This window comes from Roseicyclus salinarum, assembly GCF_029624655.1.
GTDB lineage: Bacteria > Pseudomonadota > Alphaproteobacteria > Rhodobacterales > Rhodobacteraceae > Roseibacterium > Roseibacterium salinarum.
Map to the genome: position 1 here is coordinate 1 of NZ_JARRSA010000011.1, position 110671 is coordinate 110671.

Annotated in this window: 114 protein-coding genes and 4 pseudogenes (1 of these 118 cut by a window edge); 61 read left to right on the plus strand and 57 right to left on the minus strand. The window is 66.6% G+C overall.

The features are described 5' to 3' along the window. Positions 1–167 precede the first annotated feature (167 nt). On the plus strand, positions 168–806 hold the full coding sequence (locus tag P6F26_RS09195) for a class I SAM-dependent methyltransferase (RefSeq protein WP_278028387.1): 639 nt from the start codon (positions 168–170) through the stop codon (positions 804–806). On the opposite strand, the gene P6F26_RS09200 is transcribed toward P6F26_RS09195, so the two are convergent. Together P6F26_RS09200 and P6F26_RS09205 are read right to left on the minus strand one after the other, a co-directional pair. Beyond that, the gene (locus tag P6F26_RS09200) at positions 784–1698 is read right to left on the minus strand and encodes a LysR family transcriptional regulator (protein WP_278028388.1); all 915 of its coding nucleotides are present in this window, start codon (positions 1696–1698) and stop codon (positions 784–786) included. The genes P6F26_RS09195 and P6F26_RS09200 overlap by 23 nt on opposite strands. Before the next feature lie 91 nt (positions 1699–1789). Beyond that, positions 1790–3127, minus strand: coding sequence for a FliI/YscN family ATPase (locus tag P6F26_RS09205; RefSeq protein WP_278028389.1), 1338 nt, complete (start codon positions 3125–3127; stop codon positions 1790–1792). A 64-nt stretch (positions 3128–3191) separates the two neighbouring features. Between P6F26_RS09205 and P6F26_RS09210 the strand changes: the two genes are divergently transcribed. The 8 genes from P6F26_RS09210 (at position 3192) to P6F26_RS09245 (ending at position 9450) form a co-directional block, all read left to right on the plus strand. Beyond that, complete coding sequence (locus tag P6F26_RS09210) at positions 3192–3587, plus strand: flagellar basal body rod protein FlgB (RefSeq protein WP_278028390.1); 396 nt, start codon at positions 3192–3194, stop codon at positions 3585–3587. A 12-nt stretch (positions 3588–3599) separates the two neighbouring features. Beyond that, the gene (flgC, locus tag P6F26_RS09215; protein ID WP_278028391.1) at positions 3600–4010 is read left to right on the plus strand and encodes a flagellar basal body rod protein FlgC; all 411 of its coding nucleotides are present in this window, start codon (positions 3600–3602) and stop codon (positions 4008–4010) included. 11 nt (positions 4011–4021) lie between these two features. Further along, complete coding sequence (gene fliE, locus P6F26_RS09220; RefSeq protein WP_278028392.1) at positions 4022–4342, plus strand: flagellar hook-basal body complex protein FliE; 321 nt, start codon at positions 4022–4024, stop codon at positions 4340–4342. Positions 4343–4369: 27 nt separating this feature from the next. Further along, positions 4370–4639: a flagellar biosynthetic protein FliQ gene (locus P6F26_RS09225; RefSeq protein WP_278028393.1), complete on the plus strand. Its 270-nt coding sequence runs from the start codon at positions 4370–4372 to the stop codon at positions 4637–4639. Beyond that, on the plus strand, positions 4636–5475 hold the full coding sequence (locus P6F26_RS09230) for a lysozyme family protein (protein ID WP_278028394.1): 840 nt from the start codon (positions 4636–4638) through the stop codon (positions 5473–5475). The genes P6F26_RS09225 and P6F26_RS09230 overlap by 4 nt, the downstream gene beginning before the upstream one ends. An 80-nt stretch (positions 5476–5555) precedes the next feature. Continuing rightward, on the plus strand, positions 5556–7559 hold the full coding sequence (gene flhA / locus P6F26_RS09235) for a flagellar biosynthesis protein FlhA (RefSeq protein ID WP_430736737.1): 2004 nt from the start codon (positions 5556–5558) through the stop codon (positions 7557–7559). 1 nt (position 7560) lies between these two features. Beyond that, on the plus strand, positions 7561–8316 hold the full coding sequence (locus P6F26_RS09240) for a flagellar biosynthetic protein FliR (RefSeq protein ID WP_278028396.1): 756 nt from the start codon (positions 7561–7563) through the stop codon (positions 8314–8316). A 9-nt stretch (positions 8317–8325) separates the two neighbouring features. After that, positions 8326–9450: an EscU/YscU/HrcU family type III secretion system export apparatus switch protein gene (locus P6F26_RS09245; RefSeq protein ID WP_278028397.1), complete on the plus strand. Its 1125-nt coding sequence runs from the start codon at positions 8326–8328 to the stop codon at positions 9448–9450. Positions 9451–9548: 98 nt separating this feature from the next. Here P6F26_RS09245 and P6F26_RS09250 read toward each other — a convergent pair whose 3' ends face one another. From P6F26_RS09250 to P6F26_RS09265, 4 genes are read right to left on the minus strand one after another with little or no spacing between them, the layout of a single operon-like run. Continuing rightward, on the minus strand, positions 9549–10124 hold the full coding sequence (locus P6F26_RS09250; protein WP_278028398.1) for a MotE family protein: 576 nt from the start codon (positions 10122–10124) through the stop codon (positions 9549–9551). After that, positions 10121–10474, minus strand: coding sequence for a hypothetical protein (locus tag P6F26_RS09255; protein ID WP_278028399.1), 354 nt, complete (start codon positions 10472–10474; stop codon positions 10121–10123). The genes P6F26_RS09250 and P6F26_RS09255 overlap by 4 nt, the downstream gene beginning before the upstream one ends. Next, entirely contained in the window at positions 10471–11337 is an 867-nt protein-coding gene (locus P6F26_RS09260; RefSeq protein WP_278028400.1) for a FliM/FliN family flagellar motor switch protein, read from the minus strand. Before P6F26_RS09260 ends, P6F26_RS09255 begins: the two co-directional genes overlap by 4 nt. A gap of 53 nt (positions 11338–11390) precedes the next feature. Continuing rightward, complete coding sequence (locus tag P6F26_RS09265) at positions 11391–11936, minus strand: flagellar basal body-associated FliL family protein (protein WP_278028401.1); 546 nt, start codon at positions 11934–11936, stop codon at positions 11391–11393. A 134-nt stretch (positions 11937–12070) separates the two neighbouring features. On the opposite strand from P6F26_RS09265, the gene fliF reads away from it, so the two are divergent. Genes fliF through P6F26_RS09290 form a run of 5 tightly spaced genes read left to right on the plus strand, consistent with a single transcriptional unit; the run spans position 12071 to position 16748 of the window. Beyond that, complete coding sequence (gene fliF / locus P6F26_RS09270; protein WP_278028402.1) at positions 12071–13720, plus strand: flagellar basal-body MS-ring/collar protein FliF; 1650 nt, start codon at positions 12071–12073, stop codon at positions 13718–13720. A gap of 10 nt (positions 13721–13730) precedes the next feature. Continuing rightward, positions 13731–14402, plus strand: a complete 672-nt coding sequence (locus P6F26_RS09275) for a FliH/SctL family protein (RefSeq protein ID WP_278028403.1) — start codon at positions 13731–13733, stop codon at positions 14400–14402. Then, a complete protein-coding gene (locus P6F26_RS09280) occupies positions 14395–14817 on the plus strand; it encodes a FliM/FliN family flagellar motor switch protein (RefSeq protein ID WP_278028404.1) in 423 nt (140 codons plus the stop codon). Before P6F26_RS09275 ends, P6F26_RS09280 begins: the two co-directional genes overlap by 8 nt. Before the next feature lie 10 nt (positions 14818–14827). Then, positions 14828–15676 (plus strand): flagellar type III secretion system pore protein FliP, encoded by an 849-nt coding sequence (gene fliP / locus P6F26_RS09285; RefSeq protein ID WP_278028405.1) that lies wholly within the window; start codon positions 14828–14830, stop codon positions 15674–15676. Positions 15677–15698: 22 nt separating this feature from the next. Further along, complete coding sequence (locus P6F26_RS09290; protein ID WP_278028406.1) at positions 15699–16748, plus strand: flagellar motor switch protein FliG; 1050 nt, start codon at positions 15699–15701, stop codon at positions 16746–16748. Positions 16749–16782: 34 nt separating this feature from the next. Here the strand turns inward: P6F26_RS09290 and P6F26_RS09295 are convergent, their stop codons facing one another. The 7 genes from P6F26_RS09295 to P6F26_RS09325 all read right to left on the minus strand — a co-directional run bounded on the left by P6F26_RS09295 (position 16783) and on the right by P6F26_RS09325 (position 21487). Then, positions 16783–17598, minus strand: a complete 816-nt coding sequence (locus P6F26_RS09295) for a DUF1217 domain-containing protein (protein WP_278028407.1) — start codon at positions 17596–17598, stop codon at positions 16783–16785. Then, a complete protein-coding gene (locus P6F26_RS09300; protein WP_278028408.1) occupies positions 17595–18035 on the minus strand; it encodes a flagellar biosynthesis repressor FlbT in 441 nt (146 codons plus the stop codon). Before P6F26_RS09300 ends, P6F26_RS09295 begins: the two co-directional genes overlap by 4 nt. A gap of 3 nt (positions 18036–18038) precedes the next feature. Continuing rightward, positions 18039–18458 (minus strand): flagellar biosynthesis regulator FlaF, encoded by a 420-nt coding sequence (locus P6F26_RS09305; RefSeq protein ID WP_278028409.1) that lies wholly within the window; start codon positions 18456–18458, stop codon positions 18039–18041. A gap of 121 nt (positions 18459–18579) precedes the next feature. Continuing rightward, positions 18580–19521, minus strand: coding sequence for a flagellin (locus P6F26_RS09310; RefSeq protein WP_278028410.1), 942 nt, complete (start codon positions 19519–19521; stop codon positions 18580–18582). 108 nt (positions 19522–19629) lie between these two features. Further along, positions 19630–20055, minus strand: a complete 426-nt coding sequence (locus P6F26_RS09315) for a hypothetical protein (protein WP_278028411.1) — start codon at positions 20053–20055, stop codon at positions 19630–19632. After that, positions 20052–20354 (minus strand): rod-binding protein, encoded by a 303-nt coding sequence (locus P6F26_RS09320; RefSeq protein ID WP_278028412.1) that lies wholly within the window; start codon positions 20352–20354, stop codon positions 20052–20054. Before P6F26_RS09320 ends, P6F26_RS09315 begins: the two co-directional genes overlap by 4 nt. Beyond that, complete coding sequence (locus P6F26_RS09325; RefSeq protein ID WP_430736734.1) at positions 20354–21487, minus strand: flagellar basal body P-ring protein FlgI; 1134 nt, start codon at positions 21485–21487, stop codon at positions 20354–20356. Before P6F26_RS09325 ends, P6F26_RS09320 begins: the two co-directional genes overlap by 1 nt. A 155-nt stretch (positions 21488–21642) precedes the next feature. Here P6F26_RS09325 and P6F26_RS09330 point away from each other — a divergent pair, with 155 nt between their 5' ends. Further along, on the plus strand, positions 21643–22350 hold the full coding sequence (locus tag P6F26_RS09330; protein ID WP_278028413.1) for a response regulator transcription factor: 708 nt from the start codon (positions 21643–21645) through the stop codon (positions 22348–22350). 29 nt (positions 22351–22379) lie between these two features. Here P6F26_RS09330 and P6F26_RS09335 read toward each other — a convergent pair whose 3' ends face one another. The 4 genes from P6F26_RS09335 to P6F26_RS09350 all read right to left on the minus strand — a co-directional run bounded on the left by P6F26_RS09335 (position 22380) and on the right by P6F26_RS09350 (position 28135). Continuing rightward, positions 22380–23462: a flagellin gene (locus P6F26_RS09335; protein WP_278028414.1), complete on the minus strand. Its 1083-nt coding sequence runs from the start codon at positions 23460–23462 to the stop codon at positions 22380–22382. Between the two features lie 11 nt (positions 23463–23473). Beyond that, positions 23474–24886, minus strand: coding sequence for a flagellar hook-associated protein FlgK (gene flgK / locus P6F26_RS09340; protein ID WP_278028415.1), 1413 nt, complete (start codon positions 24884–24886; stop codon positions 23474–23476). A 27-nt stretch (positions 24887–24913) separates the two neighbouring features. Next, the gene (locus tag P6F26_RS09345; RefSeq protein ID WP_278028416.1) at positions 24914–26200 is read right to left on the minus strand and encodes a flagellar hook protein FlgE; all 1287 of its coding nucleotides are present in this window, start codon (positions 26198–26200) and stop codon (positions 24914–24916) included. Between the two features lie 72 nt (positions 26201–26272). Continuing rightward, positions 26273–28135: a hypothetical protein gene (locus tag P6F26_RS09350; RefSeq protein ID WP_278028417.1), complete on the minus strand. Its 1863-nt coding sequence runs from the start codon at positions 28133–28135 to the stop codon at positions 26273–26275. Positions 28136–28221: 86 nt separating this feature from the next. Between P6F26_RS09350 and flgF the strand changes: the two genes are divergently transcribed. The 5 genes from flgF (at position 28222) to P6F26_RS09375 (ending at position 31682) form a co-directional block, all read left to right on the plus strand. Continuing rightward, entirely contained in the window at positions 28222–28962 is a 741-nt protein-coding gene (flgF, locus tag P6F26_RS09355; protein WP_278028418.1) for a flagellar basal-body rod protein FlgF, read from the plus strand. 18 nt (positions 28963–28980) lie between these two features. Beyond that, the gene (gene flgG, locus P6F26_RS09360) at positions 28981–29766 is read left to right on the plus strand and encodes a flagellar basal-body rod protein FlgG (protein WP_278028419.1); all 786 of its coding nucleotides are present in this window, start codon (positions 28981–28983) and stop codon (positions 29764–29766) included. A gap of 3 nt (positions 29767–29769) precedes the next feature. After that, positions 29770–30420: a flagellar basal body P-ring formation chaperone FlgA gene (flgA, locus tag P6F26_RS09365; protein ID WP_278028420.1), complete on the plus strand. Its 651-nt coding sequence runs from the start codon at positions 29770–29772 to the stop codon at positions 30418–30420. Continuing rightward, complete coding sequence (gene flgH, locus P6F26_RS09370; RefSeq protein WP_278028421.1) at positions 30417–31166, plus strand: flagellar basal body L-ring protein FlgH; 750 nt, start codon at positions 30417–30419, stop codon at positions 31164–31166. Before flgA ends, flgH begins: the two co-directional genes overlap by 4 nt. A 75-nt stretch (positions 31167–31241) precedes the next feature. Further along, positions 31242–31682 (plus strand): hypothetical protein, encoded by a 441-nt coding sequence (locus tag P6F26_RS09375; protein WP_278028422.1) that lies wholly within the window; start codon positions 31242–31244, stop codon positions 31680–31682. Between the two features lie 15 nt (positions 31683–31697). Here P6F26_RS09375 and P6F26_RS09380 read toward each other — a convergent pair whose 3' ends face one another. The 7 genes from P6F26_RS09380 to P6F26_RS09410 form a co-directional block, all read right to left on the minus strand. Continuing rightward, entirely contained in the window at positions 31698–32360 is a 663-nt protein-coding gene (locus P6F26_RS09380) for a flagellar hook assembly protein FlgD (protein ID WP_278028423.1), read from the minus strand. Positions 32361–32383: 23 nt separating this feature from the next. Beyond that, a complete protein-coding gene (locus P6F26_RS09385) occupies positions 32384–33730 on the minus strand; it encodes a flagellar hook-length control protein FliK (protein ID WP_278028424.1) in 1347 nt (448 codons plus the stop codon). A gap of 10 nt (positions 33731–33740) precedes the next feature. After that, positions 33741–34472 carry a sigma-70 family RNA polymerase sigma factor gene (locus tag P6F26_RS09390; RefSeq protein WP_278028425.1) on the minus strand — a complete coding sequence of 244 codons (732 nt, stop codon included), beginning with the start codon at positions 34470–34472 and terminating at the stop codon, positions 33741–33743. Positions 34473–34554: 82 nt separating this feature from the next. Beyond that, positions 34555–35277: a hypothetical protein gene (locus tag P6F26_RS09395; protein ID WP_278028426.1), complete on the minus strand. Its 723-nt coding sequence runs from the start codon at positions 35275–35277 to the stop codon at positions 34555–34557. A gap of 353 nt (positions 35278–35630) precedes the next feature. Beyond that, positions 35631–36644, minus strand: a complete 1014-nt coding sequence (locus P6F26_RS09400; protein WP_278028427.1) for a flagellar motor protein MotB — start codon at positions 36642–36644, stop codon at positions 35631–35633. A 132-nt stretch (positions 36645–36776) separates the two neighbouring features. Then, complete coding sequence (locus P6F26_RS09405) at positions 36777–37232, minus strand: Ros/MucR family transcriptional regulator (protein WP_278028428.1); 456 nt, start codon at positions 37230–37232, stop codon at positions 36777–36779. Positions 37233–37486: 254 nt separating this feature from the next. Beyond that, positions 37487–38395 (minus strand): hypothetical protein, encoded by a 909-nt coding sequence (locus tag P6F26_RS09410; RefSeq protein ID WP_278028429.1) that lies wholly within the window; start codon positions 38393–38395, stop codon positions 37487–37489. Positions 38396–38500: 105 nt separating this feature from the next. Here P6F26_RS09410 and motA point away from each other — a divergent pair, with 105 nt between their 5' ends. From motA to P6F26_RS09425, 3 genes are read left to right on the plus strand one after another with little or no spacing between them, the layout of a single operon-like run. Next, a complete protein-coding gene (gene motA, locus P6F26_RS09415) occupies positions 38501–39367 on the plus strand; it encodes a flagellar motor stator protein MotA (protein ID WP_278028430.1) in 867 nt (288 codons plus the stop codon). Then, complete coding sequence (locus tag P6F26_RS09420; RefSeq protein ID WP_278028431.1) at positions 39364–39579, plus strand: hypothetical protein; 216 nt, start codon at positions 39364–39366, stop codon at positions 39577–39579. Before motA ends, P6F26_RS09420 begins: the two co-directional genes overlap by 4 nt. Next, on the plus strand, positions 39572–40003 hold the full coding sequence (locus P6F26_RS09425; protein ID WP_278028432.1) for a hypothetical protein: 432 nt from the start codon (positions 39572–39574) through the stop codon (positions 40001–40003). The genes P6F26_RS09420 and P6F26_RS09425 overlap by 8 nt, the downstream gene beginning before the upstream one ends. A gap of 51 nt (positions 40004–40054) precedes the next feature. Here the strand turns inward: P6F26_RS09425 and P6F26_RS09430 are convergent, their stop codons facing one another. Continuing rightward, positions 40055–41773: an amidohydrolase gene (locus P6F26_RS09430; protein WP_278028433.1), complete on the minus strand. Its 1719-nt coding sequence runs from the start codon at positions 41771–41773 to the stop codon at positions 40055–40057. Positions 41774–42338: 565 nt separating this feature from the next. Here P6F26_RS09430 and P6F26_RS09435 point away from each other — a divergent pair. Further along, the gene (locus P6F26_RS09435) at positions 42339–43700 is read left to right on the plus strand and encodes an alginate export family protein (RefSeq protein ID WP_278028434.1); all 1362 of its coding nucleotides are present in this window, start codon (positions 42339–42341) and stop codon (positions 43698–43700) included. Between the two features lie 121 nt (positions 43701–43821). On the opposite strand, the gene P6F26_RS09440 is transcribed toward P6F26_RS09435, so the two are convergent. The 7 genes from P6F26_RS09440 to P6F26_RS09470 all read right to left on the minus strand — a co-directional run bounded on the left by P6F26_RS09440 (position 43822) and on the right by P6F26_RS09470 (position 48791). After that, positions 43822–44259 carry a hypothetical protein gene (locus P6F26_RS09440; protein WP_278028435.1) on the minus strand — a complete coding sequence of 146 codons (438 nt, stop codon included), beginning with the start codon at positions 44257–44259 and terminating at the stop codon, positions 43822–43824. A 206-nt stretch (positions 44260–44465) separates the two neighbouring features. Continuing rightward, positions 44466–44636 carry a hypothetical protein gene (locus P6F26_RS09445; protein ID WP_278028436.1) on the minus strand — a complete coding sequence of 57 codons (171 nt, stop codon included), beginning with the start codon at positions 44634–44636 and terminating at the stop codon, positions 44466–44468. A 247-nt stretch (positions 44637–44883) separates the two neighbouring features. After that, a complete protein-coding gene (locus P6F26_RS09450; protein WP_278028437.1) occupies positions 44884–45321 on the minus strand; it encodes a hypothetical protein in 438 nt (145 codons plus the stop codon). 311 nt (positions 45322–45632) lie between these two features. Next, the gene (locus tag P6F26_RS09455; protein WP_278028438.1) at positions 45633–45992 is read right to left on the minus strand and encodes a GNAT family N-acetyltransferase; all 360 of its coding nucleotides are present in this window, start codon (positions 45990–45992) and stop codon (positions 45633–45635) included. Beyond that, positions 45989–46546 (minus strand): helix-turn-helix transcriptional regulator, encoded by a 558-nt coding sequence (locus P6F26_RS09460; protein WP_278028439.1) that lies wholly within the window; start codon positions 46544–46546, stop codon positions 45989–45991. Before P6F26_RS09460 ends, P6F26_RS09455 begins: the two co-directional genes overlap by 4 nt. A gap of 88 nt (positions 46547–46634) precedes the next feature. Then, positions 46635–48110, minus strand: a complete 1476-nt coding sequence (locus tag P6F26_RS09465) for a fused MFS/spermidine synthase (RefSeq protein ID WP_278028440.1) — start codon at positions 48108–48110, stop codon at positions 46635–46637. Positions 48111–48383: 273 nt separating this feature from the next. Beyond that, positions 48384–48791, minus strand: a complete 408-nt coding sequence (locus P6F26_RS09470) for an L-rhamnose mutarotase (protein WP_278028441.1) — start codon at positions 48789–48791, stop codon at positions 48384–48386. Positions 48792–48830: 39 nt separating this feature from the next. On the opposite strand from P6F26_RS09470, the gene P6F26_RS09475 reads away from it, so the two are divergent. Beyond that, positions 48831–50342, plus strand: a complete 1512-nt coding sequence (locus P6F26_RS09475; protein ID WP_278028442.1) for a UxaA family hydrolase — start codon at positions 48831–48833, stop codon at positions 50340–50342. A gap of 17 nt (positions 50343–50359) precedes the next feature. Here the strand turns inward: P6F26_RS09475 and P6F26_RS09480 are convergent, their stop codons facing one another. Together P6F26_RS09480 and P6F26_RS09485 are read right to left on the minus strand one after the other, a co-directional pair. Beyond that, on the minus strand, positions 50360–51343 hold the full coding sequence (locus P6F26_RS09480) for an aldo/keto reductase (protein WP_278028443.1): 984 nt from the start codon (positions 51341–51343) through the stop codon (positions 50360–50362). Further along, entirely contained in the window at positions 51340–52071 is a 732-nt protein-coding gene (locus tag P6F26_RS09485; protein ID WP_278028444.1) for a GntR family transcriptional regulator, read from the minus strand. The genes P6F26_RS09480 and P6F26_RS09485 overlap by 4 nt, the downstream gene beginning before the upstream one ends. 174 nt (positions 52072–52245) lie before the next feature. Between P6F26_RS09485 and P6F26_RS09490 the strand changes: the two genes are divergently transcribed. The 8 genes from P6F26_RS09490 to P6F26_RS09525 all read left to right on the plus strand — a co-directional run bounded on the left by P6F26_RS09490 (position 52246) and on the right by P6F26_RS09525 (position 59375). Then, positions 52246–52992, plus strand: coding sequence for an SDR family NAD(P)-dependent oxidoreductase (locus P6F26_RS09490; RefSeq protein ID WP_278028445.1), 747 nt, complete (start codon positions 52246–52248; stop codon positions 52990–52992). 13 nt (positions 52993–53005) lie between these two features. After that, positions 53006–53851 carry a fumarylacetoacetate hydrolase family protein gene (locus P6F26_RS09495; protein ID WP_278028446.1) on the plus strand — a complete coding sequence of 282 codons (846 nt, stop codon included), beginning with the start codon at positions 53006–53008 and terminating at the stop codon, positions 53849–53851. Between the two features lie 81 nt (positions 53852–53932). Beyond that, on the plus strand, positions 53933–54067 hold the full coding sequence (locus P6F26_RS09500) for a hypothetical protein (RefSeq protein ID WP_278028447.1): 135 nt from the start codon (positions 53933–53935) through the stop codon (positions 54065–54067). Between the two features lie 135 nt (positions 54068–54202). Next, entirely contained in the window at positions 54203–55675 is a 1473-nt protein-coding gene (locus P6F26_RS09505; protein WP_278028448.1) for a sugar ABC transporter ATP-binding protein, read from the plus strand. After that, entirely contained in the window at positions 55672–56670 is a 999-nt protein-coding gene (locus P6F26_RS09510) for an ABC transporter permease (protein ID WP_278028449.1), read from the plus strand. Before P6F26_RS09505 ends, P6F26_RS09510 begins: the two co-directional genes overlap by 4 nt. Then, entirely contained in the window at positions 56670–57632 is a 963-nt protein-coding gene (locus tag P6F26_RS09515) for an ABC transporter permease (protein ID WP_278028450.1), read from the plus strand. Before P6F26_RS09510 ends, P6F26_RS09515 begins: the two co-directional genes overlap by 1 nt. 33 nt (positions 57633–57665) lie before the next feature. Next, positions 57666–58595, plus strand: a complete 930-nt coding sequence (locus tag P6F26_RS09520) for a sugar ABC transporter substrate-binding protein (RefSeq protein ID WP_278028451.1) — start codon at positions 57666–57668, stop codon at positions 58593–58595. Positions 58596–59207: 612 nt separating this feature from the next. Beyond that, complete coding sequence (locus P6F26_RS09525; RefSeq protein WP_278028452.1) at positions 59208–59375, plus strand: Cif family virulence factor; 168 nt, start codon at positions 59208–59210, stop codon at positions 59373–59375. Positions 59376–59644: 269 nt separating this feature from the next. On the opposite strand, the gene P6F26_RS09530 is transcribed toward P6F26_RS09525, so the two are convergent. From P6F26_RS09530 to ribA, 5 genes are read right to left on the minus strand one after another with little or no spacing between them, the layout of a single operon-like run. After that, entirely contained in the window at positions 59645–60472 is an 828-nt protein-coding gene (locus P6F26_RS09530) for a RibD family protein (protein ID WP_278028453.1), read from the minus strand. Then, positions 60459–61250, minus strand: coding sequence for a class I SAM-dependent methyltransferase (locus tag P6F26_RS09535; RefSeq protein WP_278028454.1), 792 nt, complete (start codon positions 61248–61250; stop codon positions 60459–60461). The genes P6F26_RS09530 and P6F26_RS09535 overlap by 14 nt, the downstream gene beginning before the upstream one ends. Before the next feature lie 3 nt (positions 61251–61253). Beyond that, positions 61254–61649, minus strand: a complete 396-nt coding sequence (locus P6F26_RS09540; protein WP_278028455.1) for a 6-pyruvoyl trahydropterin synthase family protein — start codon at positions 61647–61649, stop codon at positions 61254–61256. Positions 61650–61664: 15 nt separating this feature from the next. Then, on the minus strand, positions 61665–62615 hold the full coding sequence (locus tag P6F26_RS09545; RefSeq protein WP_278028456.1) for a zinc-dependent alcohol dehydrogenase: 951 nt from the start codon (positions 62613–62615) through the stop codon (positions 61665–61667). After that, on the minus strand, positions 62612–63778 hold the full coding sequence (gene ribA / locus P6F26_RS09550) for a GTP cyclohydrolase II (protein ID WP_278028457.1): 1167 nt from the start codon (positions 63776–63778) through the stop codon (positions 62612–62614). The genes P6F26_RS09545 and ribA overlap by 4 nt, the downstream gene beginning before the upstream one ends. Positions 63779–63932: 154 nt before the next feature. Here ribA and P6F26_RS09555 point away from each other — a divergent pair, with 154 nt between their 5' ends. Further along, positions 63933–64421, plus strand: coding sequence for a hypothetical protein (locus P6F26_RS09555; RefSeq protein WP_278028458.1), 489 nt, complete (start codon positions 63933–63935; stop codon positions 64419–64421). 101 nt (positions 64422–64522) lie between these two features. Here P6F26_RS09555 and P6F26_RS09560 read toward each other — a convergent pair whose 3' ends face one another. From P6F26_RS09560 to P6F26_RS09570, 3 genes are all read right to left on the minus strand, one after another. Continuing rightward, a complete protein-coding gene (locus P6F26_RS09560; RefSeq protein WP_278028459.1) occupies positions 64523–65299 on the minus strand; it encodes an inositol monophosphatase family protein in 777 nt (258 codons plus the stop codon). Continuing rightward, on the minus strand, positions 65292–66437 hold the full coding sequence (locus P6F26_RS09565) for a glycosyltransferase family 4 protein (RefSeq protein ID WP_430736735.1): 1146 nt from the start codon (positions 66435–66437) through the stop codon (positions 65292–65294). The genes P6F26_RS09560 and P6F26_RS09565 overlap by 8 nt, the downstream gene beginning before the upstream one ends. 1283 nt (positions 66438–67720) lie before the next feature. Further along, the gene (locus P6F26_RS09570; RefSeq protein ID WP_278028460.1) at positions 67721–68350 is read right to left on the minus strand and encodes a transglutaminase-like cysteine peptidase; all 630 of its coding nucleotides are present in this window, start codon (positions 68348–68350) and stop codon (positions 67721–67723) included. A 310-nt stretch (positions 68351–68660) separates the two neighbouring features. On the opposite strand from P6F26_RS09570, the gene P6F26_RS09575 reads away from it, so the two are divergent. Further along, positions 68661–69467 (plus strand): VPLPA-CTERM sorting domain-containing protein, encoded by an 807-nt coding sequence (locus tag P6F26_RS09575; protein WP_278028461.1) that lies wholly within the window; start codon positions 68661–68663, stop codon positions 69465–69467. Positions 69468–69663: 196 nt separating this feature from the next. On the opposite strand, the gene P6F26_RS09580 is transcribed toward P6F26_RS09575, so the two are convergent. The 4 genes from P6F26_RS09580 to P6F26_RS09595 form a co-directional block, all read right to left on the minus strand. Next, positions 69664–70071 carry a GFA family protein gene (locus P6F26_RS09580; protein ID WP_278028462.1) on the minus strand — a complete coding sequence of 136 codons (408 nt, stop codon included), beginning with the start codon at positions 70069–70071 and terminating at the stop codon, positions 69664–69666. 424 nt (positions 70072–70495) lie between these two features. Further along, the gene (locus tag P6F26_RS09585) at positions 70496–72013 is read right to left on the minus strand and encodes a tripartite tricarboxylate transporter permease (RefSeq protein ID WP_278028463.1); all 1518 of its coding nucleotides are present in this window, start codon (positions 72011–72013) and stop codon (positions 70496–70498) included. Positions 72014–72040: 27 nt separating this feature from the next. Continuing rightward, positions 72041–72478 (minus strand): tripartite tricarboxylate transporter TctB family protein, encoded by a 438-nt coding sequence (locus tag P6F26_RS09590; protein WP_278028464.1) that lies wholly within the window; start codon positions 72476–72478, stop codon positions 72041–72043. Further along, positions 72475–73389: a Bug family tripartite tricarboxylate transporter substrate binding protein gene (locus P6F26_RS09595; RefSeq protein WP_278028465.1), complete on the minus strand. Its 915-nt coding sequence runs from the start codon at positions 73387–73389 to the stop codon at positions 72475–72477. The genes P6F26_RS09590 and P6F26_RS09595 overlap by 4 nt, the downstream gene beginning before the upstream one ends. Positions 73390–73656: 267 nt before the next feature. On the opposite strand from P6F26_RS09595, the gene P6F26_RS09600 reads away from it, so the two are divergent. Further along, positions 73657–74625 carry a hydroxymethylglutaryl-CoA lyase gene (locus P6F26_RS09600; protein WP_278028466.1) on the plus strand — a complete coding sequence of 323 codons (969 nt, stop codon included), beginning with the start codon at positions 73657–73659 and terminating at the stop codon, positions 74623–74625. Further along, entirely contained in the window at positions 74622–75833 is a 1212-nt protein-coding gene (locus P6F26_RS09605; RefSeq protein WP_278028467.1) for a CaiB/BaiF CoA transferase family protein, read from the plus strand. The genes P6F26_RS09600 and P6F26_RS09605 overlap by 4 nt, the downstream gene beginning before the upstream one ends. Before the next feature lie 325 nt (positions 75834–76158). Here the strand turns inward: P6F26_RS09605 and P6F26_RS09610 are convergent, their stop codons facing one another. The 4 genes from P6F26_RS09610 to P6F26_RS09625 all read right to left on the minus strand — a co-directional run bounded on the left by P6F26_RS09610 (position 76159) and on the right by P6F26_RS09625 (position 80838). Then, the gene (locus P6F26_RS09610) at positions 76159–77094 is read right to left on the minus strand and encodes an aldo/keto reductase (RefSeq protein WP_278028468.1); all 936 of its coding nucleotides are present in this window, start codon (positions 77092–77094) and stop codon (positions 76159–76161) included. 392 nt (positions 77095–77486) lie between these two features. After that, on the minus strand, positions 77487–78749 hold the full coding sequence (locus P6F26_RS09615) for an aminotransferase class V-fold PLP-dependent enzyme (protein ID WP_278028469.1): 1263 nt from the start codon (positions 78747–78749) through the stop codon (positions 77487–77489). A 65-nt stretch (positions 78750–78814) separates the two neighbouring features. Beyond that, complete coding sequence (locus tag P6F26_RS09620) at positions 78815–78994, minus strand: hypothetical protein (RefSeq protein ID WP_278028470.1); 180 nt, start codon at positions 78992–78994, stop codon at positions 78815–78817. After that, positions 78970–80838, minus strand: coding sequence for a sigma 54-interacting transcriptional regulator (locus P6F26_RS09625; RefSeq protein ID WP_278028471.1), 1869 nt, complete (start codon positions 80836–80838; stop codon positions 78970–78972). Before P6F26_RS09625 ends, P6F26_RS09620 begins: the two co-directional genes overlap by 25 nt. 338 nt (positions 80839–81176) lie before the next feature. Here P6F26_RS09625 and P6F26_RS09630 point away from each other — a divergent pair, with 338 nt between their 5' ends. From P6F26_RS09630 to cynS, 5 genes are read left to right on the plus strand one after another with little or no spacing between them, the layout of a single operon-like run. After that, on the plus strand, positions 81177–82442 hold the full coding sequence (locus tag P6F26_RS09630) for a CmpA/NrtA family ABC transporter substrate-binding protein (protein WP_278028472.1): 1266 nt from the start codon (positions 81177–81179) through the stop codon (positions 82440–82442). 50 nt (positions 82443–82492) lie between these two features. After that, positions 82493–83275: a nitrate ABC transporter permease gene (gene ntrB / locus P6F26_RS09635; RefSeq protein ID WP_278028473.1), complete on the plus strand. Its 783-nt coding sequence runs from the start codon at positions 82493–82495 to the stop codon at positions 83273–83275. A 10-nt stretch (positions 83276–83285) separates the two neighbouring features. Then, entirely contained in the window at positions 83286–84197 is a 912-nt protein-coding gene (locus P6F26_RS09640; RefSeq protein ID WP_278028474.1) for an ABC transporter ATP-binding protein, read from the plus strand. A 13-nt stretch (positions 84198–84210) separates the two neighbouring features. After that, a complete protein-coding gene (locus P6F26_RS09645; protein WP_278028475.1) occupies positions 84211–84690 on the plus strand; it encodes a nuclear transport factor 2 family protein in 480 nt (159 codons plus the stop codon). Between the two features lie 60 nt (positions 84691–84750). After that, entirely contained in the window at positions 84751–85194 is a 444-nt protein-coding gene (gene cynS / locus P6F26_RS09650) for a cyanase (protein WP_278028476.1), read from the plus strand. Positions 85195–85768: 574 nt separating this feature from the next. Here cynS and P6F26_RS09655 read toward each other — a convergent pair. Beyond that, positions 85769–86017 (minus strand): annotated as a pseudogene (locus P6F26_RS09655) (DDE-type integrase/transposase/recombinase); the annotation flags it as partial. Between the two features lie 232 nt (positions 86018–86249). On the opposite strand from P6F26_RS09655, the gene P6F26_RS09660 reads away from it, so the two are divergent. Further along, entirely contained in the window at positions 86250–87626 is a 1377-nt protein-coding gene (locus P6F26_RS09660; RefSeq protein ID WP_278028477.1) for an NAD-dependent succinate-semialdehyde dehydrogenase, read from the plus strand. A 64-nt stretch (positions 87627–87690) separates the two neighbouring features. Continuing rightward, on the plus strand, positions 87691–88287 hold the full coding sequence (locus tag P6F26_RS09665; RefSeq protein WP_278028516.1) for an SDR family oxidoreductase: 597 nt from the start codon (positions 87691–87693) through the stop codon (positions 88285–88287). 295 nt (positions 88288–88582) lie between these two features. Here P6F26_RS09665 and P6F26_RS09670 read toward each other — a convergent pair whose 3' ends face one another. After that, positions 88583–89476 (minus strand): LuxR C-terminal-related transcriptional regulator, encoded by an 894-nt coding sequence (locus tag P6F26_RS09670; RefSeq protein WP_278028478.1) that lies wholly within the window; start codon positions 89474–89476, stop codon positions 88583–88585. Positions 89477–89583: 107 nt separating this feature from the next. On the opposite strand from P6F26_RS09670, the gene P6F26_RS09675 reads away from it, so the two are divergent. The 7 genes from P6F26_RS09675 to P6F26_RS09705 are packed head-to-tail and all read left to right on the plus strand — an operon-like array spanning position 89584 to position 96606. Further along, positions 89584–90483, plus strand: coding sequence for a beta-keto acid cleavage family enzyme (locus P6F26_RS09675; protein WP_278028479.1), 900 nt, complete (start codon positions 89584–89586; stop codon positions 90481–90483). 35 nt (positions 90484–90518) lie between these two features. Then, complete coding sequence (gene dctP / locus P6F26_RS09680; protein ID WP_278028480.1) at positions 90519–91517, plus strand: TRAP transporter substrate-binding protein DctP; 999 nt, start codon at positions 90519–90521, stop codon at positions 91515–91517. Positions 91518–91575: 58 nt separating this feature from the next. After that, positions 91576–92064, plus strand: a complete 489-nt coding sequence (locus P6F26_RS09685; RefSeq protein ID WP_278028481.1) for a TRAP transporter small permease subunit — start codon at positions 91576–91578, stop codon at positions 92062–92064. A 3-nt stretch (positions 92065–92067) separates the two neighbouring features. Further along, the gene (locus P6F26_RS09690) at positions 92068–93390 is read left to right on the plus strand and encodes a TRAP transporter large permease (RefSeq protein ID WP_278028482.1); all 1323 of its coding nucleotides are present in this window, start codon (positions 92068–92070) and stop codon (positions 93388–93390) included. Then, entirely contained in the window at positions 93390–95417 is a 2028-nt protein-coding gene (locus P6F26_RS09695; protein WP_278028483.1) for an alpha-ketoacid dehydrogenase subunit alpha/beta, read from the plus strand. The genes P6F26_RS09690 and P6F26_RS09695 overlap by 1 nt, the downstream gene beginning before the upstream one ends. 2 nt (positions 95418–95419) lie before the next feature. After that, on the plus strand, positions 95420–95824 hold the full coding sequence (locus tag P6F26_RS09700; RefSeq protein WP_278028484.1) for a RidA family protein: 405 nt from the start codon (positions 95420–95422) through the stop codon (positions 95822–95824). Next, positions 95821–96606 carry an HpcH/HpaI aldolase family protein gene (locus P6F26_RS09705; protein ID WP_278028485.1) on the plus strand — a complete coding sequence of 262 codons (786 nt, stop codon included), beginning with the start codon at positions 95821–95823 and terminating at the stop codon, positions 96604–96606. The genes P6F26_RS09700 and P6F26_RS09705 overlap by 4 nt, the downstream gene beginning before the upstream one ends. Before the next feature lie 202 nt (positions 96607–96808). Here the strand turns inward: P6F26_RS09705 and P6F26_RS09710 are convergent. Together P6F26_RS09710 and P6F26_RS09715 are read right to left on the minus strand one after the other, a co-directional pair. Then, positions 96809–97081, minus strand: a pseudogene (locus tag P6F26_RS09710) (hypothetical protein); the annotation flags it as partial. 71 nt (positions 97082–97152) lie between these two features. Beyond that, positions 97153–97920, minus strand: coding sequence for a class I SAM-dependent methyltransferase (locus P6F26_RS09715; protein ID WP_278028486.1), 768 nt, complete (start codon positions 97918–97920; stop codon positions 97153–97155). Between the two features lie 179 nt (positions 97921–98099). Between P6F26_RS09715 and P6F26_RS09720 the strand changes: the two genes are divergently transcribed. The 9 genes from P6F26_RS09720 (at position 98100) to P6F26_RS09760 (ending at position 108008) form a co-directional block, all read left to right on the plus strand. Next, the gene (locus P6F26_RS09720) at positions 98100–99167 is read left to right on the plus strand and encodes a sensor histidine kinase (protein WP_278028487.1); all 1068 of its coding nucleotides are present in this window, start codon (positions 98100–98102) and stop codon (positions 99165–99167) included. Between the two features lie 217 nt (positions 99168–99384). Then, positions 99385–100419 carry a LacI family DNA-binding transcriptional regulator gene (locus P6F26_RS09725; RefSeq protein WP_278028488.1) on the plus strand — a complete coding sequence of 345 codons (1035 nt, stop codon included), beginning with the start codon at positions 99385–99387 and terminating at the stop codon, positions 100417–100419. 334 nt (positions 100420–100753) lie between these two features. After that, positions 100754–102076 (plus strand): ABC transporter substrate-binding protein, encoded by a 1323-nt coding sequence (locus P6F26_RS09730; RefSeq protein ID WP_278028489.1) that lies wholly within the window; start codon positions 100754–100756, stop codon positions 102074–102076. 128 nt (positions 102077–102204) lie between these two features. Beyond that, positions 102205–103152: a carbohydrate ABC transporter permease gene (locus tag P6F26_RS09735; protein ID WP_278028490.1), complete on the plus strand. Its 948-nt coding sequence runs from the start codon at positions 102205–102207 to the stop codon at positions 103150–103152. After that, entirely contained in the window at positions 103149–104087 is a 939-nt protein-coding gene (locus P6F26_RS09740; RefSeq protein ID WP_278028491.1) for a carbohydrate ABC transporter permease, read from the plus strand. Before P6F26_RS09735 ends, P6F26_RS09740 begins: the two co-directional genes overlap by 4 nt. Then, the gene (locus P6F26_RS09745; RefSeq protein WP_278028492.1) at positions 104084–104272 is read left to right on the plus strand and encodes a hypothetical protein; all 189 of its coding nucleotides are present in this window, start codon (positions 104084–104086) and stop codon (positions 104270–104272) included. Before P6F26_RS09740 ends, P6F26_RS09745 begins: the two co-directional genes overlap by 4 nt. Before the next feature lie 3 nt (positions 104273–104275). Next, positions 104276–105373, plus strand: a complete 1098-nt coding sequence (locus P6F26_RS09750) for an ABC transporter ATP-binding protein (protein ID WP_278028493.1) — start codon at positions 104276–104278, stop codon at positions 105371–105373. Further along, a complete protein-coding gene (locus tag P6F26_RS09755; RefSeq protein ID WP_278028494.1) occupies positions 105366–106361 on the plus strand; it encodes an ABC transporter ATP-binding protein in 996 nt (331 codons plus the stop codon). Before P6F26_RS09750 ends, P6F26_RS09755 begins: the two co-directional genes overlap by 8 nt. 12 nt (positions 106362–106373) lie before the next feature. Continuing rightward, a complete protein-coding gene (locus P6F26_RS09760) occupies positions 106374–108008 on the plus strand; it encodes a dihydroxyacetone kinase subunit DhaK (RefSeq protein WP_278028495.1) in 1635 nt (544 codons plus the stop codon). A 288-nt stretch (positions 108009–108296) separates the two neighbouring features. Here the strand turns inward: P6F26_RS09760 and P6F26_RS19685 are convergent. The 3 genes and pseudogenes from P6F26_RS19685 to P6F26_RS09775 all read right to left on the minus strand — a co-directional run. Further along, positions 108297–108434: pseudogene (locus P6F26_RS19685) on the minus strand (IS6 family transposase); the annotation flags it as partial. A 78-nt stretch (positions 108435–108512) separates the two neighbouring features. After that, on the minus strand, positions 108513–109094 hold the full coding sequence (locus P6F26_RS09770; RefSeq protein ID WP_278028496.1) for a hypothetical protein: 582 nt from the start codon (positions 109092–109094) through the stop codon (positions 108513–108515). A 209-nt stretch (positions 109095–109303) separates the two neighbouring features. Continuing rightward, positions 109304–109744: pseudogene (locus P6F26_RS09775) on the minus strand (integrase core domain-containing protein); the annotation flags it as partial. A gap of 134 nt (positions 109745–109878) precedes the next feature. Here P6F26_RS09775 and P6F26_RS09780 point away from each other — a divergent pair. Then, positions 109879–110671 carry the 5' portion of a class I SAM-dependent methyltransferase gene (locus tag P6F26_RS09780; RefSeq protein WP_278028497.1) on the plus strand. Its footprint extends 38 nt past the window's final position, so only the first 793 of its 831 coding nucleotides appear in the window; the start codon lies at positions 109879–109881; the stop codon falls past the right edge of the window.

Here is a 110671-nt window from a genome sequence, read left to right on the forward strand (position 1 = left end):
GCAGGGTATGCCCGATCTCGCGCCTCCGCAAACCCCGCCGCGCGGCGCGGGCTGGTGGGGCATTTCATTCTCCAGCGCATGTGGCTCATGCCGATTTCGCCAATTTACCGAAATTTCGCATATGCTAGGGACCGCCGTGGCCTGAGACCGGGCAAGGAGGTGCTGACATGAACGAAACGACGGATGCCGGGTTCTGGGATCGGACCGCGCGCAAGTATGTGGGCGCGGCCGTCGCGGATCAGGCGGGCTATGCGCGCACACTCGGCCGGACGGGGGACCTGCTGCGGGCTGGCGACCGGGTGGTCGAGCTTGGATGCGGGACGGGATCGACGGCCATGACGCTCGGCGGGGCCGTGCGAAGCTATCTCGCCACCGACATCTCGCCGACCATGATCGCGATCGCGCAGGACAGGCTCGCCGCGGCCCCCGTCGATGGGATCGAGTTCCGGGTCGCGACCGCGGCGGACCTGTCACGCGGCGCGCCCGCGGCGGATGCCGTCCTGGCGTTCAACGTCCTGCACCTCGTCCGCGACCTCGACGCGACGCTTCGCCATGTCCGGGACATGCTGGGGCCCGACGGCCTGTTCGTCTCGAAGACCCCGTGCGTCGGCGACATGAGCCCGCTCATCCGCTGGGCCGTGCTGCCTGCGATGCGCGCCGTCGGCAGGGCGCCCTTCGTGACGGTCTTCGACGCCGGTGAACTGCGGGCACGCATCTCCGATGCCGGGTTCGAGGTGCTGACGGTCGAGAACCACGCCGGGCGCGGAAACGACGACCGGCCCTTCATCGTCGCGCGCCGCCGCTGACGGGGGACGGCCCGCCCATCGCGGCCAGCATGTCGTGAAGGATGTCCCTGACCAGCATGATCCTCGGGCTCGTCTGCAGACGCTCGTGGATCACGATCCAGATCGGGGCGCGGATCGGCGGCGCATCGGGAAACAGCCGGACCACCCCCGGCGTGCGGTCGGCGATCTCGCGGTGCATCGGCGCGACGCCCATCCCTCGCGTGACCATTTCCCAGATCACCACCGACGATTCCGAGGCCAGCCGGAAATCGCCCGCCGCGACCTCGATGCCGAGCCCCCGCAGGTAGCGGGCGTAGAGATCGAGGTCGTCGAAGCCGATCAGCGCCGAGGGCTCGAGGTCCGAGAACGTCTCGGGCCGGCCGTTGCGCGCGACCCAGTCCGCCGAGGCGTAGAAGAAGACCTCGCTGTCGCGGACATGATGGCCGACGAGCCCCTCGCGGACCGGCGGGGCATGGCGGATCGCGATGTCGGCCTCTCCGCGATGCAGATCGCTGAGCGCGTTGGCGACGACGACCGACACGGTGACCTGCGGCAGCGTCGCGCGCACCCGCTCGACGATTTCGGGCAGGACATGCTGCGAGAAGCTGTCGGTGGCCGAAACGCTCACATGGCCGCCGATCTCCGCCTCCTGGCCCTTCGCGGTCAGGGCAAGGGCCGCGGCCGTGTCGGCCATCGTCTCGGTCATCTCGAACAGCTTGCGGCCGACCCCGGTCAGCACGAGCTGCCGCCCGACACGGTCGAAAAGCGCCACGCCGAGGTCGGCCTCGAGCGCCGCGACCTGTCGCGACAGCGTGGGTTGCGTCAGGCCGATCCGCAGCGCCGCCGCCGACAGAGAGCCCTCAGCCACGGTCGCGTGAAAGGCCCGCAAAAGGTTCCAGTCGAGGTTTTTCATGCACAGGCGTATATCCGCATTCCGTCCTGGCGCAATTTCATTCCTTCCCGCATTGATGCGGTCCGGGTCGTCCGACCGGGAACGCCGCCCGTCAGATCTCGATCCCCGATGCCTTCAGGAGGTCTTCGAGTTCCAGGAAGGCCGCCGCTGTCGGCGCGTGATCGCCCCTGCCCTGCGTGAGCGCGCGGCCCAGCGGATCGGCGAGCCGGATCGCGCGGTCGATCTCGGGATCGGAGCCGGGCTTGTAGGCGCCAAGGCGGATCAGATCCTCCATGTCGCCATGGCGCGCGAGGCTGAGGCGCGCCGCGCGCAGAAGCGCGTTCTCGTGATCGCTGTGACAGCCGGGCAGCATCCGCGACACGCTGCGTTGCAGGTCGATGGCGGGATAGCGCCCTCTCTCGGCGGTGGACCGGTCGAGGACGACATGCCCGTCGAGGATGCCGCGCACCGTGTCCGCGACGGGGTCGTTCATGTCGTCACCCTCGACCAGCACGGTGTAGATCGCGGTGATGTCGCCCTGTCCCGCGGCGCCGGGGCCAGCCCGCTCCAGAAGCTGCGGAAGCTCCGCGAAAGTCGTGGGCGGGAAGCCGCGCTGCGCAGGGGGTTCGCCCGCCGCGAGGCCGATCTCGCGCTGCGCGAGCGCGAAGCGCGTGACGCTGTCCATCAGGAGCAGGACGTGCAGGCCGGCATCGCGGAACTCTTCGGCCACGGCGGTCGCCGTCCAGGCCGCCTGACGCCGAAGGAGGGGCGGCTCGTCACCGGTCGAGACCACGAGGACCGACCGCGCAAGGCCCTCGGGGCCGAGGTCGGCCTCGATGAAGTCCTGAACCTCGCGGCCGCGCTCGCCCACGAGGCCGATGACGATCACGTCGGCCTGCGCGCGCCGGGCCAGCATGGCCAGAAGGCTGGACTTGCCCACGCCCGACCCCGCGAAGACGCCCATGCGCTGCCCCCGGCAGAGCGGGGTGAAGATGTCGAAGGCCTTGACCCCCGTCTCGATGCGCGGGCCGACGCGGCGGCGCGCGAAGGCGGCGGGCGGGGCGGCCCGCACCGGCCTCGGCGCGGGGCCGTCGGCAAGCCGACCCTTGCCGTCTAGCGGCCGGCCGAGCCCGTCGATCACGCGTCCCAGCCAATACGCATTGGGGCGGATCGTGTCGTCGCCCTCCACGGCCTCGACCACGTCGCCCGCCGCGACGCCGCGCCAGACGCCGAAGGGCAGGACATGGGAGCCGCCGTCGTCCAGCCCGACGACTTCCCCCAGCACCGCCCCCTGCCGGCCATGCACCCTGCAGCGCTGCCCTATGCCGAGCATCCGCCCGAGGCCCGACACGGTGAGCGTCAGGCCCGACACGGCCTTCACCTCGCCCGCGATGCGTGTGCCCGCCGCCTCGCGGGCGGCCTGCGTCAGGTCGGAAAAGATGGTCTTCATGAATAAACCGCTTTTCTGGTCATACTATTCATGGTAACTGTTCTTGCAACGAAAGGAAAGTAACTTGAATCTCTCTGGCGTCTCCTTCTTCAATCTTGCGTCCCAGCGGCTGAGCTGGCTCGGTGAGAGCCAGAGGGTCGTGGCCGAAAACGTGGCCAATGCCGACACGCCGGGCTTCAGCGCGCGGACGACCACGGGCTTCGACGAGATGCTGTCGGGCGCGCGCGCCGCAGGCCTTTCGGTCACGGACCCGCGCCACATCGCGGGCACGGACACGGCCGGCAGCGTCCGGTCGATCGAGGACCCCGACGCCTGGAGCACCAGCCTCGACGGCAACACGGTCGTCCTCGAACAGCAGGCGATCCGTTCGAGCGAGCTGAGCGGCAGCTACCAGCTTGCCGCCACGCTCTACCGGAAGGGTCACGAGTTCCTTCAGCTTTCCGTTTCCGGCAACCGGTAAGGAGCCCCCCGCATGGATCCGCTCAGATCGATTTCCTCCATCGCCGCAAGTGGAATGCTCGCCCAGAGCCATCGCCTCAAGGTGACGGCCGAGAACGTGGCGAACGCGAATTCGACCGGCAACACCCCGACCGAAGAGCCATACCGCCGCAAGACGATCACCTTCGCCGAGCTGCTCGACCGCGAGTCCGGCGCGTCAATGGTCCAGGTGGAGGACATCGGGCGGGACGCCTCGGACTTCCCGCTTCGCTATGACCCGGCCCACCCGGCCGCGAACGAGGAAGGCTACGTCCGCACGCCCAACGTCAGTGCGATCCTCGAGATGAACAACATGCGCGAGGCGGCGCGCAGCTACGAGGCCAACATGAACATGTACGAGGCGGCCCGGACGATGCGGCGCCAGATGCTCGACCTTCTGAAATAGGGCCGCGCGCGATGACCGACATCAGTTCCGTCGTCTCCACGGCGGCAATCCAGGGCGCCTACCGGAGCAGCCAGTCGCTGTCGACGGCGGCACGCGAGCCCTCCGCCTCGGGCGGGGAGACCTTTTCGGACATGCTGCGCGACGTGACCGCAGGCGCGGTGAATACCGCCCGCACGGCCGAAGGGGTCGCGGCGGCAGGGCTGCGGGGCGAGATGGACACGCAATCCGTTGTCGAGGCGACGCTCGAACTGGAGACGACCCTCAGGATCGCCGTCTCCATGCGCGACAAGCTGGTGCAGGCCTACCAGGAAGTCCTTCGAATGCCGATCTGATCGGCGGCGCGAGGAGCGGAGTTCACCATGACCGAAGCCGACGCCTACGCGATCTTTTCCGAAACGATCTGGGTGATCCTGATCGCGTCCGGACCCGTGCTCGTGATCGCGACCGTGATCGGCCTCGGCATCGCCTTCTTCCAGGCGCTGACGCAGATCCAGGAGATGACACTGACCTTCGTGCCGAAGATCGCGGCGATCTTCGTTGGGCTCGTCGCCTCCGCCCCCTTTATGTACGGCACCCTCGCGCGGCTGTCGGAGACGGTCTTCGACCTCATCGCCGCGGGCAACCTGTGACGCGCGCGGCCCTCGCCCTCGCCCTGACGATGGCCACCGCCGCCGCGCCGCTCCTGGCGGACGGCTGGGCGGGCTTCTACGCGCCGTCCGGGCCCGCGGAGGGCACGGTGCGCGCCGCCGCGGCAAGGACGGACCGCGCGGACGTCATGCAGGCGGCACCGGGCGAGGCGGGCATCTGCCTTCGGGCGATCCTCGACGCACAGGAACGTCACGGCATCCCCGGAAACCTCCTTCTGGGCATCGGCCTGCAGGAGGCGGGAACGCGGCGTGACGGAAGGCTCACGGTCTGGCCCTGGGCCGTGAACGCGGCGGGCGAGGGCCGCCTCTTCGACAGCCGCGACGCCGCGATGGCCTGGGTGCGCGACCGGCTGGCGGCAGGGGTGCGGTCGATCGACGTGGGCTGCCTGCAGATCAACCTGCGCTGGCATCCCGACGCCTTCGAGACGCTCGCCAACGGGTTCGACGCCGGCATCAACGCCGACTACGCCGCCCGCTTCCTGCGCGACCTCTACCTGCGCACCGGAGACTGGGAGACCGCCGCCGGCTCCTACCATTCGTTCACGCCCGACAGGCGCGCGGTCTACCTTTCGTCGCTCCGTCGCAACGTGGCCGTCGCGAACCAGCGCGCCGACGAGTTCGCCGCGCTCGCCTCGCGCGCGCCGGGACGCGCGCCCTCCCGCCCGGCGGCGCCCGCCCTGCCCCCGCTCGAGGGCGGGTTCTGGGCGGCCTCCCTCTCGCAGGGGACGGGTGCGGAGCGGCGCAGCCTCTACAGCCGGCAGGACCTGCAACCGGTCCTCCCGGTGTTCCGGGCCCAGCCCTCGGGGGATGCCCCGTGAGCGCGAAGGTCTCAAGCGTCTCCGCCATCCTCGCGGCAGGCAACGGCAACCGCGACGTGGCCTTCGCCGTCGGCGTGGCGATGGTGCTTGCGGTCCTTTTCGTGCCGCTGCCGTCGATCCTGCTCGACCTCGGGCTCGCCATGTCTCTGTCGTTCTCGGCACTGATCCTGATGGTGGCCCTGTGGGTGCCGAGGCCGCTGGAATTCAACAGTTTCCCCACCCTGCTTCTGGTGGTCACGATGCTGCGGCTGTCGCTGAACGTGGCATCCACCCGGCTCATCCTCGCCGAGGGTCACACCGGCACCAACGCCGCCGGCGACGTGATCGAGGGCTTCTCCCGCTTCATCGCGACGGGGAATTTCGTGATCGGGATCATCGTCTTCACGATCCTCGTCGTGATCAACTTCGTGGTGATCTCCAAGGGCTCGACCCGCATCGCCGAGGTGTCCGCGCGCTTCGCGCTCGATGCCATGCCGGGCAAGCAGATGGCGATCGACGCGGACCTCGGCGCGGGGCTCGTGGACGAGGCCGAGGCCAAGCGCCGCCGCAAGGAGCTCGAAGACGAGACCAGCTTCTTCGGTTCGATGGACGGCGCCTCGAAGTTCGTGCGCGGCGACGCGGTCGCGGGCATCATCATCACGCTGATCAACCTCGTGGGCGGCATCCTGATCGGCGTCCTGCAACATGGCCTGACCATCGGCGAGGCCGCCAACGTCTACACGATCCTGACGATCGGCGACGGCCTCGTCACGCAGATCCCGGCGCTGCTGGTGTCGCTCGCGGCGGGCATCATCGTGACCAAGGGCGGCACCGAGGGCGCGACGAACGAGGCGGTGCTGGCGCAGCTGGGCGGCTATCCCAAGGCGCTCTACATGGCCGCCGCGCTCCTGTTCGGCATAGCGCTTCTGCCGGGCTTTCCAATCTCGATCTTCGGCCTCCTCGCGGCGCTTATGGCCACGCTCGGCTTCGTCCTGCAGCGCAGCGCCACGGCGACGCGGCAGAACGAGGAGGCCCGCGCGCGGGCGGTGGAGGACGACGCCGGCGCCGCGGACGAGAACCTGTCGGAGACCATGAAGCTCGACGAGATCCGCCTCGACGTGGGCGCGGCGCTGGTGCCGATGGTCGACCGGCCCGACGCGGCGCTGCCGGCGAAGGTCAAGAGCCTGCGCAAACTTTTCATCCGCGACTTCGGCTTCGTGCTGCCCTCCGTCCGGATCACCGACGACGCCAGCCTTCAGGCAAATGCCTACGCGGTTCTGGTGCACGGCGTCGAGGTCGCGCGCGGCGAGGTGCGGCCGACCGGAATGATGGTCATCGCCTCGGGCGAGGAGACGGCGCACCTGGCCGGAGAGCGCGGCAGGGATCCGACCTTCGGGCTGGATGTCCTCTGGATCGACCGCGGCGCGGTGGACGCCGCGGAAGAGCGCGGCCTGACGGTCGTGGACCCCGAAAGCGTCATCACCACGCACCTGACCGAGGTGGTCAAGGAACACATGCCCGAACTGCTGACCTACGGGGCGACGAAGGCGCTGATCGACGGTCTCGACCGCGACTACCAGAAGCTCGCCTCGGAGATTCCGGGCGGCCAGCCGGTGATCCTTTTGCAGCAGGTCCTCCAGACGCTCCTTTCCGAAAGGGTGTCGATCCGCAACCTGCCGTCCATCGTCGAGGCGACCGCCGAGGCCGCGCGCAGGACGACCGACGTGGCGCAGGTCACGAACCATGTGCGCCAGAGGCTGTCGAACCAGATCTGCAAGGCGCTTTCGGACGCGCAGGGCTTCGTGTCGGTCATCGCGCTCGGGCCGTCGTGGGAGCGGGAATTCTCGGAGGCCGTGCGCATGAACGGCGACGAGCGGACGCTCGTCATGTCGCCGCAGCGGGTGCAGGAATTCGTGCTCGAGGCGCGGCAGGAGATCCAGCGCTTCGCGCAGAAGGACGAATGGCCCGCGATCATGGTGAGCCCCGAGGTCCGGAGCTTCGTGCGCTCCATGCTCGAGCGCGTCAGCCCCGCCACCCAGGTCGTCTCGCACGGCGAGATCCACCGCAAGGCGACGCTCAAGACCGTCGCGCGCATCGGAGCCTGACATGGACCTGACCGTCTTTCTGACCGCGCAGTTCCTTGGCTTCGCGCTGGTCTTCGCGCGCCTCGGGGCGACCCTCGTCTTCATGCCGGGCTTCGGCGAGCAGGCCGTGCCGGTGCGCGCGCGGCTTCTGTTCGCCTTGGCGCTTTCGGCGGCCCTTCGCCCGGCGACGCCCGTGGACGGAGTATCGCCCGACGGGCCGCTCGCGTTTCTCGCGGTGCTCGGGATCGAGATCACGATCGGCCTGTGGATCGGACTGACCGCGCGGGTCCTTCTGTCCGCGCTGCAGTTCGCGGGCTACCAGATCGGCATCGTGGCGGGGCTCGCCAACGCCTTCGGGCCGCAGCTGGGCTCGTTCGAGGGCTCCACCATGGTCGCCACCGGGCTTCTCATGGCCGGTGTCGCGCTGATCTTCGCGACCGACTTGCACCACCTCATCATCGCCGCCCTCATGATGAGCTACGACGTCTTTCCGGTCGGCCTGATAATGCCCGGCGATCTCGCGCAGCAGATGGTCCGGGCGGCTGCGATGAGCTTCTGGATCGGGGTCACGATCACCGCGCCGTTCTACATCATGGGCCTGTTGCTCAACCTCGGGCTCGGGCTCGCCAACAAGATGATGCCGACGCTGCCGGTCTTCTTCGTGGCGGTGCCCGTGCTCATCGCGGCGGGTCTTCTGGTGCTTGCCGTCAGCGGGCCCGCGCTATTCGGCGGCTTCCTGCAGGCCTTCGCCGACTGGCTCGGCCGGCTGGCGTTCTGAGGGCGGGCGATGTCGGACCAGGAAGACGAAAGCAGCAAGACCGAGGACGCATCCGAACAGAAGCTGCGAAAGGCGCGGACCAAGGGCGACGTCCCGAGCTCGCGCGAGCCCTCCACGGCGATGAGCGTGCTGTCCCTTTTCGCGATCGTCTTCTACCTCGCCCCCGCCGTCATGCCGGACATGGCAGGCGTCCTTTCGGGGCTCATCGCGAATGCGGGCTCGATCCATGTCGGCACGGGACGAGCGGGCCTGAGCGACCTCGGCGCGGTGTCGGACATGCTGGTGACGGGCGTCGCCTCCATTCTCGCGCCCGTCATGGCGGTCATGGTCTTCGCGGCGCTCTTCGGGGTCCTCGTGCAGGGCGAGACGGTCGTCGCCGCCGAGCGGCTGAGGCCGAAACTCTCGAAGATCTCCCCCTTGGCCGGTCTGAAGAGGATGTTCTCGACAGACACCCTGGTCGAATTCATCAAGAACCTCGCGAAGGTCGCCGTCGTCGCGGGCATCGCCGCGTGGATCGGGGGCGCGGCCCTGACGGCGATGTGGCGGGCGCCGGGTTTCCTTCCGGGGCAGATGCTGGGCTATTCCGGCGACGCGGCCGCGCGCATCCTGCTGGCCTCGGGCTCCGTGCTGGCCGCCATCGCGGTTGCGGACGTGATCTGGAAGCGCGCCCAGTGGCTCAAGAAGCAGCGCATGTCCCTCAAGGAGATGCGCGACGAACACAAGGACAGCGAGGGCGACCCCTTCATCAAGGCCAAACGCGCCGGCATCCGGCGGCAGCGAGCGCGGCAACGGATCGCGACGGCGGTGCCCACGGCCACAGTCGTCATCACCAACCCCACGCATTTCGCGGTGGCGCTGCGCTACGAGCTTGGCCGCGACGCGTCGCCCGTCTGCGTCGCCAAGGGGACCGACCTCGTCGCCGCGAAGATCCGCGAGCTCGCGCGGGAGGCGGAGGTCCCCATCGTCGAGAACCGCCCCCTCGCCCGCGCCCTGCACGCGACGGTCGACGTGGACGCGCAGGTGCCAGTCGAGCACTGGCAGGCGGTCGCCGAGATCATCGGCTACGTCATGGATCTGGGGCGCAACCTCGACCGGCAGCCGCCGGAGGGCTCGCGCCTGCGCACCGACACGTAATGGCGCGCCGCCTTGTGGGCCAATGCCGGATTATGGAAATTTTAGGTCGGAAATGACTGCTCGATACGATCAATTGAGGTTCGAAATATGCAGGCCAGTCAGCGCAGGCGCAGGTTCGAAACGTTCTGGTCACCGGGCAATTGCGAGCGTTCGAGGATGATCCGCGAGAGGGCGCGCGCGCGCATCGGGTCAAGTTGCGCGAGGATCGGCGCGGCATCGCGCTCGGACATGGTGGCGAGGATCATGAACGTCACCTCCATGTCGAGATCGTCCATGATGGCGGCCGCTTCGTCGGGCTTCATGTTCCGGTAGAGGTTCACGAGGCGCTGAAGGTCGGCGGTCCGCGCCGCCTCGACCTGCTCCAGAAGGGCCTCCACGCGGTTGCGCACCTCGGCAAGCTGCTCGGCCTCGGCCTCGAGTTGGCCGCGCGCGAGGTCGAGCGCGGCGCGCCGCGCGGCAAGGTCCGCCTGCTGCTCCTCCAGAAGGGCCCGTTCCTCGGCGATCGAAGCGAAGACGTCCTCGGACGTGCTGCACATGGGCGGCGTCTGCGACTGTTTCGTGGCCGTGTAGGGCGGAAGCGCGCCCTTCGCGGGCTGAACGCCCCCGGCGAGGCACGGGCCTGCGCCCAGCGCGACCGCGGCAAGCATCAGGGGAAGGCGGACCGGATGCGTCATGCGTGATGTTTCCGCGCGTCGTCGAAGAAGTTCCGGATCAGGTCCATCTTCGCGGGCATCCGCAGCATCGCGCTGGCGCGCATCTCCTGCAGGGCAGCGTCCTGCGGCTCGGGGACGTTACGCCAGCCGCCCGGGACCGCATGGCGCGCGGGCGTCATGTCCTGGGCCACGGAGCGCAAGGTCTTCACCGAGCCCTCGGTGCGATCCACCGCGGCCGAGAACGTCTCGACCACTGGGCGCAGGCCATCCAGCGCGGCCATGAGATTGCTGAGGCGGCGATGCAAGATCACGGCGTAACCAACTGTTCCACCAAGTAAAACAAGAATGATCGTGTCGATAAGAAGCGTCATCGGCCCTTGAACTCCCCTGTCTCAAGTTCTTCCGTGATCTGCAGCGCCATCGCGCCGTTGGCACGCCTGCCGGCCTCGCCGCGGAAGATGGTCCTGCCGCTGCAGGCGATGCTTGCGGGCTGCGTGGCGTCGATGCCGAGGTCGAGGGTCTCGCCGAGCTTCCATGCCAGCGCGTCGCCGAGGCGGACCTCGCCCTCCCCGATGATCGCCGTCACCTTGATCTGTGCGCAGGCGATCATGGTCGACAGCTCCTCGCGCCACCCGGTGGCCTCGGGAACGGCGCGCGGGCGCACGGGGCGCGCCAGCATGTCGAGGTCGGGCCCGAACAGCGAGAACGGCAGGATCACGTGAAGTGCGCCAGTGGCGCCGCCTGCCTCGAGCGGCACCACGGCCACCACGCAGCGATCGCCCGCCGCACCGAGATCGGCGGCCGCAACCTCGTGCTTCAACTCCAGGGCGTGTCCAGTGACCTTGCGAAGCGACGCCAGCTCGGCCGACAGCGCTCCGACCGCCCGGTCCAGCAGCCGAAGCGCGATGCGCCGCTCGATCGGCGTGAGCGGCCTGTCCGTGTCGGCATCCTCGGGCTCGTCCCCGAGGATCCTGCCGAGGAACACCGCCATCAGGGGCCTTTCGATGCCCACGAAGAACGCGCCGGTCCAGGGGCGCGCCTCGGCCGAGGCGATGATGCCGGACGCGACCCCGCGGGCCTCCTCGCTGGTGACGTATCTGATGTCGGCGGCCGCCGGGACCACGTCCGCGCCGCTGAACTCCGCAAGGGTCCGGCCCACGCCCTTCGCGAAGGCCGCCAAGGCGTCGTCGAGCCGCCCGAGCCGCGCGGGCTGACCCTCCGCGGCGCGAATCATCAGCTCCTCGACGGCCTGCCGGCCTGCCGCGTCCGACGGTTTCGCCGCCCCCCTCATTGGATCACCAGGTCGACGACGAGCACTTCGCGGGGGGCGTCGGTCTCGGCCAGCGTGCGCGCCCGATGGAGCAGGTCCGAGCGAAGCCGTGCAAGCCCCGCCGAGCCGCTGAGGTCGCGTTCGCTCAGAAGCCGGAGGTAGTCCACGTAGGCATCCCGGATGTAGGGCTGGCGCTCGGCAAGCCGGTCGGCGCCCTCGGCGAGGCTGTCGTAGACGAGCGCGACGTTCAGCTTCAGGAACCGTTGCGTCTGCCGCCCGGAAGCGGTCATGGCGGCGATGTTCACGATGATCTCGTCGAGGGGCGCGACCACAAGGGCCTCCTGCGGCTCCTGCGGCGCGGCCTCGTCCCCGCCATGCGCAGCATCGGTCGCCGCGTGTTCCGGTTCGGCGACCTGCGTGCGTCCCGCAAGGCCGCCGAAGGCCAGGAAGGCGCCCGCCGCGACGGCCACCACGCCGACCACGGCCAGCCCGGCGATCACGCGCCGCCGCTTGCGCCCGGAGGTCGCCGACGGCTCCCCTGCCATGTCCTGTTCCTTGCTCATGGGCTGCACACCAAAATCCTTCATCGAAAATCTACTCGACAATACAAGAATTGCAAGAATAAACTTGCAATTATGCTGGAGGTATTCGTATATACACCCAATCTATCCTTGTAATCATCGCATGGTAAGGGCGCGTGAAGGCAATCGTCGAAAATCTGAAGGCCCTCGGCCGCACGAGACTGCTCGCGCTCGGCGGGGTCGGCGTGCTGTTGACGGCGACCGTGTTCTTCGGCCTCAGCATCGCGCTTTCGCCGTCCTTCTCGCCGCTCTACACCGAGCTTTCGCCGGGCAGTGCCTCGCGCGTGGTGAGTTCGCTGGAGCAATCGGGCTTCCGGGTGCAGCTGTCGCCGGACGGCTCGGTGGTGAGCGTCCCGCGCGAGGACATCGCTCGGGCGCGGATGGTGCTGGCCGATGCCGGGCTGCCCTCGGAGGGCTCGCCAGGATGGGAGCTGTTCGACAACGGCAGCGGGCTCGGCATGAACACCTTCCTGCAGCAGGTGAACCGGTTGCGGGCCCTCGAGGGCGAGCTGGCGCGCTCGATCCAGACCATCGACGGGATCGAGGCCGCGCGCGTGCACCTCGTGCTTCCCGAACGCGAGGCCTTCTCGCGCAGCCGGCCCGAGCCCTCCGCCTCGGTCATCATCCGCAGCCGCCGGGGCGACAGCGTCTCGCTGCGCCAGGCGGTGGCCATCCGCGCGCTCGTCGCCTCGGCCGTTCCGGACCTTTCGCCCGAGCGGATCACCGTCCTCTCGGCGACCGGCGAGACGATCCTGGCCGAGGACGGGCAGGAGACGCCCGGCTCGATACTGCAGTCGCGCAAGGCCGAGCTGGAAGAGCGCATGGCCGCGAACGTGATGAGCATCCTCAACGCCCGCGTCGGTTCCGGCAATGCGCGCGTGCAGGTCAACGTCGATCTGTCCACCGTGCGGCAGGTCACGCTGCTGGAGGAGTTCGACCCCGAGGGGCAGGTGGTCCGATCGACCGAAACGCGCGAGGAATCGGCGCGCGACCAGCAGCCGGGCGAGCAGGAGGTCGGCGTCGCCGGCAACCTTCCCGGCGATTTCGGCGAGCCCCTCTCGGCGGGCGGGCTCAACGAGACCGAGCGCGCCGACGAGATCGTGAATTACGAGATCGGCTCCACCCGGACGGAAACGGTTTCGGAACCGGGCGCGGTCGAGCGCGTGTCGGTCGCCGTGCTGGTCGATGGCGTCTACGGCGAGGACGCGAACGGCGACATCGTCTTCACGCCGCGCGAGCAGGCGGAACTCGACCGGCTTTCCGAGCTTGTGAAGGCCGCTGTGGGCTTCAACTCCGAACGCGGCGACACGGTCTCGGTCGACAGCCTTCAGTTCGTGGACGTCGCGTCCGACATCGGCGCGCCCGTCGGCGCCTCGCTTGCCGAACTCGCGGCGGACAACCTGCCAACCGTGCTTCGCGGCCTCTTCGCGCTCGCGCTTGTCGCCGCCGTTCTGGCGCTGGGGCTGCGGCCCGCGATGAAGCTTCTGATCGCGCAGCAGGACGCGAAGGCGCTGACGGGGCCAGACGGCAGGACGCCGCTTGCGGTCGAGGGGCATGACAGCGAGCGGCCGCAGATCGCGGGGCCGCAGGGCGCGGCCTCGGGCCTGCTTCTGTCGGCCGACGAGACGGACGGTGAGACGCTGCGCGTCGCGTCCGTGGTGGGCGGCGTGTCGCGGCGGCAGATCGAGCGGGCGGGCGCCCTTGCCGCGCAGCGCCCCGAGGAAACGCTCAGGACGGTCAAGGGCTGGCTGGCGGCAAAGGCTTGAGAGGACGGTGATGACCTACATCTTCGACAGAAACTTCGACGTCGAGCGGGATGGCGAGCCGAGGCAAGCGCCCTGCGCGGCCCGCCCGATGTTCACGGAGGACGACCTTCGCGCGGCCGAGAGACTGGCCCGTGCCGAGGGCTTCGAGGCGGGCCGCAGCCGCGGCAGGACCGAGGCGGAGGCCGAGGCCGGGGCCGCGCGCGCGCAGGAACGCCAGGACGCCCTGCTCGCCATCGCCGGACAGGTCGAGACGTTCTGCCGCGACGCCGCCGGCCATCGCGCCGCGCTGGAATGCCAGATGCTCGACTTCGCCATCGCCACCTGCGAGCGGCTCATTCCCGAACTTCTCAGGACGCGCTCGGTGGACCGGGCCGCGGCAGAGGTGAAACGCTGCCTGTCGCTCGCGATCGGCAGCCCCAGGATCCGCATCTTCCTGTCCCGCGCCGTGCTCGACCTGCACGGGGCCGCGATCGAGAAGGCGATCCTCGAGCGCGACGAGGGCACGAAGGTCGAGCTGGCGGCGGACCCGGCCCTCGCCGACGGCGACGCGCGGGTCGAGTGGGACAACGGCGTGATGGAATACAGTTTCGGCCGGATCGCGGAGCAGGTGCTGGACGCGCTCCACCGCACGCGTCCGCTGCCGGCCGAAGGGATCGCAGACGGGAGACTGGCGCATGGCTGACGACGCAGGATCGAAGACTGTCAAGGGACGCTCGGGCGCGCAGCCGCCCGCCGAGCCGCCGCCCGCAGGGGCCGGGGACGGCCCCGCCGCATCGGCGGGCGCCCTGTTCGAGGAGATCGCTGCGGACCCGGAGACCGTGGCCGGCGGCGACCAGCGCACCAGCCGGGGGATCGAGGCGATGATGGACGTCAGGATGGATGTCCAGATCGTGCTGGGCCACGCGCGGATGCCGATCGCGGAGCTTCTGAGGCTCGGGCGAGGATCGGTCCTGCAGCTCGACCGCCAGATCGGCGAACCGGTCGAGGTCGTTGTGAACGACATGCTGGTGGCGCGCGGCACCCTCGTGAAGCTCGCGGGGGATCGGATCGGCGTGACGCTGACCGAACTCATGCGCGGGTCGATGGCAGAGGTCTGACCGGCGCGACATGGAATACCGTCCCACCCCTAACGCGCAATGGCAGCACTGCCTGCGACTTGGCCTGTTTCTCGGGGTTGCGCTCGCGTGCCTCGCAGTGCCGGCGCAGGCCCCCGCGCAGGATGCGGGCGGGCTTCTGAACGACCTCGCGGGCGCCCTTGGGGATGCGCCCGACGGGTCGGACGAACGCGCGACGCTGAGCGGGCGGATCATCCAGCTCATCGCGCTGACCACGATCCTCAGCGTGGCGCCCGGCCTTCTGGTGATGATGACGAGCTTCACCCGCTTCGTCATCGTCTTCGCCATCCTCCGCTCGGCGCTGGGGCTGAACCAGACACCGCCCAACATCGTGCTGACGAGCATGGCGCTGTTCATGACGTTCTTCGTCATGCAACCGGTCTTCGAGGATGCGTGGGAAGGCGGCGTTCAGCCGCTGATCGAGAACAGCATCACCGAGGAGCAGGCCATCGCGCGCATCGGCGAACCGTTCCGGGTGTTCATGTTCGCCAACACCCGCCCCAAGGACATCGAGCTGTTCCACGACATCGCCGCGCGCTCGGACGGCACCGAGGCCGCCCCCCTTCCCCAGACCCCCGAGGAGGCGTCGTGGCGCGCGCTGATCCCCGCCTTCATGATCTCGGAGCTGCGCCGCGCCTTCACGATCGGCTTCCTGGTCTTCCTGCCATTCCTCGCCATCGATCTCATCGTGGCGTCGATCCTGATGAGCGCCGGCATGATGATGCTGCCCCCCGTCCTGATCTCGCTGCCGTTCAAGATCATCTTCTTCGTGCTGATCGACGGCTGGTACATGCTGGCCGGCAGCCTCATCGAAAGCTACGCGCCCTTCGCCCTGCCCTAGCGCCCGCCTCAAGGAGTCCAGAATGACGATACGCTACAGCTCCACCGGACGCGATGCCCCGCTCACCGGTCCGCGGCTTTCGGGCCCCGAGAAGGTCGCGATCCTGTTTCTCTGCCTCGGCGAGCAGCGCGGTTCGGAGCTGATGCAGCGCCTCGAGGAGGGCGAGATCCAGCGCATCACGCTTGCGATGTCGGGCCTCGGCCCGATCCCGGCGGAGGTCGCCGAGGACGTGCTTGCCGAGTTCGCGGAAACCGTCGCCTCGGGCGGGATGCCGCTTGGCACCTACGAGACGGCACGCAAGATGCTGGGCGCGTTCCTGCCCGACGACAAGATCGACGCCATGCTGCAGGACGTGCGCCCATCGGCGCGGGAAAGCGATATCTGGCAGCGGCTGAACCAGATGGACGAGAAGGTGCTCGCCCGGCATTTCGCGGTCGAGAAGGTGGCGACGGTCGCCACGATCCTGTCGTGTCTTTCGCCCGAGGTCGCCGCGCGCGTCCTGCCCCTTCTCGAAGAGGACCAGATGCTGCGCGTGCTCGAGCGGATGATGCGCATGGAGGACCCGCCGAACCACCTCGTAGAGCAGATTGAATCCGCATTGCGCGAGGACCTGCTCGAGTCCGACGACGACGCCTCCGCCATCATCGCGCACAAGCGCATGGCCGACATCTTCAACAAGCTCGACCCGGCGCTGTTCGACAACGTCTCGGTGCGCTTGTCCGACCGCGCGCCCGATGATTTCCAGGCCATCAAGAAACGCATGTTCACCTTCGACGACATGATCCGCATCGACGGGCCCGGCCTTGCCCGGATCATGCGCGGCGTTCCCGGCAACACCGTGCCGCTCGCCCTGCGCGGGACGCCGAAGGAGCTTCGCGATCACTTCCTTTCGGCGCTGCCCACCCGCTCGCGGGACATGCTGGTCGAGGAGATGGACGCGATGGGCCCGGTCCGGGCGCGGGACGTGCGCGCGGCGCAGGGCCTGATGGTGGACTACGCGCGCGAGCTGATCCGCGCCGAGGTGATCAGGCTGCCGTCCGACGACGAGGAGGAAGAGGAGCTGATCGAGTGATGCGGCCCGGTCAAGCGGCGCGGGCCGTCCGCGCTCAACGGTAGGGCCGCGCCGGAAGGCCCGAGATCGCGGTGATGTCGAACAGGACCGGCGCGAACCGGCCCTGCGCGCTGGCCGTCAGCATCTGGACGGCGGCGTTCTGCGCGACGCGCGACGGGTCGAGCGCGTCGCTGAGCACGATGTACTTGCGCACGATCTTCTCCACCTCGTCGGGGTCCTTCAGCTTCGCGATGTCCAGCCGCGAGCTGATCAGATCGGCCTGGCGGTCGATGTCGAGGCGGGCCATCTCGTCCGGCAGGCCCAGCGCACGACGCACGACGCCCGAAAGGTCACGGTCCTTCAGAATGTCGAAGGGGTTGCCGATCTCGGCGGCCTTGCGACGGAATTCCAGCGCCGCGCCGACCGCCGCGTTCTGCGCCGCCTGATCGTTGATGAAGACGGTCTCCAGATACCGGTCGACCATCTTTTCCTGCCAGCTGCCCCGCGCCGTGTCGCGGTTGCCCCGGCCCCCGGCCGCGAAGCCCAGCGCGTCGTGCATCTCGCGGAAACGCGGGTCCGTCAGGCGGTTCACGAGAGCGGCGGGATCGGCCGGATCGCTTTCGAGCATCCGCTTGATCAGCGCCTTGCCGAAGATCTGGTCCTCGAGGTCGAAGGCCCTCATCACGAAGACGTAGAGCTCCCGATCCTCGACCAGCTGTTCCACGGTGGTGACGTCCGCGATGCGCTCGCGGAAGCTGCGGATGCCGCGCGCATGTTCCGGCGCATCGCGCAGGCGTTCGATCTGGGGGGCGCGCGTGGCGTCCACGAGGCTGAGCGCAAGCTGCGAGCTCAGCCCTGAAAGCGGGATCATGTTCCCGTCGCCAGGTGCGCTTCCCGCGCGGCGGCAGCCCGTCGCGCGGACGTCGCGAGAAGGATCTTCTCGTGCGCCAGCACCGGACGCAGCTCGCTGAGGGCGCGGTAGAAGTCGGCCTGGCTCACATGGTTCGCCGCCTTGAAGATATGCGCCACGTGGCCCGGCCCGAACACGGTCGCAAGGACCGCAAGCTGTTCCCGGATCGTTGGCAGCAGCTTTTCGCGCAGGTCGCTGCGGATCAGCGCGGTCTGGATGAGGAAGTAGACGCGGCTGACGGGCGTGGCGGCGTCCTCGGGATCGAGCAGGTCGGTGCCGCGCACCACGTCGGCGCGCTGGCTTTCGATCGTGAGCGTGTGCCGGCGGTTCGAGTTGCGGATGACGCAGCCGTTTATGACGACGCGCTCGTCGGGCTTGAGGTTGAGCTTGAGGGGCATGGTTCAGACCTCCGCGCCGACGGGGCGCGGGGCGTTGCCCGCGAGGCCGGCCACGATGGCGCGGTTGGTCGAGATGAGCGCCGCGACACCCGCCTCGCCACCCAGGACCACTGCGGTCTGCCGCTCGACCCAGAGCGCAAGTGAGATAAGGTTCGCACGCAGGTCGGGGGGAAGCTGGTTGCCCGCCTCAGCGAGGTCGTGCTTCAGCGCGGACCAGAACATGACGTTGTCGTTGAGGGCCGCGGAAAGTCCGCCGGACAGGATGCCGAGGCGGTCGAGGTTCGAGGCGGCGGCGTCGTAGGCGCTTGCGTGGGCCTCGAGGTCTGCGGTGATGCGCGCGAAGATGCGGCGCTCGATGTTGCGGGGGGTTTCGATCTCGCGGATCGTGGCCTTGTAGGCTGCGATGCTCATAGCTTCTGCCATTCGTTGGTCCCGGCGTTCTCGCCGGGCGCGTGTCGGGGCCGGCTGCAGGGACCGCCGCGGCCGGTCGTGAGTCTCGGGGCGGGGCCCGGCCGTTACGCCGGGCCCCTACCGTAGGGGAGGATCAGCGGAACAGGCTCAGCACGTTCTGCGGATTCTGGTTCGCGATGGACAGCGACTGGGTGGCGAGCTGCTGCTGCACCTGGAGCGCCTGGAGGCGGGCGGCCTCCTCCTCCATGTCCGCGTCGACCATCGCGCCGACGCCGGCGTCGAGGGTGTCGGCGAGCTTGTTGAGGAACTCCTGCTGGCCCTCGATCGCCGCTTCGGACTGGCCGAGCTGGGTGGCGATGTCCGTCACGTCGCCGAACACGGCTTCCGTCGATGCCAGCGCGCCTGCAAGGAATGCCGCGCCGGTCGTGGCATCGTCGGCCGCCGCCGCGAAGCCGGTGGCGAGCGCGCTGAAGTCCGCGACGAGCACGGCCATGTCATGCGTGCTGACGGCCATCGTCGTGGTGGCGTAGGTTCCGCCCGCGCGCGAGATGCCGGTCACGACGTCCCGGTCGACACCGACGGCGGCGTTGCCGTTCGTGGCGCGGGTGATCGTGCCGTCGGCCGCGACGACGGCAGCCGCCGTGACGTCTGCCGTGCCGTAGGAGGCCGCGCCCAGCATGTCGTCGCCGTTGAACGTCGACTGGCTGAGGGTCGTCTCCATCTGCTTGACGATCTCGAGCAGGTCGTTCTCGATCTCGGTCTGGCCGCCTTCGGCACCCTGGGCGAAGGCCACCTTGTCGAGGAACTGCTGCGCGAGGCCCTGGACCGTCTCGGAGCCGAGGCGCGCGGTCGCGATCGAGTTCTTCGTGAGCGTCAGGCCCTCGTTGATGGCCCGGTAGGCCCCGCTGTCGCCCTTCATCGTCGTGGAGATGGCGAAGTAGGCGGCGTTGTCTTTGCCGGACTGGACCTTGAAACCGGTCGAGATGCGGCTTTGCGTTTCGGTGAGGTTGCTGTTGATGTTGCGCAGGGTCGACAGCGCGTTCATCGCCGCGGCGTTGGTGTGAATCGAAGACATAGCGTTCTCCAGTGCTTCGGATCTGTGGCTCCCGCCTTTCTGGCAGGGGGTGCGAGGCTTGGCTCGCAGGTGGGATTTTATCCTTAGTGGTTTCCCCGAGGTTAAAGATTAGAGCGTTTTGTTTATGGCACTATTCTTGCTTAATTCTGCCATTTTCTTGCCATCTTTCGCCAGCCTCTCGCCCCTCGCGTCGTAGGTTCCGGCAAGGCTTTCGCGCTCGGCGAGCCGCGCGAGCTCGAAGGCCACGTCCCTGACCGCCCCGGCCATCCGGCTGACCAGCCTGCCGTTGCGCCCCAGAAGCGTCTTCAGGCGCGAGACGCGCGCCCGGAGCGCCTCCGCCTCGGGCCCCTGCCCCGCGAGCCCGTCGGCGATCGCGGCCTCCATCGCCTCGATCCGGGCGGCGAGCACCGCCTTTTCGGCGAGAAGGTCGGCGACGATCGCGGTGTTACCGCTCTCGATCCCCGCGTTCTCGCGCTCGAGCAGTTCGGCCAGCGCATCGATCTGGCTGAAGTCGTCGTCCTTGAGGAATTTCATCGTCCATCTTCTCCTGAACCGGCGGTGTATCCCGTGATCGCGGCCTCGACGCTTTGGGCCACGCCCGTGCGCCCGCCATCCGCGATTTCCTCGGCGATGGCGCGGGCGAAGAAGCTTCGCCACATCTCTTCGGCATGGCCGCCGCCCATGAGGCCCTGCGGCACGGTCTTGAGCATCTCGTCCACCGTCTGCGACAGGAACATCGCCTCGAATTCGCGCGCCGTGTCCGCGGCGTCCCGGCGAAGCGGGCGCGCGTCGATGGCAGACGGCAGGAGGTGGCCGGTTTCGACGGAGGTCATCAGATGATCTCCAGGTCCGCGTGCAGCGCGCCCGCCGCCTTGATCGCCTGCAGGATCGCGATGGTCTCCGTCGCACCCACGCCGATGGCGTTCAGCCCGTCCACCAGCCGCTGCAGGCTGACGTTGCCTTCGAGCACGGTGAACTGCGTCTCGCGCTCGCGGACCTCGACCTCGGTCTGCGGCACGATAACGGTCTCGCCGATGGAGAAGGGTTCGGGCTGGCTGACCTCGATCTGCTCGCGGACGAGCACCGTGAGCCCGCCCTGGCTGACCGCGACCTCGCCGATGCGGACGTTCGCCCCCATCACGATGGTGCCCGACCGCGCGTCTATGACGACCCTCGCCACCGTATCGGGGCGGACCAGAAGGTTCTCGATCTGCGAGATCAGCTCGGGCAGGTCCGCCTTGTCGTGCCGGTTGATCTCGATCGTCGTGGGATCGAGCGCGACGGCCGTTCCCGGCCCGATCGCCGCGTTGATCGCCTCCTCGACCCGCTGGGCCGTGGTGAAATCGGGCGTTCGCAGCGCAAGGCGCACAGTCTGCAGGTTGTTGAACACGAACGGTATCTCGCGCTCGACAATGGCGCCGTTCTCGATGCGCGCGACTGTCGGCACGCCCTCGACGATGGATGCGTTCAGCCCCTGCGCGGCATATCCGGCGACGGCGATGGGGCCCTGGGCCACGGCGTAGACCTCGCCGTCCGCACCGGCGAGCGAGGTGACGATCAGGGTGCCGCCGCGCAGGCTGGAGGCGTCCCCGATCGACGAGATCACCACGTCGATGGTCTGCCCCATGCGCGCGAAGGGCGGAAGGTTCGCGGTGACGAGGACGGCGGCCGTGTTCTCGGTCTTGATGTCGTCCTCGGTCAGGTTCCCGACGCCGAGGCGCTCCAGCATCCCCTCGATGGAGCGTTCCGTGAACGGGCTGTTCCTGAGCCTGTCGCCGGTACCGTTCAGTCCGACGACCAGCCCGTAGCCGACGATCTGATTCTCGCGCACACCCTCCAGCGTCGTGATGTCCTTGATCCGCACGTCCGCAAGCGACGGCGCGGGCAGGCACAGCGCAAGCAGCGCCACCGCGGTCCGCAGATGGCGTCCGAAGGCCCCCCACGGCCGTTCCCTGTATCCAATCACGACAAACCTCCGCTTGCGTCCAACCTGTCTTTTACGGCAATACATGAATAAGTCAACTTATACTTGCTATTCATGTTTTATACTTGTATTCCGTGTCGGAGGTTTATCGATCCTCTTGCTCGGGACAGCCTGCGAGCGTCGAAAGGACAGCGTTGATGCACATCTACGTTCATGAGCCGCGCGGCGAACGGCGCCCGGGCCTCCTTGCCGAACTGAAATCGGAAAAGATGATCCCGAGGCTCATCGAGGACGTGTTCTTCGAGGGCGATCTCGGCTTGCTCAACCGCCCCGGCGTGTGCGGCAGCCCGTTCCTGCTCGCCGCCGTTCCGGGCGTGAGCGACCGCATCGCCGCCCTGCGCAGGGCCGGCTGCGAAAATCCGGTGGTCGTCCTGCGCGACGGGCGCAACTCCCGCGAGGCGGCGGCATCGCTCAACGGCGGCGCCGACGAGGATCTCGTGGCGCCCCTGAAGGCGATCGAGCTGAAGGCGCGGCTGAACGCGATCCTGCGCCGCGCGAACGGCCACGCCGGAGACGAGGTGAAGGTGGGCGACGTCGTGGCCTATTTCGACGGGCGCGACCCGCAGATCGCCGGTCGCCGCGTGCGTCTGTCCAGCCGGGAGCACGCGATCTTCCACCAGCTCGTCCTGAACGCGCGGCGCGTGGTGTCCAAGGCGGCGATCTACGACGCGGTCTACGGGATCGCCGAGGTGCCGCCGTTCGAGAAGGTCATCGACGTCTACATCTGCAAGATCCGCAAGAAGCTTGAGGCGTCCACCCCCTTGGGCGCGCGATACATCGAGACGGTGCCGGGACGCGGATACCGCCTCTCGGAAGAGGCGTTCCTGACGGAAGCGGCCGACTGAGGCGGCGGCGCCTCGCCACGGCCCCTGCCCTACATGTAGTCGAGGAAGCTCAGCCGCGAGATCCGCGCGGTGACGGCATAGGCCGCCTCGAGCTGCGCCGAAAGCTCGGTCACGCGCGTGGCCGCCTCGTAGGGATCGACATTCTCCAGAAGCACGATGTGCCGGCCATAGAGGTCGCCGCGATCCTGCTGGCGGCGCATCGTCTCGTCCAGCGTGCGCTGCTGCGTGCCCAGTTGGCCCTCGGCGCCGATGATGTCGTCGATCCCGGCCGCCACCCTGTCGAGGGCCGCGCCGACCCACACCGCGTAGGCCCCGTCATCCGCGAAGCTCGCCGGGTCTACGGACGCGAACATCGCAAGTCCCTGAAGCGCGCTGGTGAAGGCCGCGTCGTTGGCTTGCACGCCGAACTGCAAGACCGTCGCCTCGTCGATGCGGGCCGACACGCGCGGCGACGGCGCGGCCAGCGCATCCAGCGCCGGAGTGCCGTTGTAGAAGCTCGCCTCGAAATTGGTCGCCGGCGCGCCCGCGTTGGCGCTGGCGAACACCAGGTCGATCTCGGCGAGCTTCGCCGCCGCGTCTGCCGCATCGCTCAGACCCGCGCCGACGATGCCGGCCAGGATGCCTTCGGGAGACAGCCCGGTCCCCGCATGGGCCTGCTGCCAGCCCTGAAGCGCCTTGCTGCCGCTGTCGGTCCCGGAAAAGAGCTGCGCGCCCTGGTAGGGCGCGTTCAGCTGCGCGACGACCTGATCGTAGGCCGCGCGCGCGGCGGCGCTGACCTGTTGCACGGTGGGGCCCGGCGTGCCCCGGTTGGCGATCGCGATCTCGAAGAAGCCCTGAAGCGTGTCGCGAACGCCGCTCATCGAGGCGGCCATCGTGTCGAGACGGTTCGCCAGAAGGCGGTTGCTCGACAGGAAGCTTTCGTTCCTCGCGGCGCTCGAGCGCACCGCGAGCAGTTCGCTGGAGCGCAGGCCGACCGCGGCGTGGATGTCGGACCTGCGGCCGGTAGAAAGCTCCTGACCGGCCGTGTCGAGGCGCTGCTGGATGTCCGAGACCGTCTCGCGGCGGAACTTCGCGGCGGTCAGCGTCGACAGGTTGGAGACGATGGTCGTCATGGCAATGCCCCTCAGAATGCGGCGAGCAGGGTGTCGAGCATCTCGCCCAGCGTGCGGATCACGGTGCTGTTGGCCGCGTAGCTCTGCTCGATCTCGATGAGCTGCTGCAGCTCGTCGTCCCGGTTGACGCCCGAGATCCCGCTGCGCACGGCCTCCATCGAGGCGGCGCCGGCCAGAAGGATGTCGCGCCGCTCCTGCGCGGCGACCCGAATTTGCTGCTGGTCCGCCACGAGGGAGGCGGCGAAGCCCGCGATCGTCGCGCTGGTGCCAAGCTGGCCCGAGGGATCGAACGGCTGTTCGCTTTCGAGCATGTCCACGAAGGCGTAAAGCTGCGTCGCGTCGCTGGCCGGGCCCTGCGCGGCGGCGTTGATGCCGTCGCGCAGCCGCCACGGCTCGCCGCCCGTTTCGGGGCGCACGGCCATGTTGACCGCGATCCGTTCGGCAAGGCCGTCGAGACCGGCGGCGGAATAGGCGGCGCCGTTGTCGGTGAAAAGACCGGCATCGCCAGGTGCAAGCGAGGCATCGGCGGCCTCGAACCCCTCGATCAGGGCGCGCGCGGTCTCGTCGAGCTGGCGCCGCATCAGGGGAATGGCCTCGCCGACGAGAAAGATCTGGCCCGCCAGTCCGCCCTCCTCGAAGCCCCGCGCACCCGCCCTTCCGGGCGTGATGTCGACATCGCCCGCGAAAAGGGCCGCCGTGGCTTCGTCGAAACGCAGGATCCTGGCGTCCGTGCCCTCGACGAGCGCGGTGCCCCCGGCGGTGTAGACCGTGATGCGTCCGCTTCCGTCCGAGACCGCCCGGAGGTCGGCCAGTTCGGACAGATTGTCGAGAAGCGCGCCAGCCTCGTCGAGAAGGGCGGCGTGCTTGTCGGTTCCGGGCGGCACGATCGCGATCTGCCGGTTGAGTTCGCCGATGCGGGTCAGGCCCGAATTCAGCGTCCCCACCGAAACCTCGAGCCGCTTGAGCGTCGTCGTCAGCGTCTCCGAGAGGGCCGCCGACGTGTCGGCAAGCGCGCCCGCCACGCCCTTGGCCGCTTCCACCGCGGCGCTCTGGAGCGCGAGCTGGTCAGGCCCGTTGGCGAGGTGCGTGAAGGCGGACTGAAGCGCGTCGATCCGGCCGAGGAGGCTACCGGGCGATCCCGGTTCGCCGAGGCGCGAGGTATAGAGCTCGAGCCCCGAGGCCATCGCCTCCTGCCGGCCGGCGCGCGACAGTTCTATCCTGTGCAACCGCTCGACCGCGGCATCCGTCTCGCGGCGGATGGCCGTGACCTGCACGCCGCCGCCGGGCGACGGACCGCGCGTCACCGACTTGCGCACGAAACCCGCGCGGTCGGCGTTTGCGATGTTTCCGGCCGTGATCTCCGCCCATTTCTCGACCGCCGCGAGGCCGCTCTGGCTGGCCGAGAAGGCGCTCGTGATGCCCATGTCCGTTCCTCTCCGTCACATCTGTCCTCAGCGCTTGATGCGCATCGTCTCGTCGAGCATCTCGTCGACCGTCGTGACGATCTTGGCGTTGGAGGAATAGGCCCGCTGGATCTGGATGAGGCTGGTAAGTTCCTCGGCGATCTCGACGTTGGACGACTCCAGCGCGCCGGCCGTGACCGTCCCGGTCCCGCCGACGGACGGCGTCGCCAGTTCGAACGGGCCGCTTTCGCTGGACACGAGGTAGGCGTTGCCGTTCGTCGCAAGCAGCCCGTTGGGGTTCGGCACCACGGCGAGCGGCACGTTGTAGAGCGCCCTGCGCATCCCGTTGTCGAAGATGCCGTAGATGTCGCCGCTGTCGGTCACCTCGGTCCGCGTGAGGGTGCCGCTTGCCGATCCGTCGGCGGTCACGTCGAGGGGCGAGTAGTCCCCTGCGAACTGCGTCAGGCCGTCGAAGGTGTCGGGCGCGCCGAGGTCGAGCGTGAAGGTCTGGGTGCCGCCGCCGATCGTGAGCGTCGCCGTGCCGGTCGCGACATCGAAGGACGTGAACCCGGCCGCGCCGCTGTAGGCCGACGGCGCGCCCGCGGTCGGGCCGCTGCCGTGGAAATCGACCGTGACGCTGCCCAGGGCCGCGCCGCCCTCGTCGGACACCGCCAGGGTCCACCGGTTCGCGGTCGCGGTGGGCTGCCATGACATCTGCACGCGCTCGGACGCGCCGAGCGGCGTGTAGAGGCCGGCGGACGAGATGAAGGGATCGCCTGGCGTGGCGAGCCCGGTTTCCTGCGCGGGGACGTTGCCGCGCACCGACATGGCCGTCGTCGCCTGGCCGGGGATCGTGCCGCTGCCCACGTTCACCGTCGAAAGGCCGCCGAACGAGTTGCGGTCCGCCGCCTGCAGGGTGCCGTTCGCGTCGTAGGGGAAGCCCGAGAGGTAAAAGCCCGCGGCATTGCGCAGGTCACCGTTCTCGTCGGGCTTGAACGACCCCGCGCGGGTCAGCATGTAGTTCGACTGCGCCGGGTCGTTGGGGTTCTTGGACACCACGAAGAAGCCCTGCCCGCTGATCGCGAGGTCGGTCGACCGGCCGGTCATGCGCAACTGCCCGTCGGCGTTGATGTCCGAGGTCTGGACAGCGCGGACGCCGCCCGGAGGGGCAGAGTTCCCGCCACCCGCGGCGACGGTAGACGAGACCATCTGCGCGAAGCTGCGGCGGTAGCCGTCGGTCCCGGCATTGGCGATGTTCGACGAGATGTTTCCCACGGCGGTCGCGTTCGCCTTGAGGCCGCTCACGCCATTCTGCATGGCAGACGTAATGCTCATCGGGGTAATCCTTTCCGCGTGGTCGTCCAGTGAGGACATTGAACTTCATGGTTAAGGCAAGATTTAAGTAGCTTATTCTTGATTTTCTTCTTCCGGCGCCCTGTCTGCCACGGCAACGCTGCCGGCGAAGCCGATGGCGCGCTCCGCGCGTTGCAGAAGCGTGCGCGCGCTATCGGCGCTGAGGCCCGTCGCCGCCAATGGATCGGGCGCGAAGCCCGCGGTCACGGCCTCGGCGGCGATACCGCCCCGGCGCGACAGGACGGGTTCGACGGCCGCCACGAGGTCCGCGTCGCCGCTCTGGTGGGCCGCGATCAGAAGCCCGACCGCGTCGGCCAGCGGCAGGTCGTCCCCGAGCAGGTCCCGAAGCGCGACGTAGGCGGCGCGCGCGCCATCCCACTCGCCCGCAGCCGCATGGGCCTCGGCCACGAGGCGCAGAAACGTCTCCGAGCCTGGCCCGGTGTCGAGGTCCACCTCGAAGGCGCGCTCACCGGTGATGGCGAAATGGCGCGCGCGCAGAACCGCGAGACGGCTGTCGAGCGCGGCGTCCCCCGCCACGAGCGGGGCCGCGAGAAGGGCGCCCGCCGCGTGCCCCTGCCCCCCGGCGAGCCGCGCCTCGGCCTCCTTCAGGCGCAGCGCGTCGAGACGGCCGGGATCGGGTGCGTCGAGGCCCAGCGCGCCGGCGGCCTCGAGGTATTCGCGCGTCAGCCTGTATTCCCGCGCCGCCGCCGCCGTCGCGCCGACCGACAGCATGTGGTCTGCGAAGCCTTCGGAAGCCTCGGCGAAACCGGGAAAGAAGCGGAACACGTCCGCGATTTCGCGATGCCCCTCCACGAAGTCGTCGAGCGGGATCGCGCCCGTCGTGCCGTCGCGGTAGAAGGCATGGACGAGCGACACGGCCCGTTCGGCCGCGGCGGGGGCCTCGGGACTGCCGCCATGCCGCGCGATCACCTCTCCCAGGGCCAGAATTGCCTCGTTTGCGATGCCCGCCTCGGCGGCGACGCGCTCGATCTCCAGAAGCGTCCGCACCTCGTCCGCGTCGCCGCGCCAGAGCGCATGGGCCTGATGCAGCATGGACAACGCCTCGACGGCGTCGATGGCGCCGGTCTCCTGCCCGAGGGCGACGATTTCCATGCGGGCGCGATGGCCCCAGACATCCCGAGCGGCGGAGGCGTCGACGAAACGCTCGAAGGCGACCGGCAGGTCGCCGCCGCCCAGCGCCGCCTTCCCCATGAGATAGGGCAGCGCGCCGTCGCCGGGCGAGCGAAGCACCGCCACCCTCTCGGCGAGACGGCTTGCAAGCGCCCAGTCCTCGACGGTCACGGTGGCCCCGAGCAGGTCCGGAAGCACCTGTACGGCAAGGTCGGCAGGCAGGGCGTCGAGGTCGTCCACCACGTGCGACAGGGTCGCGACAGCAGTCTCCGGCCGCCCCAGACGCTGCTGGGCGTGGGCGAGAAGAATACCCGGAACGCCATATGGCCGCGACGCCTCCAGCACCTCGACCGCGATGGCGGGATCCGCGCCGACGCGCGTGTCGAGCGCCGAGAACATGGCCCCGAGCAGGCGGCGCCGCGCCTCGCGCTCCACCCCGAGGGAAGCCTCGCCCAGCGAGGCGACGACGGACGCGCCTTCGGGGACGAGCCCATGCGCGAGGTGGAACGTCGCGAGGTCGAGAAGCGCGTCCGCGAGGCCGTCGTCGATTGCAGCCGCGACGCCGGCCTCGCCCTGTGCAGCGCGGACGATCGCGAAGCGCGCGGCGCGGCCCGCGACGAATCCCTCCGCCGCCTGGCCGGCGAGCTGGAGCGGCGGCACGGCCGTGACTGCGCCGGCGGCCGCTTCGGCCCCGGCTGTCGCTGACGGGGCGGACGGGTCGGACGCCGCCGGAAAGGCGACGCTCGAGGCTGCGGCCACGAGAATGAGCACAAGAAAAATTCGCATGTCACGCGCCGTTTATTCTATCTCTTGACAAAGTAATGCATGATGTATCAAGAATAGACAAGTATATAATACATGGCCTCAAGCACATGGACACGATCAGCCACGTCGCACTTTCGCTCGCGACCGCGTTGCAGCGGGAGATGAACGTCTCCGCGAACAACATCGCGAACGCCAACACGACGGGATTCCGCAGCGAGCGCGTCGTCTTCGACACCTTTCTCGATCCCGGCGCGGCGCAGGGCGACGGCAGCGACTTCGTGATCGACACCGGCTCCTACGTGGACACGCAGCCCGGCGCGCTCACGATGACGGGCAATCCGCTCGACGTGGCGCTGAACGGGCCGGGATGGTTCGCCTACGCCGCGCCGGACGGGCGCACCGCCTACGGGCGGGACGGACGCTTCATGATCGACGGCGAGGGAAACCTTGTCACCGTGTCGGGCGCGCGGGTCCTCGACGAGGGGGGCGGACCGATCGCCCTTCCCGCCGATGCCGGAACGGTTTCGATCACGGCCGAGGGCACCCTGTCCTCCGAGGACGGCATCCCGCTGGCGCGTCTCGGCGTCTTCGACCTGCCTTCGATCCAGTCCTTCGAGCGTGCGGGGGCGGGCCTGTTCATGCCGCCTGAGGGACAGGCGGCAGACGCGGCGCCGGCCATCGGCACGCAGATCGTGCAGGGCGCGCTCGAGGCGTCGAACGTCCAGCCGGTCCTCGAGATGACCCGCCTTCTGGAGATCCAGAAGGCCTACGAGCGCGCCATCCAGCTTACCAAGACCCACGACGAACTGGCGCGCGACGCGGTGCGCCGGATCGGCCGCCAGTCCTGACACCTGAAGGAGACCGACATGAAGGCCCTCGGAATAGCCGCGACCGGGATGCTCGCGCAGCAGACAAACGTCGACGTGATCTCGAACAACATCGCCAACGCGAACACGACCGGCTTCAAGACCAGCCGCGCCGCCTTCCAGGACCTGATCTACGAATCCGTCTCGCGCGAGGGCGCGCTCACGTCGGAACAGGGCACCATGACGCCGACCGGCATCGACGTGGGCCTCGGGGTGCAGACGGCGGGCACGGTCAGGCTCAACACGCAGGGCGGGCTCGCCAGCACGGGCAACGACCTCGACGTCGCCATCGACGGGTCTGGCTACTTCGTCGTGAACATGCCCGACGGCAGCCGCGCCTACACCCGCGACGGCGCCTTCCGCCTGTCGGCCGAGGGCGAGCTGGTGACGCTTCAGGGCTACCAGGTCGATCCCGGCGTCGTCATCCCCGAGCGCACGCAGCAGATCGAGATCAGCGAGCAGGGCGTCATCATGGCCTACGTCGAGAACGATCCGGAGCCGATCGAGCTGGGACGCCTGACGCTCGCCGCCTTCGTGAACCAGGGCGGCCTCAGGCCAATGGGCAACAACCTGCTGCAGGCGACGGTGGCCTCGGGCGAAGAGCTTGCGTCCAACCCCGGCGATCCGGGCATCGGCGTCATCCGGCAGGGCTACCTCGAGAATTCCAACGTCAACATCATCCAGCAGATCACCGACCTCATCTCGGCCCAGCGCGCCTACGAGATGAACTCCAAGACGATCGAGACCGCCGACCAGATGATGTCCACCGCGACGCGGATGCGATAGGTCATGCGCCGCCTGTTTCCCGTCATCGCGCTCCTTTGGGCCTCGCCGCTTCTTGCGGACGACTTCGCCGATCTCGTCGAGGAGCGCGCGCGCGCCACGCTCGGCGCGGCGCTCGCCGAGGAGGGCGTGTTCAGGATCACCTACCAGCCGGACGTCGAGAACGCGGTCCTGATCGCGCGGTTCTGGATGGACCCCGCCACCGGCCAGTTCCTCGCCGAGGCCATTCTCGAGACCGGCGAGGCCGAGCGCGTGTCGGGCCTTGCCCTCGTGACGGTGCCCGTGCCCGTGCCGGCGCGCCGGCTGATGCCCGACGAGATCATCGCCGAGGGCGACCTCGTCACGATCGACATGCCGATGGGGCGCCTCAACGATTTCTCCGTCACCGACACCGCCGGCCTCGTCGGCCGGCAGGTCCGCCGGATGCTCCCCGAGGGACGTCCCGTCATGGCGCAGTCCGTCATGGCGCCTCTCGTCGTCACGCGCGGCGAGCGCGTGCAGATCCGCTATGCGGAGGCCGGCCTCGAGCTTTCGGCACCGGGCCGCGCGCTTGCCGATGCCGCCGAAGGCGACCTTGTGCGGGTCGTCAACCTCGTCAGCAACCTGTCCCTCGTCGGCACCGCGAGTGCCGGAGGCGTCGTGGAGGTCACCCGATGAACACCCTGCTCCGCGCATCGCTCGCGGCATCCGTTACCGCGATCCTCTCCGGGTGCACCGGCCCGATGATGCAGGACCGCAACCCGCAGGTCGCGGGAATGCAGCTCGACGGCGTGACCATGCCCGAAATGGCCCATGTCTCGGTGCCGATGCCCGAACCCGAGATCGCGGGCCTGCCGCACCGCGCCGAGCGCTCGTCGCTCTGGCAGTCGGGCTCGACCGGGTTCTTCGCCGACCAGCGCGCGATGCAGGTGGGCGACATCCTCACCATCAACATCGAGATCGACGACCGCGCCCGTCTGTCGAACCAGAGCGAGCGCGAGCGGCAGGGAGGGGCGAATGTCGGCATGCCCTCGGCCTTCGGCGTGCAGGGCCTGATCGGGCGGCTGACGGGGACCGACGAAGGCGGGGACCTCGTGGATCTGACGGCGGGGACCAGCGCCGAGGGGTCCGGGCGGATCAACCGGGCGGAATCGATCCAGCTCAGGGTCGCGGCGACCGTCGTGCAGCAGCTGCCAAACGGAAACCTCGTCGTGGCCGGACGCCAGGAGGTCATGGTGAACTCCGAAATCCGCGAGCTGAGGGTCGCGGGGATCATCCGTCCCCAGGACATCCAGCGCGACAACACCATCGACTACGACAAGATCGCCGAGGCGCGGATCACCTATGGCGGGCGCGGGCAGCTCACGCGGCAGACGCGCAGCTCCTACGGGGAAGACGTCGTCGACATCATCTTGCCATACTGAGGCACGATTGCGGACGCAGTCGCGCGTCATGATGCGGTCTGTGGAACCGCGGGTGGGATGATGCGCCGACGTTACATGATCGCTTTCAGCGTTCCCGTCCTTTGCCTCATCGCGGGCATCGGCGCGGGCAACGTCCTGCCGCAGGGCGCCGCCGGGGATGACCTCGAGGCCGGCGCCCCGCAAACGCTCGGCACGGTCGAGGTCGCGTCCCTGAGCCTCGGCTCATTCACCTTCCCGGTCGAACAGCCCCGGCACGTGACCTATGTCGTCGCCCGCCTTTCGGCTGGGTTCGCCGGCGAGGATGCGGCGCTCCACCATTCCGAACCCGAGAACCTCGTCCGCCTGCGCGACGCCGTCTTCGACGCCGTCCTCGACGCCCGCACCGACGCCGCGACCGGCGAGGTCGACCTCGAGGCGCTTTCGGCACGGCTTGAGCGGACGCTGTCGGGCAGGATGCCCGAACTCGTCTCGATCGACGTCAGCCTCCTGGGAACCCGCGACGTGCCGCGGCGCTGATCCTTCCGCGAAGGATCAGTCGACCATGGCGATGCGCGACGACGCGACCTGCATCCCGTTGTCGAGCACGAGCATCGGCACCCCGTCGCGGAAGACGACGCTTTCGACGCCCGCCGACACGTAGGTCGCGTGCGGCACCGTCTTGCCTTCGGCGTCGACCGCAAGGATCTCCACCCGGAACGGACCCTCGCCCACCACGGGCAGACCGACCTCGTCGTTTCCGTCCCACGCGACCTCGCTCTCGCCCGCCGCCGTGGCGAGCCCGGTGAAGGACCGCAGGACGGTCCCGTCGGGGGCGACGATCCGCGCCGCGACCGCGCTCGCGGGTTCGGCCAGCTCGTAGGAGAAGCGCGTGCCCTCGGGCGACGGCATGATCTGGTCGCCGGGCAGCGACACGTTCCGCCCGATCAGCTGCACGTCCGAGATCGCCACGGCGCCCGCGATGCGCGCGGAAATGTCCCTGAGGTTCGCGTTCACCTGCACCGACTGCTCGACCTGGCTCAGCTGGGCGAGCTGCGACACGAAGGTCGAGCTGTCCATAGGGGCGAGCGGGTCCTGGTTGGCGACCTGCGCCGTCAGAAGCTTCAGGAAGCTCTGGTAGTCGTTTCCAAGCTGCGAAAGGGCGGCAGAGCTGGAGCTCTGCGCGCTGGCCGGGGCGGTCGCGGTCGGATCGATCATGTCTCTTCCCTTGCCTCTTCGTGTCAGGTGATGATGTCGAGGCCCGCGCGGCCCGGCGCGGCGGGCCTTCGGGCCTCCGCGATCCACGGCGAGGCGCCGGCCTCTGCCGGCAGCGCGGCCTCCCAGAGCATGGCAGGTCGCCAGTCGTCCCGGTCGGGGTTCTCGCGGGACTGATGCCCGCCGAAGGACTCGAAGCTCAGTTCGGCGTCATCGACGGCCACACCGCCATCCCGCAGCGCGCCAATGAGCATGTCGCGGTCGTTTCGGAACGCGGCCAGGACGGCCGGGTTCTCGGCCTTCAGCACGATGCGCAGCTTTCCTGCCTCGTCGTGGCGCATGTCGATCTCGATATCGCCAAGGCCGCGCGGCGTCAGCTCGATGCGCGTCCCGCCCTCGGTGATGTGGGCGCCCCTCACCTGTGCGAGGAGATGCCGCGAGAAGGCGGGCCCGGCCTGCGCGGCGGCGCCAGACGCCTGGGCGTGGGAGGGATCGGCGAACAGCGGCGCGCGCGCGTCGGACGCACCGCGCGAGCCTGGTGCGGCCTCGGCGGACGTGGCGCCGGGAGGCGGCTGAAACGTGGCATTCGCCGCGGCATCGGACGTGCGCGCCGGCGCAAGGACGCCCGCCGCCCCGCCCTCGCCCGCGGCGGGGGAAGACGCCCCGGCCTTCACACCGGGCGAAAGAACCTCCGCGCCCTCCCCCGCCGCCTCAAGCACGCGCGGATCGTTGGGTTGCGCGGCCTGATGCCCCTCGGGCATCGCGGGCGCGGCGGGACCTGCCGGCGACTGCGCCGGAGAAGACGGGCCTCCGGTGGCCGCCGTGGCCGGTGGCCGGACGCCCGCGATCAGCCCAGCGACACCGCCCGTGGCGGCGGCGGTGACGGCCGCCTGCGTATCGAGGCCAAGAAGGCCGAGGACGGCCTCGGCTGCAGTGAGCGGCTCCGCCCCGTCGAGGGCCATCGTCTGCAGGACGGGCCCGACGAGCGCGACGGCCTCGGCCTGCAGGACGCCGTCGCCCGCCGACGCCCCGAAGTCCGAAAGAAGTTGCTCCAGCGCCGCCCCGAATTCCTGCAGGACGGCGGCCCGGGCCTCGGGCCCGGAGGCGGTCTTGAAAGCGGCCTGCGCGCCGGCGGCGAGCGTGGCGATATCCGCCTGAAGGCCGGCCTGCGCCGCGTCGGTAGCGCCGCCGGAGACCCGGCCGGACGGCTCGCGGGCCGTCACGTCCTCTCCCTCGGTTTCGCTCGCCCGGGCACGCGCCCCGCCGACGAGGGCCGCGAAGCGTTCCGGCCCGTCTCCCGGAGCCGCCGAGGGAGGCGATGCATGTCCGCTCGCGGAGGGCTGGACGCCGATGGAGGACAGCGGGGCGGTCACGAACGGGTCCTCAGCATTCGAGCATCGCGAAGCTGAACCCGCGCTGCTGCAGGGTCTGGCGCAGACGGCGCATCGCGCGACGCTCGATCTCGAGCTGGCGCGCGCGCGGGACCCGGCGCGCATCGTCCGGCGCGGGGGCGTCCTCGAGCTTCTGGCGGATCACGTCGCGCTCCAGCGGGTCCAGGGCGGACAGCGCCTCCTCCAGAAGGCGGTGAACCTGCTCGGTCGAGGAACGGGTGGACGCCGCCTCCTCGGGGTTCAGCCCGTCCCACGCGATCGACACGGGCCGCGAGCCCTCGTCGTCGCTGTCGTCGATCGAGACCATTCTGCCGATCGCGGCGAGCGCGTCGGCCCGTCCACCGGCCTCAAGACGGCCCCGGCGGGCGTCGATATAGGCGCGCGTGGGCACGTCGATGATCGCCGTCACGCTGCCGAGCGCCGCCATGACGCGGTTCCTGACCGCCCATGCCGAGAACGTCCCGAACCTTACGTCCATGGACAGATCGAAGGTATCGGCCGCCTGGATGAGACCGATCATGCCCTCCGCCGCGAGGTCTTCGAGATGGGCGGGATTGTCGGTCCAGCGGCGCGCCTCGGCCCAGGCCTGTCGCGCATGGGATCGCACGAGACGGTCGAGCGCCCGGCTGTCGCCGGCCCGCTGCCAGGCGACAAGGGCGGCCCGCTCTTCCTCAAGGGATAGAAGCGGTTCTTTCAGTGCGGCCTGGAACGACAATTCGTGCACCTTTGGCTTCCGATATCGACACTACACAAGGTTAGATTAGACAATATCAAGAATAAGCCAAACAGTACTTGGTTAATGCATGTTAAATTTCCGAGGATCGGAGCTTGGGCGCGCGATCCGGGTTCATCACCGTCGACGCCTTCTGATCGACCTTCGGCGACACCGCCGACAACCAGTGCTCGAAGCTCATGGGGAAGAACGCGATGATCGGCGGCCCGAGTTCCGCCGGGCACTCGGCGCAGTAGAGATCGCGCAGCGCTTCAATCGTGAGATCGGCACGCCCGCTCGATCGGCCGCAGAGAAGCCGGTCGATCGACGACGCGAGCGCCCGTTCGAAGCTTGCGCACGAGATGCGGCCGGTCCGCGCGTCCAGACGCGCCGCGGTCGCGACGGCAGACATGCAGAGACAAAGGATGATCTGCAGCTCGCGCTGCATCGGGAAACTGCCGGTGCTCACGGCCTCCTGGATGACCTGCGCGTAGATCCGCCCCAGCGTCTCCCCCCGCAACTCGCGCGGGGCGCCTTCATGCAGGGCGGCACGCGGCACGAAGACGATCGGCGTCCCGTAGGGCACTATGATGTTGAGTTCCTCGGCGAGGACGTCGCCGAGCGAAAGCGACGGCATCACCTCCGTATCGTCGAGCAGCACCCTTTCGCCGAGCGCTCCATCGGCGACGCCGACAAGGATCGAACGGGCCGGAAAGAACGCCCGGAACAACATACCGAAAACACCCGCCTCGTCTTCGGAAACAGCCGTTCCCTTGCCAGACCAAAGCACTGATAACACGTCGTTTCTGAAGGGCATCGTTCTCGCCTTACGATACATGGCGTTGCTTCATCTAATCCACCGGTCCGCAGGACTATGCAACTTTTTATTTTTTGCCCCACGCAAGAATCGCAAGAATATTCCCGAGGAACAACACAGGCTTCGCCCAGTGTTTGACAAGAAATTGCCAGAAACCGGGCAATTGCGCCGAAAGACGGCTGTTACCGATACCCGATGAGAGACAATAGCCTGAATCCCGCCTGGTCGCGGCGCCGGATTTCTGGTCAAAATGAGGCAACGGCGAACCGGACGCGGGGCCCGATCTTTCGGAAGTTGCGACGGCGCAACGTCCGGAATGCTCAAATTTTAGGCATTTCCCCGTTCGAGGGCGCTCAATCCGCCAGGACGCTGGTCGGATACACCAAAAGGACCCCGATCCGCCGATTCTGCGGGCCGTCCTCACGATCGGCATCCAGCGGCACGGTATCGGCGAGGCCGGTGATCCTCTGGAAACGGGAGGCGGCCACGCCCTGCGCGATCAGCTCGCGCCGGGTGGCGTGCGCCCTGTCCGTCGAAAGCTCCCAGTTGGTGTAGGCGGCTCCATTGCCGAAAGGAATGGAATCGGTGTGACCTGAGACCGCCACGGGCTTGTCGACCGGGGCGATGGCCCGGCCCACGACGGCGATCAGCTCCTGCGCGCGTCCGCGAAGCTCGGCGCTGCCGAGATCGAACATCGACCGCCCCTCGCTGTCCACCATCTGCACCTCGAGGCCCTCGGGCGACAGCTCGAAGCGGAGATGTCGTTGCAGGCCGGCGAGTTCTGGGTCGGACGCGACCGCAGCCACGATCTGCGCCTCCAGTTCCCGAAGGCGCTCGCGCCTGATCTCCTCGTCCCGGGCCATCTGCGCCGCGGTGGATGTCGCGGGGGGATCGGAGGCGTCCGAGGGCGCGGCGTCCGAGGGTTCGGCGGATCCGCCCGGAAACGCCTCGCGCCCCTCGGTCGAGATGGCCCCGCCTTCCGCATTCTCGCCATCCTGCGTGTGGGTGAACTCCGCCTCGTCGCGAAGGCGACTGTCGAAAACCGCGAGCGGGTTCTCCTGCCCGAAGCTCGGCAGGCGCTCGGCGCTCTGGGGGCCGTCAGTGCCCGACAGAACACCCGTGGCGGCAAGGACCTGGCCGTCGAAAAGACCCTGCCCCCGGCCGCCGGCCTCCGAAAGGCTGGGCGTGAAGTAATCGGCGAGCCCCCTGAGCTTCTCCTCGTCCGAGGCCGCGAGGATCCACAACAGAAGGAAGAAGGCCATCATGGCGGTCATGAAGTCCGCATACGCGACCTTCCATGCACCGCCGTGGTGGGCGTCATGCTCTTCTTCATCCATCCGTTTGATGATGACGGGTTGTTGCGGCATCGGCGCACCCCTTCTTTCGGCACGGGACATCACTGCACTCAAGAGATTGTCGTGCTAGGTTTCGTCCCGGCTAAAGAAGACGGCGGAAAGGCGCGCCGGACGGGCCTTCGCCCGCCCTTGCGGCCGCGCCCTTTACTCGACCGCGTCAGCCGCCTGTCGGCTGTATTTTCCAAGGCCCGCCTTCTTGGCGTACCTGGCCTTCATCTCCGAGTAGTTCGGCGCCACGAGAGGGAAGTCGTCCGACAACCCGAACCGCGCGCGGTACTGCGCCTCGGTCAGGCCGTGTTCCGCGCCGATGTGGCGCTTGAGCATCTTGAAGCCCTTGCCGCAGCACATGCAGTAGACCTTGTCGCTGGTCACGGCCTTGTCAGGTGCGACGACCGGCGTGCTCGCTGCGGGAAGAACGGATGTGGCCGACGAGGGCTGCGCCCGGCCGGCATCCGTCCCCGCGGGGCCGTCGTTGACCTTGAAGACTTCCGCAAGCTTCTTCGCGAGGGCCGCGATATCCTCGACGCCAGCATCGGGTCGTGCGGCATATGCCGACACGATCTGGACGAGCATCTCCTTGTTGTTCTCCTCGTCACTCATCGCCTCACCTTTCCTTCCGAAAGATCGCAACCACCGAAGCGACCGAAGTTTTGCAGAACACCGCGAACACCAACGCTCGTCGTGAGCCCGAAAAACAGTGGCATCAGTTCTTGAACTCCGAAGTAACTTATAAGCTATACTTGGAGAAAAACAACTGCTGACAGAGTATTGTTGCCTGACAGCGGGCCACATGACACGAAATTGCCTCGAAAGAGACCGCCTGACGCCCAACTCGACACGCGCCAGAGGGATGCCTAGCGTACCAAAGAATTTGGATCTCTCATTTTTTTACAAGACCTTACGAAGGATGACGCTGTCGCGGCCACGCGGGCGATGCGGGGCGGCCGTGACGGGACGAGATATTCTTCAAGAATAAGGCACAATCCCGCTCGTGATCTCAACGTTGCATGTCCATCGCCGCTTACCCAGCGCTCCACGACCTCCTCGGGAAGCGTCGAACGCGGCACCACGAACGAATCACCCGGCAGCGCGGCGCGGTGCGCGAGGCCCGGGGCGAGCAGGCGAACCTGACCGCGCTCTGCCAACGTGTCGACACGTTCGACCTGCAGCGCATCGCCCACGCGCAGCGGCGGTTCGCCATCGTGAACCGTCAGCCGGAAGGTATCGGCACCCGGAAAGATGCGCACGAAGAGATCGTGGCGGCGGCGGCGCGACAAGGACGGAGGCCGCGCATCCGCGGCAAGGGTCGCGGCAGGACGCGGACGCCGCAGCAGGACCTCGGGCGCATCGGGACTGACGGACGCCGCGTCCGCGACGCCGTCCGCCTGGCGGTCGGCCTCGCGCACCGGCGCACCGGTTTCCAGCGCATAGCGGTAGTTCAGCAGGTAATCGGCAGCCAGTTCGACCAGGTCGGGCGCGTCCGCGAGCACGCCGCACAACGCCTGCTCCTCCGCGAAGGAAAGCCTGCGCACCGGCGCGTCGTCGCGATGCGGGAAGACGACGAAGCCCGCCCGGTCGCGTCCGGTCAGGCGCGCCACCGTCCTCAACGCCCGGTCGCTTTCGTCGGCGTGGAACACGACCACATCGCAGTCGCCGTCGGCGCCGAGGCACAGCGCCGCGCACATGTCCGAAGGCCAGTCAGGATGCAGCCCGGCCACCGTCTCGGCGTCAGGCAGGTAGACCAGCGTGCCCTTGGGGTCCATGCGCAGCCTCCATTCTTCAGCGGACAAATATTCAACTTGAGGCAACCAAACTATCCTTGTATAGTCAAGAATTGATAGATCAATTCATGCTTGGAGATCAAGAGCGTGTTTCTCATTGTCGGACTCCTCGTCGTCTTCGGACTGGTCTTTGGCGGCTTCATGCTGTCGGGGGGCAAGATGGACATCGTGCTCCATGCCCTGCCCTTCGAGGGCATGATGATCGGCGGGGGGTCGATCGGGGCATTCCTGATCGCGAACTCCATGACGGTCATCAAGGACTCGGTGCGCGGGGTCATGAAGGTGCTGAAAGGCCCGAAATGGAAACGCGAGGACTACTCCGACCTTCTCAAGCTCCTGTTCGAGCTGACGCGCCTGTTCAAGAACAAGGGTATGCTCGAGCTCGATCCGCATATCGAGAACCCCAGGGACAGCGAGATCTTCAAGCGCTACCCCCGCATTCTTGCGGACCATTTCGCGATAGACCTGATCACGGACAGCTTCCGGATGCTGTCGATGCAGTTCGACGACAAGTTCCAGACCGAAGAGGTGATGAACCGCAAGCTCCGCAAGCATCATCACGAGACCCTGGCGGCGTCGAAGGCCATCCAGACGATGGCCGACGGGCTTCCCGCGATCGGCATCGTCGCGGCGGTGCTCGGCGTCATCAAGACGATGTCGTCGGTGGACGAGCCGCCCGAGGTTCTCGGCAAGATGATCGGCGGCGCGCTTGTCGGGACGTTTCTCGGCGTCTTCCTCGCCTATTGCATGGTCGCGCCGATCTCGGGCCGCCTGAAGCAGATCGAGGACGAGGATTCGGCCTTCTACGCGATCATCCGGGACGTCTTCGTGGCCATGGTGGCCGAGCATCCGCCCAACATCTGCATCGAGATCGGCCGCGGGAACATCCCCACGCACATGCAGCCCAACTTCTACCAGGTCGAATCGGCCCAGAAGGAGCTTGCCGCGGCATGACGCGATCCGCCTCCCTGTTTGCGGCCCTCCTTGTCGTGGCGGCCGGCACGCAATCGGCCGGGGCCCAATCGCCCGAGGACACCGAGGACGCGGCTCAGGCGATCGTCACGCCGCCCCCCTCCGCCTCGCCTTTCGACCCCGAGCAGATCGCACGCATCAGGCAGGCGATCGCGGCACTCGGGGCGGACGGCGACAGCGCTTCCGATGAATGAGCGGCGGATCGCGACCCTCGAGCTTCTGTCGCGGCTGGAGCGGAGCGGCTTCAGGACGATCGCGCGCAGACACGCAAGCCTGATCGGCGAGATCGCGGCGAAACGGGCTGAGGCGAAGGCGCTCGCGGACCGCATCGCCACGGAAACCGACGTGACCTCGGCCGAAACGGCCCCCTATGTCGGCGCCTTCATCAGCGCGATCCGCGCCGAGATCGACCGCTGCGATGCCGCAAGACGCGGCCTCGAACGGGAGGCCGCGGCGCTCGAGGGCGAGATGCAGGACCGGTTCCGCAGCCTCAAGACGGCGGAATGCGCCATGGCGAAGGAGATTCTGGCCGCGCGCGACGCGGAGCGCATGGCCGCCGAGCGCGAGCGGTTCGAGGCGATGATGCTAGGCCGCCGCGCGCGGGCGCGGGCGGTTTGACCGCACCGGCGGATCGCGAGGGGCGGGTGCCGCCCGCTCGTCAGGTCCGCCTCAGGCGGCGTAGACCCGGGTTCCGTTCATCCACGTCTCCAGCACCGTGATCGCCTTGATCTCGTCCGGCGCCGCCGACCTCGGGTCGGCGTCGAGGATGACCATGTCGGCGAACTTGCCCGGCTCGAGGGTGCCGATCTCGTGTTCGGAGAACAGCTGCCACGCCGCCTCCGAGGTGACGGCGCGGATCGCGGATTCGACCGAGATCCGTTCCTGCGGGGCCAGGACGTAATCCGGCTCCTTCCAGGTGCGGCGCGTCACCGCCATTTCGATCATGTGGAGCGGAACCGGATCCGTCACCATGAAATCGGAATGCAGCGTGAACCCCACGCCCGCGTCCTCGACGCTCTTGCAGCGGTCGAGCAGCTGGGCCTTCTCTTCGCCGAAGACGTGGTCGCGCATGGCGATGCCCCAGTAGTGGACGTGGCCGATCAGGAAACTCGCCGAGACGTTGAGGTCCCGCATCCGTTCGATCTGATCGTCGTGCAGGATCGAGCAATGCTCGATCCGGACGCGCACCCGGGTCATGTCGATGCCCGCGTCGCGCATCGCGTCGCAGGCGTCGAGGATGTTGTCGATCGCCGCGTCGCCGTTGCCGTGGATCGCCAGCTGCCAGCCCTTGCTTGCGCGGTCGATGGCCGTCGCCGTCAGCTCCTCGCGCGACATGTAGGCGAGGCCGCGGCTGTCGGAGTCGAGGTAGGGTTCGCGCTGCAGGCCGGTGTAGCCCTGGTTCGACCCGTCCGCGACCAGCTTGTAGCCCGCGATCCGCGTGATCGCCGTGCCGTCGCCGGGCGCAACGCCGGCCGCGTCCCAGGCCTCCGTCCCGACGGTGTAGAAGGGATAGGCGCGCACGCGCGCGGTCAGTTGGCCAGTCTGCTCGGCCGCGACCATGACGTCCACGTCCGCTGGCGATTGCGAGAGGCTGCCGAGGCTGAGTTCCGACACGGTGGTCAGGCCGAACCGGTTCCATTTCCGCAGAAGCGAGATCAGGCCCGTGATCGGATCGACAGTTGCCATGGCCGGGTTGCGCGAGGCGACAGGCGTGAAGGCCACGTTGTTCTTCATCACGCCGGTCAGACGGCCCTCGGCGTCACGTTCGTATTCTCCGCCGGGCGGGTTCGGGATGTCCTCCGGGATATCGGCGACCGCGAAGGCCGTGCTGTTGGCATAGGCGATGTGGCCGGACGCGTTCATGATGAGGATCGGATGATCGGTGCTGACGGCGTCGAGCTCGGCGAAGGTCAGCGCGGGCGGTCCGTCCTGAACCGCGGGGTCGTAGTTTCGGAAGGCCAGCCACTCGCCCGCGGGCGTCTCGCGCGCGCGCCGGGCGATGTGGTCCAGCACCTGCTCGGCGGTCTGGAAGCGGGCCATGCCGACGTAGTCCATCAGGGAATCGACGATCGACCCGGCGACGACATGGGTGTGGGCGTCGATGAACCCCGGCAGGACGGTCTTGCCCTCGAGGTCGACGATCGTCGCGTCGGCGCCCGCGGCTTCCAGAACCTCGGCCGTGCTGCCGACCGCGATGATCCGCTCGCCGCGGATCGCGATGGCTTCGGCCTCGGAGAACTCCGCGTCCACGGTCAGGACCGTTCCGCCGACAAAGGCGGTCGTCGTCTCGGCCTGGGCCCTCGCCCCGCCGGCGGGCAGGGCCGCGAGGCCCGCGGCCACGGCGCTGCCCTTCAGGAAATCACGCCGCCCCAGGCTGGTCCAGTCCACGCCCCAATTGCATGACCAGCCCTGGCTCGCTTTCGCCTTGAGTTTCTGAACGCCCTGATTGCCTTGGAGAAACTCGCCGAAATAACCGCTGCAGCAAGCGCATCCGTATACGTGTTTTTCCATTCGTGTTTCCCGCTGATAAACCACTGGGGCGCGTCGCATCGGCACAGACGCGGAGAAAGCTTATCTCGCTTGGTGGACCGCGCAAGATCTCGTGGACCGAACCGCAGGCTCCACGCGCCTCGGGAGGGCGCCTGCACGACCCCGGATCGCGCGCAAAAGCCTTTGTGCATTGGCCTTGGCGCCCCGCCCAAAATGGGCACCTTGGTGCTTGCCAGGCTTCGGGACCCGCCAATACTGCTCGAGGCTCAGGCAAGGTCGCGGACCTCGGCCTCGTGCTGGACCAGGCGACGTTAGGGGTGTCATGATTTCGTTCGGTACGATGTCTGCCGATGGGCACGAGAAGGCATCCGCCACGCGCGCGGAGGAAAGACCGTCATCCGCACGACACGCAGCGATAGGACGACTGGGGGCGTTGCTTCTGTCGGTTCCTCTTGCTGCCACCATGGCATCTGCGCAGCAGTCGGATCAGACGGTCTTCTACAGCCATGACGGCCTGACCCTGCGCTGGCATCTTCAGGCCGGGGCCTATGCCGGCGCGGAGCAGAACCTGTTTTGGGATCTCGGGGCGCTGTCCGCACCCGGGTTCGACGCGAGCCCGGAATGGATGGAGTTCTACGTCAAGCCCGGGGTCAGCTTCGAATACAGCCTCGACTGGGGGGCGACCCTTTACGGGCGGCTTTCGGCGGTCGCCTCGTACACCGCGGGCATCGACGCGTTCGATGAAGGCAACACCGGTGCCGTGACGCTCGAGGAATCCTTTGCGGGCCTGCGCGCCGGGACGGATGGCGGACTGTCGTGGGACATCTCGCTCGGGGCGCGCGAGTTGCGGCTGGGAACGGGGATGCTCGTCGCCAACGGGGCCTCCAGCGGGTTCGAACGCGGCGCGCTGAAATTCGGTCCGCGCCGCGCATGGGAGATGGCGGCCATCGCCGAAGTCTCCGGCGCCGGCATCACGGGGACCGCGTTCTACCTCGACCCCAACGAATTGCCCTCGACGGACGGAAACAACGAACTTGCCGGTCTCGACCTGCGCTACGACGACCCGCGGGGCGGGTATCTGGGCGCGACCTTCGTGACCGTGCTGAACTCCGACACGCCCTATGTCCGGGCGCTGACGGGGATCCCGCCTGTCGAGATCATCGATGGCGGGCGGGACGGCACCAGCGCCATAAGCCTCTATGCGCGCACCAACCCGTTTGCGGGGACGCTGCAGAACTGGACCTTCACCGCCGACTACGCGCAACAGTGGAACGACGAGATCGACCTCGACGCGTGGGCCGGCCGAGTGCAGGCGATCTACGCCTTCTCCGACGCGGCATGGACGCCGACGCTGAGCTACACCTTCCAGACCTTCTCCGGCGACGATCCCGACACCTCGGCGCTGGAGCGGTTCGATCCGCTCTACTACGAAGGCAATCCGAACTCCTGGGCGACCGGGAGCAAATCGGCCTCGACCTTCATCAACTCCAACGTGAATGCACATTCGCTGGCCCTGCGCATGCAGCCCAGCCAGCGCGACACCCTGACAGTGCGCTACGCCCATATCCGGGCCAACGAGCTCAACAGCCCGATCCAGTTCGGCCAGGCCTCGCGCGTGGACACGTCGGGCAACGTGGTGGCGGGCGTCACAGACGCGCACCTCGCCGATGACGTGTTCGTGGAGTGGAATCGCGCGATCAACCGCAACACGTTCCTGACCGCAGGCGTCGCGGTGTCCTTCCCCGGTTCGGGCATCGAGGACGTGACCGGCGGCAGCGCACCCACATGGACGGGTGGTTTCGTGAATATCGTCATAAACTTCTAGGCTGCCCGGCCTTGCGCGGCCGTTCGGCAGGTGGCGGACATGACGACCGGCATCCGGTTCTACGAGAACCGCGAAGATCCCAGGCGCGACATCCGTGTATGCGGCGCGGGCTCAGGCACGCTCAGGACGCCTTGGCCGCCGCGTTCAGGATCGTCCGAAGGTAAGTGACCGTCGCCGCGGATCCTGCCTTGAGGTCCCTGGCCGCCGTGTCCGAAGGATACCAGTTTCCGCACGCGTCGCGTTTCGCCCATCCCTTCTCCTCAAGCCACCGCAGCTTCCTGCGCACCGTCTCTCGGGGAATTCCCGTGACGTTCGCGATGGACTGCGCGTTCGTCGGCTTGTGCACGGCGTTCAGCGGCTTGGCATCGAAGAGCGTGCCATGCCACCCATCGGCCTCCGTCGCGATGGACGTCGTCGCCAGGATGAGCATCGCCTCGAGATCGCCGTCGAAAAGCGCCCGGAGCTCGCTCAGGAGTGGCACGAGAGCCGCGACATGGGTCGGGTAGAGCGTATCGAGGCGCTCTTCGACCCAAGCGCGCGTTATGCTCCGATCATTCATGACATCGTCACCAAAGCCCCGCGCGGCACCCGCCCTGCGCACGCCCGGCACGGGGGCGTACCCGGAGGCTGCGGCCAGATGGTCCGGCACACCGTTTGCCGCCGGATCCTAGGCCGTGGAAGCGCACGAGGCCACCGTGGATTTCCGGCGTCGGGTTTGACAGGGGCCAGCACCACCCACCGAACAGGCGGGGCCCGCGCGCAATGTCAGCCCTGCCCGCCCCCTTCGGTCTCGTATTCGAGCAGGTCGCCGGGCTGACAGTGGCGGAAGCGACGGGTCCGTCGGCAGGCCTTGACGTCCTGGACAGGCTTGTCAATCCGCGTCTCGACCGGTTCGAGCTTCTGGCGGGCCGCCAACACGCTCGCGATTGTCGTCACGGCCCTTTTCGTCGTCGGCGGGGGGGCCTCCGAAACCGCACCACGTCTTCCTTGCAAGCTGCGAAGGTCTCGCTCCGCTCTGGATTGGTCTTCTCGCCTGGCGTCCGGTTCGAGCGGATCGGGAGCTTGCCCGGACGCGGTGATCGGACGGCGCGGACCCCGTGGCGCCCCGGCGCAGGCCATCTTCCAGCGCGGCGCCCCGGGACGTCTACCGGGCGGCGACGGACGGGCGCACCTCGATCAGCGCCTATGCGTGCGTGCTTTTCCGACCGACGGCATGAAGCGAAACCCAGAAGACCGTCCCGATCGTAATGCCCACGAAGAACCCCTGCGGGACGGACAGCAAGTCCGAGAAGTAGATGTCCCTGAATTCGGGTGAAGCCGTGGCGAGGGCGCACGCGGAAAGCGTGACTTGCGTCGCGACGCCTGAAATCATGACGACAGGAAGCCAGCCGTCCGGGACGGGTCTTCCAACCCGGCGGTTGATTGCGAACAGAACCGCAAGCACCGGCGCGGCACAGGGCGGCACCAGCAGCATCAGCAGCGGCAAGAGGCAAAGACTGTCGTAGCATCCCGATGCGACAGTCATGGAAAGAACCCACGCCAACGCCATGGGGACGACCACGGCGAGACTGCCTGCGACCACGTAGTGCCATACCGAAAGGGTCTTTCCGAAAAAGAGCATCGTTCTTTCTCCTTGCGCGGCACGTCGTAACTTCAGCGTCACCGCAATTCCAGCGGCCGGCGTACTGCCCCCGGGGCCACGAGCATGCCCCCCAGAACGGCGAGGATCGCAGGAATGACGAACGTTGCGTGGATGACCTACAGCCGCTTGTACATGTAGGTCGTTGCGTGCAGCGACCGGCCGTCCGGATCGAGTGCGAAGTCGGGGATGACCCCTGCCCGTTCAAACCCGACCGCGGCATAGAGCCTTTCGGAAACATCGCCAGTGCGCGTGTCCAGGGTGACGAGCGTCTTCCCGGCGGATCGTGCGGCTTAGAACGCGCACCGCAGCAGCCCCTTGCCAATCCCGCGTCGACGATGGTCGGGATGCACGATCATCTTCGAGATCTCGGCCCTGTGAGGTTGATTGGGCGGCATGGCGACCACCAGTTGCACGGTCCCGACGATCTTGCCTTCCACGATCGCTCCGAAAAGGAGCCGGGCCCCGTTCCCGAGGGCCGCCTTGACATCCCTTGACCAGAACCGCTCTGCGTCGGCACGTCCCAATGGCGCCAGGAAGCTCACCGCTGCGCCGTCCGCGACCGTTTCGGTCAACACGTGACACAGATCGTCCGCGTAGCGCTCCAGCGTGTCCCGATCCATCTGGATGATTTCGAAGATCGGCGTGTTCATCGCAGCGCTATCACGTATTTGCAGGGGGATCGGCCTGTCCTGAACACGGTCTCCCCGAACAGGACATACCTGAGGCAATCGCCCGGCGAGAGGGCATGGGATTGCCCCTCGGCGGTCACCTCGAGCTTGCCGGACAACAGGTAAAGGTGATGTTCCTGGCCGGGCACGGCCGGGGCCGCGTATCGGATCGTCTGCTCCGGGCCCAGATCACACTCGATCAGCTCCAGCGAGAGTTGACCGTTCGACGGCGAAACGCTTCGTCGGACGAAGGCATTCCGCTCGTCCCTCCAAACAAGCTGCTGATCCCGTTTCACGACAGGCTGATAATCCTGCTCCAGCGGGGCGAGCAGTCGCGAAATCGGCAAGGCATAGACGGCGGCAAGGCGCCCGAGCGTCTCCGCGGTCGGGCTCGTGTCTGCGTTCTCGATGCGCGAAAGCGTGGCTTTGCTGACGCCGCTTCGCTCCGCGACGGCGGCGAGTGTGAGACCGCGCGCTTCGCGAAGTGCGCGCATGTGCTCGGCCAGACGCGGGGTGGTGGAGAGGGGGTGATTCATATTTGGGAAATATCCCATATATGCAAATCGCGTCAATGCGCCTTCCGTTCCGGAACATCGTTTCCGACAGGCGGCACCGGCATCCAGATCACCGATACCCAACCCAACCGCGATCGTCGGTGAACGCGCGGCCCGGCGGGATCTGCGCCCACTCGTAGTCGCCGGGCAGCGTCGGCAAGGGGTCCAGCGGTCGGGAGGATGCGGCGATCACGACGTTTCCGGTCCCGAGATCGCTGAGCGGGCCGCGAACCGAAAGGACATGCGAATAGAGGCTTGTGAGGATCGCATGGGTCCCGCGCGCCAGCGGACCGTCCGGCCGGTCGATCAGGTTGACGTAGACCGGTCCATCCGCAATCCGTTGCACCTGCCGGAAGGTCTCGAGCGTCACGAGGTGGGCGGGCACCGACGCCGACGAGAAGGCGTCCATGACGACCGCGTCGAACCGCAGGCCGGTCTCGTTAAGATAGACCCGGCCATCCTCGTGGACGATGCCGAGACGGCCCGGCTGCGGCCCCTCCGCGGAGGCGTCGTAGCCCGCCCTCCCGATCATCTGGCCGGCCCATGGCAGGTGCCGCTCCACCACCTCCGTGATCAAGGGATCGATCTCCACGGCAATGGCGGTGGCACCGGGCCGCGACGACAGAAGCTGTGTCGGCAGGGTGTAGCCGCCCCCGCCGATGAAGAGCACGCTCGGCGCGGGGCCGAGATCCTCATCCATGCGCGCCCAGATCCACGCCGCATAGGGCAGAACCAGCCTCTCCGCCGCCTCCGCCGGGGCGTCGTTTGCCATCACGCGCTCGGCGGCCTGACTGGTCCTGTCGGAATAAAGATGGACCGCGTCCCCGCTTCGGCCCACGTCGATGCAGGAGAGACCGGACTCGTAGCGGCAGACAGGTCCGAGCGCCGCGCTGCCAACCACGAAGAAGGCGACCGGCAGAAGCGGCGCAAGGGACCCGCCGCCGGCGTCCCCGTTGCCCGGACCGCTCCCGTCGCCGTCGCGCACGAACGGCACGCACAGCAGGACCAGCGCCGCGCATGCGGCAAAGGTGGCGGCGGATCCGGCCAGCGGCAGTGCGACGAAACCGGCGAGGATCGCGCCCAGGATCGCGCCGACCGACCCCGCCGCGAGGACCATGCCCAGCGAGGAGCCTTCGCGGCCCGGACGCGCTTCCACGGCAAGCGTCGCGAGCAGCGGCGATGGCGCGCTGATCAGCACGGAGGCCGGGAAGAAGGCGAGGAACACGGCCAGAAGCATGCCGCCCGTGCCGCGCGCGCCCCACGAATAGACAAGCCCGAGGACGGTTGGGGACAGGGCCGCCAGCACTACCGTGACGACAAGTGCCGCGCGCACGTTCCGCAGGGCCGTCCGCCTCTCGCGCTCGGCGATGAACCCACCAAGCGCGTTCCCGAGCGCGAAGCCAGCCAGAACGGTGGCGATCACCGCCGTCCAGGTCAGAAGCGACGTCCCGAAGAAGGGCGCGAGGACGCGGCCGGCGGCGATCTCGTAGGTCAGCCCCGTGGCCGACAGCAGCGTTATCAGCGCGATGGCCGTCCGGAAACGCATGTTCAACTCCTCGCCCCATGCCAGTATTTCCCGGCGACCACATAAGCCGCGCGCGCACGATGGCATCCATGATGCCAGACTTATCGTGCGATACGGGATCGGGGCGATGCGTCGGGCAACTGCCCGTAAAGATCCTCGAAGGAAAGCGCCAGGAGCGCCAGGCCTTTGTCCCCGTTCGCCGCCCGGCTCAGCATGGGTGGCAAGTCCGGCTTGCCCCCGTCGGCTTCCGTAGAGTGCGTCTCAGGGTGTGCATCGAATGGCGGACGCGACGGATCAGAGGTGAAGAAACACCGGTTCCATCGGCGCCCACCACTCACCATCGGCACGCGTGTCGAGCGGCTGCTGCAGCGGCTCGCAGATCGTCCACCACTCCTGCATGGCCGGAACGCGGCTCAATGCCTCCATGTCGGCTGCGAAATCGTTCCCGACATATTCCCAGTAGGCGAACAGCAGATTCTCGGGTTCGCGCAGGAAGATGCTGTAATTCCTGATATTGGCGGAGGTGATGGTCGCGAGAACCTCGTCCCATACCTCTGCGTGAAGCTCCTTGTAGTGTTCGACCGTGCCGGGCTTCAACGCCAGGACGTGACCCATCCGCTGCATGATCTTCCCTTCCGCGCCGTTCGGCCGCGATGGCGCCATTGACGCCGCCAGCTGATATATTAATATGACAGCGACCATGAAGCGTCAATCCCGACGCCAGGCGGATGAGGGGGCCCAGTGCGCTACGTCAAGCTCGACGATACCGACAACGTGGTCGTCGCCATCGAAAGCCTGGTCGAGGGCGAAGAGGTGCTCGGCATCCCGGTCCGGGCGCGCATCCCGAGGGGTCACAAGATGGCCGTCAGCGGTGTCGCGAAAGGCGACCCGTTCCGAAAATACGGCCAGATCATCGGCTTCGCGTCAGAGGATGTCGCACCCGGAGAGTGGGTCCACGACCACAATCTCAGGGTCGAGGATTTCGAGCGACTGGCGATGGCAGCCAATCCGACGCCCGCATCCATCCGGCATCCCGAAGCCGCGCCGGGCCGGTCCTTCGACGGCTTTCATCGCCCGAACGGAAGGGTCGGCACGCGCAACTACATCGCGATCCTGACATCGGTGAACTGCGCCGCCTCGGCCGCCCGCTTCATCGCTGACGAGGTCACGCGCTCGGGCGCCCTGTCCGCGTTCCCCAATGTCGACGGCGTCATCGCGCTCGTCCACGGGACTGGCTGCGGCCTCGACGTGAACGGTGCAGCACATGACGTCCTTCGGCGAACTCAATGGGGTTACGCGACAAATCCAAATGTCGGCGGCGTCCTCATGGTCGGCCTCGGCTGCGAGGTATTCCAGATCCGGCGCTGGATGGACGCCTATGGCATCGAGGAAAGCGACATCTTCCGGTCGCTGACGATCCAGGGCAGCGGCGGCACGCGCCGGACGGTGGAACAGGGCGTGGTGGCGGTGCGCGAGATGCTGCCGGCCGTAAACGCCATCGAACGGCGACCTGCGCCGGTGGCCGAGCTGACGCTTGCCCTGCAATGCGGCGGATCGGACGGCTATTCGGGGATCACCGCCAACCCGGCCCTTGGCGTGGCCGTCGACATGCTGGTGGCGGCGGGCGGCACGGCGATCCTGTCGGAAACGCCCGAGATATACGGCGCCGAGCATCTCCTGATGGCACGGGCCGCCTCGCCCGACGTCGCGGAAAAGCTGGCCGAGCGGGTGCGCTGGTGGGAGGACTACACGCGCCGCCACGACATGCAGATGAACAACAATCCGTCGCCCGGCAACAAGGCGGGCGGTCTGTCCAGCATCGTCGAGAAGTCGCTTGGGGCGGCTGCGAAGGGCGGGTCGAGCACGCTGATGGCGGTCTACCACTACGCCGATCCGGTGACGGAGCGCGGCCTGGTCTTCATGGATACGCCCGGCTACGATCCGGTTTCGGCGACGGGCCAGGTGGCCGGCGGGGCGAATGTGATGTGCTTCACGACCGGCCGCGGATCGGCCTTCGGCGGCAAACCCACACCTTCGCTCAAGCTTGCCTCAAACAGCCCGCTGTTCGCATCGATGGCCGACGACATGGACATCAACTGCGGCGACGTGCTGGACGGCGTGTCCCTGCACGACAAGGGCGCGGAGATCTTCGAGCATATCGTCGCCACGGCATCCGGGGCGCGAACGAAGTCCGAGCTTCTGGGCTATGGCGATTACGAATTCGTCCCCTGGTCGCTCGGCGCGACGATGTAGACGGCCCGAGCCGGAAGCTAGACGGCTTCGAGCAGCGGCCACAGCTCCTCCGGGATGGTCATTCCGGACCAGCCAGAGGCCTCTGCAACGTCGCGCGCCGTGCGGGCGCCGACGAGAACCGAGGTCACGCCCGGATTGCGGCGCGGGAATTGCACGGCCGCAGCCCCGAGCGGCACCCCGAATTCGGCGCAAAGCCGAGACATCTCGGAGACGCGCGCGCGGATATCGGGCGGAGCGTCGACATAGTCGAACTTCGCCGGGCCGCCCGCCAGGATGCCGGAATTGAAAACGCCGCCGATCACGATGCCGACGCCGCGGGCTTGGGCCATCGCAATCAAGGGCTCCGCCTGCCGGTCGAGGAGCGAATATCGCCCGGCGATGAGGCAGCAGTCGAGATCGGCCTCCTGCATCGCGTCCTTCGCCACGGCGGTCTCGTTCACCCCGAGGCCGAAGCCCCGGATCAGTCCGGCATCGCGCAACTCGGTCAACGCGCGGAAGCCGCCCGTGGTCAGGTCGCGCCAATGGAGGTCGTGCCGGTCGCCATGGGTCAGCCGCCCGATATCGTGGACGAAGAGCAGGTCGATTTCCGGCAGGCCCAAACGTTGCTGGCTGTCGTCGAAGCTGCGCAGGATGCCGTCGTAGCTGTAGTCGAAGATCTCGCGGAACTTCAGCCCGTTGCGCCAGCCGGTGTCGAACGGGTTGCGTGGCGGCTCGGGCGGCAGCTCGCGTCCCGGCCGGGACCGCGCCAGCAACCGTCCAACCTTGGTGCTGAGACGCACCGTCGTGCCCTTGGGCGCCAGCTCGCGCAGGTAGTGGCCGACAAGATGCTCCGCCCGGCCAAGGCCATACATCGGGGCGACGTCGAAATAGCCGATCCCCGCCTCCACCGCGGCCCCGAGCGTGGCCAGCGCGTCCTCGACGGACACCGCCGAGTAGAGCCCGCCGAACGCCGCCGCGCCGAGACCGAGTGGCGGGAGGTCCCGCCCCGGCCGGTCGGTCACGGGTCGACCTCGGCGTCCCGGGCGTCGAGATAGGCGAAGGTGTTCGACATTGACGTCTCCAGATGGTCGCGCATGGCCGCGTCGGCCGCCTCGGCATCGTGACGCCGCAGCGCCGCTATGATCGCGCGGTGCTGGTCGATCGTCTGGAGGCCTGCGCCGGGGGACGGCAGCGACAGCATGCGACAGCGGTCCATCTGCGCCTTGGAGATATCGATGACCTTCCAGATCATGTCGAGCCGGTTCACCTCGGCAATGCCGCGGTGAAAGGCGTCGTCCTGCCGGATGGCGGTGTCGAACCGGGACCGACTGATGGCGAGTTCCTGCGCCGCGACGCAATCCTCGAGCCCCTCGATCTGCTCCTCCGTGATCGACCGGGCGGCGCGCCGGACGCTTTCGCGTTCAAGCGCGATTCGGATCAGATAGGCCTGTTCCACCTGCCGCCGGCTGATCCCGGCGACGAAGGTGCCGTTCTGCGCGAAGACCTCCACCAGCCCCTCGTCGCTGATCTGTTTCACCGCCTCGCGCACGGGCGTGCGGGACGTCCCGAGGCGCATGGCGATATCGACCTCGTTGACGGGGGCGAGCGGTTGCAGTCGGCCGGACACGATGGCCTCGCGCAGGAGGGCGTAGGCCTGATCCCGCAGCGGCCGCCCACGCTCGATCTTTTGCTCGGCCAGGAACTTCGCGAACGGATCCTCATCGCTCGTCGGTGGCAATCGCGTCGCCATGATACGCCTCCCTCCCGCACCATTGCGCGGCAATCCGGTGATCACCTGCCCGGCTCATTTTCTCTCTTGCAGCTTTCGGGCCAGTCTGAAAACTATTATATTAGTGTTACAGGCGCTGCAAGATGGTTCGCCCTTCCGGTCGACTTACTGCTGCGCCGGATTAGGGGAGGCAAGATGAACGTGATCGATCTCGAGGGCCAACGTGCGGTCGTTACCGGCGCCGCACAGGGGATCGGCTATGCGATCGCCGAGCGCCTGCTCGCGTCCGGAGCGACCGTCAGCCTCTGGGACCGAAGCGCCGACGGCCTGGAGAACGCGCGCAGACAGCTTGGCGGGGACGTCAGGACCGTGCAGGTCGACATCACCGATCCCGAGAACGTGGTTGCCGCACACGCCGAGACCGAAGCCGCACTCGGCCCGGTGTCGATCGTGGTCAATTCAGCCGGGATCGCCGGGCCGAACGCGCCGCTGGCCGATTATGCGCTGAAGGACTGGCGCGACGTCATCGAGGTCAACCTGAACGGAACATTCCACGTAAATCGCGCGGTCGTGCCGTCGATGATCGCGCAGGGCTATGGTCGCATCGTCAACATCGCCTCGGTCGCCGGCAAGGAAGGCAATCCGAACGCCTCGGCCTATTCGGCGTCGAAGGCGGGTGTGATCGGTCTTACGAAGTCGCTGGGCAAGGAACTCGCCGGCTACGACATCGCCGTGAATTGCGTGACGCCGGCCGCCGCGCGGACGCCGATCTTCGCCCAGATGAGCGAGGAGCATATCGCCTACATGCTGTCGAAGATCCCCCGCGCGCGCTTCCTCGAGGTTGACGAGGCCGCAGCGATGATCGCCTGGCTGGTGTCGCGCGAGAACAGCTTTACGACCGCCTCGGTTTTCGACCTCTCCGGCGGGCGCGCAACATACTGAAGGATCCAGACCGATGAAACTTCTGCGCGTGGGGCCGGCAGGCAAGGAACGCCCCGCCCTTCTCGACGAGACCGGCAGCATCCGGGACCTGTCCGGCGTGATCGGGGATCTGAGCGGCGACGCCCTGTCGCCAGACAGCCTTGCGCGCCTCTCGGCAATCGCGCCCGAGAGCTTGCCGATTGTCCCGGGCCAACCGCGGATCGGGCCATGCGTCGCCGGTTGCGGCAAGTTCATCTGCATCGGCCTGAACTATTCCGACCATGCCGCCGAGTCCGGCATGGAGGTGCCGCCGGAGCCCGTGGTCTTCCTCAAGGCGACTTCCTCCATCGTCGGGCCCGATGACGACATCGAGATACCGCGGGGCGGCGAAAAGACCGACTGGGAGGTGGAGCTTGGCATCGTCATCGGATCCGTCGCCAAGCATGTCGACGAGGCCGACGCCCTGTCCCATGTGGCGGGCTACTGCACGATCAATGACGTCTCGGAACGCGCCTTCCAGATCGAGCGTGCGGGCCAGTGGACCAAGGGCAAGAGCTGCGACACGTTCGGCCCGGTCGGCCCCTGGCTCGTCACGACGGACGAGGTGCCGGACCCGCAGGCGCTGCGGCTGTGGCTGACGGTCAACGGCGAGACGATGCAGGACGGGTCGACCGCCACCATGGTCTACGGGGCGGCGTTCCTCGTATCCTACTTGTCCCGGTTCATGACGCTCCATCCCGGAGACATCATTTCGACAGGAACGCCGCCGGGCGTGGGGATGGGGATGAAGCCGCAGCGATGGCTCGCGCCAGGCGATGTGGTGGAACTCGAGGTCGAGGGCCTTGGACGCCAGCGCCAGACGGTCCGGGCGGCCGTCTGAGCGCGCCCGCCCCCCCGGTCGTCGACGCCCCCCCTTGGCTGGCGTCCGGCGCGCGGCGATTGACACCGGATGCGCGCAGGCATGGGCCTGCCGCTTGAATGCCACTGGCTGACGGGCGATCTCGTCCCGGTCCCGCGCGACGATGCGGTTGATGCCGAAGACCTTGCCGCGGCCTTCGGCGCAAGGGCGACGCTCCTCCATACGGCCGAAATCTGACCGTGCGAACGCTGCCGAACTTATGTTGCCAATACTAATATATTAGAGTAACAATGGCGGAGGCACTTCGGAAAACGTGCCAATGATCCGCGACGTGGGAGGCGAAAGATGGGTCGGGAAGCTTGCGCCTTGCGCATGTCTGGTATCAGCAAGTCCTTCCCGGGCGTCCGCGCGCTGAACAAGGTCGACTTTGCCGTGGAATACGGCCGCGTCCACGCGATCGTGGGCGAGAACGGTGCGGGCAAGTCCACGCTCATGAAGATCGTCAGCGGCGTCCATCCCCCGTCGTCGGGCAAGATCGAGATCGACGGCCGCGAGGTCGCCTTGCGCAGGCCCGCCGATGCGCAGCGCCACGGCCTGAGGATGGTGCACCAGGAGATCAGCCTCGCCCCCGACCTGACCGTCGCGGAAAACGTCTTTCTCGGGCGGACGCCTCGCCGCGGGCCCTTCGTCGATACCGCCCGCATGGTCCGCGCGACGGCGGAACGGCTGGCCGAGATCGGCGCCGCCATCGACCCGTCCGCGCGGGTGGGCGATCTGACAATCGGCCAGCAACAGCTTGTGGAGATCACGCGCGCCTATTCCGCAGATCCCCGGATCATCGTGCTGGACGAACCGACCTCGAGCCTGAGCGAGATCGAGGCCACGGCGCTTCTTGGTATCCTGCGACGCCTGCGCGACCGCGGCATCGCCATAGTCTATATCAGCCACCGCCTGCAGGAAGTCCTCGATATCGCCAACGACGTCTCGATCCTGCGCGACGGCGAGATGGTCGAGACCCGTCCGGCCGAGGCCTTCGACCCGCAGTCCATGATCCGCCTGATGGTCGGCCGGGACGTCTCGAACGTCTTCCCGAAAATTCCCGCGCGTGTCGGCGACCCCGTGCTTCGGGTGGACGGGCTTGGTGACGGCGCACGCTTCAGCGACATCGGGTTCGAGGTTCGCGCAGGTGAGATCCTCGGCATCACCGGACTGGTCGGCGCAGGCCGGACAGAACTCGCCCGCGCGATATTCGGTCTCGCGCCGATCACCAGCGGGCGGATCGAGATCGACGGTCGCGAGGTCCGGATCGGCTCTCCTTCCGCCGCCATCGCCGCCGGCATCGCCTACGTGCCCGAGGACCGGAAGGGCGAGGGACTGGTGCCCGCGATGAGCGTGCGCGACACCATCAGCCTCGCCGTCCTGCGCTCGATCTCGAGGCTCGGGTTTATCCGAAGGTCGGAAGACCGCAACCTCGCCAGCCGCTATGTCGGCACGCTCGGCGTCGTGCCGACCGATCCCGAGCGGCAAGTTCGCCTTCTGTCAGGCGGGAACCAGCAGAAGGCGGTGATCGGGCGCTGGCTGGCAGCGCGTCCCCGCGTCCTCATCCTCGACGAACCGACGCGGGGCGTCGATGTCGCCGCGAAGGCGGAAATTCACCGGATCATCGGAGAGCTTGTCGCGGACGGCATGGCGGTCGTGATGATCTCGTCCGAACTGCCCGAAGTGATGGGCGTGAGCGACCGTGTCCTGATCATGCGGGAAGGCGTGGCCATGGCGACGCTGCCACGCGAGGCACTGGCCGAGGAACTCATCATGGCCCATGCGACCGGGCAGCACGCGGCATGAGTGACGGTGTGGTTCAAGGTTCGTCCAAATCCGCCGCAGGCCGCTTCGCCGCCCAGGGCAGATGGGCCTCGATGCTGGCGCGGGCGGGCCTCCTTCTGGCCATTGGGCTGCTGCTGGTCATCGGCACACTCGTCAATCCCGCCTTCCTGAGCGTCGGCAATTTCGTGAACGTCTTCACGTCGATGGCCATCGTCGGGATCGTCGTCGTGGGCATGACCTTCGTCCTCGTCGTGGGCGGGCTTGCCGATCTCTCGGTGCCTGCGACCATTGCCTGTGGGGCGATCCTGTCGCTCGCGCTGCAACCGCATGTCGGCCCCCTTCCCGCCTTCCTGCTGGCCATCGGCCTGGCCGGCCTGTGCGGATCGGTGAACGGCATCCTGGTCGGCTATCTCAAGGTCAATCCGATCATCGCGACACTCGGCGTCGGCACGATCGTCCTCGGCGTCGTGGAATCGATGGTCGGCGGGGTGATCGTCTACGGCTCGGACCCGGCCTCGGGCGATTTCGTGAAGTCCCGCATCCTCGGCGTGCCGGTGGTCGTCGTCATATTCCTTGTCACGGCCTTCGTGGGGCATCTCGTGCTCTCGCGCAGCATCTGGGGCCGCTGGACCTATGCGGTCGGCGGCAATGCGCGCGCGGCCGCGGCAAGCGCGCTGCCGGTGCGCGCGGTCAAGGCCGGCGCGTTCGTCCTGACAGGGCTCTGCGCGGGCCTGAGCGGCGGGCTGCTCGGGCTGACGCTGCAAAGCGCCCGGCCGATGGTCGGAACCGGATACGAGTTCAGCGCCATCACCGCGGTCGTGGTCGGCGGCATCTCCATCATGGGCGGATCGGGGTCGATCCCGCGGGCCATCGCCGGCCTCTTCTTTGTCCAGTTCCTCACCAACATCATGGTGCTGGGCGGCATCCGCACGCCGGTTCAGGGCTTCATCCTGGGCCTCCTCATCATCGTCGCGGTCGCAGTCGATCTGGCGCTGCGCCGCCGCGGAGGCGCGTGATGGCCTGGGGTTCGTTCCTGATGCGAAACCGGATCGCCGTGATCCTCGCCCTGACGGTCGGCATCGCGACGGCAATCGTGCCGGGCTTCGCAAGCCTCACGACGCTCAGCCTCGCGGTCGACCGGGGCGCAGCGATGGGGATCGTGGCGGTCGGCCTGACCGTTCTCCTGATCGCCGGCAAGATCGATCTCTCGGTCGGGTCGGTCTTCGCCGTATCCGGCATCGTCGCCATCCAGCTCCAACCAGCCCTCGGGCTCTGGCCCGCGGCCATCGTCGGCGTGCTGGCGGGAATGCTGTGCGGCGCGATCAACGGCTTCGTCACGGTCCAGCTGAAGGTCAATGCCCTCGTCGCCACGCTGGCCACGATGCTCATGTTCCGGGCCGTGGCGCATTGGCTGACGGACAGCCAGCCGCTGGCAGGCGGACACATCATGTTCTCGATCGAGCTTAGCCGCATCTATCTCGATCTCTTCACGGCGCGCAGCGCGCTTTTCCTGCTGCTCGTCCTCGCCTTGCATGTCTGGCTGAGCCGCACCGTTGGCGGCCGCAATCTCTATGCCGTCGGATCGAACTCCGAGGCGGCCGAGGCGAGCGGCCTGCCGGTCGACCGGATCGTGTTCCTGGGCTTCATTTTCGCCGGCGGCATGGCCGGCCTCGCCGGCGTGCTCCAGGCGCTGGCGACCAACACTGGCTCACCTGTCTTCGGCGCCGAGATGACCGTCGCAGTGATCGCGGCCGTCGTCGTCGGCGGCACGCGGATCGAGGGTGGCCGCGGCTCGGCGCTCGGGACGCTCGGCGGCGTCCTGACGATCGCCGCGCTCACGACCGCAATGGAGTTCCAGTCCGTGCCGGCCTACTTCCAGCGCATCGTCGCCGGACTGATCCTGATCCTGATCGTGGTGCTCGACCGCAACGTCGCCGCGCCGCCCCGCGGATCTCCGCAGGCACATCCTGCGGAATGACCCATCCATGCAAAGGAGGATAACATGGCACGATTGAAAGACACGACGCTGGCCATCGGTGCGGCGCTCGCCGCGCTGATACCGGCGGCCGCCTCGGCGCAGACCGTGTGCTACGTCACGGCCGCCGACGCGCACGCCTACGTAACGCCGGCGAACGAGGCGATCGCCGCCAGGTCCGCGGAACTGGGGATCGAGATTCTCAGCCTGAGCCAGAACTTCGATGTCCAGACCGGGGTGGAGCAGCTCGGCACGTGCATCGCGCGCGATGTGGACGGCATCATCCTCTGGCCGCTCGACCCGCAGGCCTATATCCCGGCGCTCGCGCGGGCGCAGGCGGCTGGTATTCCGGCCATCCTCATCAACTCGCCCATGAACGAGGAAGCGGACGCGTTCATCGTGTCCTTCACCGGTCCGGACGTCTACGAGGAAGGCGAGATGGCCGCGGATTCGCTCAATGAGGCGATGGGTGGCGCGGGCTCGATCGTCATCATCGCCGGCCAGGCCGGCAACGGGACGACCATCGGCCGGGTCAGCGGGTTCGAGGACCGGCTCGCCGAGATTGGCAGCGAGATCGAGGTGCTGGCGACGGTGAACGCCGATTTCGACCAGCAGCGGGCGCTCGTCGCGAGCCGCGATCTCATCACGCGCTTCGGCGACGGGATTCAGGGCGTCTACGCCAATGACGATACGATGGCGCGCGGCTTCATCGATGCGTGGCGCGAGGCGTATGGCGACGCGCCGACCCCGCCCATCGTCGGCATCAACGGGCAACGCGATGCATTCGAGTCGATCCGTTCGGGCGAGATGTATTCGACCATCGTCCAGTCGCCGATAGAGGACGGGCTTCTCGCCATCAACACCATCGCCGCGGTGATCGCCGGCGAAGAGGTCGCGGCCCGGTTGCCGATCCCGCTGACCGTGGTCACGAGCGAAAACGTCGACAGCGAAGAACCGGCGTTCTGAGACTTTCCGATCCCCGGCCTACGGGTCGGGGGTCGCCATTCCTGACTGGCGCTGATGGGTTGATGTCGGACGCATCCGAACCGGCCCCAGCCGGGACGATGCCCCCTCCCCTTATGCTGTACGAAGTCCGCACCACTCGGCAAGACCGGGGTGCCGTCTGCATACGGCACCGTTACAACGCAGCCCTCTCGCCTGGCGTCCGGGTGACGGGCTTTTCCAGAACCTCGCCATCGGTCATGCCCCGCGGTCGGCCCGGGACAACCTCAGGTCCCGGACGACGGATGATCGGGCAGGAGCGGAACCGCCCGCAGATTGCCCCCAGCCGGGCGCGAAGACTGGCGCCTGGACGGGCATGGCGATCCTGGGAACTCGCAAAACCACGGGAACGCAACAACAGTGGTGCCCGGCGACGGGGCCCCGCCCTCCGTTGTGCGGCCCGAACTCTTCGCCTTCCCGCAATGACCATCGGCAATGCGCGATGGGTTGCGTCCGCAACTATTGGCACGGGAACATCTAAAGGGAGTGCCGAAGTCATGAAAAGCACGAGGACCAATCTGGCCCGCCACCTTTGCGCTCGGCACGCCCGAGCGGTTCCAGGACGCGCCGACGTCCATGGAAGTGAACTCGGAAGAGATCGTCATTGCCGATGGCTGGGCCTACTCCCACGGTACGTTCACGGTCGATGAGGCTGTCGAAGGGAAGTTCCTCACGATATTCCGCCGGCATGATGACGGAAAGTGGCGCATCTACCGCGACGCCTTCAACATGAACGCGCAGTAGGGCCGTCGGCACCGAACCGGTCTCGGCCATGACGGTAGAACCGCCGCTTGCCCCGCACAAAGACCGCGCCGCTCGGACAGGGTGGCGGTTCGGTACGGGCCGAGAGGATCACACCGATTGCGGACCGTCTCGCGATCCGTTTGACCGTGGAACCCCGCGTCAACGCCGCGGCCTCCGCGCGCCCGAAAGCCGGGTGAAGCCAGACATCTCCACCGTTCTCTTCCGGTCGGTGACCCGCGAGACCGGACGGAGATCGGCTGGTCCCGACCCTAGATGCCTCGGGTGCTCGCTTGCTGTGCATGCAGGGCCTCGGTCGCCCTGGCCGCATCGGGGCCGAGGCCGCAATCGAACACCGTGTCGGACCCCAGCGAGAACACCCGCATCTCCGGCCGGACCGCGTCGGCGAGGCTGTCGGTCGGATGCCGCAAGGTGAGGCCCTGAGGCCCTCCCCCGATCAGGAGCGGCGCGATGGCAACCTGCAGCCGCGTCAGAAGGCCCGCCTCGAGGAAGCTCGCGATGGTGATGCCGCCGCCTTCGATCATGAGGCTCTCAAGGCCCTCGGCCCGCAGGGCCTCGGCGATTTCGCGTGGGTCGAGCCGTCCGTCCTGCGGCTCAAGCCGGATCACCGTGACGCCCTCTGGGCGCGGCCGGTCGACCGATTGCACCACGAAGCGCCGCGCGCCGTCGGCGGCCAGGGCGGGCGCGTCATCAGGCAGCCGGCCGCGCGGATCGATGACCACCCGCGCGGGGTTCTGCCCGGTGCAGAGCCGCACGGTCAGGCGGGACTGGTCGTGCAAAGCCGTCCGGACCCCGATCACCACGGCGTCGACCAACGCTCGCATCCGGTGCAGGTGCGCGAGCCCGTCCGGCCCCGAGACGTCGCGCGCGTCGCCCGTCACCGTGGCGACGCGCCCGTCCAGCGACTGGCCGATCTGCGCCACCGTGCCCGGCCCGACATCGCGCCGTGCGAGGGGCCCGTAAAGGTCGAGGGCCGCGCGCTCGCCGGGGCTCCAACGGCCGCAACAGGTACAGGCGAGCCCCTGCCGCACGGCCAGAAGCCGTTTCCAGACGCGGGGCGTGACGTCAACGAAGGACATGGGCGGCCTCGCTCGGCTGGCGGGGGGGAAGGGCAAGCAGATCGAGGTGCCCGATCAGGCAGGTCGAGCGGTCGGCGCCGGCGTCGCGGGCGCGGCCCCAGGCCTCGGCCTCAGCGGCACCGGCCCCTGCGGCCGCCTCGGCGATGCCCCGGGTCAGTTCGCGCTGCAGCGCCGCCATGCCGGGGTCGAGCCGCCACGGGCTGGAGGCCGTCTCGACGCTGAAGCCGGCCGCGGCGAGCACCGTCGCCGCCCGCTCCGCGGCGTCGGGGCCAAGCGCGGGGCCAAGACCCTTGTCGCCGTGCTGATGACGGTTGAAGGCGTCCGTCACGGCGCCGTCACGCGGGTCTTCCGGTGTCCACGACATCTGCCCATCATAACTGAGCGCCGCGTAGAACGGCACCCCCCGCAGCCGGCGCGCCAGTCCCTCGACCCAGGCCAGCGGCACGAGGTCGAGCAGCGCCGAGGCGGTCACCAGCGTGGCGCCGTCCAGCGGCAGCGCGTCAAGATCGGCGAGGTCGGCCTGCACCACCTCCACCCCCGGTCCCGCCGTCGCGGCGGCAAGGTCGAGCAGGTCCGCGTCATTGTCGACGAAGCGCCAGCGCGCGCCCGCCGGCAGGAGCGGCGCAAGCGCCCGCCAGGTCGCGCCAGTGCCGCAGCCGAGATCGACGACCAGCGGCGCGGGTCCCGCCGCCGCTGCCGCCCGCAGCGCAAGCGCGCCGTCACGCGCCGCCCGGTCGGCGGGGTCGCGCAGGGCCAGCCAGTCGGCGGAAAAGCCCATGGCTCAGACCTCCGCCTCGTACCAGGCGCGGGCGACGTGGCTTTCGTGGAGCGTGATGCGAAGCTTCTTCACCCGGCCGCCATCGCCCAGCTTGCCGGCGCGGACCCGCTCGGCCATGGCGGCGAAGATGTGGCCGCAGAGGAATTCGGTCGTGGTGAACTTGCCCTCGAACTCCGGCACCTCGTCGAGGTTCTTGTAGCGCAAGGGGGCCAGCGTCTCGGCCAGCGCCTCGGTCGCCAGCCCGATGTCCACCACGAGGCCATGCTCGTCGATGTTGTCGGTGAAGAAGGCCGCGTCGACCGTGAAGGTCGCGCCGTGCAGGCCTTGCGCGGGGCCGAAGACGGGCGATGGCAGGGAATGACCGATCATGATGTGATCGCGGACTTCGACGGCGAACATGGTGTCTCCTTGGGATCAGTCGTAGCGGATGCGGTGGCAGAGCGTGGCGGGGTCCGACAGGATCGCGCCGTAGCGGTCGGGCAGGTCTGAGAATTGCGTCTCGCCCGAGATCAGAGCGTCGAGCGCGGGGGCGGTCAGGAGGTCCAGCGCCTTGGCCATGCGGCGGGCGTAGGTCCAGCGGGGCGCGCGGGCCGGCGGGATCCGGCCCACCTGCGAGCCGACGAGGCGCAGGCGGCGGCTGTGGAACGTGCCGCCGAGGGGGACGGGCGTGGCGCCAGCGCCGTGCCAGCTGCCCTCGACCACCGTGGCGTCCTGACCGGCGCAGGCGATGGCGGTGGCAAGCCCCGGCGCGGAGGCGGAGACGTGCACGACTACGTCGCAGTCCCGCGGCGCCGCGTCCGGGTCGGCAAAGCGGCAGCCGAGGGTTTCGGCCAGCGCGGCGCGGCCGGGGTTGGTGTCGACCAGCGTCACCTCGGCCCCCGGCAGCCGGGCCGCCAGATAGCCCGCCAGCGCACCCACGACGCCCGCGCCGATCACGGCGATGCGGTCACCGGGCCCCGCGCCGCTGTCCCAGAGAAGCGTCAGCGCCGTTTCCATGTTCGCGCCGAGCACCGCGCGCTCCGGCGGCAGGCCGTCGGGCAGCGGCGTCAGCCCCGCTTCAGGCAGGCGGAACCGCGCCTGGTGGGGATGCAGCGCGAACACCGCGCGGCCAGCCAGCGCGCCCTCGGTCACGCGGCCCACGGCGCAATAGCCGTACTTCACCGGGAACGGGAACTCGCCCTCCATCGCCGGCCCGCGCATCCGGTCGTGCTCAGTCGCGGGCACGCGGCCCTCGAAGACCAGCCGCTCGGTGCCTCGGCTGATGCCGGAGAACAGCATGTCCACCGCCACGCCCTCGCCCATCGCGCCGGGGCGCGTCTCGACCCGCCCGGGGCCGACACACCAGAGCGCGGGCGCGGTCGTCACAGAAGGTGCCCCGATTTCGCAGCCTTGGTCGCGAGATAGTGGGCATTCTGCACCGTGCGTCCGACCCGCAGCGGCACGCTCTCCACCACCGCGATCCCTTGCGCGGCAAGGCTTGCCGTCTTGGCGGGGTTGTTGGTCATCAGCCGCACCTGCCCGATGCCCATCCGGCGCAGGATCTGGGCGCCGACGCGGAAATCGCGCTGATCGTCCTCGAAGCCAAGCCAGTGGTTCGCCTCGACCGTGTCCATCCCGGTCTCCTGCAGTGCGTAGGCGCGCATCTTGTTGGCGAGCCCGATCCCCCGACCCTCCTGGTTGAGGTAGAGCAGGACGCCGCCGTCTCCCTCGGCCATCGTCGCCATCGCGGCGCGCAGCTGCGGGCCGCAGTCGCATTTCAGGCTACCCAGAACGTCGCCGGTGAAGCAGGCGGAATGCAGCCGCACCGTCACCGGGCCGGACAGGTCCGGCGTGCCGATCTCGATGGCGTAATGCTCGGCGCCGCCATCGTCCGGGCGGAAGACGTGCACGCGCCCCGCCGACGAGGCGTCCATCGGCAGCCGCGCCGAGCTGACACGGGTCTGGCTGCGGACCTCGGCCATCGCCTCGGCGACGAGGCTCAGCGGAATTGTGCTCAGGCCGAGCCCGGCGGTGCCTCCGTCGTCACGCCCGGCCAGCGGCACGGAAAGGACGGCGGGCACGGCCTGCATCGCCTTGGCGATCTCGATCGCGGCCCGGTGCGGCGCGCCGCCCGCCTGCAGGATGGGCAGGCTGGTGCCGGCGGCGGGGGACCCCCGTCCGGCCTGCCCTGCGACCGCCGTGAGCCAGGCGAGGTCGGCCCCAGGCGGCACCCGAAGCCGCAGCGTGTCGCCCGGGATCGGTGGCAGTGCGCCCAGCGCCTCGGCACGGCGCCGCGTCAGCACCAGCTCGGGCTGGCCAAGTGCCGCCATCGCGGCGTATCGCGCGTCGGTCAGCCGTTCGACAAGGGCCAGAAGGGTCGCCTCGACGCCGTCCTGCAGGATCACGGGCAGGCCGGTGCGCAGGTCGCCGTGGATGCGGTGCAGCCGCTCGATCGCGCGCGGCGCGAGCGCGGGAGTGCCGGTGTCGGCGTCAGGTCGATCCGGCACCGTGTTGGCGGACCCGGGCGAAGCAAGTGGGCTGGGCAGCATGGCGTACCTGTTTCCTGTCGAACCCAGCAATCTAGGGCGGTTGCCGCGCTGGCAAGGGTGTCGGCGCCGTGCCGCCTGGACGCCAATGGCCTAACGGGCTGTCTGGCACTCCAGTTCCATCGGCAAATCTCCAAATGGGTGACGGAACGAGGCGTTGGCTTGGCCTCTCGAGATCCGTGGTCACCCATCGGATCCCCGCGTCTTCGTGTGGGACCGGGCAGGCTCGAACAGCCGATACCGCGCCGCGATGCGGCGGGCCGGCCGGCGGGTCGTCACGCTGGATCCGCCAGCGGTCGTCTCGCGCCGCGTGCGCGCGACCCAGCCCCGCGACGCGGCGCCGGTCGAGGCCGCCGCGGACAGCGAAAAACCGGCGGCCCGAACGGCGGCAGTCTCGCTCCACCCCACGATTTCCATGTTTCGGGTCTTCTCCGGCAGGGCCGGGCTTGGCGCCCGGAACTCTGACCATGTGGGTTTGAGCCCCGAGACGGCGCGCAATGCCACCCTCAACGGGCCGGTCCCGTGTGACGGGCGGCTCGCCCTCATCAGGATCTTCGTCGCGGGCTTCTATCGCGGGGTCCTGCCGCGCCTGTCGCAACCGGCGCCGACGTATCCGTGGATGACCCACCGTATTTCGCATCGCTGAAGGGCCTCGCGATCGGGCAACCTCAGGAGCGCGGCGGCTATCGCGTCGGCAGAGCGGTCGGGCATCCTTTGGCCCGACTGGCGCGTTACAGCGTGGCCGGCTCAGGCCCGCAGGATCGCGGCGAAGGCCGGGAACAGGGCGGGGGTCGCCGTGATCACGTTTCCGCGAGCTTCCGCGGGCTCGCCCGTCGCCCACCCCTCCACTACCGCGCCCGCCTCGCGCAGGAGCACGAGGCCCGCCGCGATGTCCCAGGGTTGCAGCCGCCGTTCCCAGAACCCGTCGAGCCGTCCGGTCGCCACATAGGCGAGGTCCAGCGCCGCCGCCCCCATCCGCCTGACCCCGGCGCAGGCCGGCATCAGCCGCGCGAGATCGTCGGCATGGTCGTCGATATGGGCCATCCCGCCGAACGGGATGCCGGTGCCGAACAGAGCTGCCGACATGTCCTTGGTGTCGGCGACCGCGACCTGCCGCCCGTTGAGCGTCGCGCCCTGCCCGCGGCGGGCTGCGAAGGTCTCGCCCCGCACCGGGTCATGCACCACGCCAAGGGTGAGCGCGCCGCCCTCCTCGAGCGCGACCGACACCGCCCAGTGGCCGATCCCGCGCAGGAAGTTCGTCGTGCCGTCGAGCGGATCGACGATCCAGCGGCGGCCGTTGCCGTCGGCGGCCCCGGTTTCCTCGCCCAGCCAGCCGTCGCCGGGCCGGGCCTCCGCGATGCCCGCGCGCAACAGGTCTTCGGCGGCGCGGTCGGCCTCCGACACGAAGTCGCCCGCGCGCTTCGTCGTCACCGCAAGACGCCCGCGAGCCTGCCAGCGGTCGAGAAGGAGGGCCCCCGCCTCCGCCGCCAATCGCTCGGCCAGCGCAAGATCGTCCTCACCCATCGGCCAGCGCCCGGTCGAACACCGCGCCCACGAGGCGCGCCGTCGCGTCCCAGCCCGGCAGCGCCGCGCCCGCCAGCGCCGAGGCCGCCGCCATCGTCTCGCGCAGCGCGGCGTCGTCGAGCACGCGCGCCAACGCGGCGGCGAAGGCCGGCGCGTCGTCGGGCGGCACGAGGAGGCCCGCGCCGGGCGCGACCGTGTCGGGCACGGCCCCCGTGGCGCAGGTGACGATGGGCAGGCCATGCGCCATCGCCTCGTCGAAGACGATGCCGTAGCCCTCGAAGCGGGTGGCGAGCGCGAAGATGCCCGACTGGCCGTAGAGCCGCGCCAGCTCCCCGCCCGGCACGCGGCCGGCCAGCCGCACTCGCCCTCCGAGGCCGAGGTCCGCCACGAGGCGCGCCAGGAGCGCCGCGTGGTCGGCGTCGAAAGCCGAGCCCGCGATGACCGCCTGCCAAGGCCGGTCCGCCACCTCCGCCAGCGCGCGGATCAGCACGTCATGCCCCTTGCGCGGGATCTGGATGCCGACCGACAGGATCAGGGGCGGATCGAACTTGGCGACCTGCCCGAGCGGCCGGTCGGTGCCGGGACGGGCAATTGTGATGCGATCAGCGGTGACGCCGTAATCCGAGACCAGCAGCGCGGCGGTGTGGGGGCTCGGGACCACGACATGGGCGGCGCATGTCAGGTTTTCCGTCTCGGTGCGGTGCAGATGGTCGCGCCGGGCGGGGGGCAGGCTGCCCTCATGCGCCAGAGGATGGTGGACCATCGCGACGATGGGCGCACGCATTCCCGACAGGACGGCCCGGTCCATCGCGCCCATGGCGAGACCGTCGATCATCACGGGGCAATCCGCCGGGACCGCGGCCAACTGGCGGGCGGCGTCCTCCATGTCGGCGGCGCTGGGGTCGGGGAAACTCGACCCGAGCGCGATATGCGCCACATCCCGCCCCTGCGCGCGCAGTTCGGACAGCAGGCGGCGGTCGTAGATGTAGCCCCCGGTCAGGGTGGCGAGATCGCCGGGAACGGCAAGGGCGGCGCGGGCGGGCATCGAAACCTCGGGGCTTGCAGCGGATGCGACGTTGAAGGTGGTCCGCGGGACAGGCAGGGCAAGCGCCGCGGGGTCGCAGGCCCAGGACGTCACGGTGCCCGGACCCTGCGGCGGCCCCCGGGGCCGGCCACGAGACCGTCGGATCCGTCCCCCCACGTGACCTGATCGCCCGAGAACCAGCGCGATCCCGGTGTCGGTCGAGGTCAACGAGCTTCCGCACGCGATGCGCTTCTTCAGCCGCGAGGTCTCATCGTCGATTTGCGTCGCGGCGCGGACCGGCGCCCGACGGTAGAACGTTGCGTCCGCCACGCCCGTCGCGGCTGCCGTCGACGAACCGGCGCCGACCGCTTCGCTTAGATGAAGCCCTTGAAGGTCCCATGAGAGCACCGAGCCGAAAGCGGTCCCTAAAACACTTGATTTTTGCCGCAAAATTGCCCCAATATCTGAAGCAGAGGGCCTCCCGGGCTCTAAAGCACGCAGCATTTTTATATTTTTGATATTTAATTCAATAGGTTAATCCATGTACGCCAAGACAAAATTGCCCGTTCGGGCTCTCCTTACGTCTGCCACAATCGTCCTCTCGGTCTCTGCCGGGTTCGCACAGTCCACGACCACTCGGTTCGAATGCGACCTTCGCGTCATACGCGAGATGGACCGGACGGACGACTTGTGCGGGTGCTCCCAGATCACGCGGAGCGCACTCAACGCACTTCAGCGGCAGGACGATTTCCTTCGACTTCTCGACTACACGGAAGCCCAATGTCCGGCCTTTGCCGCCGTACTTTCGGACGTTGCGACCGCGGCCATCCCGTCCGCCCCTTTCTCTGGCGACAACCGGGGCGACGGGCAGCCGCCGACCGTTCGTAGCAGCGGCGAAGACGACAACAGAAATGATGAGCAGCGTCCCGGCACTGAGGGAAACAGCGGTGGCGAGACGCCCTCCGGCGGTGGCGGTACGCCCTCCGGCGGTGACAATACGCCTCCCGGCGGTGACAATACGCCTCCCGGCGGCGACACTACGCCTCCCGGCGGCGACACTACGCCTCCCGGGGACAGTGGTCCCGGCGACGGCGGCATCGGCGGTGGCCCTGGCGGCGGTGGAACCGGCGGCGGAAACATCGGCTGAACAGGCATTGATTTCCCCGCCGCCCGATGCTCGTCGGGCGGCGGGCCGGGTTCCGGCAGCATCAATGAAACCGCCGCTCTTCGCGAAAGGGTGGACCGCCTGCCCTCTGCCGAGCAGGCCGCGCCCTCGGCGTAGGCGCAATGGTAGCTCCCGCACCGACGCGCCGATCGCTTGTCCACATCGTCAGACGCGGGGCATACCGCCCGAAGGCGCGATCACCGGCGCTGCACGGCGGATACGGGAACTTCCATCACGAGCGATTTGGACGACCGCTGTGCCAGACGCGTGGCGATGTCGGGCTTTGAATTCTCAGGAAGGAATAGCCGGACGCCCGCCAGGGCACGATCTCGTCGTTCAGGTTGTCAAGGACGTAGTCGCCCTGTTCGGTTCGCAGGACCAGAACGGCGTGCGGGCCCGTTCGCGTGCTGTGCACGGTTGCCAGCATGAGAAGCGCAGACGGGTATCCAGCCGCCACGAGCTCCCGCTTCTTCGCGAGGGCGTAATCCTCGCAATCGCCTGCCCCGCTCGCCGGGTAGGACCAAAGATCCGACACGCCATACTGGCGCCGGTCCGATACCGCACGAACAGCTCGATTGACCCGCCGGTTGATGCGCGAGATCTCGGACACCATCGAAGCGCTGAATTGGATACGGCCCTGGGCGTCGGCGCAGGCCCATCCGTAGCGATCGCAAAGACCGGTCGCCCCGCTTGGCTCAGGGGCCCGCGCGCCCAGCGCGAGAAATGAACCGCTCGCGTTTGCGCCATGCGTGCCAAGCACCGCACCGACGCTTGCCACGGCCAGCACCACCATCATCGATCGGACGCGATCGACGCCGACAAAGCCTCGCAAGGCCCGCTTCAGAACGCCGAGTTTGAACATGTCGAATACCCCGTTCCCAAGTTTCCGGGGGGCAACCTGCCGGGTCAAATTGGCATTTGTGGGCTGAAACTGTGGCGCATGGTTGAGGCGTCGTCGCCGAGGCGGCCGCGGGATGATTTGACGTCATGCTCCGGCGGATGGACCGTGACGGACGAGCCCGGACGCGCGCGCATGGCGCAAGGCGACATGGGGATTGTGCACCGTCGCGAAACAAGCTCGACATGAGGCAAAAACATGGCGACAAGGTGGCCCCGGCATGGTAGCGGTTCCTTGCGGGGGCACGTATTTTAACCCTTGTAGGGATTGGAACATGAACAGATTTTTCAAATTCATTTCGCTTGCCGTTTGTGCTGCCGGCGTCTCGGCGGGCGCTTCGCACGCCACTACGTTCAATTTTTCCGGTGACACGAGCGGTTTCTTCTACTCGAATGGTGGTGTGGGCGGTTTCGACCCATCGTCGGGCTCCATCTATTTCGTCGGCGACCGAGACGCGGTTGGCGGATCGACGGTAGGATGGGGCGGCGCGGGGGATGACCCGAGCACCCTCGGTATCCTCGATACCTCCTTCAACCGGACCCTCGTGACCGGACGAAATGAGATCGAAGTCGCTCGCATGGAATGGTTCAATGCGACGTGGACGGGTTTCGACGATATCTTCACCCTTTACGGCAAGCTGGAATTCGGCGCCTTGCTGAGCTCCGACGCAGGTGATCAGACCTTCCAAGGCGAGCAGCGCTTCGGCCTGGAGATCATCACCACCGACAACAACGTCGGCGCCTCGGGCGCGAGCGAGGCGGACGAAGCACGCCTGAGCCTCTGCACGTCGGGATGGGTTTGCACGCCGGCGGGCGGTGCCTTCACGGACATTCTGTTGGCGGACGGCCTCACACTGACCGATATCATCGTGTCGGTCAGGACAGTCACCGAGCCCGGCGGTTTCCTTGCCGAAAACGGCAACTGGGTCACGACAGAACTGGGTAGAAGCCAGCTGGTGTTTTCGGCGGTGATCGAGAACGAACACCTCGCGCCTGTTCCTTTGCCGGCTGCGGGCTGGTTGCTTCTCGCAGGTATCGGTGGGCTCGTCGCGATCAAGCGCCGGTCGCAGGCGCGCACCTGAGGCTCTCCGCCGCGCTGATCGCGGGCCGGATGGCCCGCGACCTGCCCGACAAGGCAGTGCCAGCAGGTTGTGCCAGGCCAATTCACATTGGTCTCGGCAAGGGAAGTGACGCTGTCCTTCACCCGGCGCAGTGATCGCGTCACTCGACGGGACGGATGACATCGGGACCGGTGTTGACGCGCACCAGCTCAGCCCTTCAACCGGGACGTCCCTCAATGATGTCCAGAGAGCCGAGATCGTTGTCCCAGGCCGCGCGACTGGCGTAGTAGATATGCGCGTTCGGCAGGAGGGCGATCGGGGTGTCCAGTGACCCTGCCGGCACGACCAACGCAGCGTCATCCGCCAGATTGAATGGTAGCCCTGAACCACAGTTCGTGCAGAAACACTTCACATGCTGCGACCCGGCGAGCCTGAATTCTCGGATATTTTCAACACCTGACAACCAGACGATCTTCGCCGTGGAGGAAAAGAGGTTTGCCGCATGGGCCGAGCCGCTGTCCTTGCGGCATCGCATACAGTGACAAAGGAAGAAGCTTTCGAACTCTCCGGAAATCTGGAATGTCACGACGCCGCACAGGCACTGTCCACTCGCCAGTTCGTCCATGTTCAGCTTCCCTTGATGTCCATCCGGCAACCCGCCACTCATGCGCAACGCCAAGCGCCAGCGGTATCTGGACGCGAAACCGAGGTCAAACCGGGCTAAGAGCGGTTCTCGGTGGCATGATCACCATCGGGGGCCTCGGTTCCTGCCTGATTACACGTTGCAGCTCGTTGGCCGCACATCGATGGCGCGGCAGGGCGAAGACGGCTGACCCGCTTCCCGAAATCCGAGGCGTTTCGAGGTGTACGATCGGCGCTTTCAGGCCAATTCGGGGTAGTCTTATCCAGGCAGTGCCGCTGCCTCTTGGGCTGGGTCATTCACCGACGATAGCCGGCGTCCAGCCCCGCCTCGAGGCAAGTCTGCTTGACACCGCCGGTGCTTTCAAGCGGGTCGCTCTGCACGTTCAAGGCGGGACTCCGCACACGCCTTACCCCTCCGTAAGCCGCTCGGACTTTGTCTGGCGATGATCGCGGACCGCGAGCCAAACTGACAGCGCGAGAAAGAAAGCCGTCAGGATATAGAGCACTATGGAAATCGGGCTGGCGATGAGGATCGACCAATCGCCATCGGAGATGGACATCGCACGGCGCAGGTTTCGTTCCATGTCTCCGCCCAGCAGGAGTCCAAGCACCAGTGGCACCAGGCTGACATCGAACTTGCGCAGGAGGTAGCCGACGACACCGAAGAAGACCATCATCTCAAGATCGAAGACCGAGTTGGAGATGGAATAGACACCGACGAACGTGATTGCGGCAACGATGGGCATCAGCGCCCAGGTCGGCGTCATCATCAACCGCGTGAAGATGCCGATCATCGGCAGGTTGAGGATCAGGAGCGCGATGTTGGCCATGTATAGCGACGCCACAAGGCCCCAGACCAGATCGGGCTGACGCTCGAACAGGAGTGGGCCGGGCTGAACGTTGAGCGAAATGAGCATCGCAAGAAGAACGGCGGTTGTGCCGGAGCCGGGCACCCCCAGGCTCAGCATCGGGATGAGCGCGCCGCCCGACGCCGCATTGTTACCGCTTTCCGGCGCCGCCACGCCACGCGGATCGCCCTTGCCGAAAGTGCCCCTCTTGTTCGACGTCTGCTTCTCCGCGACATAGGCCATGAAGGAGCCGAGCGAGGCGCCGGCGCCGGGCAGGACGCCCGCCACGAAGCCGACGGCCGAACCGCGCAGCATCGCCCAACGGGTCGGCCAGATCGCGCTCCATTGCGGTATCCAGCTGCCTACGGGGATCGCCTTCGGCCGGTCCTTCACGTGCTTCTCCAGCAGCATCAGGATTTCCGAGATCGCGAACAGGCCGACCAGCGCGACGATGGGCTCGATCCCGTCATAGAGGTGGAAACTGTCGAAGGTGTAGCGCGGCACGCCCGAGATCGGATCGAGCCCCACGGTGGCCAGCATCAGGCCGATCAGCGCAGACAGAAGCGTCTTGCGCGGATCGACGCCCGCAATGCCGCCGATCGTGGCGAAGGCGAGGACGTAGAGCGCGAAGTAGTCCGCCGGGCCAAAATGGATCGCCGCCCGAGCCAGGACAGGCGCGAAGAGCGACAGGCCGATCACGGCGATGGTGGCGCCTACGAAGGACGCGACGCCCGAGATGGCCAGCGCGTTCGCCGCCTGGCCCTGCACCGCCATCGGGTAGCCATCGAGCGTGGTCATGATCGCCGGCTCGTCGCCGGGAATGTTCAGCAGGATCGAACTGATCCGCCCGCCATACATGCAGCCGAAATAGACCGCGCAGAGCAGGATCATCGACGAGGTCGGATCGAAGCCGAAGGCGAAGGTCAGCGGGATCAGCACCGCGACGCCGTTGACCGGCCCCAGCCCCGGCAGCGCTCCTAGAAGCGTCCCGATGAAGCAGCCCATCAGCAGGAGGCCAATGTTCAGCGGCGTCAGCGCGACCGTGAAGCCTTGGCCAAGGAGCGACAGGATTTCCATGCTTGCGTCCCCTACCCTTCGTGCCAGTCAGTCGGCGACGAAGAGCTCCCCCAGAAAATCGAGCGGCAGTCCCAGAACCTGGTCGAACAATGCCCAAAGCGCGGGCGCCATGACCGCACCCAGCAGGATCGCACGCCAGGGAGCACCGCCAAGGATGATCCCGATCAGCGCCACCAGCGCAAAGGTCGCCAGCGGAAATCCCAGAGGCTCCAGCGTCATGGTGTAGGCGACCAGCACGGCCAGCGCCGCCAGCTGGCGCCACATGCGCTGCGGGGCGGGCCAATCGACCTGCCCCGCGGGAAACACCACGAGCGAGGCGGAGAGGATCATCATGGGGATGCCCACGATGACCGGGAACACCGTCGGGCCGAGCACGTCGCCGAAGGTGATCGCGTAGCTCCCCGCCTGCCACGTGTAGAGCGCCGCGATCACGAAGATCGCGACACCCATGATCCTTATGCTCATTCGATAACGCCGATATCGCGCGAGATCTGCTCCATCACGTCCGCCTGTTCGCGGACGAAGGCCTCGAACTCCTCGCCGCCGCGCCAGATCGGGACGAGGCCCGAAGCGGTCGCGGCCTCCTGCCATTCGTCGGAGTTGTAGAGCGTCTCGAGCTTCTCGACCCACGCGGCGTATTCCTCGTCGGTGACATCACCGCCGGTATAGAGGCCGCGCCAGTTGTAGCCGGTCACATCGATGCCCTGCGAGATCGCGGTGGGGATGTCGGGGAAGGCCGGGATCGGATCGTCGCTCAGCGCCGCGAGGATGCGGATGTCGCCCGATTCCACGAAACCCGCGATCTCGCCGAGGTCGGTGGAGACGACGTCGATCTGGCCGCCCATCATCTGCGTCACCGCGTCCGTGCCGCCGTCGAACTGCACCCAGCGGATCGCCGAAAGGTCGTCCACCCCGGCCGCGTCCGCGACCATCAGAAGGCGAATGTGGTCCCAGCCGCCCGCGCCGGAGGATCCGGCGGTGACCAGCGAAGTGGGATCCTCAACCAGTGCCGCGTTGAGGTCCGCGAGAGTCTCGATTTCGCTTTCGTCGTCAACGGCGATGACGCCCACATCGGCGCCCAGCATGGCGAGGTAGCGCATCGTGTCGAGCGGCGCGGGATAGCGGCCTTGCGCAATCTGGGTGATGCCCACGGTCGAGGTGGCCACGATCAGATCGGCATCGTCCGATCTTTCCGAAGCGACCATCGCGAAGGTCACCGCGCCAACTCCGCCTGGCATATTGGTGATCTGCACGTTGCCGTCCACGAGGTCGAGCTCGGTCAGGATGCGGCCAATCGTGCGGCAGGTGAAGTCCCAGCCGCCGCCGGGGTTCGAGGGCGCGATGCACTCGTTCGCCGTCGCCGGAACCGCGGTCATGGTGACCGCCGCGGCAGTCAGCGCCGCCAGCTTTGCAGTCGTCAATGTACGAAAGATCATAGGTTCGTCCTCCCAGTTAAACCCGGACGCAGGGTGATGCGATCCTCAAACTATTTGCAAGAGAGGATCCGCGCTGCGGCGACCTGAATTTTCGCCGTGGCGGCCGACCGCCGTCGTCGGGAATGCCCGCCACGCCCCCTTGCCCCCAAGAATTGCCGCGGGGCATGATGTGCGCCGGGACATCCAAGTCCGAGGGAGGAAATCGCAATGTCGAGGCTGTCATCGCCGACCGCTGCGGTGCCGGAAGGGGCGCATGTCACCGTCTGCGAAGTCGGGCCGCGGGACGGATTCCAGAACGAGAAGACCTTCATCCCCACGGATCGCAAGGTCGAGATCGTGAACGCGCTCTTCGCTTCAGGCCTGCGGCACATGCAGGTGACGTCCTTCGTGAGCCCCCGCGCCGTGCCGCAGCTCGCCGACGCCGAGGAGGTCCTGGCTCGGATCGACCGGCCGGAAGGCGCGTATGTGTCGGCGCTTGTCCCCAACCTGCGCGGCGCGGAGCGCGCGGTCGCTTGCGCACTCGACGCGGTGCACACGGTGGTCTCGGCATCCGAGACGCACAACCGCAAGAACGTGAACCGGCCCATCGCGCAGTCACTGTCGGAATTCGAGGCGGTGACCGACATGCTGAAATCCGCCGGCATTACCGTGGAGGGCGGCATCGCGACGGCGTTCGGCTGCCCGTTCGAAGGTGTCGTGCCGCCCGAGCAGGTCGCCTGGATAGCCCGCCGCTATCAGGAGCTTGGGGCCGACAGCGTCTCGCTCGGGGACACCACCGGCATGGCCACCCCACTGACCGTGAGGGCCGCGATCCGCGCGATCCGCGAGGCGGCGCCGGGGCTCGACATCCACCTGCATTTCCACAACACGCGCGGCGTGGGGCTCGCGTGCGTGATGACCGGGCTGGCCGAGGGGGTGACCCACTATGACGCCGCCGTGGGCGGCCTTGGCGGCTGCCCCTTCGCGGCGGGGGCCACCGGCAACATCTGCACCGAGGATCTGGTCTACCTGTTGCAGGAAAGCGGATATGCCACCGGCATCGACCTCGACGCGCTCATCTCCGCGGCGCAACTGACGCAAGAGGTGATCGGCCGCAGCCTGCCCGGTCAGGTCATCAAGGCGGGGCCGCGGCTGAAGCGTCACGATCCCGAACTGACCGTCACGGCCGCCGGATGAGCGAACTTCCCCTTGCGGGCGTCCGCGTCATCGACCTGACGCGGATCCTGTCCGGTCCGTTCTGTTCGATGCTGCTGGCCGATCTGGGCGCGGATGTCCTCAAGATCGAAGCGCCGGGCGGCGACCCCGTTCGCGGACAGGGACACATGGTGGCGGGCCTGTCTTGGTATTTCGCGGGCTTCAACCGCAACAAGAAGTCGATCGAACTCGACCTGCGCGCGCCCGACGGCATGGCGGTGCTGGAACGCCTGCTGACGGATGCCGACATCCTGACCGAAAACTTTCGCCCCGGCATACTTGACAAGATGGGCCTGACAGAGACCCGCCTGCGCGAAATCAATCCCGGTCTGATCGTCGTCAGCGTGAACGGCTACGGCAGCACCGGCCCCTACGCAGATCGCCCGGCCTTCGACTTCATCGCGCAGGCCATGTCGGGCTACATGGCGACGAACGGAACGCCGCAGTCCGGCCCCCTGCGCACCGCGCCGCCGATCACGGATCTGGTCGCTGGCCTCTACGCTGCGCTCGGCGCCGTGGCCGCGCTCCGCGGGCGCGAGAACGGCGGCCCGGGACAGCGGGTCGAAGCTTCGATGATGATGTCCATGATGTCGATGATGGCCTATCTCACGTCGAACTCGCTGGCCACCGGACGTGATCCGGTTCCGACCGGAAATGACCATCCGATCGCGTCCCCCTACGGCCTGTTCCGGACGGCAGACGGCGACATCGCCGTGGCGCCATCGACGGAGGCCATCGTTCGCCGATTTCTGCGCGAGCTGGGCCTCGAGGATCTGTTGGCCGAGCCGCGCTTCGAAAACAACGAAATGCGGCTTCGCAATCGCGCGGAACTCAATGCGCTGATAAACGAGGCGCTGTCGAAAAGGACACAGGATGAATGGATCGAGCGCCTGAACGGCGCCGGGGTGCCTTCCGGCCGGGTCCAGACCCTGACCGAGGCGCTCGGGGACCCTCAGGTCGCGGCGCAGGACATGGTGATGCGCGTACCGCACGCAGGACATGGCGAGGTGGCCATGACTGGATTTCCCGTCAAGTTCTCCAAGACGCCGCTATCCGTTCGCCATGCTGCGCCCGATCTTGGCGCCGACAGCAGGACAGCGCTCCTTGACGCTGGACTGGATGATGCGGAAATCGACCGGCTCATCGAGAAAGGCATCCTGGGAGCCGGCAGATCCGGCGGTGATGAGTAAAGGATGCGGTTCTTGCCGCCTCCGGCCGCGTTCACGAACCGGACCCGTCGTCGGCTGGGCCCCGACGCCTCAGGCGCCAAGGGCGCTCGCGTCTTGTCCTTCACAAGTTCACATGAAGGCGGCATTTCCAACAACAGGTTCAGCCCCGGCAGCCGCGCGCGGTCCAAGCTTCGCGCATCGGGCGACGGCTCAGCCTGCGCTCACCGGCTCAAACACCGATCGGGCTCCGATCGGCAATGGATGGTAGACCAGTGGCAGGTCTCGACAGCGATGTCAGGCCGGGTGCCGCCGTGTCGCCGAATGACGAGTGGCGTTCACCAGACGGCTACGCCTCCTCCAAGCGATCTGTCGCTGGTGGCGGCGTTGGGGACAGTGCCGTGAGGCGCGCATAAGTCTCGTCATCCAGTTCGAAACCAATGGCGTCGAGCGATGGTTGCATCTGATCGGATCTGCTGGCGCTCAGGATCGGCGCCGTTATCGCGGGGTTACGTGCAACCCAGGCGATAGCCAGCGTAATGGCGGAAACACCGAGTTCGGCGGCAAGTGCGTGCAGTGAATTCGCGGTCTCATGCATCCAGTCCTGACCGTAGCGGGCCTTGTACATCGGATCATGGGTCAGGCGGCCTTCTTGCCCGAGCTTGTACTTGCCCGTCAGAAGGCCGCCCCCAAGCGGGGAGTATGGAACAACGGCGATGTTCTCGGATGTACACATCGGCAACATCTCTACTTCGGCCTGCCGTTTGACGAGATTGTACATCGGCTGCAGCGTCTCGATCCTAAGTTCGAAAGTCGCGGCGACGCCAGCGGCCTTCATTACTTGCCAAGCCGCATAATTCGAAACGCCGATATGCCTTACACGACCAGCGTCGACCATCTTTGCAAGTGCCTCGTAGGTCGCTTCGAGCGGCACTTCGTCAGACCAGCGATGCATGTAAAGCAAGTCAACGAAGTCGAGGTCGAGGCGCCGGAGGCTCTCGTCAAGGTCCTTCGCGATCGCTTCAGGAGCGCAGTTCCCTGTCGAGGCGCACTTGGTGGCGATGAAAAGATGGTCCCGCTCAGCGACCACAAACTGACCGAGCAAAGTCTCCGATGCCCCCCCGGTATAGCCGTGAGCCGTGTCGAAGAAGTTTATTCCGGCGGCGCGGGCCCTGTCGTACATGGCACGACTGTCAGTTCGATCTGCCTTGCCACCCCATTGCATGGTGCCAAAGCAATACGAGGAAATCGGGTGGCCGGCGGGCGTTCTTAGATCTGGTTTCATCGCTGATCTATCACATTGCTTCAGCGCGAAGAACAAGTGCTTCCGGACGGTGATACGGACGCTGGAGTCGTCCGCGCTGGGCTCTCCGGGATAACATCTTTGCCAAATGTACAAGGAGAGGCGTGGACCGAGGGATGTGAGGATGCCGGAGTATCACGAGCGGGATACGCTCGCCGCATTCGAGAAACGGGAACGGCCGAAGCGCGGATCGCCATCGAGGGCGCTCAGGTGGCGGTTGCACCCACCTCGCTTCCTCACCTGCAAACCATCGACCGAGGACTCTCCCCATCCCCGGATCAAACGGGGCTCAGGTCACGCGAAGGCCGATGCTTGTGCAGGATGCACCGCTGGAGATGCTGGCAGACTAATTCCTCTCCGAAGCGGCACATCACTCATTCCGTAGCCTCGCGCATCGCGCCAAGGAAACGGGCGACCTCCTGCAGGGAGTTGTAGTGGCTGACCGAGACACGAATACAATCCTCCATGCCGAGGGGCTCCAGCACGTTGCCGGAGTAATGGTCGTTCTTGCGGATGTGCACGCGGATGCCGCGCTGGCGCAGGTGCTCGACCAGCTCGGCCGAGGGCATCGTCTCCAGCCGCAGCGAAATCACGCCCTCGCGCCCCTCGACGCGGTCCCCGCCAATCAGTGTCACCGAGGGAAGCTGCGCCAGACCCGGCAGGTTGCCGTAGCCGTGCAGCATCGCCTTCAGGAGGACCGCCTCCTGCCCGGCGATGGCTGCGGCGGCGGCTTCGATCCGGGCGCGTGGCGTCGCTGCCTCGTCCGCTCCCGCCTCGCCTCCCAGCCAGTCGAGGTAGGCCACGACATCCGAGAAGGTGGCATAGGCCCCGCTGTCCCGCGTCCCCAGTTCCCACGTCGTGGGCGCGCCGCCGATGATCTGTTCCTTCGTCGCCGCCGTCAGACGGTCCGACGCCCAGCCCACGCCATAGCCGTGGCGCGAGAACATCTTGTAGGGCGACACCGCATAGCCGTCGGCGTGGCAGGCCACGACGTCGACCGCTCCGTGGCTGGCGTGCTGGATCCCGTCGACGATGATGAACGCCTCGGGAGCCACCTCGCGCACGGCGGCGGCGATGGCGGGCACATCGACGGCCATGCCCGTCACGGGCGAGGTGTGCACAATCGTGACCACGCGCGTGTCAGGCGTAACCGCTGCGCTGTAGTCTTGGGGCGACACGCTGCCGGTCAGGCTGTCGTGGGCGACGCGCCGAAAGGTGCGGCCGGTGACATCCGACCATCGCGCCATGGCGCCGTAAGTCGCGGGATGTTCCAGCGTTGACCCAAGCATCACGCCACCCTCGGGCGCGGCAAGGGCCGCGGTGCGGACAAGGCGAAACAGCACCTCCGTGCCGCTTTCGCCCACGAAGACCTCGCCCGCGTCGCCCGCGTTGAAGAACAGGCGCATATCGGCCTTGCCGCGCGCGATCACGGCCATCAGCGCCTCGGACGCCGCATTCGCGCGGCCCTGGTTGTCGGGATAGCCCGCATGAACGGCGCTCGTCTCGATGACCGATTTCAGGCGAAGCGCCCCACCTGCGTTCTCGAAGAACACGCGCGGCCCCTCGAACGGACAGGCATCGACATGGGCGAAGCGGTCGCGGATAGCGGTCAGGAGGGCGGGATTGTCGGCGATCATGGGCAGGCTCCGGGACGTGGATAGGATGGCGCGAAGGCGGGGGTGCGGCGTGGCGCCGGCTTCCGTCATCCGAACCTCTCGTGGCGGCGTATGGCGGATGCGATTTCGCGAACGACCTGCGCAGTGGCCGCGATGTCGAAAAGAACGTCAAGGCCCGCGTCCGGATCGAGCCCGGCATCCGTCCCGACCGGAATCTTCCTGACAACACCGATGACGGGGTTCAGTTTGCCGATCTTCCCTGCCATTCGCTGTCTGCGATGCGATATTTCTTTATGCGCGAATAAAGGGTCGTGGCCGGGATGCCGAGTATCTTCGCCGCCCCGTCCGGGCCGGACACCCGCCCCTCTGTCTCCTTGAGGCATGCAACAAGGTTTGCGCGCGCCTCTGCCTGAAGTTCAGCTTCGGTTTTTATGTGGGCTTGTCCGCCTTGCTGCTGCGCGCGGGCGTCGCCGACATCCACGATCAGCTTGCCCCCGCGCGAGACGATGGCGGCGCGTTCGATGACGTTGCGCAATTCCCGGACGTTGCCTGGCCAGCCATAGTTCTGAAGCTGGTCCATCGTGCGTTTGGTAATGACTGTGTTCGGCCTGTTCAGGCGCTTGTTGGCAAGGCTCAAGAGGTGGGTCGCCAAAACGGGAATATCCTCGATCCGGTCGCGCAATGGGTGGCAGGTGATGGGGAACACGTTGAGGAACAGAAACAGGTCTTCGCGGAACCTGTTGGACGCCACTGCTTGTTCGAGGGAGGTCGTCGTTGCTGCGATTACCCGCACATCGATAGCCCGGGGCCGTGTATCGCCCATGCGTGTGACCTCGCGATCTTGCAGAGCACGCAGGAGTTGGCCCTGATGTTCAAGCGGCAGTTCCTCGACATTGTCCAGAAAGACCGTCCCCCCGTGCGCCAGCTCCAGCTTGCCCGGCTTGTCGCGAAGGGCGCCCGGGTACGCGCCCCGGATCTGACCGAACAACTCTGCCGCCATTGCCTCGGTGGCGACAGATCCGCACCGCAGGTGGATCAGGGCCCGTCGGCGGCGAGCGCCGGAATTATGGATGGCGTTGGCGACCAAAGCTTTCCCGGTTCCAGCCTCGCCGGTGATCAGCACATTGGCATCAGTGCTGGCCACCAGATCGATCCGCCGGCGCAGATGTTGCGTTGAGGGCGCTTCGCCGAGGATGTCGTGATGAGCCTGTTCGCTGGTAATCGCCTCTTGCAGATATGCGTTCTCTTGCTCCAACCGGTCGCGCAAATCGGCGACCTCGTGCAGGGCGTCGCGGAGTTTCTGCTCGTTTTCCTTGCGCTCGGTGATGTCCCGAAAGATCACCACGGCACCGGCCAGCACCTGCTGGTCGTAGATCGGCGTCGAGACGTATTCGACCCGAATGGGCTTGCCATCCTTGCGCCAGAAGACCTCATCCTCGATGCGGTGGACCTGTTCAAACCGGAAAGAGCGGTAAATCGGGCAGTCATGGGCGTGATAGACGTCACCGTTGACATGGTGGTGGTGGATCATGTCGTGGATGGACTTGCCCGCCAGCTCCTCGAAACTCCAGCCGAGCATCTCCTGCGCGGCGCGGTTGGCGAAGGTGGTCTTGCCCTCGGCGTTGACGCCGTAGATGCCTTCGCCCGCAGCGTTCAGGATCAGTTGGTTCTGATTTTCGAGTTCGGCGAAGAAGGATTGCGCACGCTTCCAGCCATCGAGTCCCGAGCGATGCAATTCCTCGGCATCGACGATCTGCGCCCTGCGCTCCAACTCAGCGAGATCGACGAACATCAACAGGACCTGGTCGACGCTGCCCCCGAATTTTCGGCCCCGCATTTCGCAGGCCCGATCACCTTTGGCTGTGCGCAGGCGGATATCGCGGGTCCACGCCTCACCGCGATAGTCGATTTCCTCCACGAACAGGATGAACCGGGCAAGGTTTTGTCCGATCAGCTTGGAGAACCGCACGGCCTGGGGGTCGTCCAGGCTCAGCATCTGCGAGGCCATGCCATTGCACGCGACAATCCGATCCATCCGGCTGTCGACGACGAGGCAGGCCTCGGGGACGCAATCGAGCGTCTGGGCGAGAGAGAGGGGCGATTCGAGCACATCGAAACCATGCCTTTTTCAAGGCCGCCGCGCATTCGAAATTTCGTAAAATACGAAATATCATAATTTTAACTGATAACGTATCGCCCTTAACGAACTGAAAAAACGATCAATTCTTCTGGTGCGGGAATTTTGGGCAGTGGCTTCTTGGCGGACCTGCGTTGGGGAATACTGGAATGCGTCAACAACGAGGTATTCCCATGTCGTCCAAGAGCCTTGGAAACCCCTTCTCCGATAAGACCGACCTCCGCCATGGCGCCGGGTGCCGCTGTGACACATGCTCCGGCGATCACAGCCATGCCCATGGCGCCCACACGCCCGCAGCGCAGAACCTGTCCATGTCTTCCGAGCAGATGGTGGAACGCGCGGTCGAGAGCGCGATCGTCCGCTCCGTCTTCGGGCACAATGAAATGCAGCGTCGTTCCTTCATGGGGATGCTTGGCGGGGGCGCGTTCGCATCCGTTCTGGCATCGGTGTTCCCGATGGACGCGGCCAAGGCCATGCTGCTGGACGAGCTTGGCCCGCCGGAGAAAACCGATCTGAACATCGGCTTCGTGCCGATCACCTGCGCCACGCCGATCATCATGGCGCAGCCGATGGGCTTTTACGAGCGCTATGGCCTGAACGCGCAAGTCATCAAGACCGCCGGATGGGCCGTGGCGCGCGACAAGTCGCTTTCCGGCGAATACGACGCCAGCCACATGCTGACCCCGATGCCGCTGGCCATGACGCTTGGCGCAGGTTCGGTCGCGACGCCCTACATCATGCCGGCCGTCGAGAACATCAACGGTCAGGCCATCGTGCTGTCGAACGAGCATCTCGACAAGCGCGACCCGACCCAGTGGCGCGGCTTCACCTTCGGCGTGCCGTTCGAATACTCGATGCACAACTTCCTGCTGCGCTACTACGTTGCCGAGTTCGGGTTGGACCCCGATGTCGACATCCAGATCCGTGTGGTTCCCCCGCCCGAGATGGTGGCCAACCTGCGCGCCGGCAACCTCGACGGCTACCTCTCGCCCGACCCGTTCAACCAGCGCGCGGTCTGGGAAGGCATCGGCTTCATACACACGCTGACCAAGGACATCTGGGAAGGCCACCCGTGCTGTGCGTTCGCCGCGCCTGCGTCCTTCGCACAGGAACTGCCCAACACCTACGGTGCCCTGCTGAAGGCGATCATCGACGCAACCCAGTATGCGTCGAACCCCGACAACCGGATTGAGATCTCCGAGGCCATCGCGCCGGAAAACTACCTCAACCAGCCGGTGCCCGTCATCCAGCAGGTGCTGACCGGAACTTTCGCCGATGGTCTGGGCGAAGTGCAGCGTGTGCCCGACCGGATCGATTTCGATCCGTTCCCGTGGCACTCGATGGGCGTGTGGATCCTCACCCAGATGAAGCGTTGGGGTTATATCGAGGAGCATATCGACTACGCCGCCGTCGCCGAGCAGGTCTATCTCGCCTCTGACGCGCGCCGCATCATGAACGAGCTTGGCTACGAAGCGCCTTCGGAAACCTATCGCAGCCATACGATCATGGGCAAAACCTTCGATCCGGCAGATCCGGTCGGCTACATCAACAGCTTCGAGATCGGGCACACGGACTGATGTCGGCCCTCTCCGTAAACCAACGCGCGGCAATTCTCTCGGTCGCGTTGTTGCTGGTAGGCCTCCTGTTCTGGGAGGCCTCCATAACGCAACAGACGGTCGCCACCGAGTTGACCGAATACGAACTGCTGGCCGGCGGCGGCGCGCAACGGGCCGCCGTGCCACCCCCAAGCGACATCTTCTCCAAGGCGTGGGAGGAACTGTCCGATCCCTTCTATGATGCCGGCCCCAACGACAAGGGGATCGGAATCCAGATCGGTTATTCGATCTACCGGGTGCTGGCCGGTTACTTCATGGCCGCAATGATCGCCATCCCGCTCGGCTTTCTCATCGGCATGTCGCCGGTGGCCTACAAGGCGCTCAACCCGTTCATTCAAGTGCTGCGCCCGATATCGCCGCTTGCATGGATGCCGCTTGCCCTTTTCATCATCCAGGACAGCGAGGCGAGCGCGATCTTCGTGATCTTCATCTGTTCGATCTGGCCAATGCTGATCAACACGGCCTTCGGTGTTGCCGGGGTTCGCAAGGACTGGGTCAACGTCGCGCGGACCCACGAACTCGGGCCCTTCAAGACCGCGCTTCAGGTGATCCTGCCGGCCGCTGCCCCGACCATCGTGACGGGCATGAGGATCTCGATCGGGATCGCATGGCTTGTGATCGTGGCCGCCGAGATGCTCGTGGGTGGGACCGGGATCGGCTACTACGTGTGGAACGAGTGGAACAACCTCGATCTCACTTCGGTCATCTTCTCCATCCTCATGATCGGCATTGTCGGCATGATCCTTGATGCCTGCTTCGGCGCCCTGCAGCGCGTCGTCGCGTACGCGGAATAAGGAGGCTGTCATGGCCAAACCATTTCTCTCCATCGAACAGCTGACACAGCAATTCCCGGATGGATCGGGCGGCACGCTCACCGTGTTCGAAAATGCCAGCTTCGGCATAGAGAGGGGCGAGTTCGTTTGCATTCTCGGCCACTCGGGCTGCGGCAAGTCGACGATCATGAACGTGCTTGCCGGGCTTGCCGAGCCGACCTCGGGCGTCGTCACCATGGACGGGCAGGAGGTTTCCGGCCCGTCGCTCGATCGCGGCGTGGTGTTCCAGAACTACTCGCTTCTGCCGTGGCTGTCGGCGCTCAAGAACGTGGCCTTCGGTGTGCAGGCCCGCCACAAGGACTGGAGCAAGGCACAGGTGCTCGAGCATTCGCGCAAGTTCCTGTCGACGGTCGGGCTCGAAGGCGATGCGGTGAACCGCAAGCCGTCGCAACTGTCGGGCGGCATGCGGCAGCGCGTCTCCATCGCGCGGGCGTTCGCCAACCAGCCCAAGCTGCTTCTGCTGGATGAGCCGTTCGGCGCGCTTGATGCATTGACCCGCGGAACCATCCAGGAGGAGCTTCTGAAGGTCTGGGGTCAGACCGAGCAGACGGTCTTCATGATCACGCATGACATCGACGAGGCGATCCTGCTGGCCGACCGCATCCTGCTGATGACCAACGGGCCGTTCGCCCGCGTGGCCGAAAGCGTCGAGATCACCATCCCGCGCCCGCGCAGTCGGACCGAGATCGTGGATCACCCGAACTACTACGCGATCCGAAACCACCTCGTGCAGTTCCTCGGGCATCGCTCCAAGAAACTCGCCGGGCGGCCCTCTGACGGCATGCCGCACACCCCCGAGACGATCCGCATCGACAAGAACGCCGCCGCCGCCGATCCCGAAGAAGCCGAGTCATCGCGCTCGCTGCGGGCTGTGGGCGATTGATGGAGCCAGAGCGATGACCGACCAGGACCCGATCCGCAACCCGGTGCCACCCTTCACCTATGATGACGCGGTGCTCAAGGTCCGCATGGCGGAAGACGCGTGGAACGGGCGCAACCCCGAACGTGTCGCAATGGCCTACACGGCCGATACAAGGTGGCGTAACCGGGCGGAGTTCCTGAACGGCCGCGAAGAAGTTCGCGCGTTCCTCAAGCGCAAATGGGCAAAGGAACACGACTATCGCCTGATCAAGGAGATTTGGGCCCATGCCGGAAGCCGGATTGCCGTGCGCTTTTGCTACGAGTGGCATGATGAGGCCGGCAACTGGTTCCGCTCCCATGGCAACGAGCAATGGCAGTTCGACGAACGCGGCTACATGGCCGAGCGCCATGCCTCGATCAACGATGTGCCGATTTCGGAAGCCGATAGAAGATTCCGCTGGCCGCAAGGCCCGCGCCCCGCGGATTACCCCGGCCTGAGCGCTCTCGGCCTCTGACCTCAAGGCCCCCGAACGAAAGGACCCTTCACTATGAAAGATGCGTTGGAGATACCGAGCATGATGACCAAAGAGGACGTCACGATGATGATCCTGTCCGCCAAGAAACAGGCGGGCATGACCTGGGAAGGAATTGCCGAAAAGATCGACATGTCGCCGGTCTGGACGCATTCCGCCTGCATGGGCATGAACGGCTGGCCCAAGGACAAGGCCGAGAAGATCGTGTCGGTCATGGGGCTGCCGCAAGAAGCGGTCAGCGTTCTGGAAGAACCGCCTACCAAGGTCTGGGAGCAAAGTGTTCCGACCGACCCGTGCATCTACCGCCTCTACGAAATTGTCGGCGTCTACGGGCCGACCATCAAGGCGCTGATCGAAGAGAAGTTCGGCACAGGTATCATGTCGGCGATCGATTTCGACATGCAGATCACCAAGGTCGAACACCCCAAGGGCGATCGCGTCAAGATCGAGATGTCGGGCAAATTCCTCGCCTACAATAGCTGGTAGGGCGCACTGCAGTTGACGCGGCCAGGTTGCGGGCGCCAAATTTGCCCGCAACCGATACTCATGAGAACGGGATCGCGCCGCCAAGCACTCGGCCGGGTGCGCCTTGACGATAGCCCCTCCGCGATGAGATCGCCGCCTGACAGGGGCTATGGCAGCCAGTCCCAGCCAGAGGACAGTGACGCTGTCCCTCATGCCGCCCAGAGACTGCGCCACTTGGCGAGAGCGGCGGCACGGCCTCCCTTCAAGAGGCACCGACTTGAAAGACAGCGTTCCTGGTTGAAATGGATTGAGCGGACGTCGTTCTACGATAACGACCAATTAAAGCGGTCAGGCTGTTTTTACCTGCTTGGCGCCATTATGCTTCTTCCGGACCAGAGCGCCGACCCCCAAAAGAGCAACGCCAAGAAGTGGCAACGTTGGAGGCAACGGAACAACAGCCGGCACCGAGGAGAAATTCAGATTGATGGTGTTTTGACCTACCGAAAGCGATATCGGCGTTGTAGCAGTAATGCCCAGACTTAGAAAACTCTGACCGGCGAATTCGGCGACAAAGGCCAGAGGATTTCAGTCTTGGTGCCCGGTTGTTCAGCCAGCGGTCAGTCTCGGGCCGGCCCTCGACACAAGGAAGCGTTCAAAGCCGCGCCTAAAGAACGCAGCTTGTCCGCCACGACCACCCCTGCCCGACCATGTTTCTTCATGGCTTTCTCCAAGAATGTCAGGGCCGCCTTCCTGTCCCGGTCTTCGTGACGAAGCTTTCCAGCACCTCGCCCTCGTGGTCGACGGCCCGCCAGAGATAGCGCCGCTCGCCGCTGATCTTCACGAACGCGTGCTGGCGTATGAGCGCGCGGCCTTGCGGAGCTCATGTCGATCACCCTGGCTTACCTGTTGGTAAGAATGAACAAAAAGCCTACGCCCGTTCGGTTGCCTCAGCTGCGACCGCGCAGACTTTCGAAGACACGCCCCGTTTTGCGGCAGGCAGTGGGAGAGGTGGGAAGGAGGCTCATGGAACGAAGCCTACCGCCCTACGTTGCCGAGCCATGTCCAAAGGAATTCCCATGTCTTCGATAACAACGATCAACCCCGCGACCGAGGAAGAGCTTCACACCTACACTCTCATGTCCGAACGGGACGCGTCGGACCGTGTCGAAGCCTGTCACGCGGCGCAGATGGAATGGCGCAAGCTCAGCCATGCAGAGCGCGCGCCCTACCTCACGAAGATCGCGGACAAGCTGCGCGCGCACGCCGATGAGCTGGCCGCCCTGATGACCCGAGAGACCGGCAAGCTTCTGAAGGACGGGCACACCGAGGTCGAGATCTGCGCGGCGATCTGCGATTACACGGCCCAGCACGGACCCGAGCTTCTGGCCGATGAAGAACGCCGTCACGGCCCTGAGGGCAAGCGCGGTGTCGTCAGCTTTCAGCCGATCGGCGTCATCTACTCGATCCAACCTTGGAATTTCCCGCTTTACCAACCGGTCCGCGTGCTTGCCGCGAACCTGATGGCGGGCAACGGCTGCGTGCTGAAGCATGCCAGCATCTGCACCGGGTCCGGTCTGCGTCTGCGCGAGCTGTGCATCGAGGCGGGTCTGCCCGAGGACCTGTTCCAGGTTGTCGTGATCGACCATGACATCAGCGATACCCTAATCGCAGATCCGAAGATCCGCGGCGTGACGCTGACCGGCAGCGCCCAAGCCGGGCGTCACGTCGGCGCCGAGGCCGCAAAGGCGCTCAAGAAGACCGTGCTCGAACTGGGGTCGAACGACGCCTACCTCGTGCTGGAGGATGCCGACATCGAGACGGCCGTGAAATTCTCCATCATGGGCCGGCTATACAACAACGGCGAGACCTGCGTCTCGGCCAAGCGGTTCATCGTGACGGACAAGGTCTACGACGCCTTCGTCGACGCCTTCGTCGCGCAGATGCAGGCCATCCGCTTGGGCGATCCCACGGACGCCGACAGCCAGCTTGGTCCGCTGTCGAGCCAGGAGCAGTTCGACAAGGTAAAGGACCAGGTGGACGACAGCGTTGCAAAGGGCGCGACATTGCTATGCGGTGGCGCCGCCCCCGACCGGACCGGAGCCTATTACCCCGCCACCGTTCTGGCCGATCTCGCACCGGGAATGCCGGCCCATGACGACGAGATCTTCGGCCCCGTCGCCTCCGTGATCCGCGCCAAGGATGACGCGGATGCGATGCGTCTGGCCAATGAAAGCCGTTACGGTCTGGGCGGCGGGATCTTTTCGAGGGACGCGGAGCGTGCCTTGAAGCTCGCGCGTGATCACTTCGATACGGGCATGATCCGCATCAATTCCTTCGGAGCCGCCGATCCCAACATGCCGTTTGGCGGGGTCAAGGACTCGGGCTACGGGCGCGAGCATGGCGGCTTCGGCATGAAGGAATTCGTCAACGCGAAATCGATCTTCCTGCCGTGATCCGGAAGACCCCGTATCTCCTCCCTGCCCCGACACGATCATCATGAAGGATCCCAGAATGAGCATGACCATCCTCGTCGCCGGTGCCACGGGCAAGACCGGCCTGCATCTGATCCGGGAGTTGGCCGATCAGGGCCACAAGCCCATCGCGCTCGTCCGCGAAAGCTCGGACACGAGCGCGCTTCCGAAGGGCGTCGAGCTGCGGCAAGGCGATCTGACCGACCTGCAGGACGGCCTCTGCGACGGAATGGACGCGGTGATCTTTGCCGCGGGCTCCGGCGGAAGCACGGGCCCCGAGATGACCGACAAGGTCGACCGGGACGGCGCTAAGCGCCTGATCGATCTGGCGCGCGCCTCGGACGTGTCGCGCTTCGTGATGCTCAGTTCGGTCGGCGCGGACCAGACCGACCCGACCGGCAAGTTGGCCCATTACCTGAATGCCAAGCACGCGGCAGACGATCACCTCAAGGCGTCCGGGCTGACCTACGCGATCCTGCGCCCGGTGGCCCTGACCGACGATGGGCGCAGCACGGAAGTGATCCTGGGCGAGCGCGTCGACAAATCCGCGACGGCCTCGCGCGCGGACGTGGCCCATGTCCTGGCAGAGGCCGCAACCACCGGCCGCTTCGACGGGATGGCGCAGGACATGCAATCCGCCTGACCCTGCTGCCTGCCCGGACGTCGACGATGTCGGACACCCCCGATGCCCGGCATCTCTTCTGAAAGGATCACGAACCATGGCGCGACCTGACCGCGTGAACCGCAAGCATGTCCTTGCCAAGCGCCCGAAGGCAGCGCCCAGGCCCGCCTCAAGACAAGTTCCTCTGAGCCGATGAGTACGAGAGAGCCCCGGCGTCGGTGATCTTCGAAGCGATCCGTCGGGATGGCGAGCACGAGCTGAAACGACCGTTCAGCGCGCTCCGGTGGCCCGGTGTCGCGACCGGGCACGTGGAGCCTCAATCCGATAATCGGCCCGCCGATCTCAGGCGCGCGACGGCCTCGGTCCTATTCTGTACGCCGAGCCGTCTGAATATGCGCGTCATGTGCTGCTTGACCGTCCCCTCCGATAGTCCCAGACGATGCCCGATCACGCGGTTCAGCGCCCCCTCCGCCGCAAGCCGGAGGATTTCGAGTTGCCGACCCGTCAGAGCATTGATGGCTTCGTCCGGTTCTGCCGGTAGACCGGCAAGGTAGCCGGACTGATCTACCGTAACGGCAAGGTCGTTCGCCGCGGCGACCGAGCGGGCGACGGCGTCTAGCCGCGCCTCGATGCGGGCGAAGCCGTCGCGCTGATCCGGCGTCACGACGCTTGCGAAGGCGGCAAGCTCGGCGCGCAATTCGTCGAGGCGGTCGTGCACGTCCTTCGCCGCGATGGCGGAGAAGCGGTCTTCCGTCGTCTCGCTGTCACGGACCCGGACGAGCATCTCCGACAGGGTCTCCAGCGCCTCCCTCCGGTCATGGATGTCGAGCGCCACGCCGTCCCAGATGATTGAATGGTCTTTCTGCCTCCTCGGATGGCCGATGGAGCGGACCCACCTGTAGCTGCCCGAGGGGCTTTCGACGCGCACTTCCTCGTCGAGCGGCGTCAGGTCGCGCGCCGATTTCTCGAGAGCATCGATGAAGCGGGGGCGATCCTCGGGATGGATCCAGGCGTGATCGACCTCCGGACGGGACATCAGATCCTGCGGATCGAGCGCGAAAAGCTCCTTAACGCCCGAGCCCACATATCCGTAGCGATACTTGCCGTCGGCGGTGCGGACGCGCTGCATCGTGTGGCCGGGGAAGGTCCGGCCGAGCAGCGCCTCGACGGCACGCGCTGGCTTGAGGGATGGTTCGTTGGCGGAAGTCATATAACCAAGGTTATAAATCCAAAAGAAAATGCAGACAAGTTATAACTAATGTCTGGATTTCTGCGGCTGTCTGACGCAGCGTCGATGTCAAGCTGAGGGAGGAAGGCTTGCAAAAGATCATCATCGAGGCCCGTGTAAACGAGCTCGCGTCGCGAAAGGGCAATCCGTACGTCCCCTTCCTTCCGCGGGAGGTCATCGCGGACGCGAAGGCCTGCTACGACGAGGGCGCAGCGATCGTCCATTTCCATGGACGCATGGCGGACGGCGCGCCGAACCACGACCCCGCGTTCTACCTCGAGACGAATGCGGGGATCCGCGCGCAGTCGGACATCCTTATCCATCCCACGCTCGGCTACGTGGCCAACGACTCCGACGCGAAGGGCCGCTTCTCTGCCATCGAGGAAATGATGAAGCAGGCGGAAACGGCCCCGGACTTCGCGCCGATGGATACCGGCAGCGTCAACGTCGATTGGTGGAACCCGGAGGAGGGCCGCTACGACACGACCGAACTCATCTACAAGAACTCCACAGGAACGCTCATGCATTTCGCAGAGCGGATCCGGCATTACGGCCTGACGCCTTATCTCGTGAGCTGGAACGTCAGCTTCACCCGCCAGATCGAGCAGTTCCTGAAGATGGGTGTGCTGCAGGCGCCCGCCTACATCTGCTTCTGCATGACCGACGAGATCATCTTCGCGGGCCATCCCGGCACCGCGAAGGGCCTCGACGCGCACACCGCCTTCCTGCCGGAGGGGTTCGACACGGTCTGGACGGTCGTCAACTACAAGGGCGATCTCTTCGAGCTGACCGAGAAGATCATCCGCGAGGGCGGCCACATTTCCATAGGGCTCGGGGACTACGCCTACACCGAGGGCGGGCGGAACCTCACGAACGCCGAGGTCATCGCGAAGGTCGTGGCGCAGGCCCGCGCGATGGGGCGCGAGCCCGCGACCGTCGCGGAGGCGCGCGAGATCCTGAAGATGCCGAAAAAACGCATCGCGGCCTGAGGCGCGGGCGACCGATCACCAATGGGAGGAAAGACATGAAGATCCGGACCGCCCTTATGGGCACCACCCTCGTTCTGGCCGCGGGCGCGGTCTCGGCCGAGGAATTCCGCATGCAGACGTTCCTCGGCGCAACGGCCGCGACGACGCAGGCTTTCGAGGCGATGGCCATCGAACTTGCCGAGGCGACCGACGGCGAGGTCGAGATCAGCGTCCTGCCCGGCGGCGCCGTGGTCGGCGCGGGCGAGACCATCGAGGCCATTCAGAACGGCATCCTCGACGGACAGTACACGGCTCCCTCCTACTTCGCGGGCTCCGACCCCGCGCTCGGCGTCCTCGGCGACACGCTCGCGGCCTATCCCGACAGCGCCACGCGCGACCGTTGGTTCACCGAGGGTGGCGGGCTCGAGCTCGCGCGCGCGCTCTACGCGCAGTACGACATGATGTTCATCTGCCCGGTCTACTGGCCGCCCGAGCAAATCCCTTCGACCGTGCCGATCGAGACGGTCGCGGACTTCGAGGGCCTGCGGATGCGGGCGCCTGGCGGGCTTGCCTCGGACCTTCTCAGCCGCGCGGGCGCCTCGCTCGTGACGATGGGCGTGGGCGAGAGCGTGACGGCGATGGAGACAGGGCAGCTCGACGCCACCGACCTCGCGAACGTGGCGCTGAACTGGGCGCTCGGCATGCATAACCAGGCCATGTACTCGGTCCTCGCGCGCCACTCGATGGCGGTGACCGAGATGTCCGTCTCCATGGACAAGTGGAACGCCATCAGCCCCGAGGCGCAGACCGCATTTGAGGACGCCTGCAACGCCATGTCCGAGGGTCTGGTGACCACGCTGACGGAGCAGGACGCCGAGGCGATGGCCGCGGCCGAAGGAGCCGGCGTCACCTTCATCGAGTTCGGCGAGGAGGAGGCCGATATCTTCCGCGGCATCACGCAGGAGGTCTGGGCTGACTGGGGCGGGCGCAGCCCGAACGCGCAGGCCATCGTCGACAGCCACCAGGCGTTTCTCGAAACCCTCGGCCTGAACTGAACCGGGGGCGGGGCCGGTCGCCCCACTGGCCGGCCCCAACTTCGCGGAGCCTTCCCCAATGTCCTTTCTCGAGCGTTTCGCCCTGGCCCTCGGTCGCGCCTCCGCATGGGCCTTTGCCGCCGTCGTGCTGCTGATGGTCTACGAGGTGGTCGCCCGCTACGGCTTTCACAGCCCGACCATCTGGGCGCACGAGGCTTCGGTCGCGCTCGCGAGCTTCGCCTTCGTCATGGGCGGCGCCTACTGCATGGCCGAGGGCACGCATATGCGGATCGGGTTCCTTACCGATGGACGTCCGTCGCTCAGGCGGGTGTCGTGGTGGATGACCGTCGCGGCGGGCACGGTCTATCTTGCGGGGCTCGCCTACGGGGCCTTTCGGCAGGCCGACCGCGCGATCTTCCGCTTCGCACTCGACGGCTCCTGGAACCCCGAGCGGTCGGGGTCGACGCTAAACTCGCCCCTCCCGGCCTACCTCAAGGGACTTCTGTTCGTGGGAGCTGTCCTGTTTCTCCTGGTGCTCCTGCGCCAGGCGTTCCGTCGGGCGGACTGAACCTTGGACATCGGGACCATCACCATCCTCATCGTCAGCGCGATGGCCGCGCTTCTGATGCTGGGCGTACCGCTCGCCTTCGTCTCGGGCGCCATCGCGGCCGTTCTCGCGGTGACCCAGTTCGGCCCCAACGCGCTCTTCGTGCTGTCGAGCCGAACCGCCGAGTTTCTCGACAGCTTCGCGCTGATCGCCGTGCCGATGTTCGTCATGATGGCGAGTTTCATGGAGAAATCCGGTGTCGCGAAGGATCTCTACCGCGCCTTCCATGTCTGGGCGGGGACGCTTCGTGGCGGGGTCGGTGTCGTCACGATCTTCGTCGCCGTCATCCTCGGCGCCACGACCGGCATCATCGGGGGCGAGATAGTGCTTCTCGGCCTCATCGCGCTGCCGCAAATGCTGCGGCTCGGCTACGACAAGCGCATGGCCATCGGGATCATCACGGCGGGCGGGTCGCTCGGCACCATGATCCCGCCCTCGATCATCCTGATCTTCTATGGGCTCACAGCCGAGGTGAACATCTCTCACCTCTTCCTCGCCACGCTGATGCCGGGCCTCATGCTGGCGAGCTTCTATGCGGCTTACGTCCTTTTCCGCTGCTGGCGAAATCCTGCGCTCGGTCCCGCGCTGAGTGGGGAGGAGGCCGACATCCCGCTCGGGGAGAAGGTCCGTCTCTTCGGCGGCGTCGCGCTGCCCATCGCGGTGGCGGGTGGCGTGCTGTTCTCGATCTACGCGGGGCTTGCCTCGATCACCGAGAGCGCGGCGCTCGGCGCCTTCGGCGCGGCGGTCGCGGCCTGGGTGCGGGGGACACTGTCGCTCACCATGATCCGCGAGGTCGTGATCCAGGCGCTTCGGACCTGCGGCATGGTCTTTTGGCTCGTGTTCGGGACGAACGCGCTGATCGGGGTCTACAATCTGATGGGCGGGATCGACTTCGCCTCCACGCTCCTCGGCGGGGTGTCGGAGAACCCCGCGATCATCCTCATGGTCATGGTCGCGGTCTTCCTCATTCTCGGATTCTTCATCGACTGGATCGGGATCCTCTTCCTGACCATGCCCATCTTCCTGCCGGTCCTGACGGATCTTGGCTACAATCCCATATGGTTCGGCATCGTCTTCAACCTCTCGATGCAGATCGCCTACCTGACGCCGCCCTTCGGGCCGGCCTGCTTCTACCTGCAGGGTGCGGCGCCGCCGGGCGTCACGCTTCAGGACATCTTCGCCGCCCAATGGCCCTTTATCGGCATCCAGATCGTGGCGCTCGCCATCGTGATCCTCTGGCCGGACCTGTCGCTCTGGCTGCCGCGGCTCGTCTACGGGAACGTGTGATGGCGGATGTATCGATCCTGAAGGGGTTGACGCCCGCCGCCACCAACGCCGTCGGCCCCGAGGACCGGCGAGCCGCGCTCCGCCTCATGCTGCAAATCCGCCGTTTCGAAACTCGCACGAAAGAGCTGTTCCTCAAGGGTGTCATCAAGGGAACCGCCCATTCCTCCGTCGGTCAGGAGGCCATCGCCGCCGGCGCCTGCCCGGCGCTGGAGGAGCGCGACTTCATCCTGACGCACCATCGGGGCCACGGGCACACTATCGCCAAGGGTGCCGACATCCGGCTCATGTTCGCCGAACTCATGGGCAAGGCTTCGGGTTATTGCGGGGGCCTCGGCGGGTCGATGCACATCGCGGATTTCGAGCGCGGCATCCTCGGCGCGAACGGGATCGTGGGGGCAGGCATCGGCCTCGGGACCGGCGCGGCGCTCGCTGAGAAGCTGAACGGGACCGGCGCGATCGGGATCACCTTCTTCGGCGACGGGGCGGCGAACGAGGGCATCTTCCACGAGGCGATGAACCTCGCCGCGATCTGGCAACTGCCTCTGATCTTCTTCTGCGAGAACAACCAGTACGGGCTTTCGACCCGCACCGAGGACGTGACCGCCGGCCCCTCCATCGCGGCCCGCGGCGACGCCTACGGCGTGCCGAACGCGCGGATCGATGGCAACGATCTGGCCGCGATCCGCGAGGCGGTGACGCGGGCGGCGCTCCGAGCTCGGGCGGGCGAAGGGCCGAGCCTCATCGAGGCGCTGACCTATCGCTGGGACGATCATTCGATGCGCGCCAACCTGCCCTCCTACCGCACCGGCGAAGAGGAGGCGGTGTGGAGAACCGTCGATCCCATCGTGCGCCTCGAGGCCGAGATGACCGAACGCGACGGGCTGTCGAAGGCGGCCTATGACGCGCTGGTTGAGGAGGCCGAGACCGAGATCGAGGCGGCCATCGACTGGGCCATGGAGCAGCACGAGCCGGCGATGGTGGACGCGATGGGCTATGTCGCGCCCGCCCGCCCGACGATCTCCACCGCACCGCCCCCGCCCGGCGACCGCGCGATCACCTATGTCGAGGCCATTACCGAGGCCTTCGTGCAGGAGATGGAGCGTGACGCCGACACCATCCTCATCGGCGAAGATGTGGGCCGGATCGGAGGCATCTTCGGGCTCACGCGCGGGCTCCATGAACGCTTCGGGCCCGAGCGGGTGCGGGATGCGCCGATCTCGGAGGGTGCCATCGCCTCCTGCGGGGTCGGTGCCGCGCTGCGTGGCAAGCGGGTGATCGTCGAGGCGCAGCTCTGGGATTTCGTCACGCTGATGATGGACGCCATCGTCAACCAGGCCGCCAAGGCGCGCTACATGCTGGGCGGCAAGGCCCGTGTGCCTATCGTCTTCCGCGGCCCCCAGGGCGCGGGCATCCGGCTCGCCGCGCAGCACACGCAAAGCCTCGAAGCGCTCTTCGCCAACATCCCCGGCCTCGAGGTCTATGCGCCTTCCACGGCGTATGACGCGAAAGGTCTGATGATCGCCGCGATCCGCCATGACGGACCCGTGGTCTTTCTCGAGCACAAGCTCCTCTATCTCGGCCAGCCGCAGCCCGTTCCCGAAGCGAACTACGCTATCGAACCCGGACGCGCGCGCGTCGTGCGCGAGGGGCACGACTGCACCGTGGTCGCCACGCTCGCGATGGTCGAGCGGGCCGTTCAGGCCGCCGACCGGCTCGCCCGCGAGGGTATCGAGGTAGAGATCATCGACCCCCGCACGATCAAGCCGCTCGACATGGACACGATCTGCGAGAGCGTCCGAAAGACCAACCGCGCCGTGGTCGTCCACGAGGCACCGCTTTTCGGCGGCTTCGGGGGCGAGATCGCGGCCGGGATCATGGAGCATGCTTTCGACTGGCTTGATGCGCCCGTGACCCGGATCGGTGCGCCCGAAAGCCCCGTGCCCTACAACGACCGGCTGGAACGCGAATGGATGCCCGACGCGCGCCGTATCGCCGAGGCGGTGAGGAAGGTCTGCTACAGGAGGTGAGAATGACGACACGCAAGGTCATCATCCCCGAGGGGATGGAGAACATCCACGACACCTACCACTACGCCCCAGGCATCCTCGTGGGCGACACGCTCTACCTCTCGGGGCAGGTGGGCCGCGACGAGAACCTGAAGGTCGTGGAAGGCACCGAGGCGCAGTTTGTGCAGGCCTTCGAGAACGTGGGCAAGGTCCTGAGGGCGGCGGGAGCGACGTTTGAGGACGTCGTGGAACTCGAGACTTGGTTCGCGGATTCGATGGCGGACCTGAAGACCTTCCTCGCCGTGAAGGACCGGTATTTCGTGAACCGCTATCCGACCTGGACGGGCTTCGCGGTCAAGGGCTTCTCGATGCCGGGCATTCTCGTCGAGATCAAGTGCAAGGCGGTGCTTGGGATATCCGACGCATGAAGGGGCTCGGCGATATTCTGGGGGTCCCCGGCCGGACCTTCGGGACGTGGAGCCAGATCCACTCGCCGGAATTGATCGACATGCTCGGTCTGAACGGCTTCGACTTCATCGTCATCGACTGCCAGCACGGACCCTTCGGCATCGAGACTGCAGAACGCATGGCGCGCGCGGCCGCGGCGTCCGGCCTTGCCGCCGCCGTGCGTGTCTCGCGTCTAGATGAGGTGGAAATACTCAAGGCGCTCGATTCCGGGATCTCTCACGTGATCGTGCCGGACGTTGCCAGCGCGGCAGAGGCCGGGCGCGCGGTCGCCGCCACGCGTTTCGCGCCGCATGGCACGCGCGGCGCGTGTCCTTGCGTGCGCTCCGGGGGTCACTTTGTGCGGGACTGGCGCGACTATGCCGCGCGCGAGGAGGCGCGGACGGGCGTGGTGGCGCTTGTCGAGAGTGTCGATGGTATGGGCGAAATCGAGGCAATCGCTGCCACGCCCGGTCTGGCCGCCCTAATGGCCGGGCCGTTCGATCTGTCGGTCTCCATGGGGCTCGGGGGAGACTGGCGCGCGGCCCCTGTCCGCGAAGCCCTGCGCCGCCTCGTGGCAGCCGGCCGCGAGCGGGGGCTACCGGTAGTGATGCCTGTCTTTTCTCCTGACCCCGTCGAGTGCAGGGACCTCGTCGAAAACTGGGCTGAGGAGGGTGTGAGCTGCTTCATGCTAGGCTCTGACAAGATCCTGATCGCCAACGCGTTCGGCCAGTGGATCGACAGCGTGGCTGACCGCACGACGTGAGGTGGCGGAAACGCAGCGAATTGTCACTTTCAGGCCGCGCGTAGAAGGTTTCCTGACGGCCGCTTCATCCACCCTGCGGAAGCTGAACGAGGTGAGGTGAACGAGGTGAGGTGAACGACCGATGTGGGGTGCTGGCAGACTAATTCGAACCAGTCTCAGCTAGGCCAGTAACGCTGTACCCTATGCCGAGCAGGGCAGCCGCTCCGACCTCCTTCAGCGCGGCGCCATGGGACCGCAGCTTGTCGGTGACGATTTCCCGTGCCTGCGCATCGCTTTCCTGAGGAATTTCAACGCGGTCTTCTTGTTTCGCGTCCTTGTAACCCGAGGACTTCTCGTGGCTGATCTCGACACCGCGCTCGTGCAGCAGGTCATCGACGTTGCGGAGCGACAGCGGGAGCCGGACATGCATCATCACCGCCAGGCGAATGATCCCAGGGTTCGTCTTGAACCACTTGAAGCGGCTATTCTCAGTCATACGCCCGCTACCGAGCCCCCTGCCCCGCCTCAAGCCACCGTTCCTCTGACAAGTCCCCCGGGGAGGTCCGATCAGGACGATTTGACCGCGACGATGCCCATACTCGTGCGCGACGGGGGGCCCGCAGGAAAGGCATAGGTACGTTCGACCTCGAACCCGACCTCCGTGAGCAACTCGAGCATATGCTCCTTCTGAAAAGTCCGGTGCCGCCATTGCAGCCAGATGATGGCATTGCACCAATGCGGCTTGGAAAAGACGAGGTAGAGCAATCCGCCGGGGCTCAGCAGTTCGCTGATCTCCCGCAACGCCGCCTTGGGATCATCGCAATGCTCGATGACATGGGACGCGAGAGCAACGTCGAAGACCTCGACATCGACGGCGCCAAGAAGACCTTGAACGAGCAGCGGTTCAACGCCGCGACGCCTCAGTGCGAAGTCGCTCCGCTCGAGCATTCCCCTGCTGGGGTCGAGCAGAGTGATCGAGGCTGGCCTGCCACGACTCGCGATCCAGGCCTCGGAGAAAGCCGCTGTCCCGGCGCCGATGTCGATGACCCGCACGCGACGATGCGCCGGTTCTTCGCCATCCGTAATGAACCCGAGATAGGCATCGTAATATCCCAGCGTTCGCATCTTGTCGCCCCAGCGGGGCGCCACGCTGTCGTAACGATCTTCAGACGGGATGGGCGGGCCGTTCATGGCGTTGCAGTGCCATAGGACGGAAACTTTCTCCAGCCGAATGTCGGCGGTGTCCGCCGCTCGCTCCACGAAGCCCGATAGCGGTGCTGACAGACCAATTCGACGCAGACTCTGCTCGGACAGGGAACGGGCCCGGCGGCTCACGGTTCTGGTCTTGATTTTGACGCCAGGTTCAAGCAGGTGGTGAAGCCAGCAGCAGGCCCGTGGTCGTTTTGGCAGAATATCAGTGGGGTGTCTGCAGCCTGTCGCTTCCTGCGAAGCCATGAAGGCCAGCGTCAGGCCCAGTCAGAGTGGTCGAACCCGAAACGGAAAATCCTCGATACATGACACCACTGGAAGTCACCGACAGCGAAAGCCTGCTCTACGCGTCGATGGAGCATTCCCCCATCGGCATGGCGCTGACGCGCATGGATGGCTCATGGATCGACGTCAATCCGGCCCTTTGCGACATCCTGGGATACAGCAAGTCGGAACTGATGGTGGCCGGTTTCAAACAGGTGACCTTGCCCGAGGATCGCGAGGCGACCGTTCAGACCGCGCGCGCCCTGGTGGCGTCTGGCCAGAAGAGCGTGCGGCTGGAAAAGCGCTACATCCATTCGAGCGGACGGATCGTCGAGGCAGTCCTGTACCTGACGGTCGTGCGCGATGCTGCGAACAAACCGACCATGTACATCTCGCAGATCACCGATGTCACGGCGGCGCGGCAGCTCGAATACCTGAAAAGCGAGTTCATTCGGACGGTGAACCACGAACTTCGCACGCCGCTGACCGGGATCATGGGTGCATTGAAGTTGCTCGAGGCGACAACGGCAAAGGATCTGCCGGAGACGGCGCAGAACCTTCTGAACATTGCGTGGAGGAATTCCGGACGCCTGAAGTCGCTTCTGGACGATATTCTTGAAATGGAACAGGTCGTGGTCGACCAGAGCCTCGGTGAGCCCGAGGAGGTAGATCTGGCCGAAGTGGTCAAAGCCGCCGTGGCCGCGGTGCACGAAAGATCCGAAGCGGCGGCCATTCCCGTGCGTGACGTGTCCGACGCGGCCTCGGTCATCTGCCAGACACATTCGCAGCGGCTGCTGCGGGTGCTGCAGATCCTTCTGTCGAACGCGATAAAATATTCCGATCCCAGCGGCGAGGTTACGGTCCGTCTCGAGCGTCTGGACCGCACGGCGCGCGTCAGCGTGCGCAACACTGGCCTGCCCATCCCCGGTGCGATGCGTGACCATATCTTCCAGCCCTTCGTTCTCGGGGAACCTTCCGATACCCGCCGCAAACAGGGCGGCGGACTTGGCCTTGCGATCGCGCACAACCTCACGACCTCGATCGGGGGCAGGATCGACTTCACCAGCGACGACGCGGAAACGCGGTTCTGGGTGGACATTCCAAGCTGAAAAAGCTCGGCGAGGGCGGCGGCGCGCTTCAGCTTGAAGTCGTTGCGTTGCCCCGCATCGAACCAGGTTTCCCCGAGAGAGCCGCGGGGCTGAAGCCTTGCCGGATTTCATGTTCGGGCGACACGGGTTTCCGTTTGCAGCACGCGAAGGATTCGATGGCGGCGCCTTGATTGACGTACCTCAGGTGCATGGCTAGATTTGGCGCCTTGGAGGCGGAATGAGCAAGCCCACTGTCCATGATATCGCGAAAGAGGCTGGCGTAAGCCTGGCGACGGTGGACCGCGTCCTGAATTCCCGGCCCGGTGTAAGGGACGCCACCATTGCCCGGGTGCAGGGCGCGGTTGACCGGCTTGGATATGTCAGGGACACGACGGCTGCAAATCTCGCGCGCCAGCGACAGTACCGGTTCGCCTACCTGCTGCCGGAAGGGCCGAGCCAATTCGCCAGCGGCCTAAAGGCGGCGCTGAAGGAGGCCAATTCGGAGCAGATCACCGATCGCGTGATGCTACGGGTGCTGACGGTGCCGGCGAACGATCCGAACCGCCTGGTCAAGGCGATCCGGTCCCTGAACCCGGATCATTTCGACGGCATCGCGATGATGGTCCCGGAGACGCCGCAGGTGAGGGATGCCGTCGGCCGGCTGAAGGAGGCCGGCCTCGCTGTCGTGGCCGTGGTTTCGGATCTTCCGAACTCACAAAGGGACTTCTTCGTCGGCATCAACAACCTCGCCGCAGGCCGGACGGCTGCCTCGCTGCTCGGGCGCTTCACCAGGATGCCGGGCGAGGTGCTCGTGGTGACGAACTCGCTGCGCTCTCGTGACAGCCTTGAGCGCAGGCTCGCATTTGACGACGTGATTTCCGAACGCTTTCCGCATCTTACCGTGCTTCCAACCATCGAGTCCTTTGACAATCACGAACGACTGGAACAGTTGGTCACCGCATCGATCGCGCGCCGCCCGAACCTCAGGGCGGCCTACTCGATGGGAGCCGGCAACGCCGCAGTATTGAACGCCGTGCGCAAGAGCGGGCGGGCCGGTGACATTACGGTGCTCGCACATGAACTCACCCGCGCCACGCGGGAGGGCCTCCTGGACCACACCCTCGACGCGGTGATCACGCAGAACGTCGGGCACCTGGTGCGAAGTTCGATCAGGGTGTTGCGGACACTCTGTGACGGCTTGCCGATCTACGAGGCGCAGGAGCGCGTCCGGATCGAGATCGTGCTGAAGGAAAACCTCCCCGAGCTCACGTAGAGGGCTCGAGCGCCGAAGGCGGCAACCCCGACGAATCGAGCGGACGGGAACAAATCGCGGTGGCCCAGGACCCCACCGCGCCTTTCCTGACCGCCGGCCCTCCACCCGTTCACGCTGTTCGGAACCGGGGCTGGGGCGAGGCTGTCTCTCGCGCATCCTTCTGAATTCCCGCCACGAATGCGTGGCAAGAACCGGCGACAGATCGCGGCCGCATCGGCGTTGCAAGATTCCATTGGACATGAGGTACGTACCTCAGATATTTCAAGGCAGGCACCTCCGGACGTGCGGCGGTGCGGCGCGCGCACGCTGCGCAGAAACTGGGAGGAAAAGTCTGATGAGGAAGACACGCCTATTGGCGGCCACGGCATTGACCGCGGCAACGGGGTTCGCAGCCACCGGTGTCCAAGCCGAGGAACTCACCCTTTGCTGGGCGGCTTGGGACCCGGCAAATGCCCTGGTCGAGCTGTCGCAGGACTTCGAGGAACAGTCCGGCCACACCATGAACTTCGAGTTCGTGCCATGGCCGAACTTTGCCGACAGGATGCTGAACGAACTGAACTCCGGCGGCCAGCTCTGCGACCTGATGATCGGTGACAGCCAGTGGATCGGAGGCGCCGCAGAGGCCGGCCACTACATCCAGCTCAACGACTTCTTCGCCGAGCAGGGCATCTCGATGGACGACTTCATCCCGGCCACCGTGACGGGGTACTCCGAATGGCCGAAAGGTACGCCGAACTACTGGGCGCTTCCCGCCTTCGGCGACGTGGTCGGATGGACCTATCGCCGCGATTGGTTCGAGCGGCCTGAACTTCAGGCCGAATTCCGGGAAACGTACGGCTATGAACTGGCTGCTCCGGAGACGCTCGAACAGTTGCGTGACATCGGGGAGTTCTTCCAGGGCCGCGACATCGACGGCACGACCGTCTACGGCATGTCCATCTACACCGAACGCGGGTCCGAAGGGATCACGATGGGTGTCACCAACGCGCTCTACAACTACGGCTTTACCTACGGCCCCGATGGCGACCCGTACCAGATCGAGGGCGTGGTGAACTCGCCCGAGGCCGCAGCGGGTCTCGAATTCTACCGAAGCCTTTACGAATGCTGCACACCTCCGGGCTCTTCCGACTGGTACATGTCGGAGAACATCGACGCCTACCGCTCCGGCCAGGTGGCGATGCAGATGAACTTTGCCTTCATCTGGCCGGGCGTGAACGCCGATGAGAACGTCGGCGGCGATCGCTCAGGGTATTTCCCGAACCCCGCCGGACCGGGCGGCCATTTCGCGCAGCTTGGCGGTCAGGGCATCTCGGTCGTTTCCTACTCCGACAGCATCCCCGCCGCGCTCGAATACATCGCATGGTTCGCGCAGCCAGAGGTGCAGGCCCGCTGGTGGGAAATGGGCGGCTATTCGGCACTGCGTGCCGTTGTGGAAGACCCTGGTTTCGCGACCAGCCAGCCCTACGCGCAGACCTTCCTCGACTCCATGGCGATCGTAAAGGACTTCTGGGCCGAACCGGCTTACGCCGACCTTCTCCTGGCGATGCAGGAGCGCGTGCACAACTACGTCGTGGCCGGCAACGGCACCGCGCAGGAAGCGCTCGACGGCCTGGTCGAGGACTGGGTCGAGGTCTTCGAGGACGAAGGACTGCGCTAACTCCTGGGTCCGACAGTCCCCCCGGGTCACCGAACCGGGGGGACGACACCTTGCAGGTATCGGCCGATGCCCGCGCAGTCTGCGGCAAGGACAACACTCGCACCACAGAGAAAAGGGGAGGATGTCCCATGGTTGAGACAGCGGCCAGCCGCGTCGCCAACGCGACGCCACCACGTGTGGCACGACGCATCCGCGGGCTTTCGGACCGGACGATCGCCTGGATCTTTGTCGCGCCCACGATTGCCCTGCTTCTGGCCATCAACATTTTCCCGCTGATCTGGACCATCCGGCTCAGCTTCACGGATTACCGGGTCAACCGGCCCAACAACGAGGTCGAGTTCATCGGGCTGCGCAATTACGAGCGGATCCTGACCGACCCCGACATCTGGGCCACGATGCAGGCGACGGCTCATTTCCTGTTCTGGACGCTGTTCTTCCAGGTCGTGATCGGCTTCGCACTGGCGTGGCTCATCAACCGGAAGTTCAAGGGAAACGACCTCTGGACGACGATCATCGTGCTGCCGATGATGCTCTCTCCGGCGGTTGTCGGGAACTTCTGGACCTTTCTCTACCAACCGCAGATCGGGCTCTTCAACTACGTGATCGCCTTTTTCACCGGGGCCGATGTCACGAGCTTCAGCATGATCGGGGATGTCCACCTCGCGCCATGGGCCATCGTGATCGTGGACACCTGGATGTGGACGCCCTTCGTGATGCTGATCTGCCTCGCCGGGCTCAGGTCGATCCCGGACTCGATCTACGAGGCGGCGGAATGCGACAGAGCATCCACGTGGCGTCAGTTCTGGACAATCACGGTGCCCATGGCGCTGCCGTTCCTGATGCTGGCCGTTCTCTTTCGGGGCATCGAGAACTTCAAGATGTTCGACCTGGTGGTGCAGCTGACCGGTGGCGGGCCGGGCAACACCACGACACTCACATCCATCGACCTCAAGCGTGAGGCGTTCGAGCGCTGGCGCACGGGCTACGCCTCGGCCTACGCCGTGATCCTTTTCGTCACGGTCTTCGGGCTCGCATCGATTTATGTGAAAGCGCTCAACAAGGTGAAAGAGAGATGAGCGGCTATTCCATCACCGACCCCTCGCGCGGGCAGAAGTGGATCGCGGGCATCCTCGTCGTCACCTATGCGCTGATCACGATCATGCCGCTTCTTTGGATCATCTCCACCGGGTTCAAGACGCAGAACGATGCGATCTCCTATCCGCCGGAAATCCTGTTCGAGCCGACGCTCGAAGGCTACGTCAACCTTTTCACCACGCGCACCCGGCAATCGGAGGAGGACCTTCAGGCCAACCCGCCCGAGACGTGGTATGACGAGATCGTCCACGATCGCGGCATGGCCATCGTCGGCCCCTCCCGATATGGCGAACGGTTCCTCAACTCGGTCATCATCGGGTTCGGCTCGACCTTCCTGTCGGTATTCCTGGGCACGCTCGCGGCTTATGCCTTCTCGCGCTACCGCATCCCGCTCAAGGACGATCTTCTGTTCTTCATCCTGTCGACACGGATGATGCCGCCCATCGCGGTCGCCATCCCAATCTTCCTGATGTTCCGGGGCCTCGGGCTGTCGGACACCCATGCCGGGATGATCCTGCTCTACACGGCGGTGAACCTGTCCCTGTCGGTCTGGCTTCTTAAGGGCTTCATCGACGAGATCCCGCGCGAATACGAGGAAGCGGCGCTGATCGACGGCTACACGCGGTTCCAGGCCTTCTACAAGGTGGTGCTGCCGCAGGCGGCGACCGGGATCGCCTCGACCGCCATCTTCTGTCTGATCTTCGCGTGGAACGAATACGCCTTCGCCGTGCTGCTGACCTCCGGCAACGCGCAGACCGCACCGCCATTCATTCCCACGATCATCGGCGTGACCGGGCAGGACTGGCCCGCCGTCGCCGCCGGCGCGACCATCTTCCTCGTGCCGGTCATGGTCTTCACGATCCTCCTGCGCAAGCACCTGCTCAGGGGCATTACCTTCGGAGCGGTCCGCAAATGAGCAGTTTTCTCGACGGTCTTCTGCGGCTGCGCCGTGGCCCCTGGGAAATGGTGGCGAGCATCCTGATCGCGGCCGGCGTCGTGATGCTGATGCAGCCCTTCGTCCTCTGGGCCTTCTCGTATTCCTTCATCGTCACGCTGGTGGGGACCGTCCTCTTCATCATCGTCAGCCATTTCCCGGATTGAACCATGGCCGAGATCGTCATCCAGAACCTGCGCAAGGAATTCGGTGACTTCACCGCCGTGCAGTCATCCTCGTTCAAGATCGAGGACGGCGAGTTCTTCATGCTGCTGGGCCCGTCGGGCTGCGGGAAGACCACCACCCTGCGGATGATCGCAGGGCTCGAATTGCCGACATCGGGCGAGATCTACATCGGCGGCGAAGAGGTCAGCCGCAAGCGCGCGAGCGAGCGGGACATCGCCTTCGTCTTCCAGATGTTCGCCCTCTACCCACACCTCAACGTGCGGCGGAACATCAGCTATCCGCTTGTCAGCCAGGGGATGCCGAGGGCACAGGTCCGCGAAAAGGTGACGGAAGTCGCGCGCATCCTCGATATCGCCGACATTCTCGACCGCCCGGTTGGCGGCCTGTCGGGCGGCGACCGTCAACGCGTCGCGCTCGGCCGCGCGATCGTGCGCGATCCCAAATGCTTCCTCATGGACGAGCCGCTCGGCGCGCTCGACGCAGAATTCCGGGAACGCATGTCCGAGGAACTCCGCGCGCTCCATGACCGCATGGGGGCGACTACGGTCTACGTCACCCACGACCAGCTCGAGGCGATGCAGATGGGCGACAAGATCGTCGTGATGAACCACGGCGTGGTCGAACAGTTCGGCACGCCGCAGGACATCTACGACAAACCCGCCACGATGTTCGTGGCGGATTTCATCGGCTCGCCGTCGATGAATTTCCTCCGCTTCCACGGCAGCGCCAAGGCGGGCGCGACCAGCGTGAACCTGCACCACCAGCCGCTTGGCGTTCCCGTTCTGCGTGAATCCTACGACGGCGACATGGTCTATGGCGTGCGGCCCGAGCACATCCGCCTTTCGGACGCCGCGGGTTATCGCGGCGGCGTCATCGCCACCGAATACCTCGGCACCACCCAGATCGTCACGCTCGAGACCCAGAACGGCGAGTTGAAGGCGCGCATCGCGTCGGACCAGGTGGCGCGCGTCGGCGAAACCGTCGGACTGGAATTCAACGGCGCGACCGTGACGCTCTTCGACAACCAGACCGGCCGGGCGATCCGATCCGAACTGAACGAGGGGGTGCTTTCCCATGGCTGATGTCGCGCTCCGGAACGTGACCAAGACCTTCGGCGCGACGGTGGCCCTGGACGACGTCTCGCTCGAGATCGAGGACGGCGCCTTCGTCGTGCTTCTGGGCCCTACCGGCGCGGGCAAGACGACAACCTTGCGCCTCATCTCCGGCCTCGATCGTCCCGACGCCGGAAAGATCGAAATCGACGGACGCTCCGTTCTGAACGACACGCCCGCGCAGCGCGACGTGGCGATGGTCTTCCAGCAGTACTCGCTCTACCCGCACATGACCGTGCGGGAGAACCTTTCCTTCCCCCTGCGTTCTCCGATCCTGCGGACGCCCGAGGACGAGATCCGGCGCAAGATCGCCGAGGTTGCCGAGGTGCTCCGCATCTCGCACAAGCTCGACAACAAGGCCACCGCACTGTCGGGCGGCGAGATGCAGCGCGTCTCCATCGGGCGCGCGCTTGTCCGGGATCCGTCGATCTACCTGATGGACGAGCCGCTCAGTTCACTCGACGCGAAGCTTCGGGCGGAACTGCGCGTGGAGCTGAAGCGGATCCACGCGACGCTCGGGGCAACCCTGCTCTATGTCACCCACGACCAGGTCGAGGCGATGACCATGGCCACCCATGTCGGCGTGCTGGACCAGGGCAAACTCGCGCAGTTCGGCACCCCGCGCGAGATTTACGAGAACCCGAGGAACCTCTACGTGGCGGGCCGGCTCGGTCTTCCGCGCATCAACGCGCTTCCGGCCGATCTCTTCGCCGGCGCGCCCGCAGGCGCCAGGACCGTCGGGCTTCGGCCCGAGCACATACAGCATGGCGAAGGCAAGACATCGAGGGTCATGCGCATCGAATATCTCGGCGACCAGACCCGCCTGCACCTGAAACTCGACGGGCATGACATCGTCACGCTCACCGACGTCCACACCGATCTGGAACCGGGCGACAGCGTCGCCATTCAACCCCGCAACGCACTCTACTTCGACGCCAGCGGCGCACGTATCGCCTGAGGAGGCCGGCCAATGAACAAGTTCATCAATAAGAAAGAGATGTTGGTCACCGAGGCGATCGACGGCTCCCTGCGAACCGCCGGCGGCCGTCTGGCCCGGCTCGACGGATATCCGCACATCAAGGTCGTCCTGCGCACCGACTGGGACCGCTCGAAGGTCGCACTGGTTTCCGGCGGCGGCTCGGGGCACGAGCCAAGCCACGCTGGCTTTGTCGGCCAGGGGATGCTGACGGCCGCAGTCTGCGGGGAGGTCTTCGCCTCCCCCTCGGTAGACGCGGTCCTTGCCGGCATTCTCGCGGTGACGGGCAAGGCAGGTTGTCTGCTGATCGTCAAGAACTACACGGGCGACCGGCTGAACTTCGGCCTCGCAGCCGAGCGCGCGCGGGCGCAAGGTCTCGACGTCAACATGGTCATCGTGGACGACGACGTGGCGCTCCCGAACCTGCCGCAACCGCGCGGCGTCGCTGGAACGCTCTTCGTTCACAAGATCGCGGGCGCGCTCGCCGATCAGGGCGCGGACCTCGCCGCTGTGACCGAGGCGGCCCAGCGTGTCATCAAGGGCGTCGTCTCGATCGGAATGTCGCTCGACACCTGCACGATCCCCGGCTCGCCCAAGGAGGATCGCATCGCGCCGGGCAAGGCGGAACTCGGGCTCGGCATCCACGGCGAGGCCGGCATCGAGCAGGTCGATTTCTCGAACGCGCGGGACGCGATGGAGATGGTCGTGAGCCGCCTCGCGCCCAGCCTTTCGCCCGGACCCCATGTCGCGCTGCTCAACAATCTTGGCGGTGCGACACCGCTCGAGATGTCCGTTCTCGCGGAAGAACTCGTCCGCTCGCGTATCGGCGAGCAGATCCGCTGGCTCGTCGGGCCCGCGCCGTTGATGACCTCCCTGGACATGCAGGGCTTCTCGGTGTCCCTCCTCCCGGTGACCAAGGCCGACGAGGCCGCCCTCATGGCGCCGGTCGCGCCCTGGCCCTGGCCGGGCTGCCTGCCCGTCGGAGAGATCGCCGTCGAACCCCTCCCCGACGGGTTGACCCCGATCCAGCCGATCCCGTCACGGAATGACCAGACGAGGGCCTTCATCGAACGCTGCTGCCGCATTCTGATCGAGGCCGAGGCCGAACTGAACGCGCTCGACGCAAAGTCCGGCGACGGCGACACGGGCAGCACGCTTGCGACCGCGGGACGCGCGCTGATCGACGCGCTCGATCGTCTGCCCCTGGCGGACCATACGCAGCTCTACCGCGCGATCGGCCTCGAATTGAGCCAGACGATGGGCGGTTCCTCCGGCGTTCTCCTCGCTATCTTCTTCGCAGCGGCCGGAGATGCATCGGCAAGCGGTCAGGACGCCATCGGCGCGCTAAAGGCGGGCCTCGATCGCATCCAGCAGGTCGGCGGCGCACGCCCCGGCGACAGAACGATGATCGACGCGCTGTTCCCCGCGCTCGAGGGCCTCCACAATGGCATTGATGAAGCCGCGAAAGCTGCCCGCGAAGGCGCTGACGCCACGGCCCGGATCACGCGGGCCAGAGCCGGCCGGGCGAGCTATCTAGCCGAGGAAAGCCTTGCGGGCCACAATGACCCCGGGGCGGAAGCTGTTGCCATCCTGTTCGAGAAAATCTCGGAGATTTCCCTCACCACCTAGTGCTCTGCGCCTGACGTAGGGCTCCCGATGGTGGTGTCAGACGAATTCGAACCAGTCTCAGCTAGGACAGCGCCGCTGTCCCTTATGCCGCGCATAGACCGCGCCACTCGGCGAGAGCGGCGGCGCGGTTGGCCTTGAAGAGGGATCTTCTGGAGAGGCTGCGTTCGCTGTTGAAATGGTTGGTGACGGAGGCGAACTTCTGGAGACTTCGCATGCGTCGGAACCGGAGCATCGCCCGTTCGCGTCGTCGGAACGGCAGGTGCGAGTTCTCGGCCCGGTTGTTCAGCCAGAACTCTCGACGCCGCGTTCGTGCAGCATGTCCTCGACGTTGCGCAGCGACAGCGGGAACCGGACATACATCATCACCGCCAGGCGAATGATCTCGGGGCTCGTCTTGAACCACTTGAAGGGGCCGGGTCGGGTCATACTACGACGCTACCGAGCCCCCTGCCCCGCCTCAAGCCAGGTTTGTTTGACAAGACCGGGTCGGGTCATGCCGTGAGGCTACCGAGCCTCCTGCCCGGCCTCAAGCCAAGTTCCTCTGACAGTGCCCTTCCTTCGCCTCAGCGCCCCCAACAGCCCGATTGCGGCAGTCAACAAAATTGCGCTCGCAGGAACAGGGATGGCCGAGAGTTCTCTGACGATCAATTGCGACGAACCATCGGCGAAAGTCCCAACATTGAACGTGCTGATGTCCAAGGCAAGGGTAGACGAACCGGAGAACGATGCTTGGCCAGCCAAATTGACGCCTATAGCACTGAGCAAGGCGAAATCGTCGTCGCCGTCGTCATCAAGAAAGAGTCTTGTGAGAGTTGCTGTCTGCCCGCCAAATGATACAGCAAGGTCACCGGATATCGGCAGCTCTGTAAACCGACCAGGTATGCTATCAGCCGCGATATAGTCACCGAACTGGAAGAAAATGGTTCCTAACGCGTTGCTGGCACCGCTCTCGATAGATGTGCCGCTCGCTGACACCAAGGTTGTGCCACTACCGCGCGTTCCTTCCAAAGTGAACGTAGCAGCCGCGAGGGGAGACCCAGCAAGGAAACACAACGTCGCCGCAAACATGGAGGCAAGTTTTTTCATATGATAGCAACCTTCTGCAACAACGGCCTGATAAACAAGTGACGTAAAAGGTGCGAGGATTCGCACTAGATGTAAACGGTGCCGGACGTTGATCAAAGGCGATGAACTTAAACACGCCCGAAAGGCGCGCGGCCTGTCCCGCCGTGCCCTTGCCGATTTGACCGGGCTGCATCCCTGGCATGCCCCCACTGAGTGGTCCAGTTTCAGTGTTAGTGCATGATGGGTCTCGGATCCATCGGGATGATGCTTTCAGGGGCCGGCGGGCGATAGCGGAGGGCGCTGTGCGGGCGGACGGTGTTGTAGTGGACACGCCACTGCTCGATGACGATCCTGGCCTCGCGGACTGAGTAGAAGACCTCGCCGTTCAGCAGTTCGTCCCTGAGCCGCGCGTTGAAGCTCTCGACGTAGCCGTTCTCCCAGGGTGAGCCGGGCTCGATGCAGGCGGTCCTGGCGCCGACCGCGGCGATCCAGTCCCGGACGGCTGTGGCAACGAACTCAGGACCGTTGTCGGAGCGGATGTACTCGGGTGGTCCCCTCAGGATGAAGAGATCGGTCAGCGCGTCGAGGACATCGATTGAGTTGAGTTTGCGGTCGACACGGAGCATGAGCGCCTCCCGGGTGAACTCGTCGAGTATGACAAGGATGCGATATGGTCATGCGCCGACGCTAACCAGCCCCCTGCCCCGCCTCAAGCCGGGTTTGTCTGACAAGACCTGGCAAAGATATCTACGGAAAACCAGAGACCTGTGGTAGTTTTTTCCCCGATTAAGTTGGAGATCCGCACATGACGAACGCTCAATCGGTTTCTGATCATTGGGGCAAAGGCGACGTTTATGCGCGCATCCTGGAAGCAATGGAACTCGCTGGGATCGACCCCGTTTTTGCGACCATCGAAGATCTTGCACCTGTTGATCATTTCCACGCACGCGGCTTTCCCGCAACCGTAGACCTTGCAGATGTCTTGCCGATCCAGGAGGGCGACCGGCTTGTCGACATCGGCTGTGGCATCGGCGGTCCCGCCAGATACTTGGCCAAACGCTTTCGCTGCCATGTGGATGGTCTCGATATAACCAAGCCCTTCGTTGAGGCCGCGGAGCGGTTGAGCATGCTTATCGGAATGGAGGACATGGTGGAGTTTCGACATGGCGACGGCCAGAAACTCCCTTACAGCAATGAAGCATTCGACGGCGCTTACGCGCAGCATGTCACAATGAACGTGCCCGACCGAGACGGCTTCTTCGCAGAAGCCTTCCGTGTGCTGAAGCCCGGCGCGTTCTTTGCGCTGACAGAGCATGGGCTCGGCGAGGTTGGGGAACCACATCACCCTGTCCCTTGGTCAGAAGACGGAACCGGCGCTCATCTGATGCGCCCATCAGACACCGTCGCCGCCCTTGAGGGGGCCGGGTTTTCCCGGATACAAGTTACGAATACCGGTGAAGAATACTTGCAAGCCTACAAGGCTGCCATCGAGCGCATCGAAAAAGGCAAGGCCCCGGTGTTCGGGGTGCATATTCTCTTGGGCGAGCTCGCGCCGCAGATCGTCAGAAATGCCGCTCGGAATATCGAGGAGGGCAGAA

Bases quoted from the DNA above. Each gene is read 5' to 3' on its own strand.
- P6F26_RS09195 (WP_278028387.1), top strand. From the start codon at position 168: ATGAACGAAACGACGGATGCCGGGTTCTGGGATCGGACCGCGCGCAAG.
- P6F26_RS09200 (WP_278028388.1), bottom strand. From the start codon at position 1,698: ATGAAAAACCTCGACTGGAACCTTTTGCGGGCCTTTCACGCGACCGTG.
- P6F26_RS09205 (WP_278028389.1), bottom strand. From the start codon at position 3,127: ATGAAGACCATCTTTTCCGACCTGACGCAGGCCGCCCGCGAGGCGGCG.
- flgC (WP_278028391.1), top strand. From the start codon at position 3,600: ATGGATCCGCTCAGATCGATTTCCTCCATCGCCGCAAGTGGAATGCTC.
- fliE (WP_278028392.1), top strand. From the start codon at position 4,022: ATGACCGACATCAGTTCCGTCGTCTCCACGGCGGCAATCCAGGGCGCC.
- P6F26_RS09225 (WP_278028393.1), top strand. From the start codon at position 4,370: ATGACCGAAGCCGACGCCTACGCGATCTTTTCCGAAACGATCTGGGTG.
- flhA (WP_430736737.1), top strand. From the start codon at position 5,556: ATGGTGCTTGCGGTCCTTTTCGTGCCGCTGCCGTCGATCCTGCTCGAC.
- P6F26_RS09240 (WP_278028396.1), top strand. From the start codon at position 7,561: ATGGACCTGACCGTCTTTCTGACCGCGCAGTTCCTTGGCTTCGCGCTG.
- P6F26_RS09245 (WP_278028397.1), top strand. From the start codon at position 8,326: ATGTCGGACCAGGAAGACGAAAGCAGCAAGACCGAGGACGCATCCGAA.
- P6F26_RS09250 (WP_278028398.1), bottom strand. From the start codon at position 10,124: ATGACGCATCCGGTCCGCCTTCCCCTGATGCTTGCCGCGGTCGCGCTG.
- P6F26_RS09255 (WP_278028399.1), bottom strand. From the start codon at position 10,474: ATGACGCTTCTTATCGACACGATCATTCTTGTTTTACTTGGTGGAACA.
- P6F26_RS09260 (WP_278028400.1), bottom strand. From the start codon at position 11,337: ATGATTCGCGCCGCGGAGGGTCAGCCCGCGCGGCTCGGGCGGCTCGAC.
- P6F26_RS09265 (WP_278028401.1), bottom strand. From the start codon at position 11,936: ATGAGCAAGGAACAGGACATGGCAGGGGAGCCGTCGGCGACCTCCGGG.
- P6F26_RS09275 (WP_278028403.1), top strand. From the start codon at position 13,731: ATGACCTACATCTTCGACAGAAACTTCGACGTCGAGCGGGATGGCGAG.
- P6F26_RS09280 (WP_278028404.1), top strand. From the start codon at position 14,395: ATGGCTGACGACGCAGGATCGAAGACTGTCAAGGGACGCTCGGGCGCG.
- fliP (WP_278028405.1), top strand. From the start codon at position 14,828: ATGGAATACCGTCCCACCCCTAACGCGCAATGGCAGCACTGCCTGCGA.
- P6F26_RS09290 (WP_278028406.1), top strand. From the start codon at position 15,699: ATGACGATACGCTACAGCTCCACCGGACGCGATGCCCCGCTCACCGGT.
- P6F26_RS09295 (WP_278028407.1), bottom strand. From the start codon at position 17,598: ATGATCCCGCTTTCAGGGCTGAGCTCGCAGCTTGCGCTCAGCCTCGTG.
- P6F26_RS09300 (WP_278028408.1), bottom strand. From the start codon at position 18,035: ATGCCCCTCAAGCTCAACCTCAAGCCCGACGAGCGCGTCGTCATAAAC.
- P6F26_RS09305 (WP_278028409.1), bottom strand. From the start codon at position 18,458: ATGGCAGAAGCTATGAGCATCGCAGCCTACAAGGCCACGATCCGCGAG.
- P6F26_RS09310 (WP_278028410.1), bottom strand. From the start codon at position 19,521: ATGTCTTCGATTCACACCAACGCCGCGGCGATGAACGCGCTGTCGACC.
- P6F26_RS09315 (WP_278028411.1), bottom strand. From the start codon at position 20,055: ATGAAATTCCTCAAGGACGACGACTTCAGCCAGATCGATGCGCTGGCC.
- P6F26_RS09320 (WP_278028412.1), bottom strand. From the start codon at position 20,354: ATGACCTCCGTCGAAACCGGCCACCTCCTGCCGTCTGCCATCGACGCG.
- P6F26_RS09330 (WP_278028413.1), top strand. From the start codon at position 21,643: ATGCACATCTACGTTCATGAGCCGCGCGGCGAACGGCGCCCGGGCCTC.
- P6F26_RS09335 (WP_278028414.1), bottom strand. From the start codon at position 23,462: ATGACGACCATCGTCTCCAACCTGTCGACGCTGACCGCCGCGAAGTTC.
- flgK (WP_278028415.1), bottom strand. From the start codon at position 24,886: ATGGGCATCACGAGCGCCTTCTCGGCCAGCCAGAGCGGCCTCGCGGCG.
- P6F26_RS09345 (WP_278028416.1), bottom strand. From the start codon at position 26,200: ATGAGCATTACGTCTGCCATGCAGAATGGCGTGAGCGGCCTCAAGGCG.
- P6F26_RS09350 (WP_278028417.1), bottom strand. From the start codon at position 28,135: ATGCGAATTTTTCTTGTGCTCATTCTCGTGGCCGCAGCCTCGAGCGTC.
- flgF (WP_278028418.1), top strand. From the start codon at position 28,222: ATGGACACGATCAGCCACGTCGCACTTTCGCTCGCGACCGCGTTGCAG.
- flgG (WP_278028419.1), top strand. From the start codon at position 28,981: ATGAAGGCCCTCGGAATAGCCGCGACCGGGATGCTCGCGCAGCAGACA.
- flgA (WP_278028420.1), top strand. From the start codon at position 29,770: ATGCGCCGCCTGTTTCCCGTCATCGCGCTCCTTTGGGCCTCGCCGCTT.
- flgH (WP_278028421.1), top strand. From the start codon at position 30,417: ATGAACACCCTGCTCCGCGCATCGCTCGCGGCATCCGTTACCGCGATC.
- P6F26_RS09375 (WP_278028422.1), top strand. From the start codon at position 31,242: ATGATCGCTTTCAGCGTTCCCGTCCTTTGCCTCATCGCGGGCATCGGC.
- P6F26_RS09380 (WP_278028423.1), bottom strand. From the start codon at position 32,360: ATGATCGATCCGACCGCGACCGCCCCGGCCAGCGCGCAGAGCTCCAGC.
- P6F26_RS09395 (WP_278028426.1), bottom strand. From the start codon at position 35,277: ATGCCCTTCAGAAACGACGTGTTATCAGTGCTTTGGTCTGGCAAGGGA.
- P6F26_RS09400 (WP_278028427.1), bottom strand. From the start codon at position 36,644: ATGCCGCAACAACCCGTCATCATCAAACGGATGGATGAAGAAGAGCAT.
- P6F26_RS09405 (WP_278028428.1), bottom strand. From the start codon at position 37,232: ATGAGTGACGAGGAGAACAACAAGGAGATGCTCGTCCAGATCGTGTCG.
- P6F26_RS09410 (WP_278028429.1), bottom strand. From the start codon at position 38,395: ATGGACCCCAAGGGCACGCTGGTCTACCTGCCTGACGCCGAGACGGTG.
- P6F26_RS09420 (WP_278028431.1), top strand. From the start codon at position 39,364: ATGACGCGATCCGCCTCCCTGTTTGCGGCCCTCCTTGTCGTGGCGGCC.
- P6F26_RS09425 (WP_278028432.1), top strand. From the start codon at position 39,572: ATGAATGAGCGGCGGATCGCGACCCTCGAGCTTCTGTCGCGGCTGGAG.
- P6F26_RS09435 (WP_278028434.1), top strand. From the start codon at position 42,339: ATGGCATCTGCGCAGCAGTCGGATCAGACGGTCTTCTACAGCCATGAC.
- P6F26_RS09440 (WP_278028435.1), bottom strand. From the start codon at position 44,259: ATGAATGATCGGAGCATAACGCGCGCTTGGGTCGAAGAGCGCCTCGAT.
- P6F26_RS09450 (WP_278028437.1), bottom strand. From the start codon at position 45,321: ATGCTCTTTTTCGGAAAGACCCTTTCGGTATGGCACTACGTGGTCGCA.
- P6F26_RS09455 (WP_278028438.1), bottom strand. From the start codon at position 45,992: ATGAACACGCCGATCTTCGAAATCATCCAGATGGATCGGGACACGCTG.
- P6F26_RS09460 (WP_278028439.1), bottom strand. From the start codon at position 46,546: ATGAATCACCCCCTCTCCACCACCCCGCGTCTGGCCGAGCACATGCGC.
- P6F26_RS09465 (WP_278028440.1), bottom strand. From the start codon at position 48,110: ATGCGTTTCCGGACGGCCATCGCGCTGATAACGCTGCTGTCGGCCACG.
- P6F26_RS09470 (WP_278028441.1), bottom strand. From the start codon at position 48,791: ATGGTCGCTGTCATATTAATATATCAGCTGGCGGCGTCAATGGCGCCA.
- P6F26_RS09485 (WP_278028444.1), bottom strand. From the start codon at position 52,071: ATGGCGACGCGATTGCCACCGACGAGCGATGAGGATCCGTTCGCGAAG.
- P6F26_RS09490 (WP_278028445.1), top strand. From the start codon at position 52,246: ATGAACGTGATCGATCTCGAGGGCCAACGTGCGGTCGTTACCGGCGCC.
- P6F26_RS09495 (WP_278028446.1), top strand. From the start codon at position 53,006: ATGAAACTTCTGCGCGTGGGGCCGGCAGGCAAGGAACGCCCCGCCCTT.
- P6F26_RS09500 (WP_278028447.1), top strand. From the start codon at position 53,933: ATGGGCCTGCCGCTTGAATGCCACTGGCTGACGGGCGATCTCGTCCCG.
- P6F26_RS09505 (WP_278028448.1), top strand. From the start codon at position 54,203: ATGTCTGGTATCAGCAAGTCCTTCCCGGGCGTCCGCGCGCTGAACAAG.
- P6F26_RS09510 (WP_278028449.1), top strand. From the start codon at position 55,672: ATGAGTGACGGTGTGGTTCAAGGTTCGTCCAAATCCGCCGCAGGCCGC.
- P6F26_RS09515 (WP_278028450.1), top strand. From the start codon at position 56,670: ATGGCCTGGGGTTCGTTCCTGATGCGAAACCGGATCGCCGTGATCCTC.
- P6F26_RS09525 (WP_278028452.1), top strand. From the start codon at position 59,208: ATGGAAGTGAACTCGGAAGAGATCGTCATTGCCGATGGCTGGGCCTAC.
- P6F26_RS09530 (WP_278028453.1), bottom strand. From the start codon at position 60,472: ATGTCCTTCGTTGACGTCACGCCCCGCGTCTGGAAACGGCTTCTGGCC.
- P6F26_RS09535 (WP_278028454.1), bottom strand. From the start codon at position 61,250: ATGGGCTTTTCCGCCGACTGGCTGGCCCTGCGCGACCCCGCCGACCGG.
- P6F26_RS09540 (WP_278028455.1), bottom strand. From the start codon at position 61,649: ATGTTCGCCGTCGAAGTCCGCGATCACATCATGATCGGTCATTCCCTG.
- ribA (WP_278028457.1), bottom strand. From the start codon at position 63,778: ATGCTGCCCAGCCCACTTGCTTCGCCCGGGTCCGCCAACACGGTGCCG.
- P6F26_RS09560 (WP_278028459.1), bottom strand. From the start codon at position 65,299: ATGGGTGAGGACGATCTTGCGCTGGCCGAGCGATTGGCGGCGGAGGCG.
- P6F26_RS09570 (WP_278028460.1), bottom strand. From the start codon at position 68,350: ATGTTCAAACTCGGCGTTCTGAAGCGGGCCTTGCGAGGCTTTGTCGGC.
- P6F26_RS09575 (WP_278028461.1), top strand. From the start codon at position 68,661: ATGAACAGATTTTTCAAATTCATTTCGCTTGCCGTTTGTGCTGCCGGC.
- P6F26_RS09580 (WP_278028462.1), bottom strand. From the start codon at position 70,071: ATGGACGAACTGGCGAGTGGACAGTGCCTGTGCGGCGTCGTGACATTC.
- P6F26_RS09585 (WP_278028463.1), bottom strand. From the start codon at position 72,013: ATGGAAATCCTGTCGCTCCTTGGCCAAGGCTTCACGGTCGCGCTGACG.
- P6F26_RS09590 (WP_278028464.1), bottom strand. From the start codon at position 72,478: ATGAGCATAAGGATCATGGGTGTCGCGATCTTCGTGATCGCGGCGCTC.
- P6F26_RS09595 (WP_278028465.1), bottom strand. From the start codon at position 73,389: ATGACCGCGGTTCCGGCGACGGCGAACGAGTGCATCGCGCCCTCGAAC.
- P6F26_RS09600 (WP_278028466.1), top strand. From the start codon at position 73,657: ATGTCGAGGCTGTCATCGCCGACCGCTGCGGTGCCGGAAGGGGCGCAT.
- P6F26_RS09605 (WP_278028467.1), top strand. From the start codon at position 74,622: ATGAGCGAACTTCCCCTTGCGGGCGTCCGCGTCATCGACCTGACGCGG.
- P6F26_RS09610 (WP_278028468.1), bottom strand. From the start codon at position 77,094: ATGAAACCAGATCTAAGAACGCCCGCCGGCCACCCGATTTCCTCGTAT.
- P6F26_RS09615 (WP_278028469.1), bottom strand. From the start codon at position 78,749: ATGATCGCCGACAATCCCGCCCTCCTGACCGCTATCCGCGACCGCTTC.
- P6F26_RS09620 (WP_278028470.1), bottom strand. From the start codon at position 78,994: ATGGCAGGGAAGATCGGCAAACTGAACCCCGTCATCGGTGTTGTCAGG.
- P6F26_RS09630 (WP_278028472.1), top strand. From the start codon at position 81,177: ATGTCTTCCGAGCAGATGGTGGAACGCGCGGTCGAGAGCGCGATCGTC.
- P6F26_RS09640 (WP_278028474.1), top strand. From the start codon at position 83,286: ATGGCCAAACCATTTCTCTCCATCGAACAGCTGACACAGCAATTCCCG.
- P6F26_RS09645 (WP_278028475.1), top strand. From the start codon at position 84,211: ATGACCGACCAGGACCCGATCCGCAACCCGGTGCCACCCTTCACCTAT.
- cynS (WP_278028476.1), top strand. From the start codon at position 84,751: ATGATGACCAAAGAGGACGTCACGATGATGATCCTGTCCGCCAAGAAA.
- P6F26_RS09660 (WP_278028477.1), top strand. From the start codon at position 86,250: ATGTCTTCGATAACAACGATCAACCCCGCGACCGAGGAAGAGCTTCAC.
- P6F26_RS09665 (WP_278028516.1), top strand. From the start codon at position 87,691: ATGACCATCCTCGTCGCCGGTGCCACGGGCAAGACCGGCCTGCATCTG.
- P6F26_RS09670 (WP_278028478.1), bottom strand. From the start codon at position 89,476: ATGACTTCCGCCAACGAACCATCCCTCAAGCCAGCGCGTGCCGTCGAG.
- dctP (WP_278028480.1), top strand. From the start codon at position 90,519: ATGAAGATCCGGACCGCCCTTATGGGCACCACCCTCGTTCTGGCCGCG.
- P6F26_RS09685 (WP_278028481.1), top strand. From the start codon at position 91,576: ATGTCCTTTCTCGAGCGTTTCGCCCTGGCCCTCGGTCGCGCCTCCGCA.
- P6F26_RS09695 (WP_278028483.1), top strand. From the start codon at position 93,390: ATGGCGGATGTATCGATCCTGAAGGGGTTGACGCCCGCCGCCACCAAC.
- P6F26_RS09700 (WP_278028484.1), top strand. From the start codon at position 95,420: ATGACGACACGCAAGGTCATCATCCCCGAGGGGATGGAGAACATCCAC.
- P6F26_RS09705 (WP_278028485.1), top strand. From the start codon at position 95,821: ATGAAGGGGCTCGGCGATATTCTGGGGGTCCCCGGCCGGACCTTCGGG.
- P6F26_RS09720 (WP_278028487.1), top strand. From the start codon at position 98,100: ATGACACCACTGGAAGTCACCGACAGCGAAAGCCTGCTCTACGCGTCG.
- P6F26_RS09725 (WP_278028488.1), top strand. From the start codon at position 99,385: ATGAGCAAGCCCACTGTCCATGATATCGCGAAAGAGGCTGGCGTAAGC.
- P6F26_RS09730 (WP_278028489.1), top strand. From the start codon at position 100,754: ATGAGGAAGACACGCCTATTGGCGGCCACGGCATTGACCGCGGCAACG.
- P6F26_RS09735 (WP_278028490.1), top strand. From the start codon at position 102,205: ATGGTTGAGACAGCGGCCAGCCGCGTCGCCAACGCGACGCCACCACGT.
- P6F26_RS09740 (WP_278028491.1), top strand. From the start codon at position 103,149: ATGAGCGGCTATTCCATCACCGACCCCTCGCGCGGGCAGAAGTGGATC.
- P6F26_RS09745 (WP_278028492.1), top strand. From the start codon at position 104,084: ATGAGCAGTTTTCTCGACGGTCTTCTGCGGCTGCGCCGTGGCCCCTGG.
- P6F26_RS09750 (WP_278028493.1), top strand. From the start codon at position 104,276: ATGGCCGAGATCGTCATCCAGAACCTGCGCAAGGAATTCGGTGACTTC.
- P6F26_RS09755 (WP_278028494.1), top strand. From the start codon at position 105,366: ATGGCTGATGTCGCGCTCCGGAACGTGACCAAGACCTTCGGCGCGACG.
- P6F26_RS09760 (WP_278028495.1), top strand. From the start codon at position 106,374: ATGAACAAGTTCATCAATAAGAAAGAGATGTTGGTCACCGAGGCGATC.
- P6F26_RS09770 (WP_278028496.1), bottom strand. From the start codon at position 109,094: ATGAAAAAACTTGCCTCCATGTTTGCGGCGACGTTGTGTTTCCTTGCT.